This window comes from Pseudoalteromonas sp. 2CM39R (assembly GCF_023161845.1).
Genome location: NZ_JALNTM010000004.1, coordinates 115,343 through 230,685 on the forward strand (window position 1 = coordinate 115,343; position 115,343 = coordinate 230,685).

At 39.8% G+C, this 115,343-nt stretch carries 102 protein-coding genes and 1 tRNA gene (1 of these 103 cut by a window edge); 54 read left to right on the forward strand and 49 right to left on the reverse strand.

The window, feature by feature from the left end; genetic code table 11:
• The first annotated feature begins 198 nt into the window (after positions 1-198).
• The 7 genes from MTF66_RS10925 to MTF66_RS10955 all read left to right on the forward strand — a co-directional run bounded on the left by MTF66_RS10925 (position 199) and on the right by MTF66_RS10955 (position 8,563).
• Complete coding sequence (locus MTF66_RS10925) at positions 199-1,785, forward strand: ABC-F family ATPase (protein WP_076919581.1); 1,587 nt, start codon at positions 199-201, stop codon at positions 1,783-1,785.
• Between the two features lie 153 nt (positions 1,786-1,938).
• The gene (purE, locus tag MTF66_RS10930; protein WP_008114610.1) at positions 1,939-2,421 is read left to right on the forward strand and encodes a 5-(carboxyamino)imidazole ribonucleotide mutase; all 483 of its coding nucleotides are present in this window, start codon (positions 1,939-1,941) and stop codon (positions 2,419-2,421) included.
• A gap of 2 nt (positions 2,422-2,423) precedes the next feature.
• Complete coding sequence (locus MTF66_RS10935) at positions 2,424-3,566, forward strand: 5-(carboxyamino)imidazole ribonucleotide synthase (protein WP_248527234.1); 1,143 nt, start codon at positions 2,424-2,426, stop codon at positions 3,564-3,566.
• 62 nt (positions 3,567-3,628) lie between these two features.
• A complete protein-coding gene (locus MTF66_RS10940) occupies positions 3,629-3,853 on the forward strand; it encodes a DUF2798 domain-containing protein (protein ID WP_308199949.1) in 225 nt (74 codons plus the stop codon).
• A 4-nt stretch (positions 3,854-3,857) separates the two neighbouring features.
• On the forward strand, positions 3,858-4,787 hold the full coding sequence (locus MTF66_RS10945) for a putative sulfate exporter family transporter (RefSeq protein WP_248527235.1): 930 nt from the start codon (positions 3,858-3,860) through the stop codon (positions 4,785-4,787).
• The gene (locus MTF66_RS10950) at positions 4,787-5,956 is read left to right on the forward strand and encodes an endonuclease/exonuclease/phosphatase family protein (RefSeq protein ID WP_248527236.1); all 1,170 of its coding nucleotides are present in this window, start codon (positions 4,787-4,789) and stop codon (positions 5,954-5,956) included. Before MTF66_RS10945 ends, MTF66_RS10950 begins: the two co-directional genes overlap by 1 nt.
• Positions 5,957-6,061: 105 nt before the next feature.
• The gene (locus MTF66_RS10955) at positions 6,062-8,563 is read left to right on the forward strand and encodes a prolyl oligopeptidase family serine peptidase (RefSeq protein ID WP_248527237.1); all 2,502 of its coding nucleotides are present in this window, start codon (positions 6,062-6,064) and stop codon (positions 8,561-8,563) included.
• A gap of 42 nt (positions 8,564-8,605) precedes the next feature.
• Here the strand turns inward: MTF66_RS10955 and rrtA are convergent, their stop codons facing one another.
• Entirely contained in the window at positions 8,606-9,193 is a 588-nt protein-coding gene (gene rrtA / locus MTF66_RS10960; RefSeq protein ID WP_248527238.1) for a rhombosortase, read from the reverse strand.
• A 95-nt stretch (positions 9,194-9,288) separates the two neighbouring features.
• Here rrtA and ggt point away from each other — a divergent pair, with 95 nt between their 5' ends.
• The 3 genes from ggt (at position 9,289) to MTF66_RS10975 (ending at position 13,937) form a co-directional block, all read left to right on the forward strand.
• Positions 9,289-11,067: a gamma-glutamyltransferase gene (ggt, locus tag MTF66_RS10965; protein WP_248527239.1), complete on the forward strand. Its 1,779-nt coding sequence runs from the start codon at positions 9,289-9,291 to the stop codon at positions 11,065-11,067.
• Positions 11,068-11,424: 357 nt separating this feature from the next.
• The gene (locus MTF66_RS10970; RefSeq protein ID WP_010389997.1) at positions 11,425-13,119 is read left to right on the forward strand and encodes an NAD-dependent malic enzyme; all 1,695 of its coding nucleotides are present in this window, start codon (positions 11,425-11,427) and stop codon (positions 13,117-13,119) included.
• Between the two features lie 107 nt (positions 13,120-13,226).
• Positions 13,227-13,937, forward strand: a complete 711-nt coding sequence (locus MTF66_RS10975; protein ID WP_010389996.1) for an SIMPL domain-containing protein — start codon at positions 13,227-13,229, stop codon at positions 13,935-13,937.
• Here the strand turns inward: MTF66_RS10975 and MTF66_RS10980 are convergent.
• On the reverse strand, positions 13,934-15,295 hold the full coding sequence (locus MTF66_RS10980) for a DUF2254 domain-containing protein (RefSeq protein WP_248527240.1): 1,362 nt from the start codon (positions 15,293-15,295) through the stop codon (positions 13,934-13,936). The two genes, MTF66_RS10975 and MTF66_RS10980, sit on opposite strands and share 4 nt — an antisense overlap.
• A gap of 122 nt (positions 15,296-15,417) precedes the next feature.
• Here MTF66_RS10980 and MTF66_RS10985 point away from each other — a divergent pair, with 122 nt between their 5' ends.
• From MTF66_RS10985 to MTF66_RS11035, 11 genes are all read left to right on the forward strand, one after another.
• Positions 15,418-15,786: an MAPEG family protein gene (locus MTF66_RS10985; RefSeq protein ID WP_248527241.1), complete on the forward strand. Its 369-nt coding sequence runs from the start codon at positions 15,418-15,420 to the stop codon at positions 15,784-15,786.
• Between the two features lie 6 nt (positions 15,787-15,792).
• Positions 15,793-16,689 (forward strand): transporter substrate-binding domain-containing protein, encoded by an 897-nt coding sequence (locus MTF66_RS10990; RefSeq protein WP_055012148.1) that lies wholly within the window; start codon positions 15,793-15,795, stop codon positions 16,687-16,689.
• A 6-nt stretch (positions 16,690-16,695) separates the two neighbouring features.
• Positions 16,696-17,334, forward strand: coding sequence for a sulfotransferase (locus tag MTF66_RS10995; RefSeq protein WP_248527242.1), 639 nt, complete (start codon positions 16,696-16,698; stop codon positions 17,332-17,334).
• Positions 17,335-17,402: 68 nt separating this feature from the next.
• Positions 17,403-17,975, forward strand: coding sequence for a tRNA-(ms[2]io[6]A)-hydroxylase (locus MTF66_RS11000; RefSeq protein ID WP_008114635.1), 573 nt, complete (start codon positions 17,403-17,405; stop codon positions 17,973-17,975).
• A gap of 183 nt (positions 17,976-18,158) precedes the next feature.
• Complete coding sequence (locus MTF66_RS11005) at positions 18,159-19,127, forward strand: ATP-dependent 6-phosphofructokinase (RefSeq protein WP_248527243.1); 969 nt, start codon at positions 18,159-18,161, stop codon at positions 19,125-19,127.
• A gap of 27 nt (positions 19,128-19,154) precedes the next feature.
• Positions 19,155-19,562, forward strand: coding sequence for a DUF1090 domain-containing protein (locus MTF66_RS11010; RefSeq protein WP_248527244.1), 408 nt, complete (start codon positions 19,155-19,157; stop codon positions 19,560-19,562).
• 373 nt (positions 19,563-19,935) lie between these two features.
• Positions 19,936-20,319 (forward strand): response regulator, encoded by a 384-nt coding sequence (locus MTF66_RS11015; RefSeq protein ID WP_055012203.1) that lies wholly within the window; start codon positions 19,936-19,938, stop codon positions 20,317-20,319.
• Positions 20,320-20,327: 8 nt separating this feature from the next.
• Positions 20,328-21,233 (forward strand): MoxR family ATPase, encoded by a 906-nt coding sequence (locus tag MTF66_RS11020; protein ID WP_248527245.1) that lies wholly within the window; start codon positions 20,328-20,330, stop codon positions 21,231-21,233.
• A 4-nt stretch (positions 21,234-21,237) separates the two neighbouring features.
• A complete protein-coding gene (locus tag MTF66_RS11025) occupies positions 21,238-22,227 on the forward strand; it encodes a DUF58 domain-containing protein (protein ID WP_374237093.1) in 990 nt (329 codons plus the stop codon).
• The gene (locus MTF66_RS11030; RefSeq protein WP_248527247.1) at positions 22,220-24,193 is read left to right on the forward strand and encodes a DUF3488 and transglutaminase-like domain-containing protein; all 1,974 of its coding nucleotides are present in this window, start codon (positions 22,220-22,222) and stop codon (positions 24,191-24,193) included. The genes MTF66_RS11025 and MTF66_RS11030 overlap by 8 nt, the downstream gene beginning before the upstream one ends.
• Positions 24,190-25,512 carry a Na+/H+ antiporter family protein gene (locus tag MTF66_RS11035; RefSeq protein WP_010389979.1) on the forward strand — a complete coding sequence of 441 codons (1,323 nt, stop codon included), beginning with the start codon at positions 24,190-24,192 and terminating at the stop codon, positions 25,510-25,512. The genes MTF66_RS11030 and MTF66_RS11035 overlap by 4 nt, the downstream gene beginning before the upstream one ends.
• Positions 25,513-25,710: 198 nt before the next feature.
• Here the strand turns inward: MTF66_RS11035 and MTF66_RS11040 are convergent, their stop codons facing one another.
• Genes MTF66_RS11040 through MTF66_RS11050 form a run of 3 tightly spaced genes read right to left on the reverse strand, consistent with a single transcriptional unit; the run spans position 25,711 to position 27,819 of the window.
• Positions 25,711-26,145: an acyl-CoA thioesterase gene (locus MTF66_RS11040; protein ID WP_008114650.1), complete on the reverse strand. Its 435-nt coding sequence runs from the start codon at positions 26,143-26,145 to the stop codon at positions 25,711-25,713.
• Between the two features lie 5 nt (positions 26,146-26,150).
• Positions 26,151-26,969 carry a M23 family metallopeptidase gene (locus tag MTF66_RS11045; RefSeq protein WP_248527248.1) on the reverse strand — a complete coding sequence of 273 codons (819 nt, stop codon included), beginning with the start codon at positions 26,967-26,969 and terminating at the stop codon, positions 26,151-26,153.
• Positions 26,962-27,819 (reverse strand): 6-carboxytetrahydropterin synthase, encoded by an 858-nt coding sequence (locus MTF66_RS11050; protein WP_248527249.1) that lies wholly within the window; start codon positions 27,817-27,819, stop codon positions 26,962-26,964. The genes MTF66_RS11045 and MTF66_RS11050 overlap by 8 nt, the downstream gene beginning before the upstream one ends.
• A gap of 195 nt (positions 27,820-28,014) precedes the next feature.
• Here MTF66_RS11050 and fabA point away from each other — a divergent pair, with 195 nt between their 5' ends.
• The gene (gene fabA, locus MTF66_RS11055; RefSeq protein ID WP_010389976.1) at positions 28,015-28,530 is read left to right on the forward strand and encodes a bifunctional 3-hydroxydecanoyl-ACP dehydratase/trans-2-decenoyl-ACP isomerase; all 516 of its coding nucleotides are present in this window, start codon (positions 28,015-28,017) and stop codon (positions 28,528-28,530) included.
• A 63-nt stretch (positions 28,531-28,593) separates the two neighbouring features.
• On the opposite strand, the gene rmf is transcribed toward fabA, so the two are convergent.
• The gene (rmf, locus tag MTF66_RS11060; protein ID WP_008114656.1) at positions 28,594-28,764 is read right to left on the reverse strand and encodes a ribosome modulation factor; all 171 of its coding nucleotides are present in this window, start codon (positions 28,762-28,764) and stop codon (positions 28,594-28,596) included.
• Between the two features lie 375 nt (positions 28,765-29,139).
• On the opposite strand from rmf, the gene MTF66_RS11065 reads away from it, so the two are divergent.
• The 3 genes from MTF66_RS11065 (at position 29,140) to MTF66_RS11075 (ending at position 31,571) form a co-directional block, all read left to right on the forward strand.
• Positions 29,140-29,781: a TetR/AcrR family transcriptional regulator gene (locus MTF66_RS11065; protein WP_248527250.1), complete on the forward strand. Its 642-nt coding sequence runs from the start codon at positions 29,140-29,142 to the stop codon at positions 29,779-29,781.
• Positions 29,782-30,089: 308 nt separating this feature from the next.
• Positions 30,090-31,082, forward strand: a complete 993-nt coding sequence (locus tag MTF66_RS11070) for an MDR family oxidoreductase (RefSeq protein WP_248527251.1) — start codon at positions 30,090-30,092, stop codon at positions 31,080-31,082.
• Between the two features lie 72 nt (positions 31,083-31,154).
• Positions 31,155-31,571 carry a VF530 family DNA-binding protein gene (locus MTF66_RS11075; protein ID WP_008114664.1) on the forward strand — a complete coding sequence of 139 codons (417 nt, stop codon included), beginning with the start codon at positions 31,155-31,157 and terminating at the stop codon, positions 31,569-31,571.
• A gap of 61 nt (positions 31,572-31,632) precedes the next feature.
• Here MTF66_RS11075 and MTF66_RS11080 read toward each other — a convergent pair whose 3' ends face one another.
• Together MTF66_RS11080 and MTF66_RS11085 are read right to left on the reverse strand one after the other, a co-directional pair.
• Positions 31,633-32,064 (reverse strand): DUF3859 domain-containing protein, encoded by a 432-nt coding sequence (locus MTF66_RS11080; protein ID WP_248527252.1) that lies wholly within the window; start codon positions 32,062-32,064, stop codon positions 31,633-31,635.
• Between the two features lie 56 nt (positions 32,065-32,120).
• On the reverse strand, positions 32,121-33,938 hold the full coding sequence (locus tag MTF66_RS11085) for a phosphotransferase (RefSeq protein ID WP_248527253.1): 1,818 nt from the start codon (positions 33,936-33,938) through the stop codon (positions 32,121-32,123).
• Positions 33,939-34,150: 212 nt separating this feature from the next.
• Between MTF66_RS11085 and MTF66_RS11090 the strand changes: the two genes are divergently transcribed.
• The 3 genes from MTF66_RS11090 (at position 34,151) to MTF66_RS11100 (ending at position 39,577) form a co-directional block, all read left to right on the forward strand.
• Positions 34,151-36,166 (forward strand): TonB-dependent receptor domain-containing protein, encoded by a 2,016-nt coding sequence (locus tag MTF66_RS11090; protein ID WP_248527254.1) that lies wholly within the window; start codon positions 34,151-34,153, stop codon positions 36,164-36,166.
• Positions 36,167-36,328: 162 nt separating this feature from the next.
• The gene (locus MTF66_RS11095) at positions 36,329-37,846 is read left to right on the forward strand and encodes a leucyl aminopeptidase (RefSeq protein ID WP_248527255.1); all 1,518 of its coding nucleotides are present in this window, start codon (positions 36,329-36,331) and stop codon (positions 37,844-37,846) included.
• 279 nt (positions 37,847-38,125) lie between these two features.
• Positions 38,126-39,577, forward strand: coding sequence for a methyl-accepting chemotaxis protein (locus MTF66_RS11100; RefSeq protein ID WP_248527256.1), 1,452 nt, complete (start codon positions 38,126-38,128; stop codon positions 39,575-39,577).
• Between the two features lie 49 nt (positions 39,578-39,626).
• Here the strand turns inward: MTF66_RS11100 and MTF66_RS11105 are convergent, their stop codons facing one another.
• From MTF66_RS11105 to MTF66_RS11155, 11 genes are all read right to left on the reverse strand, one after another.
• Positions 39,627-40,178, reverse strand: coding sequence for a cytochrome b (locus MTF66_RS11105; protein WP_248527257.1), 552 nt, complete (start codon positions 40,176-40,178; stop codon positions 39,627-39,629).
• Positions 40,179-40,668: 490 nt separating this feature from the next.
• Positions 40,669-40,962: a hypothetical protein gene (locus MTF66_RS11110; RefSeq protein ID WP_248527258.1), complete on the reverse strand. Its 294-nt coding sequence runs from the start codon at positions 40,960-40,962 to the stop codon at positions 40,669-40,671.
• Between the two features lie 45 nt (positions 40,963-41,007).
• Complete coding sequence (locus MTF66_RS11115; protein WP_248527259.1) at positions 41,008-41,493, reverse strand: Panacea domain-containing protein; 486 nt, start codon at positions 41,491-41,493, stop codon at positions 41,008-41,010.
• Positions 41,486-42,388, reverse strand: a complete 903-nt coding sequence (locus MTF66_RS11120; protein ID WP_248527260.1) for a hypothetical protein — start codon at positions 42,386-42,388, stop codon at positions 41,486-41,488. The genes MTF66_RS11115 and MTF66_RS11120 overlap by 8 nt, the downstream gene beginning before the upstream one ends.
• A 366-nt stretch (positions 42,389-42,754) precedes the next feature.
• A complete protein-coding gene (locus tag MTF66_RS11125) occupies positions 42,755-43,525 on the reverse strand; it encodes an SDR family oxidoreductase (RefSeq protein ID WP_008114682.1) in 771 nt (256 codons plus the stop codon).
• Between the two features lie 9 nt (positions 43,526-43,534).
• Positions 43,535-44,434 carry a 3-hydroxyisobutyrate dehydrogenase gene (gene mmsB / locus MTF66_RS11130; protein WP_248527261.1) on the reverse strand — a complete coding sequence of 300 codons (900 nt, stop codon included), beginning with the start codon at positions 44,432-44,434 and terminating at the stop codon, positions 43,535-43,537.
• 4 nt (positions 44,435-44,438) lie between these two features.
• Positions 44,439-45,596, reverse strand: coding sequence for an enoyl-CoA hydratase/isomerase family protein (locus MTF66_RS11135; RefSeq protein WP_248527262.1), 1,158 nt, complete (start codon positions 45,594-45,596; stop codon positions 44,439-44,441).
• The gene (locus MTF66_RS11140) at positions 45,596-46,375 is read right to left on the reverse strand and encodes an enoyl-CoA hydratase (RefSeq protein ID WP_248527263.1); all 780 of its coding nucleotides are present in this window, start codon (positions 46,373-46,375) and stop codon (positions 45,596-45,598) included. The genes MTF66_RS11135 and MTF66_RS11140 overlap by 1 nt, the downstream gene beginning before the upstream one ends.
• 10 nt (positions 46,376-46,385) lie before the next feature.
• The gene (locus MTF66_RS11145; protein WP_248527264.1) at positions 46,386-47,543 is read right to left on the reverse strand and encodes an acyl-CoA dehydrogenase family protein; all 1,158 of its coding nucleotides are present in this window, start codon (positions 47,541-47,543) and stop codon (positions 46,386-46,388) included.
• Positions 47,544-47,662: 119 nt separating this feature from the next.
• Entirely contained in the window at positions 47,663-49,153 is a 1,491-nt protein-coding gene (locus MTF66_RS11150) for a CoA-acylating methylmalonate-semialdehyde dehydrogenase (RefSeq protein WP_010389954.1), read from the reverse strand.
• Positions 49,154-49,225: 72 nt separating this feature from the next.
• Positions 49,226-50,407: a thiolase family protein gene (locus tag MTF66_RS11155; RefSeq protein ID WP_076919546.1), complete on the reverse strand. Its 1,182-nt coding sequence runs from the start codon at positions 50,405-50,407 to the stop codon at positions 49,226-49,228.
• A 329-nt stretch (positions 50,408-50,736) separates the two neighbouring features.
• Here MTF66_RS11155 and MTF66_RS11160 point away from each other — a divergent pair, with 329 nt between their 5' ends.
• From MTF66_RS11160 to MTF66_RS11200, 9 genes are all read left to right on the forward strand, one after another.
• Positions 50,737-51,171 (forward strand): MerR family DNA-binding transcriptional regulator, encoded by a 435-nt coding sequence (locus tag MTF66_RS11160; RefSeq protein ID WP_008114692.1) that lies wholly within the window; start codon positions 50,737-50,739, stop codon positions 51,169-51,171.
• 35 nt (positions 51,172-51,206) lie between these two features.
• Positions 51,207-52,382, forward strand: a complete 1,176-nt coding sequence (locus MTF66_RS11165; RefSeq protein ID WP_008114693.1) for an isovaleryl-CoA dehydrogenase — start codon at positions 51,207-51,209, stop codon at positions 52,380-52,382.
• 9 nt (positions 52,383-52,391) lie between these two features.
• Complete coding sequence (locus MTF66_RS11170) at positions 52,392-53,999, forward strand: carboxyl transferase domain-containing protein (protein ID WP_138622050.1); 1,608 nt, start codon at positions 52,392-52,394, stop codon at positions 53,997-53,999.
• A 12-nt stretch (positions 54,000-54,011) separates the two neighbouring features.
• Entirely contained in the window at positions 54,012-54,782 is a 771-nt protein-coding gene (locus MTF66_RS11175; protein WP_010389950.1) for an enoyl-CoA hydratase/isomerase family protein, read from the forward strand.
• 8 nt (positions 54,783-54,790) lie between these two features.
• Positions 54,791-56,773, forward strand: a complete 1,983-nt coding sequence (locus tag MTF66_RS11180; RefSeq protein WP_248527265.1) for an acetyl/propionyl/methylcrotonyl-CoA carboxylase subunit alpha — start codon at positions 54,791-54,793, stop codon at positions 56,771-56,773.
• Position 56,774: 1 nt separating this feature from the next.
• Positions 56,775-57,674, forward strand: coding sequence for a hydroxymethylglutaryl-CoA lyase (locus MTF66_RS11185; RefSeq protein WP_248527266.1), 900 nt, complete (start codon positions 56,775-56,777; stop codon positions 57,672-57,674).
• A gap of 28 nt (positions 57,675-57,702) precedes the next feature.
• Complete coding sequence (locus MTF66_RS11190; RefSeq protein ID WP_008114703.1) at positions 57,703-58,401, forward strand: CoA transferase subunit A; 699 nt, start codon at positions 57,703-57,705, stop codon at positions 58,399-58,401.
• Positions 58,402-58,416: 15 nt separating this feature from the next.
• A complete protein-coding gene (locus MTF66_RS11195) occupies positions 58,417-59,073 on the forward strand; it encodes a 3-oxoacid CoA-transferase subunit B (protein ID WP_008114705.1) in 657 nt (218 codons plus the stop codon).
• A 247-nt stretch (positions 59,074-59,320) separates the two neighbouring features.
• Complete coding sequence (locus tag MTF66_RS11200) at positions 59,321-60,199, forward strand: LysR family transcriptional regulator (RefSeq protein ID WP_010389946.1); 879 nt, start codon at positions 59,321-59,323, stop codon at positions 60,197-60,199.
• 650 nt (positions 60,200-60,849) lie between these two features.
• On the opposite strand, the gene msrA is transcribed toward MTF66_RS11200, so the two are convergent.
• Positions 60,850-62,157: a peptide-methionine (S)-S-oxide reductase MsrA gene (gene msrA / locus MTF66_RS11205; protein WP_248527267.1), complete on the reverse strand. Its 1,308-nt coding sequence runs from the start codon at positions 62,155-62,157 to the stop codon at positions 60,850-60,852.
• Positions 62,158-62,600: 443 nt separating this feature from the next.
• Here msrA and pxpB point away from each other — a divergent pair, with 443 nt between their 5' ends.
• From pxpB to MTF66_RS11225, 4 genes are all read left to right on the forward strand, one after another.
• Positions 62,601-63,260, forward strand: a complete 660-nt coding sequence (gene pxpB / locus MTF66_RS11210) for a 5-oxoprolinase subunit PxpB (protein WP_055013293.1) — start codon at positions 62,601-62,603, stop codon at positions 63,258-63,260.
• Positions 63,253-64,191: a biotin-dependent carboxyltransferase family protein gene (locus MTF66_RS11215; protein ID WP_248527268.1), complete on the forward strand. Its 939-nt coding sequence runs from the start codon at positions 63,253-63,255 to the stop codon at positions 64,189-64,191. Before pxpB ends, MTF66_RS11215 begins: the two co-directional genes overlap by 8 nt.
• A gap of 312 nt (positions 64,192-64,503) precedes the next feature.
• Positions 64,504-66,171: an asparagine synthase B gene (asnB, locus tag MTF66_RS11220; protein WP_248527269.1), complete on the forward strand. Its 1,668-nt coding sequence runs from the start codon at positions 64,504-64,506 to the stop codon at positions 66,169-66,171.
• A gap of 776 nt (positions 66,172-66,947) precedes the next feature.
• Positions 66,948-68,528: a BCCT family transporter gene (locus MTF66_RS11225; RefSeq protein WP_010389940.1), complete on the forward strand. Its 1,581-nt coding sequence runs from the start codon at positions 66,948-66,950 to the stop codon at positions 68,526-68,528.
• A 77-nt stretch (positions 68,529-68,605) separates the two neighbouring features.
• On the opposite strand, the gene MTF66_RS11230 is transcribed toward MTF66_RS11225, so the two are convergent.
• From MTF66_RS11230 to MTF66_RS11245, 4 genes are all read right to left on the reverse strand, one after another.
• Positions 68,606-69,307 (reverse strand): 3'-5' exonuclease, encoded by a 702-nt coding sequence (locus tag MTF66_RS11230; protein WP_138621155.1) that lies wholly within the window; start codon positions 69,305-69,307, stop codon positions 68,606-68,608.
• Between the two features lie 3 nt (positions 69,308-69,310).
• A complete protein-coding gene (locus MTF66_RS11235; RefSeq protein ID WP_138621153.1) occupies positions 69,311-71,206 on the reverse strand; it encodes a putative nucleotidyltransferase substrate binding domain-containing protein in 1,896 nt (631 codons plus the stop codon).
• Between the two features lie 93 nt (positions 71,207-71,299).
• Positions 71,300-74,383 carry an efflux RND transporter permease subunit gene (locus MTF66_RS11240; protein ID WP_248527270.1) on the reverse strand — a complete coding sequence of 1,028 codons (3,084 nt, stop codon included), beginning with the start codon at positions 74,381-74,383 and terminating at the stop codon, positions 71,300-71,302.
• A gap of 2 nt (positions 74,384-74,385) precedes the next feature.
• Positions 74,386-75,381, reverse strand: coding sequence for an efflux RND transporter periplasmic adaptor subunit (locus tag MTF66_RS11245; RefSeq protein WP_055013297.1), 996 nt, complete (start codon positions 75,379-75,381; stop codon positions 74,386-74,388).
• 242 nt (positions 75,382-75,623) lie between these two features.
• On the opposite strand from MTF66_RS11245, the gene MTF66_RS11250 reads away from it, so the two are divergent.
• Positions 75,624-76,052, forward strand: coding sequence for a hypothetical protein (locus MTF66_RS11250; RefSeq protein WP_010389934.1), 429 nt, complete (start codon positions 75,624-75,626; stop codon positions 76,050-76,052).
• Positions 76,053-76,179: 127 nt separating this feature from the next.
• Here MTF66_RS11250 and MTF66_RS11255 read toward each other — a convergent pair whose 3' ends face one another.
• A complete protein-coding gene (locus MTF66_RS11255) occupies positions 76,180-77,187 on the reverse strand; it encodes a rhodanese-related sulfurtransferase (protein WP_010389933.1) in 1,008 nt (335 codons plus the stop codon).
• A gap of 204 nt (positions 77,188-77,391) precedes the next feature.
• On the opposite strand from MTF66_RS11255, the gene MTF66_RS11260 reads away from it, so the two are divergent.
• Both MTF66_RS11260 and MTF66_RS11265 read left to right on the forward strand, forming a co-directional pair.
• Positions 77,392-78,714 carry a DEAD/DEAH box helicase gene (locus MTF66_RS11260; protein WP_248527271.1) on the forward strand — a complete coding sequence of 441 codons (1,323 nt, stop codon included), beginning with the start codon at positions 77,392-77,394 and terminating at the stop codon, positions 78,712-78,714.
• Positions 78,715-78,716: 2 nt separating this feature from the next.
• Positions 78,717-79,547 carry a S1 RNA-binding domain-containing protein gene (locus MTF66_RS11265; protein WP_054200878.1) on the forward strand — a complete coding sequence of 277 codons (831 nt, stop codon included), beginning with the start codon at positions 78,717-78,719 and terminating at the stop codon, positions 79,545-79,547.
• A gap of 55 nt (positions 79,548-79,602) precedes the next feature.
• Here the strand turns inward: MTF66_RS11265 and MTF66_RS11270 are convergent, their stop codons facing one another.
• The 10 genes from MTF66_RS11270 to gyrA all read right to left on the reverse strand — a co-directional run bounded on the left by MTF66_RS11270 (position 79,603) and on the right by gyrA (position 90,522).
• The gene (locus tag MTF66_RS11270; protein ID WP_010389930.1) at positions 79,603-79,977 is read right to left on the reverse strand and encodes a hypothetical protein; all 375 of its coding nucleotides are present in this window, start codon (positions 79,975-79,977) and stop codon (positions 79,603-79,605) included.
• An 89-nt stretch (positions 79,978-80,066) separates the two neighbouring features.
• Positions 80,067-80,771, reverse strand: a complete 705-nt coding sequence (pyrF, locus tag MTF66_RS11275; RefSeq protein WP_054200877.1) for an orotidine-5'-phosphate decarboxylase — start codon at positions 80,769-80,771, stop codon at positions 80,067-80,069.
• 33 nt (positions 80,772-80,804) lie between these two features.
• Positions 80,805-81,941 carry a lipopolysaccharide assembly protein LapB gene (gene lapB, locus MTF66_RS11280; RefSeq protein WP_010389928.1) on the reverse strand — a complete coding sequence of 379 codons (1,137 nt, stop codon included), beginning with the start codon at positions 81,939-81,941 and terminating at the stop codon, positions 80,805-80,807.
• Positions 81,942-81,943: 2 nt separating this feature from the next.
• A complete protein-coding gene (locus MTF66_RS11285; RefSeq protein WP_138621148.1) occupies positions 81,944-82,225 on the reverse strand; it encodes a lipopolysaccharide assembly protein LapA domain-containing protein in 282 nt (93 codons plus the stop codon).
• 21 nt (positions 82,226-82,246) lie between these two features.
• The gene (gene ihfB, locus MTF66_RS11290) at positions 82,247-82,534 is read right to left on the reverse strand and encodes an integration host factor subunit beta (protein WP_008114744.1); all 288 of its coding nucleotides are present in this window, start codon (positions 82,532-82,534) and stop codon (positions 82,247-82,249) included.
• 67 nt (positions 82,535-82,601) lie between these two features.
• Positions 82,602-84,269, reverse strand: coding sequence for a 30S ribosomal protein S1 (gene rpsA, locus MTF66_RS11295; protein ID WP_002961176.1), 1,668 nt, complete (start codon positions 84,267-84,269; stop codon positions 82,602-82,604).
• A 95-nt stretch (positions 84,270-84,364) separates the two neighbouring features.
• Entirely contained in the window at positions 84,365-85,075 is a 711-nt protein-coding gene (cmk, locus tag MTF66_RS11300; RefSeq protein ID WP_010389925.1) for a (d)CMP kinase, read from the reverse strand.
• Positions 85,076-85,182: 107 nt separating this feature from the next.
• Positions 85,183-86,460: a 3-phosphoshikimate 1-carboxyvinyltransferase gene (gene aroA / locus MTF66_RS11305; RefSeq protein WP_138621146.1), complete on the reverse strand. Its 1,278-nt coding sequence runs from the start codon at positions 86,458-86,460 to the stop codon at positions 85,183-85,185.
• A complete protein-coding gene (gene serC, locus MTF66_RS11310) occupies positions 86,460-87,542 on the reverse strand; it encodes a 3-phosphoserine/phosphohydroxythreonine transaminase (RefSeq protein ID WP_138621144.1) in 1,083 nt (360 codons plus the stop codon). The genes aroA and serC overlap by 1 nt, the downstream gene beginning before the upstream one ends.
• A 280-nt stretch (positions 87,543-87,822) precedes the next feature.
• Positions 87,823-90,522: a DNA topoisomerase (ATP-hydrolyzing) subunit A gene (gene gyrA / locus MTF66_RS11315; RefSeq protein WP_055013303.1), complete on the reverse strand. Its 2,700-nt coding sequence runs from the start codon at positions 90,520-90,522 to the stop codon at positions 87,823-87,825.
• Positions 90,523-90,700: 178 nt separating this feature from the next.
• Between gyrA and ubiG the strand changes: the two genes are divergently transcribed.
• The 5 genes from ubiG to yfaE all read left to right on the forward strand — a co-directional run bounded on the left by ubiG (position 90,701) and on the right by yfaE (position 96,260).
• On the forward strand, positions 90,701-91,411 hold the full coding sequence (gene ubiG / locus MTF66_RS11320; RefSeq protein WP_138621142.1) for a bifunctional 2-polyprenyl-6-hydroxyphenol methylase/3-demethylubiquinol 3-O-methyltransferase UbiG: 711 nt from the start codon (positions 90,701-90,703) through the stop codon (positions 91,409-91,411).
• Entirely contained in the window at positions 91,411-92,091 is a 681-nt protein-coding gene (locus MTF66_RS11325; protein ID WP_138621140.1) for an HAD family hydrolase, read from the forward strand. The genes ubiG and MTF66_RS11325 overlap by 1 nt, the downstream gene beginning before the upstream one ends.
• 410 nt (positions 92,092-92,501) lie before the next feature.
• Positions 92,502-94,784 carry a class 1a ribonucleoside-diphosphate reductase subunit alpha gene (gene nrdA / locus MTF66_RS11330; RefSeq protein ID WP_010389918.1) on the forward strand — a complete coding sequence of 761 codons (2,283 nt, stop codon included), beginning with the start codon at positions 92,502-92,504 and terminating at the stop codon, positions 94,782-94,784.
• 73 nt (positions 94,785-94,857) lie between these two features.
• Complete coding sequence (gene nrdB / locus MTF66_RS11335) at positions 94,858-95,988, forward strand: class Ia ribonucleoside-diphosphate reductase subunit beta (RefSeq protein WP_010389917.1); 1,131 nt, start codon at positions 94,858-94,860, stop codon at positions 95,986-95,988.
• Complete coding sequence (yfaE, locus tag MTF66_RS11340) at positions 95,988-96,260, forward strand: class I ribonucleotide reductase maintenance protein YfaE (protein WP_076919572.1); 273 nt, start codon at positions 95,988-95,990, stop codon at positions 96,258-96,260. Before nrdB ends, yfaE begins: the two co-directional genes overlap by 1 nt.
• Before the next feature lie 114 nt (positions 96,261-96,374).
• Here the strand turns inward: yfaE and MTF66_RS11345 are convergent, their stop codons facing one another.
• The 3 genes from MTF66_RS11345 to MTF66_RS11355 all read right to left on the reverse strand — a co-directional run bounded on the left by MTF66_RS11345 (position 96,375) and on the right by MTF66_RS11355 (position 98,026).
• The gene (locus tag MTF66_RS11345) at positions 96,375-96,971 is read right to left on the reverse strand and encodes a DUF1287 domain-containing protein (protein WP_248527272.1); all 597 of its coding nucleotides are present in this window, start codon (positions 96,969-96,971) and stop codon (positions 96,375-96,377) included.
• A 27-nt stretch (positions 96,972-96,998) separates the two neighbouring features.
• Positions 96,999-97,472: a hypothetical protein gene (locus tag MTF66_RS11350; protein ID WP_248527273.1), complete on the reverse strand. Its 474-nt coding sequence runs from the start codon at positions 97,470-97,472 to the stop codon at positions 96,999-97,001.
• Between the two features lie 128 nt (positions 97,473-97,600).
• Positions 97,601-98,026 carry a tetratricopeptide repeat protein gene (locus MTF66_RS11355; protein ID WP_010389912.1) on the reverse strand — a complete coding sequence of 142 codons (426 nt, stop codon included), beginning with the start codon at positions 98,024-98,026 and terminating at the stop codon, positions 97,601-97,603.
• A 207-nt stretch (positions 98,027-98,233) separates the two neighbouring features.
• Here MTF66_RS11355 and MTF66_RS11360 point away from each other — a divergent pair, with 207 nt between their 5' ends.
• Both MTF66_RS11360 and MTF66_RS11365 read left to right on the forward strand, forming a co-directional pair.
• Entirely contained in the window at positions 98,234-98,623 is a 390-nt protein-coding gene (locus MTF66_RS11360; RefSeq protein ID WP_010389911.1) for a YkgJ family cysteine cluster protein, read from the forward strand.
• 151 nt (positions 98,624-98,774) lie between these two features.
• The gene (locus tag MTF66_RS11365; protein ID WP_248527274.1) at positions 98,775-101,189 is read left to right on the forward strand and encodes a TonB-dependent receptor; all 2,415 of its coding nucleotides are present in this window, start codon (positions 98,775-98,777) and stop codon (positions 101,187-101,189) included.
• 89 nt (positions 101,190-101,278) lie between these two features.
• Here the strand turns inward: MTF66_RS11365 and MTF66_RS11370 are convergent, their stop codons facing one another.
• The 7 genes from MTF66_RS11370 to MTF66_RS11400 form a co-directional block, all read right to left on the reverse strand.
• Positions 101,279-101,896: an FKBP-type peptidyl-prolyl cis-trans isomerase gene (locus MTF66_RS11370; protein ID WP_008112467.1), complete on the reverse strand. Its 618-nt coding sequence runs from the start codon at positions 101,894-101,896 to the stop codon at positions 101,279-101,281.
• Positions 101,897-101,965: 69 nt separating this feature from the next.
• Positions 101,966-102,289 (reverse strand): hypothetical protein, encoded by a 324-nt coding sequence (locus MTF66_RS11375; protein WP_010389909.1) that lies wholly within the window; start codon positions 102,287-102,289, stop codon positions 101,966-101,968.
• 114 nt (positions 102,290-102,403) lie between these two features.
• Positions 102,404-102,494, reverse strand: a tRNA-Ser gene (locus MTF66_RS11380).
• Between the two features lie 106 nt (positions 102,495-102,600).
• A complete protein-coding gene (locus MTF66_RS11385; RefSeq protein ID WP_308199976.1) occupies positions 102,601-102,978 on the reverse strand; it encodes a hypothetical protein in 378 nt (125 codons plus the stop codon).
• A gap of 203 nt (positions 102,979-103,181) precedes the next feature.
• Complete coding sequence (locus tag MTF66_RS11390; RefSeq protein WP_054200867.1) at positions 103,182-103,730, reverse strand: NAD(P)H nitroreductase; 549 nt, start codon at positions 103,728-103,730, stop codon at positions 103,182-103,184.
• Positions 103,731-103,840: 110 nt separating this feature from the next.
• Positions 103,841-104,530 (reverse strand): DoxX family protein, encoded by a 690-nt coding sequence (locus MTF66_RS11395; RefSeq protein ID WP_248527276.1) that lies wholly within the window; start codon positions 104,528-104,530, stop codon positions 103,841-103,843.
• Between the two features lie 89 nt (positions 104,531-104,619).
• Positions 104,620-106,581, reverse strand: a complete 1,962-nt coding sequence (locus MTF66_RS11400) for an FAD-dependent oxidoreductase (RefSeq protein WP_248527277.1) — start codon at positions 106,579-106,581, stop codon at positions 104,620-104,622.
• Between the two features lie 297 nt (positions 106,582-106,878).
• Here MTF66_RS11400 and sppA point away from each other — a divergent pair, with 297 nt between their 5' ends.
• Positions 106,879-108,744 carry a signal peptide peptidase SppA gene (gene sppA / locus MTF66_RS11405; RefSeq protein WP_248527278.1) on the forward strand — a complete coding sequence of 622 codons (1,866 nt, stop codon included), beginning with the start codon at positions 106,879-106,881 and terminating at the stop codon, positions 108,742-108,744.
• Positions 108,745-108,814: 70 nt separating this feature from the next.
• Entirely contained in the window at positions 108,815-109,825 is a 1,011-nt protein-coding gene (gene ansA / locus MTF66_RS11410) for an asparaginase (RefSeq protein ID WP_054200863.1), read from the forward strand.
• Positions 109,826-109,891: 66 nt separating this feature from the next.
• Here the strand turns inward: ansA and gndA are convergent, their stop codons facing one another.
• On the reverse strand, positions 109,892-111,265 hold the full coding sequence (gndA, locus tag MTF66_RS11415) for an NADP-dependent phosphogluconate dehydrogenase (RefSeq protein WP_010389900.1): 1,374 nt from the start codon (positions 111,263-111,265) through the stop codon (positions 109,892-109,894).
• 375 nt (positions 111,266-111,640) lie between these two features.
• Between gndA and pyk the strand changes: the two genes are divergently transcribed.
• Entirely contained in the window at positions 111,641-113,077 is a 1,437-nt protein-coding gene (gene pyk, locus MTF66_RS11420) for a pyruvate kinase (protein ID WP_248527279.1), read from the forward strand.
• 58 nt (positions 113,078-113,135) lie between these two features.
• Here pyk and MTF66_RS11425 read toward each other — a convergent pair whose 3' ends face one another.
• From MTF66_RS11425 to MTF66_RS11435, 3 genes are all read right to left on the reverse strand, one after another.
• Positions 113,136-113,960: a LytTR family DNA-binding domain-containing protein gene (locus MTF66_RS11425; RefSeq protein WP_010389898.1), complete on the reverse strand. Its 825-nt coding sequence runs from the start codon at positions 113,958-113,960 to the stop codon at positions 113,136-113,138.
• Positions 113,957-115,030 (reverse strand): sensor histidine kinase, encoded by a 1,074-nt coding sequence (locus MTF66_RS11430; RefSeq protein WP_248527280.1) that lies wholly within the window; start codon positions 115,028-115,030, stop codon positions 113,957-113,959. The genes MTF66_RS11425 and MTF66_RS11430 overlap by 4 nt, the downstream gene beginning before the upstream one ends.
• Positions 115,031-115,234: 204 nt before the next feature.
• Positions 115,235-115,343: the 3' end of a SulP family inorganic anion transporter gene (locus tag MTF66_RS11435; protein WP_055011907.1), read on the reverse strand. Its footprint extends 1,448 nt past the window's final position; only the last 109 of its 1,557 coding nucleotides appear in the window; its start codon lies beyond the right edge, outside the window — the gene reads right to left on this strand; it ends in the stop codon at positions 115,235-115,237.

Genomic DNA, 115,343 nt, shown 5'->3' on the forward strand with positions numbered 1-115,343 from the left:
AACAGCATAATAGTGAATTTCACTTCGCTTTTTTGCACATTTACTCGTTCATCTCTTTGGCTGTTTTAATCCTTTAATAGCTAATAAACAACTACTGTTTACTTTAGGTTGTGCTTTAAACTTTCATAGAAAAAAACGCTGATTTGGTTTAAACTGCGCGCAATTTAAATACTTCAGTCTCCCTTGGAGGGTAGCGCTATTATTAGTACAGCTAACATCACCATGCAATTTGGTGCTAAACCGTTATTTGAAAATATCTCAGCTAAATTTGGTGAATCAAACCGCTATGGTTTAATTGGTGCCAACGGTTGTGGTAAATCAACGTTTATGAAAATTCTAAGCGGTGAGCTTGAGCCATCATCGGGTAATGTAAGCACAGATCCTAATGAACGTGTTGCTAAACTAAATCAAGATCAATTCGCTTACGAAGAGTACTCAGTGATCGATACTGTAATTATGGGTCACAAAGAGCTTTGGGATATTAAACAAGAGCGTGACCGTATCTATAGCCTACCTGAGATGAGTGAAGAGGACGGCATGAAAGTAGCCGACCTTGAAACTGAGTTTGCTGAAATGGATGGCTATTCTGCTGAGTCAAAAGCGGGTGAGCTATTATTAGGTGTTGGTATAGCGACAGAGCAACATTACGGTCCTATGTCTGAAATCGCACCAGGTTTTAAACTTCGAGTGTTATTAGCCCAAGTGTTGTTTTCAGACCCTGATATCATGTTGCTTGATGAGCCTACCAATAACTTGGACATTTACACAATCAAGTGGTTGGAAGATGTTCTAAATCAACGTGACTGTACTATGATCATCATCTCGCATGACCGTCACTTTTTAAACTCGGTATGTACACACATGGCCGATATTGACTACGGTGAATTACGTATTTACCCGGGTAACTACGATGAATATATGTTCGCAGCAACCCAAGCTCGCGAGCGTTTATTAAGTGAAAACGCCAAAAAGAAAAGTCAAATAGCAGAACTACAACAGTTTGTATCGCGCTTTTCTGCTAATGCTTCAAAAGCAAAGCAAGCAACTTCACGTGCAAAACGTATTGATAAAATTCAATTAGACGAAGTGAAAGCCTCGTCACGTCAGTCGCCATTTATCCGTTTTGAACAAGAAAAACAGTTATTCCGTAACGCGCTTGAAATGACCAGCTTATCGCAAGGCTTCGAAGAAACTTTATTCTCAGGTTTAGAAGGCTTAGTTGAGGTAGGTGAACGTATTGCCATTATTGGTGAAAATGGTGTGGGTAAAACAACATTATTAAACACCTTAGCAGGACGCTTAGCACCTAAAAGCGGTGAGTTCAAATGGTCTGAAAATGCTAACATTGGCTATTATGCACAAGATCATGCCGATGAGTTTGAAAAAGACATGAACTTATTTGAGTGGATGGAGCAGTGGCAGCAAGAGGGTGATGACGAGCAAGTTGTTCGTAGTTTCTTGGGTCGTATGTTGTTTTCACAAAACGATATTAAAAAATCTGTAAAAGTTATCTCAGGTGGTGAGCAAGGTCGTATGCTGTTTGGTAAAATCATGATGCATAAACCAAATATCTTATTAATGGATGAACCGACGAACCACATGGATATGGAATCAATTGAAGCGCTTAACTTAGCACTTGAAGCGTATGAAGGTACCTTGATGTTTGTGTCACACGACCGTCAGTTTGTATCATCAGTTGCTACCCGTATTTGGGAAATTAAAGACGGTAAAATTATCGACTTTAGAGGAAACTACAGCGAATACTTGGCGAGTAAAGAAGCATAACAGCAAGTATTTTCAGCATTTAAAAAAAGCCATGTTTAACATGGCTTTTTTATTGCCTGCTGGTCGCATTACTGCGGCATTTAAGTATATAATACCCGCCATAAAACCGGACATAAGTCCGCTATTTTTAAAATACATTACTGAGGAGTATTTATGACTGTTGGCATTATTATGGGTTCTAAATCAGATTGGCCAACCATGGAACACGCTGCGCTGATGCTAGAAAAATTTGGCATTGCTTATGAAACTAAAGTGGTTTCTGCTCACCGCACTCCTCAATTACTTGCTGATTACGCAAGTTCTGCAAGCGAACGAGGCATTAAAGTAATTATTGCAGGCGCAGGTGGGGCAGCCCACTTACCGGGTATGGCTGCAGCGTTTACATCATTGCCTGTTTTAGGCGTTCCAGTTAAGTCAAAAGCGTTAAATGGTGTTGATTCATTATTGTCTATTTGCCAGATGCCTAAGGGCGTTGCTGTTGGCACATTGGCTATTGGTGAGCCTGGTGCAGCTAATGCCGGTTTATTGGCTGCACAAATATTAGGCTGTCAAAACCCTGAAATTTTCGCCAAAATTGAAGCGTTTCGTAAAGAGCAAACCGACACTATTCTAGCTAACCCAAATCCTGCAGAGTAATAATGACTATATTAATTTTAGGTGCTGGGCAGCTTGCGCGAATGATGAGCCTTGCTGGCGCACCGCTTAATTTAAATGTGGTTGCTTATGATGTTGGCAGCCAACAAATTGTGCACCCGCTAACCAACCAAGTGTATGCAACCACACTTGAGCAAGCTATCAATGATGCAGATGCGATTACCGCTGAGTTTGAACATATCCCCGATGATGTATTAACGCTTTGCTGTAATAGCAATAAGTTTTATCCAGGTAAACAAGCAATAAAAACCGGTGGTGACCGTTCGCTTGAAAAAGCCTTGTTAGATAAAACCAAAGTAGCTTGTGCGCCATACCAACTTATTACTGAAAAAGCGCATCTTGAACAAGCAGTTAAAACATTAGGTAAACCGTTAGTTATAAAAACCTGCCAAGCAGGGTATGACGGCAAAGGCCAGTGGCGTTTAAAATCAGATGATGAGATAAACACTATTTGGGCTGAAATGGCTGACTTTATTGCATCAGGTACAGAGCATGCACCTCATTCAATTATTGCTGAAAAAATGATCCCGTTTGATCGTGAAGTCTCGATTATTGGCGTGCGCGACAAAGAGGGTAACGTTGCAATTTATCCACTTACAGAAAATCAACATACAAACGGTGTATTAACGCTTTCACTAGCCGGTAAAGATAATAGCTTAGTAGAGAGCCAAGCAACCTCGGCGTTTACTCGTATTGCAAATGAGCTTAATTATGTAGGTGTATTGGCCATTGAATTTTTTGATGTTCAGGGCACGTTATTAGTTAACGAAATAGCTCCTCGAGTGCATAACTCAGGGCATTGGACACAGCAAGGTGCTCATTGCTCGCAATTTGAAAACCATATGCGCGCTGTAGCAGGGTTGCCTTTAGGTAATACGCAAATTAAGCATCCGACTGCTATGATCAATGTATTAGGCCAAGCACAAATTCCTACTGATGTTTTAAAAACAGCGGATGTAACCAGTCACTGGTATGGTAAAGGCGTTAAGCCAGGTCGTAAAATGGGGCATATTAATGTCTCGGGTGAGAGTTTACAGCAATTAGGTAACCGCCTAGCTGAACTTACATCATGCTTGCCAGAGCAGGATTACCCAGGCGTATTAGCTACCAGCAAATCTCTATTATAAGTAAAAACTAAGCGATAAGTTGAATTCAATTTATCGCTTTATCTTCTAAAGGTTCTTTTTCAATGATCCATCCAAAGTTTCGTACTATTGTGTTTGCTTTTTTTATGGCATTTTTCATGTCAGGGTTTATGTCATTTGTTATTTCAGTATTTAATGTAGGTATGGTCGAAAATATTGTAGCTATATGGCTTAAAGCCTGGTTATTTGCCTTTTGCATTGCCTTTCCTACAGTTATATTTGTTGCTCCCGTTGTCCATAAACTGACAAATAAACTTATTCGGCCTTAAAATAGTGATTATCACTAAACTGCACAAGCCAACATTTATACTATTACTGGCACTGTGTATGACTCCGTTTATAGGTGCAGGAAGTGCGTTAGTATTAGGCGCCATATTTGCCATTACCTTAGGCAACCCGTTTAGTGAACTTTCTCAAAAAGCCAGTAAGGTAATGCTCAAACTTGCCGTTGTTGGCTTAGGATTTGCTGTTGATTTTAATGAAGTAATTGAGGTAGGTCGCAGCTCTTTAGTATTAACAATTGTCAGTATTACTGCCATAATCGGGCTTGGAGAGATTTTAACCCAGGTTTTTAAGCTTAATCGTAATACAGGCGTGTTAATTTCATTTGGTACCGCTATTTGCGGTGGCAGTGCTATTGCTGCTATGGCACCGGTTATAAAAGCTAAAGACCATGAAGTCGCCGTTGCTTTAGGTATTGTATTTTTACTTAATGGCATGGGATTATTGTTGTTTCCCGCAATTGGGCACTATTTTGAGTTAACCCAACAGCAATTTGGTCTGTGGGCCGCATTAGCCATTCACGATACTAGCAGCGTAGTGGGGGCATCGGCTACTTATGGTGCCGTGGCACTGAGTATTGCCACTACGGTAAAATTGACCCGTGCAATGTGGATCATTCCTTATACAGCGGTTGCGGGAGTGTTTATGCGCTCTGACGAAAAGGCGAGTATTCCTTTATTTATTGTCGGTTTTTTATTAGCCGCATTAATTAATACTTATATGCCGTCGTTTTCATCCACATGGGAACTTATTAATAGTGCGGCTAAGCAATTATTAGTGATGACACTGTTCCTAATTGGCAGTGGTTTGTCATTATCAGTGCTTAAACAAGCAGGCATAAAGCCGTTTTTGATGGCGATTACTTTGTGGGTTATTGTCAGCAGCACTATTTTATTATTAATTATAGATGGATTCATATAATGAAACGTAATCTGAGTATTACAGCAATCAGCAGCGTGTTATTTGCTGTTTTTTCTACCAGCCCTGTATTGGCTGAATCGCTACGCGTAGCAACCTTCAATGTTAGTATGGACGCCACTAATTACACCGCTAAAAATGAACAAGTAAAAAGTGATGCATTGGTAAACGCGCTTCGTTCAGACCACCAGCAAATTAAAAATATTGCTGAAATAATCCAACGTGTCCGCCCAGATGTGGTGTTACTCAATGAGTTTGACTACATTCCAAAAGAGCAAGGTATTGAGTATTTTAAAAGCCACTACTTAAATGTAGGGCAAAATAATCAAGCAGCAATTGATTACCCATACGTTTACATCGCCCCCGTTAATACTGGCTTAGCAACTGAGTTTGACTTAGACAACGATGGTAAAAAAACCGGTGTAATGGGTGATGCACAGGGCTTTGGTTTTTTTGAAGGCCATTATGCAATGGCGTTTTTATCTCGTTATCCAATTGATTTTGACAATATCAGAACCCTGCAAACCTTTAAGCACAAAGATTTACCCAATGTAAAAATGCCGGTTGACCCAAAAACCAATACCAATTGGTATAACGATGCAGAGTGGAATGCTTTACGTTTAAGCTCTAAATCTTTTTGGGATATACCCGTAAAGGTAAACGATAAAGTAGTCCATATGTTAGCGTCGCATCCAACACCGCCTGTGTTTGATGGCGATGAAGACAGAAATGGCATTCGCAACCATGATGAAATTAGGCTCATTGCTGATTACGTTAATAACGAAAGTTACCTCTATGATGATAACGGTAAAAAGGGTGGCCTTGCAGCACAATCCCGATTTGTGATTTTAGGTGACTTAAATGCCACTGCTGAGGGTGATAAAAAGCGCACCAATACAACAGATCAAATACTTAAAAGCCCATTGATTAACGCTGACTTCATTCCAACAAGTGAGGGCGCTAAAGAGCAATACTCACAATCTTATGCTAAAAATTATACCGCTAGCTGGCAAGCACGGGTTGATTACGTTTTGCCTTCAAATTATGGATTAACCATTAAAGATGGCGGTGTATTTTGGCCGAAAAAGCAAAGCGACTTATATCGTTTAATTAAAGATAGAAATGCATCAAGCGACCACCGCATGGTATGGCTTGATTTAACGGTTGAATAAACGGGTTATTCACCCCAATATCAGCGTTGTTTATCTTAAATAATTGCAATTATAAAGGTGCTTCTGCTTAAATATGGTTAATTATAATAACCGTCAAGAAGCACTATGATTTTTAAATTCTCATCTTCTAAAACACTTGTTGCAATCGCTGTTGCATCAAGTGTTATGTTAGCGGGTTGTACCGCAACCTCCACAACTTCTACTGACTCATCTATTCAAACAAATACCACCGTTGCTAATGTTGTTAACACGCCCGCAGATTTGGGCGAATCAAAAATCACCCTTGAACAAGCCATGGCGCATCCTGATTGGATTGGACGCCAGCCACAAAGCGCTTTTTGGAGTGCAGATTCAAGTACCATTATTTATGCGCGTAAGCAGCAAGGTAGTGAGCTAAGAGATTTATTCACTCAAGCTGTAAACTCACAAACAGCAGAGCAAGTGGCACTAGAAAAATTACACCGTGTTGGTTCAAGTAAAGCTGTTTTTTCTAACGATAAATCACTTCAAGCTTATGTGTTTGAGGGTAACGTATTTATCAAAAACGTAAAGTCAGGCGTAATTAAACAAATTACGCAAAGCTCTGCTACTGAGTCAAAACCACAGTTTTTAAACGATGGTAACTTAGCGTATCGTCAGGGTAATATCTTTTTCAAAGTGGATTTAACCACAGGTTTAACCCGCGAAATAGCCAATTTAAAACTCGCTGACAAACCACAAGGCGTAAAAGAACCATCAACTTATATTGCCAAAGAGCAACATAAGCTTATTGATTACATTGCACTGCAGCACAAAAATAAACAAGATAAGCATGCGCGTAAAGAGCAAGTAAAAGCTAATAACAGCTCAATTGCTAACACTCATTATTATTTAGGCGATGGCAACACGGTTGATGAAGCCGAGCTTTCTCCAAATGGCGATGCGTTAATTGTAGTCGTACAAGAAAAAAGCTCATGGCGTGGTGAAGGCGATATTATGCCTAATTACATCACTGATGATGCGACGATAGAGCCTAAAAAAGTTCGCCGCCGCGTAGCTGATTCTAAAGAGCAAACTTCTGAGCTTGTTTATATTAACCTTGCAGATCAAAGCCAAACCACATTAGGGTTCAATACTTTACCTGGTTTTGATGAAGATGTACTTGCTGAGGTTAAAAAAGAAAACTACGCCCGTGAAGGCAAAACCTATAAATCTAAAAAACAGCCTCGTGGTATTAACGTTATTTCAGATTGGGGTTGGAATCAATCACCTATTAGCTGGAACGATGATGGTAGCCAAGTAGCTATTATGCTTGAAGCATGGGATAACAAAGATCGTTGGTTAGCCACTGTAGATTTTGAAAATAACAAACTTGTCTCTCAACATCGTTTACATGACGATGCGTGGATTGCCTATGCCTTTAACGACTTTGGTTGGTTAAATAATTCCACTACCTTGTATTACTTATCTGAAGAATCGGGCTATAGCCAGCTTTATAAAAAGCCACTCGATGGTAAAGCGACTGCGCTAACCATGGGTAAATTTGAAGTATCTAATTTAACCCTCACTGATGACAATAACGCTATTTACTATAAAGCGAATGTTGAGCATCCTGGTCTTTACGAAATTTACCGTGTAAACCCACAAACAGGTGTTAGTGAGCAAGTAACAGACTTAAACGGCATGACGGATTACACCTTAAGCCCAGATCAGTCTAAGTTATTATTAAGACACTCTAAAATCACAATGCCCACTGAGCTTTATGTGGCTGAGGCTAAAGCAAACACAACCGCAACTCGTTTAACTAACACGGTATCTGAGACGTTTTTAGCTAAAAAACTCACGGCGCCTAAAATTGTTGCTGTGCCTTCAAGCCATACAGATCAGCCAATATACGCCAAAGTTTATTACCCGGCTGATTACCAAGAAGGTGAAACAGGTAAAAACCGTAAAGCGGTTATTTTTAACCACGGTGCCGGTTACCTGCAAAATTCACACATGGGTTGGTCTGGTTACTTTCGCGAATTTATGTTTCATTCATTACTTGCCGATGAAGGTTACGTAGTGATGGATATGGATTACCGTGCTTCTAAAGGTTATGGCCGTGATTGGCGTACTGCTATTTACCGTCAAATGGGAACACCTGAAACACAAGATTTAGCTGACGGCGTAAAATGGATGGCTGAAAATGCCAACGTTGATACCCAAGCGGTAGGTACTTATGGTGGCTCATACGGTGGATTTATGACCTTTATGGCGTTATTTACCGCGCCAGATTTGTTTCAATCAGGAGCGGCGCTTCGCCCTGTGACTGATTGGGCACATTACAACACAGGCTATACCGCTAACATTTTGAATCACCCAGATGTTGACCCAATAGCTTATGAGCGTAGTTCACCTATTTACTATGCTGAAGGGCTTAAAAAGCATTTATTAATTAATGCGCCTATGGTTGATGATAATGTGTTCTTTCAAGATTCAGTGCGTTTAGTGCAGCGTTTAATAGAACTTGAGAAAGAAAACTTTGAAACAGCAATCTTCCCAGTAGAGCCGCATGGTTTTGTGCAGCCTTCGAGCTGGTTAGACGAATACCGTCGTATTTATAAGTTGTTTAAAGAAACACTATAAATAGCGGCAAATTAATAAAAAACGCCACAATGTGGCGTTTTTTTATTCTTTATTTCTGCTGATGAATTGAATAATTAAAGGAGCGCCTAACAATACGCCACCAATTGCGCCTATTAAATGTGCATCAACAGCCACCGTTGAGTTGATCAATGTGCCTATATCAGCATTAGGGCCATTTACTTGCTCTGCAATCAATTTTACCCACACACCAATAAACAACACATAACCCGATTTAAGTCCAACAGTGACATCCTTTATCGCTCCCCAAATAATCACGCCATGCAATAGGGCACTAAGCCCTGTGTAAATTGTAATTGCGGGACAAAACCAAAAAACACCTAAGCCACACCACATTGCCAATGTGGCAATATTAAAACTATATCTGCTTGGGGATGTGTACTCACCATGCAATAACCAAATAAGCGCTATACCGGCACAATTCAACCCTAAGTGCACCCAATTGGCGTGTACAAATTGGCTGGTAAACAAACGCCACAGTTGGCCTTGTTCAATCAGTTGACGATTAAATTCAAGTTCGTTGTTTATCCCCAGCCATGCTAAGAACGTACTTAATACGATTAAACATAACGGAGGGAAAACATAGCGCGGCTGAAGAGGTAAATTAAGCATTTAGCGATCATTTTTATATTTATTTTTGCATATTGTGCCTGTTTAACTTTAAGATGCCAATTATCTTCCATGTAATTTAAGTTTATTAAGTGATTATGAATTTTAAGCTCAACTGTTTATTCGCACTGACTCTAAGTGCTTTGTCTTTTCCTTTGTTTGCACAAAACGCTAGCACAATTGAAACACGTGAACCTGAAGCGGCCACAGGTGTTGTACATAAGCAATTAGTGGCTGGCGATAAGTACATGGTAGCCGCCGCTAATCCGTATGCTTCACAAGCAGGTAAAGCCATTTTAGCGCAAGGCGGCAGTGCGGTTGATGCCGCTATTGCCACCCAATTAGTACTTACATTAGTTGAACCGCAATCATCAGGTATTGGCGGTGGTACGTTTATGATGTATTACAATAAAGCTAATAATAAACTCACCAGCTTTGATGGCCGTGAAACCGCGCCGAGTAATGCCGATGAAAACCTGTTTTTAAATAAACACGGCAACGCAGTAAAATGGATTGAAGCGGTTGTAGGTGGGCGCTCTGTAGGCGTACCCGGTATTTTACATGCATTTGCCAGCGCTCATAAACAGTATGGCACCTTACCTTGGGCTAGCTTATTTAAACCTGCAATTACCCTTGCTGAGCAAGGGTTTGAAGTATCGCCTCGATTACATGGGTTACTGGTTAGGCAACTAAACCCAGGCGTAATGAGTATGCCGGTGATTAATGAGTATTTTTTCCCTAATGGCAAAGTAATTGAAGTAGGTAGTATTAAAAAAAATCAGCCATTGGCTAATTTATATAAAGATATTGCTTCAAAAGGAATAGATGCGTTTTACAAAGGCGATAACGCTAAAGCCATGGTAAAAGCGGTGCAAAAATCAAAAATCTCGCCTGGTAAATTATCTGTGCAAGACCTTGCTAATTACAGCAGTAAAGAGCGTGCACCCGTTTGTATAAAATATCGAGTGTATAATGTGTGCTCTATGGCGCCTCCTAGCAGTGGTGGTGTTGCAGTGCTACAAATTTTAGGTTTGCTTGAACACAAAGACATGGCTAGCATAAAAGCCAATAGCCCAGAGGCAATTCATTACTTTAGCCAAGCCTCACGTATTGCGTTTGCCGATCGTAATAAATACATTGGCGACCCTGACTTTACCCAAGTACCTACTCAAGAGTTATTAAATAAAGACTATATTGCCACCCGCGCGAAATTAATTACTGAAAAAGATCAAAAAGCATTGCCAGGTAACCCTGTTGATTACTTAAGCTATGCAAACGATGATTCTTTTGAATTGCCGTCTACATCGCATGTATCGATTGTGGATAGCAAAGGAAACGCTGTTTCAATGACCAGCTCTATTGAAATGGCGTTTGGCTCAACAGTGATGGTTAATGGTTATATTTTAAATAATCAGCTGACTGATTTTTCACTTTCACCACGTAAAAATGGCAAATTGGTGGCTAACAGGGTCGAAGCACATAAACGTCCGCGTAGCTCAATGTCACCGGTGATGGTATTTAACCAAGATGGCAGCTTACGTTTGGTGGTGGGCTCTCCTGGTGGGAGTCGTATTATTGATTATGTAGCGCAAGTGGTTATTGGTGTTCTAGATTGGGATTTAAATGCCCAACAAGCCATTAATCTACCGCGTACTACTAATCGTAATGATTATACTAGCCTTGAGAAAGGTACTGAGCTTGAAGCGCTTGTACCGGAGCTTGAAGAGCGCGGCCATGATGTACGTGTTATTGACCTAAACTCAGGCTTGCATGCGGTAGAAGTAAAAAACAACCGTTTGTATGGCGCTGCCGATCCGCGCAGAGAAGGGATGGCGTTATCTGATTTAAGTAATAATAAAGCCTCATTTAAATTTTAAACCATGTATAATAAACAGCAGGTTTGCTGCCTGCTGTTTTAAATGTAACAGATTAATAGTTAATAACTATTTGGTTGAAAATAGCATGTTAACTAACGTAAAAAAATTAGCAAACCTAAACATAATTGGCACTGTTGTAACCATTAAACAAAGCACGCACATTATTTAATGCGCGTTTAACGTTTTAAACCCACATCAGGCAGCTAACATATTCACCAAATATGAGTGGCTTTATACTAAAGTAGCGCTTGTATTTGTACATTTTCAATGGTCTGACAAGCTTAAATGTCATTGCAATTTAGCCTTTAACAATGATAATGGCAGATCATTATTTAAGATTCAGTAAAGCTTGGAAATATGACTACAAATACCGATCCAAATTATCTTTATATTCCTTATTCTGGCCCAGGCCTAATTGAAACCCCATTATTGAATAAAGGAAGTGCATTTAGCCAAAAAGAGCGTGAAAACTTTAATCTTGCTGGTTTACTTCCACCTCGTTACGAAACAATAGAAGAGCAAGTTGAGCGTTGTTACCAACAGTACTCAAGTTTTAATGACAACTTAAATAAGCACATTTATTTACGTGCCATTCAAGACAATAACGAAACGCTTTACTACCGTTTGGTACGCGATCATATTGAAGAAATGATGCCTATTATTTACACCCCAACGGTGGGTGATGCCTGTGAGAAGTTTTCTGATATTTATCGCAGTGCACGTGGTTTGTTTATTTCTTATGAAGATCGCTTTCAAATTGACGATATTTTACGTAATGCCACTAAAGGTAAAGTTAAAGTTATCGTGGTTACCGATGGCGAACGTATTTTAGGCTTGGGCGACCAAGGTATTGGCGGTATGGGTATCCCAATCGGTAAGCTTTCTTTGTACACCGCCTGTGGTGGTATTAGCCCAGCGTACACATTACCGGTTATGCTTGATGTAGGTACCAATAACGAAAAACTATTAAACGACCCAATGTACATGGGTGCTCGACATAAGCGTATTGCGCAAGATGAGTACGATGAGTTTTTAGATTTATTCATTAAAGCGGTTAAGCGTCGTTGGCCAAGCGTGTTACTGCAATTTGAAGACTTTGCACAACCAAATGCTATGCCATTATTAAAGCGTTACCGTAATGAAATTTGTAGCTTTAATGATGACATTCAAGGTACTGCATCGGTTACTGTGGGGTCTTTATTAGCAGCTTGTCGTGTTAAAGGCGCTAAACTTTCAACTCAAAAAGTTGTGTTTGTAGGCGCAGGATCTGCAGGCTGTGGTATTGCTGAACAAATTGTTAGCACTATGGTGGCCGAAGGTATCAGTGAAGCACAAGCTCGCAGCCAAGTATTTATGGTTGACCGTTTTGGTTTATTAACTGATGGCATGGAAGGCTTACGCGACTTCCAACAAATGTTAGCGCAACCAACGAGCTGCCTAGCCGATTGGACTTACAGCGGCGAATACGCGTCATTATTAGATGTAATGCACTGTGCAGAACCAGATATTTTAATTGGTGTATCAGGTCAACCGGGCTTATTCACTGAGCAAGTTATTCGCGCTATGCACGCAAACTGTGAAGCACCTATTATTTTCCCGTTAAGTAATCCATCTAAACAGGTAGAAGCTTACCCAGAAGATGTTATTAAATGGACTGATGGTAAAGCGATTGTAGCTACAGGTAGCCCATTTGAGCCTGTTGTTTATAACGGCGTTACTTACCCAATTCCTCAATGTAATAACAGCTACATTTTCCCAGGTATTGGCTTAGGTGTAATTGCTGCTAAAGCAACGCGTATTACCGATGCGATGCTAATAATGTCGAGTGAAATGTTGGCAGAGTCATCACCATTAGCTAATACGGGCAAAGGTAGCTTATTACCTGCGCTAACAGAAATTGAAACACTAAGTAAACGTATTGCATTTGCAGTCGCTAAAAAAGCAATTGAAGAGGGCGTTGCTCTTGAAATTTCAGATGATGCTCTGTGGGCAGCCATCGACAGAAACTACTGGTTACCGAAGTATCGTAACTACAAGCGTTGCAGCATTTAATGCTTCATTACTAAAAAACAGGCTTTTGCCTGTTTTTTTATGCTTGTTCATCTGCAATTAACCACATAAGGTGTTAACTAAGGCAATCAATTTAAAAGGATAGACCTATGAAAACACTTTCGATTTTAACGGCTGCTTTGCTAAGCACGTCAGCCTATGCAACTAATGCCCCTGAAGAGCCTCATATCTATGTAAAAGGTGAAGCATCGGTAACGACTATGCCAGATCATGTTTTATTAACAGTGGGTATTACGGAAATAGATAAAAACTTAATTGCCGCAAAAAAACAAACTGATACTACGATGGCCAGTGCAATTAGTTTAGTAAAAAAACTAGGCGTAGCTGATGCAGATATTAATGCTGGTCAAATCTCAATCTATCGTGATAATCAATATAACCGCGAAACAGGTAAGCAAGAGTTTACCGGGTTTAAAGTATCCAGAACGCTTACAATTAAACTCTCTGCGATTAATAAATACCCTGAGCTTTTACAAAGTTTAGTTAATAACGGTATTAATGAAATTAGACAGACGCAGTTTTTAGCGAGCAACTATGATGAGCTGCACAAAAAAGCACAAAAATTAGCTATTAAACAAGCTAAAGCAGCGGCAAAAGAGTTAACTGATGATTTTGATGTTGAATTGAAAGGCTTATATAGTGCGTCTTTAAGTCCGCTTGATATGCCATCAGTACCTTACATGCGCAGTGAAAAAGTAATGATGGCTGATGGTGCACCGAGTAACTATGTACCCGATGCATATCATGCTGGTGAAATTACAATAAGCGCATCAAGTTACGCAATTTATTATATTGATTAAGCTTTTATAGGTGGGTGGCGCTCAAATCGTGCCACCAACTGCTTTCCTTGTGACTCACTAATACGCACAATGGCATACAGCATATTACTAATCTCTTGACGATCGTATTCGTTAACTATGTGCTGATTAATATCATCAACAATGGCATTTAAATAATTAAACACACTGTTTCGTGCATCCACATTCTTATTAGCAATAAATAAAATATTTTTAAATGCTTCAATAACGTTAGTCATTACATAGGCATCGGCTTTTGCATAATTGCGTAAAGGGGTGAAGTTATCATGAAGTAGTTCATCAAAACTGGTTTCATGAAAGTACAACAATGGTTGCTCATCTTTTTCATAGCATGAATAATTTATTGCATTAATCTTTAGTCGTTCTATTAATAATATACTCAACATATCAATAGATTTAACGGCAGTACCCGGATCGTTTATTCCTGGGCTCATAGCTTTTACGGCAATTTCTGATATTTGTGTTAACCCATAGCGGTAATGGTCGCTAATGTATTCTTCTATATAAAAAATAAAGCAATCTAAAATTTTCTCAATTAACTCTTCGTTCTCAGATATGTCCTTATTACACTTTAAAAACGGGTAACCTTTAACTGTAAAATAACCTTGCTTAACCGTAATAAACAGCTCAATATTTTCATCTGCTAGTAGGGCACATAATTTATTAGAATGAACCCCTTTGTAGTAACCCTCGGTTGTACTGTTTATTGAATGCCAGTTTGAAAACTCGGGAAAGTTATCAACGGGGTTTTCGTCTTGCATATTGATAATGTCTTGAATTTCTTTTTTTGTTTGCCTAAACAAGCCATTTAATACGTTATCTACTTGTATTGCTTTTGAAATAGAATGAATAAAAAATACAAATAACCCTAAAGATATTAATCCAAAAACAAGCGCAAACAACACGCCAAGAGCAGGAATAGCGGTATTACCATTATCGAGTTTGTTGATATTTATCAGCATTATTATTGAATAAATAATACTACCCAAATAAAAACCTAAAACCATTTGGTGTGATTTACGGGTAATGAGCCCAGGAACAACTCGAGGTGATAAGCTAGCACTGGCTGAATTTAATACCACCATCACCATAGAAAAGCTAAATACGGTTAACGAAATAATGCTGCCAGCGAGGGTGCTTAAAATGGTACGTGCGTTTTCTGCGCTATCAACTAATATAAATGAAATTAGTGATTTAAGTTTCTCAATAGGGGCTAAGTACTCGACTGACATCGTCAGCACAGCAAAAAATAAAAAAGCAACAGATAATAAAGAGGGATAAAACCCAATACTGTTAATTATTTCGCGGTAGCTATTGGTTATTTTTGTTCTTAAATACATATTATCCTTACTTATTACGATACCAATCTATAAATCACTCTAGCATATTTGATACTAAAGTAAGTGATTTTACAGCTTAAGTTATGTGTTATTATTGCTTAAAAATTTAATGGAAAAATACTGTGATTATATCGAGTTATGCGGCTTTACTGGCACTATATTATATTTACCTGAGTATTAATGTTGTAAAAATACGCAAGGCTGAAGGCATTTCACTTGGTAATGGGAGTCATCCTGAGCTTGAACGTGCAACTCGAGCTCATGGGAATTTTATTGAGTATGTACCAATTAGCCTAATTTTACTGTTCTTATTAGAGTATCAAGGCTTAGCAAGTCATTATATGCATGCACTTGGCGGTTTGCTATTTATAAGCCGTGCACTTCATGGCTTAGCTATTAGAACTAACAATTTGAAAGCACGTGTATTAAGTATGATGATGACATTTGCTATTCTTTTTGTAAGTTCCTTAATTTTATTGTTAAGTCGTTAAATAAAGATGCGATTCGCTATTGTTTTTATAAGCTTATGTTTTGCCACTTCGTTGGCGTCATTTGTAGGGGCAATAGAAAATGACAATAGCAATCAAAGTATTGATGGTTTAAATTATGTTTATCCTAAAACGATGCGAGTTGGTGAAGATGAAATTCTTTATCCGTTAGTTTTATTGAGAACGGCCTTACAATACAGCGGCGCAAAATATACATTAAAAGCATCGAGTATTTCTATGCCTCAAAGCCGCTCATTAAAACAAATTATACATAATGATGAAGTCAACGTTGCATGGACCATGACTTCACAGCAGCGAGAAAAAGAGCTATTGCCCGTAAGAGTGCCTATTTTTAAAGGTTTATACGGGTGGCGTTTACTTGTCACTACACAGAATAAACAAAAAAAATTATCAAGCTTAAAAAAAATTGATGACTTTAAAGGTATCCACTTTATTCAAGGTCACGACTGGCCAGATACTCAAGTTTTATTAGATAGTGGATTAACGGTATCAACATCAATTGAATACAGTTCATTATTTAATATGTTAATAAAAGGCAGAGGAGATGTATTTCCTCGATCGTTGCTTGAGGTTGAAACGGAGCTAAATACCTTTAAAGGTGATGCAAAACTTACAACTCTTCCTCAGTTAATACTGCAATACCCAAGTGCAATTTACTTCTTTTTTAGTAAAGATACGCCCGAGTTGGCCTATGCAGTTGAAAATGGCTTAGCGGTCATGCGTAAAAATGGCGAGTTTGACCGCTTATTTAATGCGTATCATCGCAGTGCCATTGAGCACGCAGATATTAAAAACAAGATTATTATTAGATTAGAAAACAAAAACTTACCCTTATTAACACCACTTGATAATACTTCACTTTGGTTTTCAGAAAAAGACATGTAAAACCCCATGAAACAAAAAATATTTATTATTGGCTTACCGCGAACCGGTACCACCAGTGTATGTAATGCATTTTTACATTTTGGTATACCAACTGCTCATACTGCATACACTACCGCCTGTTTTGATAATGCGGTCGCAATTGCAGACACCCCCATATTTAACGATTTTAAAGTATTAGATAAATACTATCCTGGCGCAAAATTTATATATTTAGAGCGAGAGCTTACTGCATGGATACCATCAATAAGACAGCTTTTACAGCGAATGCACACTAATTTAACCCGTGCAGATGGTGGCTTTAACATTCATTTAAAGCGCTGTTATTTAAATACATTTAAAGACTTTTCACTAGAGAATATAAATAACGACCAGTATTTAACTGATTGTTATAACGTACACATTAATAAAGCTAAGGCTTATTTTAGTAATCGAGAACAAGATTTTTTAGCGATAGATATAGCTAAACCTAACAGTTTTAGTCAGCTTTGTGATTTTTTAAGTATTACCTCTGAGTTAAATGGCTTTGAAAAAATGAATATGGGGGGTAAGGTCACCGCGTGGAATGATATAAAACATCCATTAAAAATTGAATCGACAGCGAAAGGGCGGATAGATAAATTTTTACCTTATGAGAGACAAATTTAAACCGCGAGCAAAGATTTTTATTTTTAAATACGCTAAAATCCACGCATTATTTTATAAGTTGTATCCATATGTTTGAATTAAAATACCACACACCATTTGAATGGACCGAAGTTGTTTTAGCCGACTTTGAAACTTTTTTACAAGACCACGCTGCTGCTGAAAAAAAAGCATCGGGCATGGCTATGTCTATGCTTTCACATTACCCTGATAAGCGTAAATTAGTTAAAGCCATGACTGACTTAGCCTTAGAAGAGTTAATTCATTTCAAGCAAGTGCTGAAATTACTCATTGAGCGTGATACTAATTTAGGTGACGATAAAAAAGACCCTTACATTAAACAAATTCGCGCACACTTTAGACATGGACGCGATGGATTTTTAATGGATAGGCTACTCGTTGGCGGTGTAATTGAGGCGAGGGGACACGAACGTTTTTCTTTAGTTGCCGAAGCCTTACCAGAAGGAAAAGAAAAAGATTTTTATGTTGCGATAGCCAAGTCTGAAGAAAAACATAAAAACCTATTTGTTGAACTTGCTTACGAATACTTTGATAAACAAGAAGTTGATGATCGTTTAGAAGAGTTATTAATAATAGAAGCAGAAATTTGTAAAAATATACCATTTACTGCTGCTCTACATTAATACCTAACCACGGCATGTTGACATCAAGTTAGCATGCCAATATAAGTACTTCCCTCTATTGTTATGAAAAATATTGTTTAATAACGCATAACTAGATCAACTTTACTGCACTTAGTTAACACTGCCTAACAATAAACAGCTATTATCATTTTAATGTATAGCTTGCTTTAAGGACGTGAACCGATGCAACCAATTAATCATATTGCCGTGCTTACCTCTGGAGGTGATGCTCCAGGGATGAACACCGCTTTATTTGCCATCGTAAAAACCGCTCAACAACAAGGCATAAAAGTGTCAGGCGTTCGAAAAGGATATGAGGGTTTAATTGATAATGATTTAGTGACACTTGATTGTAAAAGCCTGCAACAGAGTATGCACTTGGGCGGTACCGTTTTAAAAACCGCACGTAGTGAAAGGTTTAGAACTGAGACAGGTAGACAGCAAGCTTTAGCTACAATTGAACATAATAATATTGATGCCTTAATTGTCATAGGTGGCGATGGCTCTTTTAGAGGCTGTTTATGGTTATCACACATAACCAATATCCCTTATATTGGTATTCCCGGCACCATAGATAACGATATTGCAGGCACAGACTACACCTTAGGATTTGATACGGCAGTAAACACATCAATGCAATGTATTGATAATATTAGAGATACAGCAGAATCTCATAATAGGGTGTTTGTTATTGAAGTTATGGGGCGTGATTCCGGATATATTGGCACTTATGCCGGTTTAACCTCTGGTGCCGATTCAGTATTGATCCCTGAAAATGACAAAGATATCGATGATTTATTGCTAAAGATTAGCGATTATCATAGCGAACACGCATTTATCGTGGTGGTATCTGAAGGCGATGAAAATGGTGTTGAATATGTATGTGAAAAAATAACTGCCGTAAATCCAAGTATAGATTTACGTGTAACCAAGCTAGGGCACTTACAGCGCGGCGGAAACCCATCGGCTGCGGATCGTATGCTAGCAATAAGATTAGGCGTACACAGTGTTAAGGCTTTATGTGCTGGAGAAAGCGCTAAAATGGTGGGTATTTTAAATAATCAAGTTTCAAATACTCCTATGCAAGATGTTGTAAAACAACATGTTATAAATGAAGAGCTGCAAGGGCTGTTATCTGTATTTTGCCGCTAACGACTAATTAAGTAGGAGTAATGAACAATGCGAGATAATAAAAACTATAAAATGACAATTATTAAAGGTATTTCAATAAGTTTATTATTAGCCGGTTCAACAGTCGTATTGGCCAAAGATGATTGTGCAGATTTAACGGGATGTGCGAAAAAAGCCTGTGAAGTTAACCTCGAGTTATTAGCTTCAAAACGCCAAGGTAATTCACACAAAGTTGCAGGTCTCAATAAAGCACTTAATAACTTAAACGCATATTGTACCAATGATGGATTAAAAGCAGAGTTACAACAAAAAATAGATGATACAAACTCAGAAATTGAAGAATATAAAATCGATCTTAAAAAAGCTAAGCGCCAAGGTAAGCATGACAAAGTTGAAAAGTATCAGCAAAAGCTAAACGACGAAACTAAACAGCTTAAGCAATTAATGATGAGCTAAATAGTTTGGTTGATTAAAATGTCATTACAGAGTTTTTATATTTAATAAAGTAGAGCATTTTATTGAATATAAATATTATGCGATAAAAGGGCTAAAATACCGTGTTTGTAAGTGACCTAATTGCCGACAGTTAGTTTGATTAAGTATACTTCTACCGTATTTAACATAATATAAATTATAGGCAGTAGTATTTAAGTGCATGCGTGGCGCTCTATTTTAATAACTTCAAGCTCACTAAGTCCAATACTAGACGGTATCGGACATTAAGTGTATTTAAACGACTATTACGGTAATTCATAGTTATCACCTTGAGGTTCCTTAATGCTTAGCTTAATATTAAATCACAAGCCGTAAAAAATGTTGAAGTATTCATATGGAATTTGTACGCCCACTCGAACCAATTTTAATTATTGATGATGTTAAACAAATCCGTGCTGACTTAAGCCAAGTGTTAGCCGGCTTAGGTTTTGATGACATTATTGAGTGTGATAATTTTGATTGTGCTAAACCCTTACTTAGCGAAAAATCACCCAACGTTATATTTTTAGATGTTGATTTACCTGATTCTGAAAGCATCGAAATTTTAGAGTCGATTAATAACGAGCACCCATATGCTCATGTGGTTATGTGCTCAGGCCATAATAGTTTTGAGACCGTACAAAATACTTGGGAACTTGGCGCAAAAGAATTTATAGCCAAGCCTTTCAACGCGCAAAAAGTTGATGCCGTAATGAAACGTTTAGAACTGATAGATTAAAGGACATTATGCAGCACCTAGTTACCACTATTATTGATGACCTATCTACCGTTATATTTGGCAAGCAACAACAAATAAAATTAGCATTAACCTGTTTGTTTAGTGAAGGTCATTTACTAATTGAAGACTTACCAGGTATGGGTAAAACCACTTTATCGCATGCATTAGCTGCTGTTTTGGGTTTGTCGTATCAGCGTATTCAATTTACTAGCGATTTATTACCCGCTGATATTATTGGTACCAATATTTTTAATAATAAAGAACACAGTTTTTCATTTCATAAAGGCCCAATTTTTAGCCAAGTAGTACTTGCTGATGAGATAAATCGTGCGGGTCCTAAAACCCAAAGTGCGTTATTAGAAGCCATGGAAGAACAACAAGTGACCGTAGATGGAGAAAAGTACCCGCTCCCTACTCCGTTTTTTGTTATTGCTACTCAAAACCCTTTATATCAAGCAGGAACTTATCCGCTGCCAGAATCGCAATTAGATCGTTTTTTAATGCGTATAAGCTTAGGCTTTCCACCTAAAAACGCTGAAAAAAGATTACTATTAAACAATCAAAAGCGCGATTACTCCCAATTACCACAGCGAATTAACCAGCAACAACTTAAACAAATACAAGAATCTATAGCTAATATTACGCTAAGTGCTCCGGTTATTGATTATATAATTGAATTAGTGACTTACACACGTGAGACTCAATCGTTAGCTGCTTCGCTTTCACCAAGAGCCAGTATGGCGCTGGCAAAATCTGCAAGGGCATGGGCCTATATTGAAGGTCGAGACTTTGTTCTACCTGAAGATGTACAAGCGGTATTTTCTAGTGTGTGCCAGCACCGATTAGGTTTGTATAGTGAGTCTGGCAACAACCAAATTGCAGACATTTTAAAACATGTTTTAGTGCCCGTTTAGATCAATGGGTATTTTAAAATTAAAACGCCCTACTTTTATTCATGCTATAAAAAGTACAATTTTAACGACCTTATTAAAAAATAAGCACAAAAAAAACAGCATCACTTTAACGCATAATACTATTTATGTTTTGCCTTCCACACTGGGTGTATATTTTACGATTGTTGCACTATTAAATTTTGTAATGGGAATTAATTATCAAAATAATTTAATACTGTTTATGGCGTATTTAATGTTTGTGATTATTATTTTTGCCTTGTTGTTAGGTTATAGCAACGCAAAAGGCTTAACTGTCAGCTTTAAAAATACTATTGAGAATTTTGTGCCACAGCCACCTCAATTAGTGTGGCAAATAAAATCAAACGACACATGTCAGTCAATCACCTTAAGTTATCCCAATAATTTTGAACACACCTGCTATATAGAGAGTGTTAAAGCCGATACCATACAATGCCAGTTACCATTGCCTTATTTAAAGCGCGGTCGCTATTCATTAAAACCAATAAAAATTGCGAGTAATTATCCATTTGGTTTGGTGAGTGTATGGAGCTATATTCAACCAAATCATACCGTTTATGTTTACCCTTCAATTATTAAAACACCAAATCAAAAACAATTAAGCCAAATGACTGCTAATGATGATGAAGGAGCTGAAAAACATCTAGGCGATGATGAGTTTGAAAGTCTAATCAATCACTTACCAGAAATGGGATTGCAGCGAGTTTCGTGGAAACACTACGCAAAAACTCAGCAATTATTAGTAAAACAATTTAGTGATTTTAAATCTGCCGATACACAATTTGACTTTAATTTAATGACAGGCGATACCGAGCAACGCTTAGGGCAATTGTGTTACCTATTATGCCAAGCGTTTGAAAGCGGCATTAATTACTCATTGAAATTGCCTAATAAATCCATAGAAAATGGATCAGGTAAGCTTCATCTGCAACGCTGCTTACAAGCCTTAAGTAATGTAGGCGCTGATTATGAATGAGATAAAAAATCAACGCGTTATAAATTTTTCTCTGTCATTTATTTACTTAGGTTTAGTGAGCTTTTTTATAGAACACTTGCCCCTACCCTTTATTATTATGCTTAGCGTGTTATGTGGTTGGAATATTTATTTAACTCTTAAACACAAACAAAAACCCAATGCGTGGTTAGCAAACGGACTCGCTGTAGTAGCATTAATTATTATGCTAAGCAGTATTGGCTTTAAAGATACTGTGGTGCTGTTTGTTGCCATGCTTTTGCTGTCATGCGTTTTTAAATTGCTGCAAGCAAAAACAAAGCAGCATTATCAATTGATCATCACCCTCACTTTCTTTTCACTCTCAGCAGTGTATTTGTTTAGCCAAACTATTTTTACCACTTTAATTATTAGTACGCTGTATATTTTAAATTTTGCTGTACTTGGGTTACTTGAATCTAGTCATAGTTTAAAACTGTCATCAAAACAAAGTGCTAAAATAATATTTCTGGCTTTTCCTTTGGCAGTTGTACTCTTAATATTTTTACCAAAACTCCCTGCATTTTGGCAATTACCTGGCCCTAAAATGGCGCAAACAGGCCTATCTGAACAAGTAGACCCATTTGATATAGCTAAATTATCAAACTCCGATGAATTGGTTTTTAGAGCGAAGTTTGATAATAATTCAACCACGCCCCCTTATTACTGGCGCGCTATTGTACATGATGAATTTGACGGTAAAGCTTGGAAAACATCTTCATTTTTAAAGCAAGCAATGATGTTACCAAGCCAAAATAGCAGCAATGGAAACACCACTCAATACTCAATAATTGCTGAGCCAGCAATGGCTGATTGGTTATATGGGCTTGGCTATGCCAGTAGTAACAATGAAAATGTAGTTTCCAATTCAGTGGGTTTACTGCGTAAAAAACAATATAAATCCAAAGTGTTACAATATTCTGTTAGTACTAAACCATTATCGACTAAGAAGCTTAATAGCGTAGAGCAGCGTTTTTATAAAACGCTTACTGTGAGTAATAACCAAAAAAGTTATCAACTGGCGCAACAGTTAAAAAACAGAAGTTCTAACGCTGATGAGCTTTTTAATAAACTGTTAGATTATTTTTCGCAAAATAGTTTCAGTTACACTCTTACGCCAACACCTATGCACGGTGATGATACGCTTGATCAATTTATGTTTAATAATAAACGTGGCTTTTGTGGTCATTATGCCAGTGCAGCTGCCTTTATTTTTAGAAGTGCTGGTTTACCAGCGCGGGTAGTTAGCGGATATTTAGGCGGAGAGCATAATCAAAACAATGACTATATTACCGTTAGTCAATACGATGCGCATGCTTGGGTTGAGGTATATACTAATGCAGGCTGGAGAATATTTGATGCAACAGCGGTTGTTGCGCCCGAACGATTAAATGGTTCTTTATCACAGAGTGCTGCATTAAATGATGAATTTAAAAATAATATTAATTTTGGTTTAGTTAGCTTAAGTAATTATGCTGCCATAAACTGGCTTCGCCTTGAATTAGAAAACCTCGATTATCAATGGTCTAGTTGGGTGCTGGGATTTGATAAAAATAAACAACAAGATTTATTAGCGTCCCTATTTGGTAACACTTATGTTTGGTTAGTACCGCTTGGGGTTATTATTGTTTTAATTTTAAGTTTTAGTGCTTATTTTATTTATATAAACCGCCCCAAGGCAACAACAAAACAACCTCCGCTGGTAAAAGAGTATTATCAAATACTCAGTTGGGCTAATAAGCACACTATAAACTACCCTGAAAATGCTACGCCTATTCAAACATTACAACACATTAGTCAACAAGCCCCCTATGCAGAGCAACAAATAACCGCCTTTTGTCACTTATTTGAGCAAGTGCGCTATGCGAGGCAACCATTTACCAAAGAACGTAAAAATCAGGCTAAAGATCTGATAAAATTAATTAAATCTATAAAACAGAGAAATCTATGAACGCAGTTATTATAGGCGTTATTTTAATGCTTGGACTCACTTTGGTCCGCGTAAATGTGATTGTTGCAATGACAATAAGTGCGCTTGTTGCCGGATTAACCGCAGGCATGGGCTTAAAAGAAAGTATTGATGCTTTTAATTCTGGCTTATCATCAGGCGCCGAAATTGCTTTAAGCTATGCGATGCTAGGTGCATTTGCCGTCGCTATCTCTAAGTCAGGCTTAACGCGTATTTTGGCCGCTAAGTTACTCGCTAAAGTAAATGCTCAAACAGGCTCTAGTGAAACCATATTAAGCTACTTTATTCTGTTTATTATTTTGATTTGTGCTATCTCTTCTCAAAACTTGGTGCCGGTGCATATCGCTTTTATTCCCATTTTGATCCCGCCGCTGCTTGTTGTGTTTAATAAACTGCGATTAGATAGACGTGCCATTGCTTGTATTTTAACCTTTGGTTTAGCCACCTCGTATATGGTGCTGCCGTATGGTTTTGGGGGTATTTATTTATACTCAATATTACATAAAAATCTAGTTGATAATGGCCTTGAGATTGTTAATACCAGTGTCCCTTTAGCAATGATAATTCCAGCTATTGGTATGTTTGTCGGCTTGTTGATTGCCCTATTTATTAGTTATCGAAAACGCCGCGAATACACAAGCACAGCATTAACAGTTCAAAGCCAACAAGCTGATGTTGAAAACCCAAAAAAGGTAATGCTGGTTGGTTTATTTGCCGTGCTTGCTTCTCTGATCGCTCAAAATGCCAGTGGCTCAATGATATTAGGTGGCCTAGTCGGGGTGGTTATATTTAGTGTATTTGGTGTGGTTAAGTGGGAAGAAAACGGCGACGTATTTAGTAAGGGTGTTGCCATGATGGCAATGATTGGTTTTATTATGATTTCTGCGCAAGGTTTTGCTGCTGTAATGAAAGAAACCGGACACGTTGCTAGCCTAGTCCATAGCAGCGCCGCCATTTTTGACGGTAATAAACCCATAGCAGCTGCAGTAATTTTATTAGTCGGCTTATTTATAACCATGGGCATTGGTAGTTCATTTTCGACTGTGCCTATAATTGCCACCTTATTTGTGCCTTTATGTTTAGAGCTAAACTTTTCTGTAATGGCAACCGCTGCACTTGTTGGTACGGCTGGCGCATTAGGTGATGCCGGCTCCCCTGCCTCTGACTCTACTCTAGGGCCGACATCAGGACTTAATGCTGACGGACAACACGACCACATTTGGGATTCGGTTGTGCCAACCTTTATTCACTTTAATATTCCGTTATTGGTGTTTGGCTGGATAGCCGCTATGGTTTTATAGTTATTTAAAGGCGTGCATTGCACGCCTTTTTATTAGTCTCATTTATTACTTTAATACGCCCTGCTCATTGAAAAACTAATACTTTTTATCTTGTTTAATTGCTAAGTTGGCCATTAGATAAATAAAGTATGATGTGTTCTTTATGGTTGATAATATAAGCACCATAATTGGTGCTTATATTATTTTTACTGTTAGGTGTTATAACTCAAAACCATGCAGCATTTTGTCACACACGACAGGTGTTGGCCTGTGGTTATCATCAACAGCAACAAAGGTAAAGCTGCCTGTAATAGCAGAGTGCTTGTTATCTTTGTGCATAGTTTCTAGGAATATTTCAACATCCACTTTTAAACTGGTATTCCCCACATGCGATACCTTTGATATCAACTCAGCAAATGAACCAGCAGGAATAGCTTCTTTAAAATCGACTCTATCTGATGAAATAGTTACTAATGGTTTACGGCAAAAACGGGTGGCAGCTATAAAAGCAACTTCATCCATCCATGCTAATGCGTCACCACCAAATAGCGTATTATGATGGTTAGTACGCCCAGGAAATACGGCCTTAGTTACCGAAGTGGTCGAATCTTTTATACGTTGCGCAATAATGGCTTCGCGCTCTACTTGAGTCATAATCTCTACTTTTTGTTAGCTAATGTGTCTTGCATTAATAATGCAGGGTCAAGGCGTTCACCTTGCCAATTAAATCGCCAATCTAAATGCGGCCCAGTTACACGGCCCGTAGCACCTATTTCAGCTACCTTTGTACCTTGTTCAATCTTCTGCCCTACTTTTACATCAAGCTTACTTAAATGAATATAAGTAGAAGTAACCCCATGCCCATGATCTAAAATCAAAGTACCACCAGAGTAATATAAATCTGGTTCAGCAAACACCACGGTTCCGCTGATCGGTGCATACACAGGTGAACCTGTTTTGTTTGCTATATCTAAACCAAAGTGTGGCCTGCGAGGTTCGCCATTAAAGTAACGTTGGCTACCATAAACACCTGAAATGCGCCCTTTTGCAGGCCTAAGTACTGGCTCTAAAAAGTATTCTAAATCAGAGTTAACAGCCCGTGCTTTTCGAACTGCGATCGCTTCACGGCTTATACGTTCACTTACTGCTTTTGGCGGCGATACGTATTTTTTAGCAACACCGGTAATTTTATCTATATCGTAATCGCGAAGAGTAATAACTAAATCTTGGCTGTGGCCTTTACCGGTTTTATCTACCCAGCTTAATGTATGTACAGGTTTTGCATCACGGCCAAAACCAAATACAAATAACCCATTATCAGCAAGTTTTAACGACTTACCATTGAGGCTTACCGACTTAGCGTTATCTAATTGCCCTGTTACTAGGCCGCCTTGAGTTAAATGCCCTTTTAGCTCAAGCGCTATAGCACTAAAGCTAGTTGATACAATTAACGCCGAAACTAATAAGGATTTAAGCATAACTAATCGACCCCTTTCCAACACCTTCATAGGCGGTAATTTTAACGTCTTTTTCTGGGTGCTCTAATTTCACTTGGCTGGCAATGTAGTCAGCAATACATTCTACCGTGGTATCAATTGGTAAAATGTCGCAACGTGATTCACTAATAGCCATTTCAAAGTAACCTTGCGCCGCAGTATACGCAAAACAAACATCATCACTTTTAGCTGAGATATGTTTTAATTCAGAGGCGTTTATTTGATCTTCACTAGTTGCTAAGTAAATATCACGCCATTTATCAGCCCACTGTTTTTGCAAACGAGGCATAGAAATACCGCCAAGGCTTATACCAATTTGTGAGCGATGACCATGAATAATACGCTGGCAATTACCATCATGCTTTTTAAGGCCATGGCTATAGTGGTAATAAAAGCTCTGACTGTGCTCAGGCTTTAACACCAACTCAATCTTTTCAATATTATCAGGAAGCTGTGGCAGTATTGTGGCAACTAAGTACTCTGTTACTGATTCAACGTTAATCTCATCAGTATCTATTAAGCAATATGCTTGATGAGGTGCACTCATTGCAAGGTGCTTGTTATCAGCAAATGTACAATCTAATGTTTTGTGATCAGCAAACTCGTTGATGCTGCCGTTTATGTTGTTAGGGACAGCTAAACGGTGATCTATACACTCATCAATAATGCCTTTAATTTGCTTTTTAACTAAGCCAAAGTCTAAAACCATAGACTCTTCGTTTAGTTTGCCATGTAAAGTCAAATCAACAATCCAACTTTCGCCAACTGCACCGCGTTTATTGCATAAGTAAGAAAAATCAATCACAGTGAGTGAGTTAACAAAAAGGGTCATAAATTTCCTTTAAACTGATTAAAAGTCAGCCCCAATTATAATGATTTCTGTTAGTAATTGCGCGGTTTAATCATACTAAAATCAGTTGCATTTACTGATTGCTTATAATTAAACCATTTTTTAACTGCTCCGAGTTGTTTAGCGTACAAGTGTACGCTAAAGTACGGGGCAATTTCTAAGCAAAGATAAAGTGTTATGGAACCTAAAAATAGCTATACAAAAGAAGATTTGATCCTTTGTGGTCAAGGTGAAATGTTTGGTGAAGGAAATTGTCGTTTGCCAAGTGACAACATGTTAATGATGGATCGTATCATTTCAATTACCGATGACGGTGGTGAACATGGTAAAGGTCAAATAGTTGCAGAGCTAGATATCGACCCTAGCCTTTGGTTTTTCGACTGTCATTTTAAAGGCGACCCAGTAATGCCTGGTTGTTTAGGCTTAGATGCTATGTGGCAACTTGTCGGCTTTTTCTTAGGTTGGTCTGGTGGTCCTGGTCTTGGTCGTGCACTCGGTGTAGGTGAAGTTAAATTTACCGGTCAAATATTGCCAACAGCTAAAAAAGTAACCTACCGCCTAGACATGAAACGCGTTATTAAGCGTAAATTGTTTATGGGTATGGCTGATGGAACCGTAGAAGTAGATGGCCGCGTGATCTACGAAGCAAAAGATTTAAAGGTAGGCTTGTTCCAAGATACCAGCGCGTTTTAAGTTTAAAACACGCAACAAAAAGGCCTCCATTTGGAGGCCTTTTTGCTTTAATTCGTTATGAGTTTATGTTTTATACATATTGCGATTTTCTATTGCCTCGCGCCAACCACCAAGCCACTCAGACTTAGGATCAACTTGTTGATAAGGGCAGTGCTCTTTTGAGCGACCAGCTAAACCTGCTTTAAAACCTTGAGAATGAGCTCTTTCTAAACGATCTCTTTTCTGTCTCTTCATCGGTAAAATCCTCACCTTTATATTTATATTTTTGTAGCATAAAGTTCATCTACATTTAATAAATAGCCAACAAAAATGTTTAATTCAAACACAAAATACAATTAATTTGTTTGACTTTAACTAAGCTGCTGATGCAATGATAAATTAATTAAAAAATAAATTTACTGCTCAAACTTAGTCAACTTTAACCTATATAACTTTATTTAAATGTTCCGACATATCGGCTCAAAAACACATAAGTGTCATATTTGTGACTGGCAACATAAGCTAAAGTTCCTCATTAATTTGTAATCGAAAAATGAACAGATTTCGTTGTTTTAAAAAGATTGCAAATAAAAGCTTGATTATTTAAAACCGATCGGTCTAATATAAGTTATGAATAAAATATCATCAGTTACAAATAGGCGTGGCCGCCCACCCAAAATAGCCAGAGACAACGCAGACACTAAAGCGTTGCTCCTTCGTGTGGGATTAGAAACCCTCACTGAGTTTGGTTTTAGTGCCACAGGGCTCGACACCATATTAAAAAAAGCCAAAGTCCCTAAGGGCTCGTTTTATCATTACTTTAAAAATAAAGAAGCATTTGGCTTAGCTTTGGTTGATGCGTACGACACGTTTTTTATAGCTAAACTTAAGTTTTATTTAGAGCAACCTGAAGTACCGCCCCTAGAACGCATTGTTAACTTTACCCAAAGTGCTATAGCTGGGATGCAAAAATATGATTACAAACGCGGTTGTTTAGTAGGTAATTTAAACCAAGAACTCAATCATTTAAGTGACGAGTTTAAAATACGCCTAATGCAGAGTTACCATGCTTGGCAAGCACAGTTAACACAGTGCTTAGACTTGGCTCAACAGCAACACACTATTAAAACTGATGTTGATACTACACAAATGAGTGAATTTTTTTGGATTGGTTGGGAAGGCGCAGTAATGCGAGCTAAACTAACACAATCAAGCAAACCACTGACTTTATACACAGAAATGTTTTTACGCGCATTAATTAGGGTCTGTTGATCTTTCAAGGTTAAATTTGCAGCAGTCTGTTTGGTATTTAGGCAAGGCAGAGCCTATGTGGTGTGGTTATTCCCCATAAATAGGCGATAACGCAGCATTAATGCCAAACAGGCGCTGCCCTTTGGGTTCTGCCTAGGGGCGATTTACTCTTTGTTGCTCGGTTTTTACTTAGCCCACTAGGTTACAAATCTCGCGCCGCAATTAAATCGCCCCTAATTTGAACAAATTTTAATCTACAAAGATCATCAGACCCTGTTGATGCATTTTTTATTATCAATTTAAAGACGATCGGTCTAAAAGGAAATCTAATGAGCAATCCTATTAAAGCTATTGTTATAGACAAGCAAGACGACGACTACAGTGCCACTTTAAGCAGCATAAACAGTGACGATCTACCAAACGAAAATGTATTAATTGACGTACTGTACAGTACCCTAAATTACAAAGATGGCTTAGCCATTACTGGCAAAGGTCCTGTAGTTCGCAGCTTTCCTATGGTACCTGGCATTGATTTAGTCGGTACAGTTACTAACAGCGACAGTGAAGAATTTAAAGCTGGTGATAAGGTTATTTTAAATGGCTTTGGTGTCGGCGAAAAACACTGGGGTGGCCTAGCCCAAAAAGCGGCTCTTAGCAGCGATTGGTTAATTCCCCTACCCGCCAACTTATCAGCTAAACAAGCTATGCAAATTGGTACTGCCGGTTATACGGCAATGCTAAGCGTAATTGCCCTTGAAAAACAAGGGATCACTCCTGACTCAGGTGAAGTGTTAGTCACCGGTGCTAATGGTGGCGTAGGCAGTTTTGCTATTTATTTACTAAGCCAGCTAGGTTATCAAGTAACCGCAGCAACAGGTCGCATGGAACAAGCTGACTATTTAAAATCATTAGGTGCAACTAATGTAATTGATAGGAACGAGTTTTCAAACCCAGGTAAACCACTGCAAAAAGAACGCTTTGCTGCTGCAATTGATTCTGTAGGTAGTCACACACTTGCTAATATTTGTGCCTCACTTAAATACGGTGGTGTAGTAACAGCTTGTGGGCTTGCACAAGGTATGGATTTGCCAGCGTCTGTGGCGCCATTTATTTTACGTGGTATTTCTTTGATGGGTATTGATAGCGTAATGCGTCCTAAAGCGGATCGTGTTGAAGCATGGGATCGTTTAGCATCCCTAGTTAGTAGCGATTACTTAGATAAAATTTCGACCGAAATCACACTTGATCAGGTTATTGAAAATGCCGAACAGCTCATGCAGGGCCAAATTCGTGGTCGTGTTGTGGTTAATTGTCAAAGTTAAGCATTTTTGCTATTAAACTCTCGTTATTAAATTTATAATACTGGCCGTATTTTTAATAACGAGAGAGCACCTATGAGCAACCAAGAACTTTTCAGTAATAACCCACTGCAAGGCGTTAAATTAGAGCAAGTGGTTGAAGAACTGGTTGAGCAATATGGGTGGGAACTCCTGCATGCCTACTTACAACTCAACTGCTTTAAAAATAACCCTGACATTAAATCAGCAGTTAAATTTTTACGTAAAACCGAGTGGGCACAACAAAAAGTAGATAATTTCTATTTGTACCGCCTTAAAAACTTACCACGCCCAGATGACGTACAATACGAACTACCGCCACGCGACCGTATTATCCCTGAGGGTGATAAGCCGGGTGAACCATGCGAGTTAAGTTTTTCTGATGCTAAGCGTATTCAAGAGAAAAAAGCAGCCAAACAACGTGCCCGTACTCGTAAACAACGTTCAAATTCAAGTAACCCTTGGGGTAACTAAGCTAATTTAATAAAAGAGCTAACTTTATTGTTAGCTTTTTTGTTTTTGCTTATTGAGGAAATTAATAGCCTCGGTGTTTCCAAAAGTCGTCTTCAGTTTTGGTTTTTTCATTGATTAGATTAAATGTCTTATCAGCAATGATTTTACCTGCTAAAGACAAGGTCATGCGCCAGTCACCTATTTTATCTTCTATAGGCTCCCACACGGTGTCGCCTAAATAAAACGACCAATCGTTATCTTTAACATACACTGTTCCCTCAAAAGGCTGCATCACTTCGCCATCGGCATCTATAATACCGGGGTGATAAATACAATAATGTAGCTTTTCGCCTTTGGCTTTTTTGATATTTACTATTAGGCCAAATTCCACATCAATACACGCGGTTACCTTTGTGGTGAATTGCGTGATTTGTGGTAACGATTTACTGGCTTTGTCCCAGTTGGAATATATACCGTAACTTTCTAATGTAATTTGTGGTTTAGATTTTGCCATTTAACTTTCTATTTTTTCTTTCTATTGTTAAGCCACCAGCCTCAGCGAGTGACTTATTAATTAAGTAGTTGTTTTGGATTTTTAGGATAATAATTGCTGGGTTGCTGCTCGCATAAACTAAACTCGCGAGTATTTTTATACGGCAACTTCATAAAACCAGCGACCCCAACATCAGTTATATTAACAGCGTACTGCATGAGTTTATTTAGCAAACGTTTAAATTCAACTTCTTTACTAGCATCGAGTAATCGATAGTAATGGTGAATTTTCATCCTATCTGGTAGTGCTTCAAAAATAATACAACCCGTATGATGTATCTGGTTTAGCTCAAATACACATTTAATCACCTTTTTAGGCAGTTGCAGTTGCTCATCGGGATCTTTACCATCTTCAAAATATGAGTGCGGACGGGTTACATCGCTGGCTTTTACATTAACCACTTCATAGTCAAGCTCAGGTAACTGGTTAAATTTAAACGCACCGGTGCCATCGCGTTCTAGCTGAATCGTTTTACGGGCATCAAATAAACAACACTTAAATAAGCCTTTTTGACTAATCGCTTGTGCCAGCATTACAGTATTATTTACCGCATCAGTAAACGCGGTGGCTAAAGCTTCATCGTGCATAATAAGTGATGACTCAACATACAAAGAATCATCTTTCCAATGAAAACTCAGCCCCCCTACTACTGGGTATTTCGCTAAGCGACTAATTGAGGCTAAAAACGCTTTTTCGGTATCTCCGGTATCAAATAAAAATTCTTTATAATACCTATCTAACTGGGCATCGTTAACATCGAGTAGTTGTTGTTTATGATCGGCTTGGCGTAAAAACTGTTTTCGGGAACTATATACAACGGTTTCGGGCTCAGGATCTTGGCTAAACCAAAAAGGAATGCGTGCTTTAGTGTCTTGCTTTGGTAGCTCTGGTAAAAATGCTTTTGCCATAGTTTCTATGTTACGCATAAAATAGTCGCCGGCTTTATCCCTTACACTACGCTCTTTTGAAAGCATGCCGTCAATTACATTCGCCAGCTCTTTAGGGAGCATTAAACTACTGGCCGGAATAGCCTGAGCGCCAAATCGACAAGACTGAGCCGATGCAAGTGCATACAAAGTTGATGCAACCCCCTGCTCATCAAAACGAGGGGATGACTTTTCGCCAGACATTTGCGCATCACCAATAAAATACACATCACCCATTCGCGCGTTAGTGGTGCTTAAATCACCCGACATTAAATCCATAAAATTACTGGCAATAGGGTTGCCTTGTTCATCTACTTGGGCATATACCGAACTTCCCCAATCAACCAATGAAAGCTGCTTGGCTTTTTCATCCCACACCAAGTTAGAGGGTTTAATATCGCCATGCACAATAGGTTGTGGGCTTAATCCATTTTTATGATGGCGTAAATCAAGCAACACATTTCTCAATTTTACCGCTAAGTTCATTATTTTTGCGGCAGATAACCGCCCTTGCTTAAGTGATACTTTTTCAAGGTCTTCACCTACTGCACGGGCCATCATTAAAATGCCCTGTTTTTTAATCCGCTCAAAGCCATAAAATTTTGGTATTAGCGGATTATCAATTTGAGACAGCATATACGCTTCGTCTTCAAGGCGATCTCGTACACTTTGTGCCAGCGTTATTCTTGAAAATTTAAACACCCACTGCAGGCCATGTTCATCATCACCCGCAAAAACAAAGCCAAACGCACCAGAGCCAATCATTTCAACATTTTTATAACCAAGTAGTGTTAGCTGTTTAATACAAATGTTAAGCCATTGACGATGCTTTTTAGCATCACGGTGCGATAACAAATAAACAGACTGTTCTTCGTTAATATAAAAGTTGCGAATTTCTTTTGCTTTCAATGCATGTACTCAAAATAATAAGGTGTAAAAACGCCCTTCGATTATTAGTTTTATATAAAGAGATTACAATAGCTTATAGCTTTGTTTTTATCTGCAGTTATAAATATGATTGATAAAAACATAAATAATAAAAAATATTGCATCCAATATCCTGTTCTGGCCGTTGCTTAATGACATCTAATTAAAGAATAATGATTTAAAGGACTTTAAGCGTGAAGAAACTAGCATTTATAACATTAGGAATTTTACCGTTTAGTTATGCACAAGCAAGCATAGAGAAATTAACCGTTTACGGACACAGAGATAGCCTAATTGGCGAGTCTATTAGTGCCTCAAGCGGTATTATTGGGCAAGGCGAGATTCAACAACGTCCTATGTTAAGAAGTGCAGAATTGTTGGAACTGATCCCAAGTATGGCAGTAACTCAACATAGTGGCTCAGGAAAAGCGAATCAATACTTTATAAGAGGCTTTAATTTAGATCACGGAACAGATTTCGCCACTAATATTGATGGTATGCCAATAAATTTACCTAGCCATGGGCACGGTCAAGGCTATACCGATTTAAATTTTATTATTCCAGAATCTATATCAAGCATTAATTATCAGAAAGGATCTTATAGCGCTACCCAAGGAGACTTTTCATCAGCTGGGAGCGCAAATTTTAATCTTATAGATACACTAACTCATCAACAAGTAAGTCTTAGTATTGGAGAAGATAACTACAAGCGAGCCACAGTACTCGCTTCAACTGATGTTACAAAAGGTAAACTAATGGCCGCAGCTGAGTGGCAAGGATACTCCGGTCCATGGGATGATATTAATGAATCTGTTAATAAAAAAAACGCACTCCTTCGATATGTTGGCAAAGCATTTAATGGCGATTTTACCCTCAGTGCTATGGCCTATGACAACAGCTGGAATTCAGCTGACCAAATCCCTAAGCGCGCAGTTTCTCAAGGGTTAATTTCTCAGCTTGGCTCTTTAGATACGTCATTAGGTGGCAATTCTAGCCGCTATAGTTTATCGACCGTTTGGCAAGGTGAAAACCTAAAGGTAAATGCATACGCAATAAGTTATGACTTAGATTTATACTCAAATTTTAGCTATTTTTTAAATGATCCTGTTAATGGCGATCAATTTAACCAAAAAGACAGTCGTAAAGTATATGGTGGCGAATTTAATTATCAGTTTGATACCAAAATGCTAGCTATTAACATGCAACATACGGCAGGCTTAGCACTTCATCATACCAACATTGATAACGTTGGCTTATATAACACAAAAAAAAGAAAGCGATTATCTACAGTAAGACAAGACGATTTAAATCAAACTAGTTACTCAGCCCATTGGGGATCAAAGCTTTTTTTAAGTACCAATCTAGAAGCAAGCTTAGGTATTCGATACGACTACTATAACGTTGATGTTAATAGCAATATTTCAGCTAATTCGGGTAGTCAAAACGATGATTTAGTGAGTTTAAAAGCTAGTTTAAACTACCAATTTACCGATTTAGTAGCCGCCTATGCTAATTGGGGTCAGTCATTTCATTCAAATGATGCTCGTGGAGCAACAATTAATGTAGACCCTGTTACATTAGATAAATCAGAGCAAGTAGATTTACTGGTAAAAAGTGAAGGCGCTGAAATTGGTTTAAGGTTTGCTGAACCAAAAACATTTAACTTATCGGCTGCATTATGGTGGTTAAACCTCGACTCAGAACTTCTATTTGTTGGCGATGCAGGTAATACAGAGCCTAGTGATGCCTCTGAGCGCTATGGTATAGAAATGAGCGCCTATTATTGGGTTAATAATAGTTTTAGTCTTGATGCTGAAGCATCATTTACCCACTCTCGTTTAAGCATAAATAATGTCAAAAACTATATAGAAGGTGCAGTACCCGTTGTCGCAAGCGCTGGCTTAAATTGGCATTTAACAGAACAATGGCAGTCATCGTTACGTATTCGCCATATAGGTAAACGCACATTAACAAGTGACGGAGAAAAACGCTCGGAGCCATTAACCGTAGTTAATAGCTCTATAAGTTATCAGCAAACTCATTGGCAAGTAGAGTTTGAGTTACTGAATTTATTTAACAGCAGAGACCATGATATTGATTATTATTATTCATCGCGCTTACCTAATGAGCCCATTGATGGCGTTGAAGATAATCACTTTCACCCTATAGAGCCAAGAACTGCCCGATTAAGTTTTAGCTTATTATTTTAAATTCCGCCTCTGACAATAAAAACGAATGAAAATGATTTATAGAGCGAAAATAACAGAAAAAAGTAACTATATCGTTGTTATTTGCTGTTTCACCGTATCCTACTTAACTACAGTAGGCTAAATAAGGTAAAACACCCCTTTAAATTATTCTTAGGTTAAAAAATGAAACGTATTATAAAAGCCTCTTCAATCGCGCTTGCACTGGGTATGTGTATTAATGCACAAGCAGCAGACTTTAATTTTTCTACAAAAGTAGACAGCGACGCAAATACGCTGGTTGTATTTTATAGCCAAGATGGCAGCAACAGCCAATTTAAAACACTTGATAAACAATTTGATGGCCAATTACAACGTGTTATCGATATAGAAAACTTCACTGGCGATTACGCAAAAGTCGCGCAACTTGTCGCGCCAAGTAAAAGTAACTACAGCCGTATTTTGGTTGTAGGTACAGGTAAAGCAGACGAATTAAATAAAGCAAAAGCGGCTAAGTTAGGTGGTAATATTCATGCTCGCCTAGTTAAAGCTAAAGCAGGCACAGCCAGCGTTATTTTTGATGATGTAACTGGCGCAAATGATAATGCTGCGCTTGCTGCTAATTTTGCCCATGGTGCAAACCTACGCGATCACCGTTTTGAAAACTACAAAAAAGAACCAAACACTGAAACAGTTAGTTATACGTTTGATGTTGATAACACCAAGCAAACTCGCAAGCTTTACAGCCAATTAGAGAGTGTTCAAGCAGGTGTATTTTTAGCACGCGATTTAACCTCAGAAGTGGCTACAGAAATGACGCCGGTTGATTTTGCCAATGCAGCAAAAGAGTTAGCGTCGTTAGGGGTTACTATCAAAGTGTTAGAGCCTAAAGAACTAAAAGAGCTAGGCATGGGCGCATTAGAAGCTGTAGGTAGAGGTAGCCAGCAAGGTGCACGTTTAGTAGTAGCTCATTATAAAGGCTCTAACGATGCCCCTATTGCTCTTGTTGGTAAAGGTATTACGTTCGACTCAGGTGGTTACAGCATTAAAACCGGTGCGTCTATTGCACGTATGAAATCAGACATGGCCGGTGCTGCTGCAGTGCTTGGTACTGTAAAAGCAATGGCGTTAGCTAAAGCCGATAAAAACGTCGTAGCCGTTATGGGCATGGCAGCTAATATGGTGTCGCAATTTGCTGTAGCTCCTGGCGATGTTGTTCGCACAGCTGAAGGCTTAAGTGTAGAAATTTTAAATACCGATGCTGAAGGTCGTTTAGTACTAAGTGATGCAATGTGGTATGCACGTGAGCACTACAAACCAGAGATCATGATTGATGTTGCAACACTTACCGGTTCTAAAATTCGTGCTGTTGGTAATGAATACGCAGCGGTATTCTCTGATGATGACACGCTAGTATCGCAACTTACCCTTGCAGGTAAACAAGTAAACGAAAACCTATGGCGCTTACCATTAGGTTATAAAGATATGTTGAAGTCTGACATTGCTGATATAACAAATGTAGGTTCAGGTGGCCCTGGTGCAACCACAGCCGCTACTTTCTTAGAGCATTTTGCTGGTGAAACCCGTTGGGTGCATATCGATATTGCAGGTAATGCCTTAGTGAAAAAAGGTAAAGATGAGCTTTCACCAGGGGGAACGGGGTTTGGTGTTCGCTTATTAAGCGAATGGTTATTAGCTAACTAATTGTTTATTAATACTAATAAAAGCGCCAAAGTAGGTTTACTACTTTGGCGCTTTTTGTACGAAAACGGTTTTATAGAGCTCAATACATCACTATTAATAAATCCTTAAAAGTGTGTCTATTATTTGATTTTGTTTGATTTATAATCAAAGATAGAAGGAACAATTAGTAACGAGGTCAAAGGAATGAAAATATCCTACCTGCTCTACAGCATTTTTTATTTAAGCATTTGTTTTCTTTTCTATTTTGAATAGCTCTCCACCATTGCTGCAGCAATTATAGTGCTGTTATCTGCAATTTTTTATATAAAACCAGCAAAATCTGAATCAGCAAATAACAATTCGTCACTAGGTGCCGTGCAGTCGTTCAATAACAAAATTGCACAAAACATTACCAAAGCCACCTCAAAAAATGCCATAGGCGCAGCTGAAGTGTCATTTTATGTTGATAGCTTATCTAAAGAAATAGACGCTTGTTATAACGAGAGTGAAACTGTCGGGCGTGCCACACACGAGCTTTCACAAAATAGTACTGAACTCAGTGACAGCATGACCACTATTAATCAAGCAATGGTACAAACAGCGCAAGCCTCAAGCTCTGCCGATAGCCGCTTACAAACGGCCACCAGCCAAATTGATTCGTTATCAGGCTCTATAGATAAAGTCGCCCAGCAATTAGATTTATTATTAAAAAGTGCCAGTGATATACAAAGCATTACCCAAGTTATTCAAAACATTGCAGAGCAAACCAATCTACTTGCTTTAAATGCAGCCATAGAGGCCGCTCGTGCAGGTGAGCAAGGTCGTGGTTTTGCGGTTGTTGCCGACGAAGTGCGTAATCTTGCAAATAAAACCAATGAAGCAACCAAACAAATTGCTGACATGCTCACAGACATTAACGCCAACAGTATAAAAACCAATGAAGATATGAAGCAGGTTTCACAGCAAAGTATTTCTGTAAAATCAGAGCTTGAAAACGTGACTCAATCCTTTTTAACAATTAACCAAGATATTGGTGCCTCATCTACCGCGCTTGATAGTATGCATCAGTCTGTTTCTGCATTTCAGCATGCAACCACACAAATAAATAGCTCAGTCACTAGCATCAGTAGTTTATTGGGCGAAGTTACTAAAAAAGGCAGTACAATTTCTCAGCAAGCGTCTTCTTTATCGCTGGGATCAGAATCAATATTTAGAGAGCTTGAAAACATAGAGTATGACGCATTCTTTAAACCAATCCTGATATCGGCTAAAAACGCCAGTAAAGCAATTGGCGAATGTTTTGAGGGTTGGATCCAAAGCGGAAAAATAACCCAGCAACAACTTTTTTCGCAAAACTATAAACCCATCGAGAATACTAATCCAACCAAGTACACAACCGATTACGATAAACTTACAGATCAATCACTGCCGGCTATACAAGAACCAATACTGGAAAATAAAGACATAATTTTTGCAGGAGCCGTTGATACAAAGGGCTACTTTCCTACTCATAACAAACGCTATAGCCAAGCCCTAACCGATAACTTTGAAAAAGATTTAGTAAACAACCGTACTAAACGTATTTTTAATGACCCGACAGGAATTCGCTGTGGTAGCCACACCGAAAGCTTTTTATTACAAACCTATAAACGTGATACCGGTGAAATACTGCATGACCTTTCGGTGCCAATTTATGTAAACGGTAAACATTGGGGCGGGTTTAGAATAGGGTTTAAGAGTACAACTCATTAATTAATATAAAAAGGGAGACACATGGTCTCCCTTTTTATAGATGATGTGTTTATTTTTTAGAAAACAGCATACGTTTAAAGGTATTATCAGCCAAAATGTAATGATGAAATAATGCAGCCGCCGCATGTAAGCCTATTACGTAATACCCCACTTCGCCCGCTGTTTCGTGTATTTCTTTAATGGTTTTACCAAGCTCTTTGTTTTCACTTGCCAATGGAGGCAACTCTAAACCAAAAAATGGCACAGGTTTACCTGCCATACTTAATATTAACCAACCCGCAATTGGCATAGCAAACATAAACACATACAGCGCAAGGTGTACAAATTTAGCTAACTTATTTTGCCACTTTGCAGGCTCAGGTTGTATGGCAGGTGCTGCACCACCCACTACACGCGCAACTACCCTCACGCTTACTAAGGCTAAAACCGATAAACCCAACATAAAATGCCACATTTTAAAGGCATCACGCGTTTCGGTACCCTTTTCAAATAATTCACGAAGTTCAATACTGCCGTACACAGTGACAATTAAAATAAACATCAACCAATGCAAAGCAACAGAAAGTGTATTGTAATGAGTATCTGTATTTTTAAAATTCATAATACCTCCTAATAAACGCATTAAAGTTAAAAGCCACTTATGCGTATGAGTATACATTTACAGGCTAACCTTTAATCACTCACTGTTTAATGATCTAAAACATAAAATGAGTTACTAATTCAGTTCAATGATTTAATGATTCTGGAATTTAAGTATTAGTTACAATAACTGAACAAGCTTAAAATAAACTTAAATAGTCGACATAAAAAAACGGCAACCTTAAGTTACCGTTTTAAACAATTAACGTGTTTTAAAAATAATAAACAGCAGCAAATGAAAGAGTATCGAGAACGACGAGTGATTTATACTAGCCAAAGCTTGAAGAATTGGCTCTTATGATGCCTAAAGTCAAGATTTGCCCCCTTTGGTTCATTGATGTCTGAAGTCAAGATTTGACCCCTTTGATTCTATGATGTCTGAAGTCAAGATTTGACCCCTTTGGTTCATTGATGTCTGAAGTCAAGATTTGACCCCTTTGATTCGTTACGCATTAGCTACCCGTTTGTTTCTTCCATTGCATAATTGACTCATGCACCAAACTCAATAATTCTTTGTCTTGAATATTACGTGGATGCATTGGGTCAGATTTTTGCATTATTACCTCTGCTAGGTTGTACGAGAAGTCAGAGCCTTGGTTTTTGTAATGCATCTTTTCGGAACCATTGAGTTGGACGGTAACAGAAAAACCTACTGGGCCACGACTGCAATTAACATCAATATAATACTCACTATCCATTTCTAGTAGGAAGTAAAATGCTCTGTGATATTCGACTACTTTCATCATTCCGTGAGCTTCATTTTAAACATAACGCCCAAAGCAGCGGCGCGTTTACTCGTCCGACTGACTTTGCTTGTTAGATGCTTCTTGCTTAGCCAAAGCAACTAGATTCAGTGTTTTATGTCTATCAGTAACGCGAATAGGATAAGTATCATAAACATGTTTGATAAATGAATCCCAATACAAATTTTTCGTTTCACTGATTACACTATCTATAATATTACGTTCTTCTTCGTTAAGGCCTTTTTCAAATTTAGCGTCACTTTTTATAGAAAAAAGAGTTTTTGAATCCCCATACATCGTTGATGTAGAAACCACATCAAACCTTGGATCTTTTAGCGCAGAATTAACAACAGCATCAACGTAAGGTCCATAATTATGGAAGTACCATTCAATTTTAGTTAACTGCTTATTGTTTCTCTGGGCAGCCTTCCAGTCAGCCAAGTAAACAAGTTTAGTCACCCTAGCTTTAGATAATTCATCTTTGTGTGGATATTTTGCACATACATAGGCGGTAACATCTTTGATTCTAGCCATTTTCTAAATCTCCATCAGGGTTCAGAATCTCGTCTAGCTTTCCTTTATGCTGGATATATTTGGCTATATCCCCATTTTCCTGAGAAATGAGTTTTTCAAGCCTTTCCCGACTGAATGTATCAGGCTCAGTGCTTTCTAAAACAATGACAGCCATTTTGGTTCTATCAGGACCACGAACAGCCATAGCGAAATAGTCTCTAGTTGGCATTCTTGTTGTAGAACTAGGCAAATTGGCACCGTGCTGTGCTAATTCTTTCTCGAGTTGTTGGTTATAGCTCTGTGTAGAGAAACCATGCTGTAGCGATACATGTGCAATACCATCATTGAGCCACGCAGCGCCTACAATGCCTTCATTATCAGGTATTCTAAGCCTCCCCCCATGCTCGAATCGAGATTGAGCAGCATGCCTAAAAATTCTCTGTAAGTGGTCATCATTTGTATGTCTATAAATTGTCACCCTGCAGGTACGATCATAGGCATCATCTGTAGACACAAAAATAGATTGGATAATATAACCAATTGCTTCATAGTAGTTCCGTTGGGTTTCACCATGGTTACTTTTCTCAGCCCTATATTTCGCTTCCAAATCATCATACATATTAATTTTATTTTGATTTCTAAACCCGCCAAAACCGCCAACCAATCCAATAGCTAACGCTAATGCGGTATATGGGACAGGCTTAGTAAAAGATAGTGCATTATGTGATGTAACATCCCAAAATGAGGCTGTACTTATGGGTTTTTGTTGATTCTTTGGCAATGAGTTAAAACTAGAGATGTAGTCCTTTTCTCCTTGGCTGTACCAACCACTAAACCATAAAGAACAAACAGAGATCCCAACAACTCCTATGAGCTGAAACATTGGGAAAGCGTAAGCTCTCAAAATATTCGACATCAATTACTCCAATATTGATTTTTTCTGTGCATCTAACAGCTTATTGAACACCACTTTTGGGGGTTATAAAACCCCAAAACGGCGTATATTAACATGGCTCAATAATTCCACTAAATAACTTCAATGTAAACAAGTTATTACGCAAGTTATAAAATTATCGATGTTAAAATATACCAAAACGACTTTTAATAATGTTATTGGACAAAACACCATTAACTGTCTATATATACAGTGTCCTTTTTTATTTGAATATCGTTTATGAAACCCCTGTTTCTAACCATGATTAAATTATAATGGTGCGATTTAAAACAAAAAAGCACAGCCAAAAGAGCTGTGCTTTCAATAATTAAACTAGATCTAACAAAGTTATAAACGTATGCCGCCGTCTATCTCTACTACACGGCCAGTGAAAAAGTCGTTTTCGATAATATACTGAGCAGTATGGGCTATTTCAGCGGTTTCACCTAAGCGCCCTACGGGTGTTACAGCAAGCATGCGCTGTTTGGCTTCTGGCTTCATTACATCGGTCATGGCGGTGCTAATAACACCCGGGGCAATGGCGCCAACGCGAATACCAAAACGGCCAAGCTCTTTAGCCCATGTAGTGGTGAGTGCCACAACACCGGCTTTTGAGGCAGCGTAATTTGTTTGACCAATATTACCCGCACGCGCTACGCTCGACATGTTTACAATTACGCCGCCTTTGCCTGATTCAATCATGTGGCTTGCAGCTTCGCGCCCTGCTAAAAATACACCTGTTAGGTTAACGTCAATCACTGATTGAAATTGATCAAGCGACATTTTTTTAACCACTTTTCCGTCTTTGGCTTTTATAAACATGCCATCGCGTAAAATGCCGGCGTTATTAATTAATACCCCAATGTGACCAAAGTCACTATTAATGGTATTAAATACGTCTTCAACTTCGCTCTCTACCGTTACATTAGCGCTGTAGCCTTTAATAGTGCCTGTTACGCCTGCTAATGCAGATAGTTGCTCGGTTGCTTCATTTAATTGGGCTTGCGCCATATCAATTAAGGCAATATTAGCGCCCATTAAGGCAAACTTTTGCGCCATAGCAAAGCCTAACCCTTGTGCGCCACCGGTAATAACTACGGTATTATTTTTTATTTCCACAATACTTTCCTACTTCGAAAACAATTTAAAAATGGCACTAAAATCATCACTGCCTGCACCTTGGTGCTGCATCATAGTGTATAAATTTTTAGCCATTGAGCCCATTGGCGTCAGTGAATTACTTTGTTGCGCTGCTTCCATAGCAAGGCCTAAGTCTTTAGCCATTAAATCGACCATAAAACCAGGTTTATAATTATTACTTGCAGGAGCGGTATCCATAACACCTGGGCATGGGTTATAAAGTTCTAACGTCCAGTTACGACCCGAGCTTGCGCTCATTATGTCGCTGAGTACTTTTGCGTCGAGACCGTTATTAATGCCCATTTGAATGGCTTCACTGGTGCCTGCCATTAAAATACTCAACAGCATATTGTTACATATTTTAGCAACTTGCCCTGCGCCAATAGTACCGGCATGGAAAATGTTTTTACCCATATCGACCAATACAGTATTGGCTTTATCAAATGCAGCTTGCTCACCACCCACAATAAAGGTCAGCGTACCCGCTGTTGCCCCTGCTACACCACCCGATACTGGTGCATCAACAAACGCAATACCTTGCTCGCTTAGGGCATGGCCTACATCACGGGCTGATTGTGCATCTATGGTTGAACAATCAATCACTAACGTGCTTTTACTTAGTACTTTAATTAAACCCGATTGCTCGTCTGTGCCTAAATAAAGTGATTTAACATGTTTGCTTGCCGGTAGCATGCTAATTAGCACATCAGCCTCGTGCGCACAGTCACTAGCGCTTTGCGCCGCACTTGCCCCATGATTCACAAGCTCTTTAACGGCCTCTGCACTTAAGTCAAAAACGCGCACACTGTGGCCTGCTTTAACTAAGTTTGCTGCCATTGGGCCGCCCATGTTTCCTAAACCAATAAATCCTATATTAAGTTTACTCATCGCTTTACCCTTGTAAATTTAGTTGTGAAAAGTACGGCTCTAGCGGATGTTGCTCGCCAAAGCGATTTGCAAAAAAGCTCTCTACTACTTCGCTTGGCACATTAGCTAAGGTTTTAAACTGCCACTGTGGTGTACCGTCTTTATCGATTAGTAAGGCACGTACACCTTCTTGAAACTCGCCCACTTCGCCAGCACGAACCGACATGCCCAATTCCATTTTAAAACACTCAGCTAAGTTTTTGCCTTTGCTGTGTTTAAGCTGCTCACTCACTAAAGCACAACTTAATGGACAACCATGCGCCAACGATTTTTGTGCACGTTGTAGCCATTTGTCATCTGTGGTTAGGTTTAAAATGTAATCTACCTGCTGCTGTAACGTGTCAAACTCGCCTAACTTTTGAATTAGCGATAAGTTAGCTTTTAAATTGCCTTTAGGCATACGGCTAGAGTTGTTATCTAACTCAATAAGCAAGTTACTTAGCTTGTCGTGGTTTAAACTTGCTGTTTTACCCCATTTAGTATTGAGTAACGCTTCAACAAGCTCTGGGTATTTATCGGCATTTATAAAGTGATCGGCAAGCGATACAAGCTTAGCGTCTTCACAATTTATAGATGCCGAGGTAAGCCCTAAAAACAAACCAACATGGGCGGGCATTTTATGTAAAAAATAACTGCCACCTACATCAGGGTAAAGCCCAATGGTTTGCTCTGGCATGGCAATGCGTGATGTTTCGGTAACCACACGGTGACTGGCACCGGCCATTAAACCTAAACCGCCGCCCATTACAATACCGTTACCCCACACTAAAATGGGTTTGTTGTAGCAATGAATTAGGTAATCGAGCTGATACTCTTGAGTAAAAAACTCTTCAACCAATGACGTTGGTTTTCCTTCGCTCATGGCTTTGTGTAAGCTCACTACATCGCCACCGGCGCAAAACGCTTTTTCACCTGCGCCTTTAAGAAACACTAATGCAATGTTATCGTCTTTGTCCCATTGCTGTAGTTGCGGCTCGAGTAAGCTGATCATCTCAAAATTTAACGCGTTTAATGACTTAGGCGCGTTAAGCGTTGCAAAACCAATGAGTCGGCCATTGTCTGTGGTTGCCGTTTCAAATACCACGGCAGCATCAGCTGAATTTAAACGGGTTAATTCACTCATTAGCCATTCACCCAATTAGCTTTACGCTTTTCTAAAAAGGCGTTAACGCCCTCTTGCTGATCATCGGTATCAAATAAACCAACAAACAGTTCACGCTCCAGTGGCAATGCATTTGCCATAGGTTGATGACGCCCTTTTTGAATCAGTGTTTTACATGCAGCAACCGACGATGGGCTTTGCTCTGCCACTTGGTTAGCTAGTTTTAGTGCTGCTGCAAAGCTTTCACCTTGTGCAACCACTTCTTCCACTAAGCCAATTTGCAGCGCTTTATCGGCTTTTAAGCGCTCACCGCATAAAATCATGCGTTTTGCCCAGCCTTCACCAACGAGCCATGCTAAGTTTTGCGTTCCACCAGCACAGGGTAATAAACCCACTTTTGCTTCAGGCAATGCCATTTGTGCTTGCTCTTCTGCAATACGAATATCACAAGCAAGCGCTACTTCAAGCCCGCCACCCATTGCATAACCATTAATGGCTGCAACCGACACGCCTCTAAAATTAGTTAGCGCTTCAAACGCTTCACCAAATACACATGACATATCTGCGGCTACACCTTTATCGCCACCTGCAAATACATTTAGGTCGGCACCGGCGCTAAAAAACTTCTCGCCTTCACCAGTCAGTACTAATGCATAAATATTTTTATTGGTGTTGAGTTGATTTACTGTGTCTTTAAGCGCCACTAAAGTGTCTTTCGTCCAGGTATTCGCTGGCGGATTCGACATAGTTAAAATAGCTACATGGCCTTCAATAGTTAACTCAATGCTAGGATTTGACATACTAATCTCCTTATAAAACTTCGCTGGCTGATTCGGCTAAGATACGACGCGCAATAATTACGCGCATAATTTCGTTAGTGCCTTCTAGAATTTGATGAACACGTACGTCACGTACATGGCGTTCAAGTGGATATTCTTTTATGTAACCGTAGCCACCATGAATTTGCAGCGCATCGTTACACACAGTAAAACCAACATCGGTTGCAAAGCGTTTAGCCATAGCACAATAAGTAGTTTTTTCACTGTCGTTAGTATCAAGTTTAAACGCCGCTAGTCGTACCATTTGGCGCGCTGCTACAAGCTCGGTATTCATATCGGCAATTTTAAATTGTAGCGCTTGAAACGCAGCCAATGGCTTACCAAATTGGGTACGCTCTTTTAAGTATTCACGAGCAGTATTAAGTGCCGCTTGTGCTGTACCAATAGAACAAGTAGCAATATTAATACGGCCGCCATCTAAGCCTTGCATGGCAAACTTAAAGCCTTCGCCTTCTTGTCCTAACAAGTTTGTTGCTGGAATTCGTACATCTTCAAAACTGATTAAGCGTGTTGGTTGGGCATTCCAACCCATTTTTTCTTCTGCTTTGCCGTACTCAATACCTTTGGCATCTGCTGGTACAACAAACGCTGAAATGCCACTTGGGCCATCTGCCCCAGTACGTGCCATTACCACTAAAATTTCTGTTTCACCGGCGCCAGAAATAAACATTTTTGAGCCGTTAATAACATACTCATCGCCATCACGAACTGCTTTAGTTTTTAATGACGCAGCATCAGAGCCAGAGCCTGGCTCAGTTAAACAGTACGAGGCTAACAACTCACCCATTACCAATTGCTCAACGTATTTGTCTTTTACTGCATCGGTACCAAAACTTGCGATCATCCAGGTTGCCATATTATGAATGGTCAGCATAGCTGTAGTTGCTGTACAACCCAGTGCAAGTTGCTCAAAAATAATGCTTGAATCTAAACGAGATAAACCTAAGCCACCGGCTTCTTCAGGCGTGTATAAGCCACAAAAACCAAGCTCACCAGCGGCTTTTATTGTGTCTTTAGGAAAAATATGTTCGCGATCCCACTTAGCAGCATGTGGTGCTAGTTCTGATTCTGCGAATTGGCGCGCCGTTTGCGCAAAAGCTTGTTGATCTTCAGATAAGTTAAAGTCCATGGTAGACCTCTTGTTGTGTTTTGTTTGTTGTCGGTGCATCCCACAAAGGGAGTTATTAGTGAGGAGCGACAACATTATGTGTTGTGCCCCTCTTTTTTATTGATTATGCGGTTAAGATACTACTTAAGATTAATACTCATATTTGGGCCTGAAGCGATATCATCTTCAAACCAGCGAGATGTAATGGTTTTGGTTTCTGTGTAAAAACGAATACCTTGTTTACCATACGTGTGAGTATCGCCGTAGAATGAGCCTTTCCAACCCGTGAACGAGAAAAATGGTAAAGGCACAGGAATTGGCACATTAATACCCACTTGGCCCACTTCAATTTCGTGTTGGAATTTACGTGCAACCGCACCACTTGAGGTGAATAATGAAGTACCGTTGCCGTAAGGGCTCTCGTTAATAAGCGCAATGGCTTCTTCAAGGGTATCAACAAACATACACGCCAATACTGGGCCAAAAATCTCTTCTTTGTACAAGTTCATATCTTTGGTTACATCAGTAAATAATGTAGGGCCTACCCAGTTACCTTGCTCGTAACCTTCAACGCTAAAGTCAGAGCCATCAATTAAACAGGTAGCGCCTTGTGCTTTACCATCAGCAATCAGTGATAAAATACGTGCTTTTGCAGCAGGTGATGTTTGTGGGCCATAAGCCGCGTCTGCATCATCCCAAACACCTGGGCGTACACCTTCAAATCCTGCTTTAATTTCGTCAACCCAGTCTTTTGCTTGACCAACAAATACCGCCACAGAAATACCCATACAGCGCTGACCTGCTGCACCTACAGAGGCACCCACAAGGTTATTAACAACATGCGATTTACTCGCATCAGGCATAATTACCATGTGGTTTTTAGCGCCAACACACGCTTGAACGCGTTTTAAGTTTTGTGTGCCTTTAGAGTAAATATAGGCACCTACACCACATGAACCCACAAATGAAATAGCACGAACGGCTTTGTCTTCTAATAAGCGGTCTACTTGTGGTTTAGTACCGTGCACAACTTGTAACACGCCTTTTGGTGCACCGGCTTCAATAAATAGCTCAGCTAAGCGCATAGGAGTAAGTGGATCTTGCTCAGACGGTTTTAAAATAAAGGTGTTACCACACACAATTGCCAGTGGGAACATCCACAATGGGATCATTGCTGGAAAGTTAAATGGCGTAATACCTGCACATACACCCAGTGGTTGCATGTAAGAATACGTATCGATTTTACGCGCTACGTTTTCCATGGTTTCACCCATCATTAACGACGGCGCATTAGCAGCTTGTTCAACTACCTCAATACCACGCCACACATCACCTTTTGCATCTTCAAACGTTTTGCCTAGCTCATGACAAATAATAGTGGCTAGTTCATCATGGTTTTCTTTTAATAGTGCCGCGTATTTCATCATAATGCGCGCACGCTCAGTAATAGGCACATCTTTCCATGTTTTAAATGTTTCGCTTGCTGATGCAATCGCCGCATCCATCTCTGCGTCTGTAGCGCATGGCACTTGCGCGAGCACTTCTTGATTAGCTGGGTTTACAACATCAATTAATTCATTTGACGTTGACTGAACGAACTCGCCGTTAATTAGTAAAGGTACTTGGTGCATAATAAATCCTATTGAGTCAATTTAATTGCCGCAGCGCTGTGATTGTTATAGTTGCTGCGGCTTTGTTATCTGTTAAAGTGCTTCGACTGCCATAGCAACGGCTTCACCGCCACCTATACACAAAGAGGCAACGCCTTTTTTGAGGCCTCGGTTTTTAAGCGCATGAATAAGTGTTACTAAAATACGTGCGCCACTAGCACCAATTGGGTGGCCTAGTGCACACGCGCCACCATTGACGTTTACTTTGCTTTCATCGAGCTTTAATTCGTTAATAGCCAGCATGGTGACCATGGCAAACGCTTCATTAATTTCCCATAAATCAACATCGGCGGTTGTCCAGCCAGCTTTTTCAAGAACGCTGTTCATTGCGCCCACTGGGGCTACGGTAAATTCACTTGGTTTTTGAGAGTGAGTACTGTGAGCAACAATTTTACAAAGTGGTGTTAAACCCTCAGCTTTTGCTTTTGATTCGCTCATTAGTATTAGCGCAGCACCACCATCTGAAATAGACGATGAATTAGCGGCAGTAATAGTGCCGTCTTTTTTAAATGCAGCTCTTAAGCTTGGAATTTTTTCAGGGCGTGCGTTGCCAGGTTGCTCATCAATTGAAACAGTGACATCGCCTTTACGCGTTTTAATAGTGTGCGGTGTAATCTCGTTATCAAACCACCCATTGTCTATGGCTGCGTTTGCTTTACTTAATGAACCCAGTGCAAACGTATCCATTTGCTCACGACCAATACCGTATTCATCGGCTGTGTCTTGAGCAAAGCATCCCATTGCTTTATTGTCGTAGGCGTCTTCTAGGCCATCACTCATCATGTGATCTTTAATTTCGCCATGTCCCATACGCATACCGCCACGGGCTTTAGGAATAAAGTAAGGTGCATTGGTCATGCTTTCCATACCACCAGCGATTGCTGATTCAATAGAACCTGCTTTAATAAGGTCATTCGCTAACATCGCTGCTTTTAATCCAGAGCCACATACTTTATTAATAGTTGTAGCGCCGGTGCTTAGTGCAAGCCCCGCTTTAAGCATTGCTTGACGCGCAGGTGCTTGGCCTAAACCGGCTGGTAATACGCAGCCCATAATAACTTCATCAATTGCATCATTGCTTAAACCCGTTTGAGCAAGTGCGCCTGCAATGGCCGTAGCACCTAATTCGGTAGACTGCGCATCACTTAGTGCGCCCATAAATCCACCCATTGGGGTGCGTTTTGCTGCTACAATTACAACGCTTTCGAAAGACATAAAAGGCTCCATTTTCAATTAACGCAAACATGTTTTATTATGTTTAGCTTAATGTTTAAACTAATCTGATAAATACGAGCATACATAAAATTTACGTTTACGCCAACGTAAATCTAAAATCAACTTTCTAATTAGTGTAAAAACTGTAAAGTTAGCTTGCTAAAAATTTATTACAAGCTGCCTAACTGGCTTATAACGTTTATAAACACTCAACTTCTGCTGTAATTCTGCTTTTATTTTATACGTCTAAAGTATAACAACCAGATCGCACTTTACCTTTACGTAAACTTCACTTATATTGGGGTTATTCGAATGAGGTAAACATTACAATGAAATCAGATAATCAAACAAACTTTGCAAATTCAGCCAACGAGCCGGCTAAAAACGAACAAACTTTTAGCATTAGTGAATTGGCTAAAGAATTTGATATTACTACCCGCTCTATCCGTTTTTACGAAGACCAAGGGTTAATATCGCCAGAGCGCAATGGCCAAACACGCATTTACTCAAAGCGCGACAAGGTTCGCCTAAAGCTAATACTGCGCGGCAAGCGTTTAGGTTTCACTTTAGCTGAAACAGGTCGTTTGTTTGAACTGTATGATGCTGATAAATCAAGTGCAAAACAGTTAGTTACTATGCTTGACCTTATCAGTGAGAAAAAAGCCGATCTTTCACAACAGATGGATGACATTAAAGTGGTTCTTATGGAACTGGTCACCGCTGAACGTCGCTGTCGCGACACGCTTAGCAAAATAGATGAATAAAATATAACAACGTCATCAACACACAGGAATTAATCATGAGCACTATTTCACTATATAAAGAAATGAACTTTGGCCTTGGCGAAACTGCAGATATGATCCGCAGTCACGTAAACAGCTTTGCCAGTCAAGAAATTGCCCCACTAGCTGAAAAAACTGACCTTGATAATGCGTTCCCCAATGAACTTTGGCCGCAAATGGGTGAAATGGGCGTGCTTGGCATGACCGTGGATGAAGAGTTTGGTGGTGCTGGCTTAGGCTATTTAGAGCACGTTATTGCCATGGAAGAAATTAGCCGTGCAAGTGCCTCTATTGGTTTAAGTTACGGTGCGCATTCAAACCTGTGTGTTAATCAAATAAACCGTAATGGTTCACAAGCACAAAAAGAAAAATACTTACCTAAACTTATTAGTGGTGAGCACATTGGTGCACTGGCTATGAGTGAGCCTAATGCGGGCTCTGATGTTGTTTCTATGAAACTCAAAGCAGAGAAAAAAGGCGATAAATACATTTTAAACGGTAATAAAATGTGGATCACTAATGGCCCAGACGCTGATACGTTGGTGATTTATGCAAAAACAGATTTAAACGCCGGCGCTAAAGGGATTACTGCCTTTATTGTAGAAAAAACATTCCCTGGTTTTTCAACCGCACAAAAGCTCGACAAGCTCGGCATGCGTGGTTCAAATACCTGTGAATTGGTATTTGAAAACTGTGAAGTACCCGAAGAAAATATTTTAGGTAACTTAAACGAAGGCGTTAAGGTACTTATGAGTGGCCTTGATTATGAGCGTGTTGTTTTAGCGGCCGGCCCACTTGGCATAATGCAAGCGTGTATGGATATTGTGGTGCCTTACATCCATGAGCGTAAGCAATTTGACAGCCCTATTGGTCAATTTCAGTTAATACAAGGCAAAATTGCTGATATGTATACACAAATGAACGCAGCTCGCTCATATGTGTACACAGTAGCAAAAGCCTGTGACCGTGGTGAAACAACCCGTAAAGACGCGGCTGGCGCAATTTTATACGCTGCTGAGCTTGCAACTAAAATGGCATTAGACGCAATTCAAATTTTAGGCGGTAATGGTTATATAAATGAATACGCAACAGGTCGCTTGCTGCGTGATGCAAAATTATATGAAATTGGTGCAGGCACCTCAGAAATACGCCGTATGTTAATTGGTCGCGAATTATTCACTGAAAGCCGCTAAGGATTAGTTATGACGATTTTAAAATCGAGCGTTAATCCGCATGATCCAAATTTTGTGCAAAATCACAACAACATGTCGGCGCTAGTGGATGATTTACGCAGTAAAGCAGCAACAATACGTTTAGGCGGCGGCTCTGCGCTAAAAGAGCGCCATGAAGGCCGCGGTAAATTGTTTGTCCGCGACCGTATTACCACTTTGCTAGATGAAGGCTCGCCATTTTTAGAAATATCGCAATTTGCTGCCTTTGGCGTTTATGAACAAGATATTCCTTGTGCCGGTGTGGTTGCAGGTATTGGTCGCGTTAAAGGCGTTGAATGTATGGTGATTGCTAATGATGCAACAGTAAAAGGCGGCACCTATTTCCCGCTGACTGTTAAAAAGCATTTACGCGCTCAAGACATCGCCGAACGTTGTCATTTACCGTGTATTTATTTAGTTGACTCAGGTGGCGCAAACTTACCTGAGCAAGACGACGTATTCCCTGACAAACTGCATTTTGGTCGTATTTTTTACAACCAAGCACGTATGTCGGGTAAAGGCATTCCACAGATTGCTGTGGTTATGGGGTTATGTACTGCAGGTGGTGCGTATGTTCCTGCTATGGCTGATGAAAGTATTATTGTAAAAGAGCAAGGCACTATCTTTTTAGCAGGTCCGCCACTGGTAAAAGCCGCAACCGGTGAAGTAGTTACTGCAGAAGAGCTTGGTGGCGCCGATGTACACTGTAAAACATCAGGTGTTGCCGATCATTACGCTGAAAATGATGCTCATGCGTTGTCGATTGCTCGCCAATGTATTGAACGTATTAACTATTCGCGCCCTACCTCACCATTACTCGAAGAAGTAAAAGCCCCTCGTTATGATATTAACGAGCTTTACGGCATTGTCGGTACTGATCTTAAAAAGCCATTTGATGTCCGTGAGGTCATTGCACGTACTGTTGATGATTCATCGTTTGATGAATTTAAACGCTACTTTGGTGAAACACTAGTAACAGGTTTTGCCAGCATTTATGGTCATCCCGTAGGCATAGTGGCCAACAACGGTATTTTATTTAGTGAGTCAGCGCAAAAAGGCGCGCACTTTATTCAACTATGTGCTCAGCGCAACATTCCACTGGTATTTTTACAAAATATTACTGGCTTTATGGTTGGTAAAAAATACGAGTCTGAAGGCATTGCTAAGCACGGCGCTAAAATGGTGATGGCGGTATCGTGTGCCGATGTACCCAAATTTACCATTTTAATCGGTGGCTCATACGGTGCAGGTAACTATGGTATGTGTGGCCGCGCGTTTGAACCGACCATGATGTGGATGTGGCCGAATGCCCGTATTTCGGTTATGGGTGGCGAACAAGCCGCTGGTGTAATGGCGCAAGTAAAACAAGATGGTTTAGCCCGCAAAGGCGAAAGCATGAGCGAGCAACAAATTAGCGATTTTAAAAAGCCAATCATCGATCAATACGAACAGCAAGGTCACCCATATTATGCCAGTGCCCGTTTATGGGATGATGGCATTATTGACCCTGCTGATACACGCAATGTTCTTGGGCTTGCACTTAGCGCAGCTAAAAATGCTCCTGAGCGTGAATCAAAATTTGGCGTATTTAGAATGTAATGGGAGCTTAAAATGTCAGTAACACTACAAATAACAAAATCTAATGTGGCTGTACTTGTTTTAAGTCGCCCAGAAAAACGCAATGCCTTTAATAGCGACGTTATCCATGAGCTTATTCAATGTATTGAACATGCTAATACGCTCGATATTCGTGCCCTTGTATTAAAAACTGAGGGTAAACACTTTTCAGCCGGTGCCGATTTAGCCTGGATGAAATCGATGGCAGATAACAACTATAACGATAATTTGGCCGATTCGATGCAGCTGGCTAAGCTAATGCAAGTATTAGCACAAAGCCCACACCCTACTATTTGTGCGGTACAAGGCGCAGCATTTGGTGGCGCATTGGGCTTAATTGCTTGCTGTGATATTGCGCTCAGTAAAGACGACGCTCAATTTTGTTTAAGTGAAGTTAAATTAGGTTTAATTCCTGCTGTTATAAGCCCTTATGTAATAAAAGCTATTGGTGAACGCGCTGCTCGTCGTTACTTTTTAACGGCTGAAGTATTTGATGCGCATACGGCTAAACAGCTGGGGCTAGTTCACCAAATTACAGGGAATCTAGACTGTGCACTGGATAACCTATTACAAACGCTGATAGATAATGGCCCGGTAGCGGTTAAAGCAGCTAAAGCGCTTATTAATGATGTGGCAAACAAAGAAATCGATAACGAAATAATTGCGCTCACTGCAGAACGTATAGCCAAAATTCGTGTATCAGACGAAGGTCAAGAAGGTCTAACTGCCTTTTTTGAAAAACGCCCTCCCCAATGGCAACTCTAGGACGCATTATGAACACAGTACACTTACAAAAAATTCTGATTGCTAATCGCGGAGAGATTGCTTGTCGTATTATGCGAACAGCAAAGCAAATGGGCTTGACCACAGTTGCGGTTTATTCAGATGCAGATAAAAACGCTCAACATGTGAAAATGGCGGATGAAGCCTACCATATTGGTGCAGCGCCGAGTAAAGACTCATACCTAATTGCAGATAAAATACTTAACGTTGCCAAAATGAGTGGCGCCGATTGCATTCATCCTGGTTATGGATTTTTATCTGAAAACAGCGAATTTGCTAATGTTTGTGAAGCCAATAACATTGCCTTTATTGGGCCACCAGCAAGCAGCATAGAAGCTATGGGCTCTAAAACCCGTGCAAAAGAAATTATGGCAGCCGCTAATGTTCCTTTGGTGCCAGGTTATTATGGCGATAAACAAGACCCTAGCTTTTTACAAGCTGAGGCTGAAAAAATTGGCTACCCTGTGCTTATCAAAGCGGCCTTTGGTGGCGGTGGTAAAGGCATGCGTATAGTTTCAAAAGCCAGTGAGTTTATAAGCGCATTAGAAGGCGCTAAACGTGAAGCTACTGCCGGTTTTGGTAATGATCTGGTTTTGCTTGAGCGTTATGTTGACCAACCACGCCATGTTGAAGTGCAAGTATTTGCTGATAACTATGGCAACTGTGTGTATTTAGGTGATCGTGATTGTTCATTGCAGCGTCGACATCAAAAAGTGATTGAAGAAGCGCCTGCCCCCGGTTTATCAGACTCATTGCGAAAAGAAATGGGCGAAGCCGCAGTACGATGTGCCCTAGCAATTGACTACCGAGGCGCTGGCACTGTGGAATTTTTACTCTGTGGTGATGAGTTCTTTTTCATGGAAATGAATACTCGCTTGCAAGTAGAGCACCCAGTGAGTGAAATGGTCACAGGCGTTGATTTAGTTAATTGGCAAATTAATGTAGCCAGTGGTTTAGCGTTACCTTTAGCGCAAGCAGATATTCAGCTACAAGGCCACAGCTTTGAAGCACGTATTTACGCTGAAGATCCAAGTAATGACTTTATTCCGTGCTCTGGCACTATTGAGGCACTATTTACGCCGGCTAACAGTGAATATGTACGTATTGATACTGGTATTGCCCAAGGTGATGAAATAAGCCCGTATTACGATCCAATGATTGCCAAACTTATTGTTCATGATGATAACCGCGACCAAGCACTTTCGCGTTTACAACAAGCATTAACACAATTTCATTTAGCCGGATTTAGCACTAATATCAGCTTTTTATATAATTTAGCGATTCATCCACGCTTTAAACAAGGTGCTCCAAGCACCCACTTTATTGCAGAGCAAGGTGAAGCGTTAGTTACTATTGACCCTTCTTTATTACAAACTAGCCGCTTAATTGCAGGTTTTGCGTATTTAGCATCACTTGGTAGCAATACAAGTAGTGCAAATCCATGGCAACAATTACATGGGTTTAGTTTAAATGCGCCGCAAGAAGTTAACATTCCATTTAGCGATACCCCCTTAAACGCAATAAAAACCGCGCAGGGCTATAGCATGACTATTAATGACAACACCTTTGAAGTGCAAGGTGAGTTAACTAATGGCTACTGCAACGTATCGATTAATGGCGCTAAACACACTGCGCATGTTAGCCACGTTGATAATGCCATTACTGTAATGAACCAAGCACTGCAAACTAAGTTTGAATGTGTTGATAAACATTTCATCAGCTCACATGAAAATGAGGCATTACCCCTTGCTGCGCCACTTAATGGTACTGTAGTTAAACACTTGTTAGAGGTGGGATGCACCATTACTAAAGGCGATGCAGTGGTTATAATTGAAGCAATGAAAATGGAATACACGCTTAATGCCCCACATGATGGCGTATTAAAAAGTTACTGTTTTGCTGAGGGTGAACTGGTAAGCCATGGCGCTTTACTGGCCATAGTTGAAGACACAACTGCAGAGGAACCCGCTTAATATGAGTTCATTATTACCTAAAGCAGTGCGCATTGTTGAAGTGGGCGCCAGAGATGGACTTCAAAATGAAGCCGCTGTAGAAACTGCTGATAAAATAACGCTTATTAACGCACTCGCCGCTGCAGGCATAAAAGACATAGAAGCTGGTGCGTTTGTCTCACCTAAATGGGTGCCACAAATGGCAGACTCTAGTGAAGTAATAAGTGCACTTAATTTACCTGAGGTTAATCTCAGTGCCCTTACCCCTAATTTAAAAGGGGCAGAGGCAGCAGATGCTGTAGGTATTAAAGAATTTGCAATATTTACCGCAGCGAGCGAAGCATTTTGCCAAAAAAATATTAATTGCTCTATTGAGCAAAGTTTGGCGCGTTTTAGTGAAGTTATGGCTTTTGCAAAGGCGAATAACATTCGCGTACGCGGTTATGTAAGTTGTGTGTTAGGTTGCCCGTATGAGGGAGATGTTGACCCTCATACTGTACTGGCTGTTGCTGCTAAACTCTTAAAAATGGGCTGTTATGAAATTAGCCTAGGTGACACCATAGGTGTTGGCACACCCGCTAAAGTAATAGAGCTACTTACATTGCTACTTAAACATATTGATAAATCTAAACTTGCTGTACATTTTCATGACACATACGGGCAAGCGCTCACAAATATTTACGCTGCGCTAAACCTTGGTATAGCAACGGTTGACAGTGCTGTTGCCGGCCTTGGTGGCTGCCCATATGCCAAAGGCGCGTCAGGAAATGTTGCCACCGAAGATGTTGTATACTTACTGCAAGGACTTGGCATTGAGCATGGAATTGATTTACAAAGGCTTGCTGAGGCAGGTTGGCAAATTACGAGTGCACTGAACAAACAACCTGCTAGCAAGGTTTCTGCAGCATTACACGCACAATAATTAAATAGCACAGAATGAGGAGTGACTCATGGCCGGTTTTGATAAAGTAGTTTCTAGTTATGAAGCTGCAATGGAAGGTTTAAAAGACGGCGATACAATAATAGCCGGTGGTTTTGGCTTATGTGGTATCCCTGAGGGTCTAATTGCCCAAATTAAAAAAATGCAAACTAAAGAATTAACCGTTGTTTCCAATAACTGTGGTGTTGATGACTTTGGTTTAGGGCTGTTACTGCACGACAAGCAAATTAAAAAAGTAGTCGCATCATACGTTGGTGAAAATGCATTGTTTGAGCAGCAGCTACTCAGTGGCGAGATTGATGTAGAACTTACACCACAAGGTACTCTTGCTGAAAAAATGCGTGCTGGTGGTGCAGGAATACCTGCTTTTTACACAGCCACAGGTTACGGCACACCGGTTGCTGAGGGTAAAGAAGTAAAAGAATTTAACGGTCGCCCTTATATTTTAGAAGAGTCAATTACCGGTGAATTCGCTATTGTAAAAGCATGGAAAGCGGATCGCTACGGCAACTTAGTATTTCGTCATACAGCCATGAACTTCAATCCAATGGCGGCTACTGCGGGTAAAATTACCGTTGCAGAAGTAGAGGAAATTGTTGAGCCAGGCGAACTTGAACCAAGCCAAATACATACGCCAGGAATTTTTGTTAACCGCGTTATAAAAGGTAACTTTGAAAAACGCATTGAACGTGTTACCACACGAGATTAAGCAGGAGCACTAACAATGGCATTATCACGTGAACAAGTCGCAATGCGCGTAGCTCAAGAGTTACAAGATGGGTTTTATGTTAATTTGGGCATTGGTATTCCGACACTCGTCGCAAACTATGTACCCGATGGCATAGAAGTTATGCTACAGTCCGAAAATGGTCTTTTAGGCATGGGCGAATACCCTACTAAAGCCACTGTTGATGCGGATATGATCAACGCGGGTAAAGAAACCGTGACGGCAGCTACCGGTGCAGCTATATTTAATAGTGCAGATAGTTTTGCCATGATACGGGGTGGTCATGTAGACTTAACCGTTCTGGGCGCGTTTGAGGTAGACCAAAACGGTTCTATAGCCTCATGGATGATCCCTAAAAAATTAATTAAAGGCATGGGCGGAGCGATGGATTTAGTCGCCGGTGCAAAAAACATTATTGTGACCATGACCCATGCCAGTAAACACGGCGACTCTAAGTTATTAGAAAGCTGTACGTTACCGCTAACGGGCGTTAACTGTGTTAAAAAAATAGTTACTGATTTAGCCGTTCTAGAAGTAAAAGACGGCGCATTTCATTTACTAGAACGCGCACCAGGCGTATCAGTTGATGAAATTATTAGCAAAACGGCAGGTAAATTGCTAGTTAATGGTGATATTCCTGAGATGGTGTTTTAAACCACTCATAATTTCACCCTGTACCGACCTCATTCCCAGTGCCAATGGCGCTGAGTTACCCAAAATCCCTCGTAAGAGGGATTTTTTTTGTCTATATTTTAGTTTTTGCACTATAGTGACAATTTAACGCACCACTTAGGTGAATTCGACCTAATAAAATAAATAAATTGCTGATATAGTTAGTTTTTATTTTTGGTTTAATTATTGCCTATTACTAGGCGATTGAAATAACTTTATACTGGATACCATGCAAACACCTATTCGCGGCCTTCGCTCTTTTTGTTTTGCCGCAAAAAGCTTAAGTTTTAAACATGCTGCTAAAGAGCTTTACTTAACGCCCTCGGCTGTAAGCCACCAAATTAAACAGCTAGAAGAGCAGCTAGGCATTGATTTATTTCAAAGACAAACTCGCTCTATTAGTTTAACGCCTGCAGGTAAAAACTTTTTTGAAGCAATTTATCCAATTATAAATATGCTAGAGAGCACCATTAATGAATTTAGTCAGTTACAACAAAATGTAAACTTAACCATTACCCTGCCCGAATTTTTTGCCAGTGAATTGTTAATGCCTAAGCTCAGTGAATGGACCAGCGAGCACCCTAATATTAATTTACACATGGATACCCTCAAAACTCGAAAGGAATTAACCCGCCAAAGTGATTTATCAATAATTTTATCTTCAAGTAAACCGCTTGATGGACTGGCTACTGAGTTATTTAATTTAGAATATATTCCAGCGTGTAATAAAAAACTGCTTGAACAATGGCAAAACGATCATTGCCAAGCGCTTAATCAAGTGCCGCTTATTGTGCATAAAGCACGGCCTTGGGCTTGGCATCAGTGGGCAGAAAAAGTTGGGATTGATGACTTTTCACCAACGCAAATTATTCAAATAGATAGTATGTTTGGTGTAGCAAGAGCGGCGCAACAAGGAATGGGCATTGCACTTATTCCTCTGCCAATTAGCCAAAGCTGGCTGGATGAGCAATGGCTTTATAAACTGTTTGAACAACCCCTTACCACCAAAGATAAATACTACTTGGTACAACACGGTTCTAGTACGGCAAACCACCCGCTCGACTTGTTTGCCAAGTGGGTAATTAACACCTTTAGACAAACAAAGTGACTATTAATTAAACGCCCTTTTATGGGCGTTTTATTATTTACGACCTTTTCAAAATATTTTTTTCGTGCCTCACGCAAATCTCTAAAAACAAAATATAATCATAATTATCAATCACTTGAACAACTCCTTGTTGACTGAATTTATAGATTAGTTTTTTTCACTTATTAGTTTTGTTTTTATCGCTTGTCGAAATTGAGTAAAAGCTCTAAAGTTAACTCAACAAATCAGCAGCGACCAAAAATAATAAAACGCGTTACTGAAACCAAATTTAATTAGTTTGTAACAACAAACTAGTAAAAAAGAATCTTTATTGTGTGTGAAGATGTTGTCAGTGTAAAAAACAGCTCAAGTTCGGTGGTGACTTAGCTTGGGTTGTTTTTATTTTACGCTTACACCCGCCAATAAATATAAGAATCTTTATTGTGTGTGAAGATGTTGTCAGTGTAAAAAGCAACTCAAGTTCGGTGGTGACTGAGCTTGAGTTGTTTTTATTTACATTCACATCAGCAACAATAATTCAGCATTAGTTATTACTAATACAACCCCCCGAATCTTTATTGTGTGTGAAGATGTTGTCAATTGAAATGCAGCGAGCTTTTTTAAGTATCGCTGCTTTTTTTTACTTTAAATTTGCCTATTTGCTAATTAGCTTAAACATCATCTGATCTGTTTATTTCCTCACGAGCAACAAATTCTAATACAGTGGCATTAATACAAAATCTATCTTGACCATTTGGCCCTTCACCCGGGAATAAATGCCCTAAATGAATACCGGTACTTTTAGATTTAAGCTCAATACGTTGCATTCCCCAACTGTTATCTTCATGCTGCGTTACGCTGTCTTTTACAGGGTGTGTAAACGACAACCAGCCAGTACCCGAATTAAACCTGTCGCGGGTATCAAACAAGGGTTCACCACTGAGTTTATCTATAAAAATGCCATCGGGGGTGTTTTTAAAAATAGCGTATTCTTTGCAATATGGGCTGTCGGTTTTAGCGTTAAACGCTACTTTATAAGCTTCACTGTCACCGAGTTTAAATGCACCCAGCGCTTTATAAAACAGCTCGGCATCCATATAACCTTGGCGAGAATACACTTCTACTCCATCTTCTAAAAATAGTATGGTGGGTGTAGCCCACGTAGCCGATTTGATGGTTAAGCCATTGAGCTGATCAGCATGGCGAAATGTCATTGGTATTGTGCCTTTATAGTCATTGGCTACCGCCGCTTTAAACTTTTCACAGTAAGGGCAGTAATCGCGAGAGTCTAAAATAACAATTTGTTTGCCAGTCAACAATGCAGTGTTATCAACCTGCTGCTTTTCGTCTTGACTAAAAACAACACCGGTTGAATGATCTGGGCAATAACCGTTTGGATTTTTTTCAAGGTAATTTTGATGATACTCTTCAGCAGAATAAAATTGCTCTAGTGGCTTAATTTGTGTAGCAATTGTTCCATAACCTGCTTTGGTGAGTAACTGCTGGTACTGCTGTGTTACAGCAATCGCGGTGTTTGCTTGCTCGTCACTTGTAGTTAAAATAATAGAGCGATATTGTGTGCCTACATCATTACCTTGGCGGTTTTTTTGAGTCGGATCGTGGCTTTCGTAATAATTTTGCAGCAGCTCTTTTGCCGAAATAATATTGCTATTAAATGTAACCTGCACCACTTCAGCGTAGTTATCTTCATCAAAGCGACGCGATAGCTTAGTTATATTCCTGTAGGTTGGTTTAAACCCATGCCCACCGGCATAGCCCGACTCTGCATCGAGTACCCCATTAAGTGCTTCATAGCGTTTTTCTGCCCCCCAAAAACAACCCGAGCCAAGCACTAGCTTTTCTACATGCATAGTGGCATTTAAATCACTGGATTTAGTTACCTCATCTGACGAGATAGCGCTCATCGTACTTAGTAATCCCAACATAGCAAATGTAGCTAATATTAACCCCTTAAACATACGATTACCTCTTAGTTTTAGTTACTCTAGGGTCTGTTGACCTTCCAAGGTTAAATTTGCAGCAGTCTGTTTGGTGTTTAGGCAAGGCAGAGCCTATGTGGTGTGGTTATTCCCCATAAATAGGCGATAACGCAGCATCAATGCCAAACAGGCGCTGCCCGAAGGGTTCTGCCTAGGAGCGATTTACTCTTTGTTGCTCGGTTTTTACTTAGCCCACTAGGTTACAAAACTCGCGCCGCGATTAAACCGCTCCTAGTTTGAACAATTTTAATCCGCAAAGGTCAACAGACCCTAAAGCAGACCTGTAAACCCAAGAATAAATTTCACACACAACAAAACTTTACGGATGAGGAAGTTTATTCGATCCGAGCTTGTCTATTAATATCGTAATAGTACAGCGACTGTGATAGCTTAAATGTAACTAATATTAATGAGTTATCGGTATGAGCATGATTCCTAGTATAAAAATTTTAACGAACTCTAGCCTGCTTTTTGATGTTTCTCACTACAGCGAACCACACATACTTGCGACGCAAAAAAAGCTTTGGGCACTCGCCCAACACTGTAAAAATAGTAATGAGTTTATTGATTTAGTACCGGCTATGAACTCATTAACTTTGTATTTAAAGTCTTCAGAAATGCTCCATAAATGGCACAACACCTTAGCTAAGTTATGGGAGGAAGTAGATGATTATCCGTTTGATAGCCAGCACCACCAAATTAATACCTACTACCAAGGTGAAGATTTAGATTACGTAGCTAACTATCATCAACTCACAATTGATGAAGTGATTAACTTACATAGTAAAGAGTTATATCACGTTCTATTTTTAGGCTTTGTTCCCGGTTTTCCTTATTTACATGGGCTCAACTCACGGTTATTTACCCCAAGGCGCGATAACCCGCGAGTGAGTGTACCTAAAGGCGCAATTGCTATTGGAGCAGACCAAACTGGTATTTACCCTGAAGATTCGCCAGGTGGTTGGCATATTATAGCTCACACTGATGCCTGCTTATTTGATTCTAAAGCGGCTAATCCTTGCTTATTTAAACCTGGCGACACCATAGAGTTTGTGCCTGTAAAAGGAGTAAGCAATGATTAAAGTAATCAAGAGCGGTATTCAACTAACAATCCAAGATTTAGGCCGTGTGGGTTTTCGACATTTAGGGGTAAGTCGCTCAGGCAGCCTTGATACCTATGCACACATTATTGCGAACCGTTTATTAAATAACACCGACAACGCTGCCGTGCTGGAATTAACCGTGGGTTTATGCGAACTGCAATTTCAGTGTGATACCGTTATTGCCCTTCATGGAGCCGACCTCAAAGCAACCCTTGATGGACACCCACTTTATCCAGGCTGGAGTTACCCAATAAAAGCAACGCAAACACTTAGATTTGCAACTGGCCGTGGTGGCTCCCGTGCTTATATTGCAGTAAAAGGCGGTATTGAATGCCCAGAGGTTATGGGTTCTAAATCTACCGATTTAGGGGCAGCCATTGGAGGCTTTAATGGCCGTGCACTGCAAAGCGGCGACGTGCTAGCCATAAGTCCTTATACTAAAGCATGGTTATGTAATAAGGGCGCTCTTACCCCACCTAAACGTAATATTATCCGTTTACATGTTGGTCCTCATTATGAGCTACTAACACCCGAGTGCATTAATGCTTTTTGTGATACCGCATTTACTATTAATCCAAATAGTAATCGTATGGGGGTGCGCTTAGATCATAAAAATGCTGATATTATGCAACATACACTTTCATTGCCCTCTGTAGCCGTAGCACCTGGGAGCATACAGCTTCCACCTGATGGCAATCCTATAGTGTTATTAAATGACGGGCAAACAACGGGGGGTTATCCTTTAATAGCGCATGTGATAGAAGCCGACTTACATCAGTTTGCACAATTTAGAACTGCTGATCCAATCACCTTTGAATTTGTATCACTTGAGCAAGCAAATGCTGCAAAAAATAAGCTCGATGCTCACCTAGCACAACTTAAGCTGAGTTTAAGCCGCTACTGGGATTAATTAATAGTGCACTCACGCTCACTCACTGAGTAACTCAACCGCTATTTATTTATTTTCGCTTTGCACTTTCTTAGTGCAAGGCAAACTAATTTTTGCAATTTAATTTAACTTTAACGTAATTAAAAATTGCACATTGCATTTTAATCTCCTTGCCAATATCACCACATTGGTGCAGCGCCAATTTATTTGGTGCATAAATTATTCTTATTATTTTAAAAAAGCCATGTGACTTAGGTATTTATTTCTGATAAAACAAGGTTAGTCTTTAGCAAACTCGCTATCGTAGGCACTTAATAGGAATGAGGAAAAATTATGTGTTCAATATTCGGCGTACTCGATATTAAATCGGATCCCAGCCAGTTACGCGCTCAGGCAATCGAAATGTCCAAACTGCTTCGCCACCGCGGGCCTGATTGGTCAGGGGTGTATTCATCAAACAAAGCAATTTTAGTGCACGAACGCTTAGCAATAGTTGGCGTATCAAGCGGTGCGCAACCATTATACAACCCAGAAAAAACGCATATTTTAGCGGTAAATGGCGAAATTTATAACCACAAAGAGCTTGCCGCTAATTTAGAAGTCGAGTTTGATTTTCAAACGCAGTCAGATTGTGAAGTTATTTTAGCCCTGTATAAACAAAAAGGGCCTGCATTTTTAGATGACTTAAATGGTATTTTTGCCTTTTGTTTATATGATGAAGAGCAAGACGCTTACCTAATTGGTCGCGACCACATTGGTATTATTCCACTGTATACAGGCCACGACGAGCATGGCAACTTTTATGTAGCATCAGAGCTAAAAGCGCTTTCACCTATTTGTAAACATATAGAAGAGTTCCCACCTGGGCATTACCTTTACAGCAAAGACGGTAAATTAACACCTTACTACCAACGTGATTGGCAAAGCTACGACGCAGTTAAAAACAACGATGCCAAGGCAGAAGATGTAAAAGATGCTCTAGAAGCCGCGGTAAAACGCCAGCTTATGTGTGACGTACCTTACGGTGTATTACTATCAGGTGGATTAGATTCGTCGGTTATTTCAGCTATTACTCAACATTTTGCTGCAAAACGTATTGAAGACAACGACGAAAGTGACGCTTGGTGGCCTAAACTGCACTCATTTTCAGTGGGTTTAGAGGGCTCTCCCGATTTAGCAGCAGCGCAAAAAGTGGCTGATATGATAGGTACTATTCACCACCCTATTATTTTTACTATTCAACAAGGTATTGATGCTCTTAAAGAAGTGATTTATCACATTGAAACCTACGATGTAACCACTATTCGTGCATCAACCCCTATGTACTTAATGGCACGCCAAATTAAAGCTATGGGCATTAAAATGGTACTTTCAGGTGAAGGTGCCGATGAATTATTTGGTGGTTATTTATATTTTCATAAAGCACCCAATGCACAAGAGTTTCATGAAGAGCTAAACCGTAAAGTATCAAAACTGCATATGTTTGATTGTTTACGTGCTAATAAATCAATGGCTGCTTGGGGTGTTGAAGCACGCGTGCCATTTTTAGATAAAGAATTTGTTGATGTGGCAATGCGCATCAACCCAGAAGCTAAAATGTGTAAAGACGAAAAAATTGAAAAGCATATTTTACGTGCTGGCTTCGACGGCTACCTTCCAGACGAAGTGTTATGGCGTCAAAAAGAACAATTCTCTGATGGTGTTGGCTACAGCTGGATTGATACTTTAAAAGAGTATGTGAATGAGCAAGTAACGGATCAAGAACTAGCGAATGCTAAATTTAAATACCCAATTAACACGCCAGATTCAAAAGAAGCGTATTTTTACCGCCGTATTTTTGAATCGCACTTCCCGGGCGAAGCCTCTGCTAACTGTGTACCACATGGTAAATCAGTAGCATGTTCAACCCCCGAAGCACTGGCGTGGGATGCATCTTTTCAAAACAATGCAGATCCATCTGGACGCGCCGCAGGCGTTCACAATGAAGCATATAAAAAATAGTTACCCCCCTATCTACGCTGCAGGTTAAAAACTGCAGCTTTTATTCGCTGTCTTTGTGAATAATTTCTTGAAAATTTTATTCCACTAAAAGAAGTGAATGAGAAATCAAAACCATTCAATTTAATCATTCATGTTTAATCACTGTTATTTGTCACTTCTTTACAAGCGCAGCGTTTCTTTGCCATTTTTGTAAATTAAATCGCAAAGGTGAAATAAACCTTTGACCAATTTAGTTTAAACAGTAAGATTTAGTCGCTTTTTATAAAAACTATTTCAATCTCGCTTTTTCATTAACCTCATGAAAATATTTATCTAGCTCATTATCCAAAATCATAAAAACATAGTTAAAATGTCATTAAAAAATCATTTAATAAATGAATAGTGATTTTAAAACGCTGAGTTAGTTTTTACGTATTCAATAGCGTTTTTTTAGTTATTTACTTGTCTGATTAGGCCGAATATTCATTCACTTAGCTTTGCATTCAATGCTATATACGACTATAAAATAATTAGCTGACACATTAGTTATCTTTTGTTCAGCTGCCAGATATGTACAATAAAAAGACAAAAGTAGCTTAAAGTTTTGCCAAAGTGTTAAATCTTTTGCATTTAATATTTAACTCCCCTATTAGTAAAGGTATGATGGGCAATTAAATTAGTTAGTCTTCTAACTATTCGTGTTATTAGCTTTAGTTATAAATCTAATAAGACGAATACAGTGAACTATAAAAAACTGGCATTAAGCCAACCTGTTTCATTAACCAATGAGGTATTGCATGAGCGAGAATCATGACAAGTACAGTATTGATAATACGGACTACACCGTAGGTCAAGACAACGTACAAAAGTGGGGATTTGATATACATAACCCTGTATTCGGGATCAGTGCAGGGTTAATAGCACTTTTTTTAATCGCCGTACTAGTGTCAGATGCCGAAGTAGCTAAAACAACACTAAATGGTATCAAAACCGATATTATTAATAATTTTGACGGCTTATTTATGTGGGCTGCCAACTTCTTTGTTATTTTTTGTTTAGTTTTAATTTTTTCACCATATGGCAATATCCGCTTAGGCGGTGACGATGCTAAACCATCGCATTCTCGTATTTCTTGGCTGGCAATGTTATTTGCTGCAGGTATGGGTATTGGCTTAATGTTCTGGGGTGTTGCTGAACCAGTTGCATACTACACTGGTTGGTATGAAACGCCGCTCAATGTAACAGCTAACACACCAGAAGCCGCGAAAATGGCAATGGGTGCAACTATGTTCCATTGGGGTCTTCACCCTTGGGCAATTTATGCTGTAGTTGCGCTTTCGTTAGCATTTTTTACTTACAATAAAGGCTTACCGCTTTCTATTCGTTCGATTTTTTACCCAATTTTAGGTGATAAAGCGTGGGGGTGGCCTGGTCACATAATTGATATTTTAGCTGTATTAGCAACCTTATTTGGTTTAGCAACGTCACTTGGGCTAGGTGCACAACAAGCTTCTGCCGGTATTAATCATGTATTTGGTTTTGAAGGTGGCGTAGGTTCACAAATTCTGGTTATTACAGGTGTTACGTTACTAGCAGTCGTCTCTGTTATTAGAGGCATTGATGGCGGCGTTAAATTACTTAGTAACGTAAATATGCTCATTGCTTTAGTATTACTAGTATTTGTATGTTTAGTTGGTTTTGCGGTCTCTATGGGTAATATCCCTAACACGGTAATGGGGTATGTAGAGAACATTATTCCATTGAGTAACCCACATGGCCGTGAAGATGAAACATGGATGCATGGTTGGACAGTATTCTACTGGGCTTGGTGGATTTCATGGTCACCGTTTGTAGGTATGTTTATTGCGCGTGTTTCGCGTGGTCGTACAATCCGTGAATTTTTAACCGCGGTATTACTTATTCCAACAGCGGTTACTATCCTGTGGATGTCTATCTATGGTGGCATCGCAATTGACCAAGTAGTTAATGGTATTGGTGCTCTTGGGACTGACGGTCTAACAAGTGTCCCTATGGCGATGTTCCAAATGCTTGATGAAATGCCAATGGCGAGTGTGCTTTCTTTCATTGCTATTGTATTAGTACTGGTATTCTTTATTACTTCTTCTGATTCAGGATCACTTGTAATTGATTCAATCACAGCAGGTGGAAAAATTGATGCACCGGTACCACAGCGTATTTTTTGGGCTACTGTTGAGGGCGCAATTGCTGCTGCATTACTTTGGATTGGTGGTACTCAAGCGATTGAAGCACTACAAGCTGGGGCTATTTCAACCGGTCTACCGTTTACCATTGTTTTACTATTAATGTGTGTAAGCTTAATTTTAGGTTTACGAACTGAGCCTCGCCCAGTTAAATAACACCCTACATTAAAAAACGCCGCTAATTGCGGCGTTTTTTTTACTCTATTTTTCCTATAATATTTTATAACGTTTCGCTAAAGCCAAATTTCACTTAGTGGTGTATCTAACCGATAATGATAACTCAGCTGAGCTTGCAGTAATTCTGCGGTGGCTAAAGCGTCAGTCAGTGCATTATGGTTTTGATACAATGGCAAGGAATAACGCTCCCTTGTATCACTTAACCGTAATGAGCCTAGTTTTGTATTAAATAGCCTACCTAGTAGCCCTTGACGCGCTCTAAGCGCTCGCCTTTCAATTTCCATAGTGTCGACTAGAGCAAATTCAATCCCTTCTTTTATACGTGTGAGCAGCGCATTATAAAAAAAGTGGCGCTCAATGGCGGCATAATGCACCACCACCACTTTCCCTTTAAGTGCATCAAGAAGTGGGGCTAAAATTCGATTGAGGTCGGGAGCTTCGTCCACTTCTGAGTGGGTAATACCATGGATAACAATCGACTCTTCACTCAAATCTCGTCGTGGTTGTACTACCCAATGGTGGCTCTCTTTACAGTAAATACGATTAACATTGAAAGGCACTAACCCCACACTAACAATATCATCGGTATTAGCGTCCAGACCTGTTGTTTCAAAATCTAGCGCCACAAAAGGTACATCTTTAAGTGGAGCAGTCTGATTGGTAAATGCCAGCTTATAAAACTCCTTAAGCAACGAGTTTTGCGCACTATGTAAAAGCTGCTCGTAACGACGTGGCCAATCTAACGGTGATTTAGCCATAACTTATTTCACACCTGAATGAGCAGAATAACTAAACTTTAAAAAGCTTTGCGCTTTTTCTAAAATCGCAAAAGCTTCTTTTAAATTACTTTGCTCAAATGGTGAGAGTAAATGCGGGTCTAAATCATTATCGGGCGCTTCCCCCTGCTCTATCTGCCATGCCTGATGGCGAATACGTACAGTGGCAATATATTCAAATGCATCACGCAAATCTTGTGCTTTGCCTTTGGGTAATAAGTTAGCCTCGATAATATCCTCTAAGCGCTCAAACGAATTTTGTTTACGTGAACCGACCGCTAATGCATGAACGCGAACCACATCAGATAGCGGCGCTGTACCACGACGTTTTAAGTTCATTGAGCGCTTATGTTGGCCATTGTGCTCAAGTACAAAGCCGTTAAAAAATCCCAATGGTGGCGTTCGATTGCGAGCATTAGCAGCAAGGTTAGCTAAAAAGCGTTTATTTACTTTGCTTTCTTTTGCCACCAGCGTTTTAAGCTCATCGGCCCACTTTAACTTACCCCACACACCATCTAAGTCAAAGAATATCGAGCTATTGAGCAGTGCTTGCGGTTTGGGCTCGGCCATCCAGCTAGCAAATTTTTCTTGCCATTGTTCGCGGGTCATACGCCATTTTTTAAACGAGGCCATAATTTCACCATCACAATAGGTATAGCCACACTTAGCTAAGCCATCACACACAAAGTCTGATAAGTTTTGAAAATACTCATCGTGCAATACCTCATCGAAACTATTATCTAAAATCAGTGCATTATCTTGATCGGTTACAATTAACTGCTCATCCCGTGCCATTGAGCCCAGCGCAATAAAACAATAAGGAATGGGCGGCTCGCCAAATTTTTCTTCTGCTAGGGCTAATAGGCGCTGTTTAAAGGTACGTCCTATTACTGCCATAGCGGTCCCTATCATATGCGAATTAGCATCTTCGTTTACCATACGCACAAACACATTAGGTAATTGGCGGGCGTAATGAACTAAGTCATCAACCGATTGTTGAGCTAAAATACCGCGTACTAACAATAAGCTACTTTGTGATTCATAGCGTAAAATATCAGATAGCGATATCACCCCTATTGGTCGCTTTTTATGTACCACAGGTAAGTGATGTAAGTTATCTCTTAGCATGGCTAAAACAGCTTCAAAAACGTAAGAGTTACTATCGAGCAAAACCAACCCTGAGGTCATTACCTCCTTCGCCGGCGTATCAAACGTAAGTCCTTGGGCAACAACTTTGGTACGGATATCTCTATCTGTGATGATCCCGACGACTTGACCGTCATCCTCTTCTGGATCGTCGCTTATTTGTTTTTCTATATCAGTAACAAGTACTGAAGAGACCGATTCTTGTGTCATCAAAAACGCGACGTCTTGTATGGGGGTTTGTGTAGTAACAGTGACTACATCGCGATGTAATAATGATTTAACTTTTGCGGTGGTTAAATCATTGCTGTCGGCTTGCTCTACTATCGCTTGGTGCAAGCGTACGTTGCCATCCACTTCGAAAAAGTCGGCAAAGGTTTCGTATTTATCACAGTATTCGTTGAAGGTATTAACATTAATACAATACGTTAAGGTATCTTCAAGTGCACGAGCTGGAAACCGCACTTTGCGGTTCATCAATAAACCCATTTGGCCAAAAATACCGCCTGTAGCTAAGCGGTTATAGAGTTCACCATTACGGCGTGAAATCTCAACTGAGCCACTACGAATAATATACAAGTCACTAATATCTTGCCCTAAATGCAGGATATCAGTTTCGGCACGAAAGTAAGCAACCTCTATTTGCATTGCTAATTCGTTCAATGCCTCAGTAGGAAGCGTATCAAATGGGGGATGTTCAACTAAAAATTGGGCTATTTCAACTTGCTCGGCCTGCATAGGGAATCCTTGTGGCGTGAATCTAGTTGAATTGTGAGCCTAATTGGCTATTTTTTCAAAGAAAAATAGCCAATTTACGTAAATAGTTAGCGATTAATTATCTACTTGCTCTAACTCCTGCGCTAATTGTTTTGACTCATCGCCGCGAGGGCTGGTAAAACGTGCAAGTCCTAAATAAATCACCGGTGTTAAATAAAGCGTAAACAATACCGCTAATGCTAGTCCACCAAACACCACCCAGCCAATCGCATTACGCGCCTCAGCGCCCGCACCTGTTGACATAATAAGCGGTAATGCACCCAATAAAGTAGAAATTAAGGTCATGGTAATGGGTCGTAGGCGTACCAGTGCAGCTTGTTCAACCGCTTTTCGAACACTAAGCCCGTTATCTCTTAATTGATCAGCAAACTCGACCAATAAAATTGCGTTTTTCGCGATTAAACCAATAAGCATTACCAGACCAATTTGCGAATAAATATTGAGTGATGTGCCGGTTAAGTACAGTGCTAAAATAGCGGATGTAATACCAAATGGCACAGTAATCATCACCACAATGGCGCTGTTAACGTTTTCAAATTGTGCTGCCAATACTAAAAATACAATTAAAAATGCCAATACATAGGTCATCAATACTTCGTTTGAGGTCTCTTCAAATGTCAGAGCTTCCCCTTTAAACGCTAGGGTAATACCTGCTGGTAATGATTGCTCAGACACTTGTTTTATTTGCTCTACCAGTGTGGCAATGGTTAAACCTTCGGGTAATTCCATGCTTAATTCTATGGCACGTCGCTGAGCATGGCGCTCAAGCTCTGCAGCTACACCTTCCTCTGTAATATTAGCTACACTACTGAGCGGTACTAATTGATTATCGCGGGCGCTTACATATAAATTTGCTAAATCACTGGGGTCATTAATGGTTTGATTTTGAGCCTGTAACATAATTGGTATTGACTGATCGCCAATATTTAAATCGGCTATATCGTCGCCATTAATGGCAGCTCTTAAAGTAATGGCTATATCACTTAACGATACACCGAGCTCTTCTGCGCGTCGTCTGTCTATATTGACGCGAAGTTGTGGTTGCGATGGCTGATACGATACGCGAACCGGTGCAACTTCAGGTACTGCTTTTTCAAGATCTGCTGAAAACTGCTGTGCAGCTTTAAATATTTCAAGGTAATCTTGCCCCAGCAAAGCAATTTCGATTCCGCCACCTTGGCCACGTAAATTTAGACTATTAGCGCCTCCTGCGTATGCGGGTGCTCCAGGAATATTCATTAGAGGCTGACGAATTTTATTGATGATTTCTTGTTGACTAAAGTTACGTTCATCCCAGTGCTTTAAAGGTACAGTGATGAACACAATATTAGGATCCCACTGACCAACAACCGTGTAAATAGATTCAATTTCACCGCTTTCGACGAAAGGCAGCAAAGTGTCTTCCATTTTAATGGCTTGCCTGTCCATAAAGTTTAAGCCTACGCCATCTGGCCCACGAGCAAATATTCTAATCTTACCGCGATCTTCTGTTGGTAATAGCTCGTTATCTAAGCTCATATACAATGCACCTGAGCCGCCTGCCACTAATAAACAGGCAATAAAAGTTAGCCACGCATGATCGAGTACTTTATGAATTGTTTTGGTATATAAATTAGCAAGTACGTTACCAAACTTAGCAAATGGATGAAAACCGCCTTGCTTAAGCTTTAGCTTAGAGGTAAGTGCTGGCACTAACGATAACGCAACAAAGCTTGATATGATCACTGCACCGGCAAGAACACCGCCAAACTCTCTAAATAAACGTCCTGCTGTTGATGGTAAAAAAGCGATGGGAACAAACACAGCTGCTAATACCGCCGTGGTGGCAATAACGGCAAAAAATACTTCACGCGTACCTACCACTGCGGCCGCACGCCTGCCAAGCCCTAATCCTCGCTGGCGTTGAATATTTTCACTCACCACAATCGCATCATCAACGATTAAGCCAGTAGCAAGTACAAGCGCGAGCAAGGTTAAAATATTTATGGAGAAGCCCAATGCCCATATCAGTGCTAACGAGCCTATCAAGGCAACCGGAATGGCAAATGCTGGCACTAAGGTTGCACGCCATGAGCCAATAAACACCCATAAAGTAATGATCACTAGCAGCACTGTGAGCACTAATGAGTTAATAACTTCATCCACTGAACTTCTAATAAATTGTGCATCATCTGATGTTAAGATAAATTCCATCTGAGGAAAGCGTTCACGCATTCCCTCTATAAGCTTTAGAACTTCATCTGATATTTCTATGGTGTTAGATTGCGCTTGGCGGATAATTTCCATACCAATAACGGGTTTACCATTGAGCCTAACCATAGAGCGCGGATCGGCCGGGCCAAAATATACCGCGGCGATATCGCTAATACGGGTATCACCACGAATGATAATATCACCGACTTGATCTGGTGTGACCGAGGTAGCATCAGCACGCACAATGATTTGCTGATCGTTTGATTTTAAACTTCCTGCAGGCACATCAAAGGGAGCTTGCCTGAGAACGTCAGCAACATCAGGAATAGTTAAATTAAAGCTACTGAGCTTAAGCGGATCTATACGTACTCTAAGCACTCTCTCTCTATCACCGTTTAAGCGCACATCAGCAACACCGGGAATAGTTAAAAACTGTGGTGCTAAGTCAACATCAACTCGCTCGGTTAATGCCTCTAACGATAAACTCTCACTTGATACGGTGAGTGATACGACCGCCTCAGCATCATTATCGGCTTTTATAATGGATACACGCTCAACCTCTTCTGGGAGCTCTCTTTGCACTCGCGAAACTGACTCGCGCGTTTCATTAGCGGCATCATCCAGATTAACACCAGGTCTAAATTCAACCACAATACGTGAGCTGCCTTCTTCACTTTGTGCACGAATAGATTTAACTCCACTCACACGGGCAACAGCACCTTCAAGTTTGCTGGTGACTTCAGTGTCAACGGTTTCTGGGGAACCACCTGGAAACGAAGCTGATACCGTAATACGCGGCCTATCTACATCAGGAAGCTCTCGCACTTCTACGCCAGCTATAGCGGCGATACCGGCAATAATTATTAATAAATTAAGCACCACAATAAGTACAGGTCGGCGAATTGCCATAGACGGCAAGTCTTGCATCATAGGTTGCTGTTTCATGGCTACTCCTGCGTACTAGCGATAGGTGCAGTAAAGCTTAATTCTTGATTGGCTCGCAAGCGCTGAACGCCTTCAACAACTAACGTATCGTTTGGCTGTAATGCCCCTGATACGAGTAAGCGCCCTGCCAAGCGTTGCTCTATTTTCACATCAACCCGGGTAGCTTTGTTATCCACACTCGTCCACACATATGGACCCGTTGCGCCCCACAGTAGTGCTGCTTCAGGAATAGCGGCAAAGCGTTGACCTAATACTTCTATATGTACTCGAAAACTCATACCCGGTAAGAATTGTTGATCTTTGTTATTTAACTTTGCTTTGACTCTTAAGGTACGAGTTTGTGGGTCTATACGTGAGTCTAAATAAGCTATTTCTGCCTCAACAGGCGCTTGCGATTGCCATGGGAACACGCGTACACTAGCATTATTTCTGAGCATCGCAATCGCTGATTCAGGCGCGTTAAAATTAATGTATAACTGGCGGGTATCATCGATGCTAGCAATCATTGTTTGTGTTGTGATTCTGTCACCCACTTCAATGTCAGTCAGCCCCATAGTGCCATTAAAAGGGGCACGGACTTGGCGGTCTTCTAATTCAGTTTCGGCTTGAGTGAGAGTAACTTTTGCAAGCTCCACGATGGTTTTTGCATCATCTACATCACTTTGCGGAACAGCTCCTTTAGCTTGGCTTTGTTTTAAACGTTTTAAAGTTCGCTGACTATCTGCTAATTTTATTTTAGCCTCTTCAAGGGCCGCTTTTTGCCTACGTGAATCTAGCTCAAGTAAAATATCACCTTCTTTAACCTTATCGCCAGGTTTAAAATGAACCGCTGCTACTTTGTCACCTACGGCAGGATATAAAATAACAGAATGGATAGCTTCAGCATTACCAACAGCCTGAACCTGCTGTTGGGCTTGTTCCATAGCGATATTTTCAACGACCACGCTAGCACCAGTTACTGGCAAACTAACCGATAAAAATAAGGCCGTTATGCCCATTAAAAGATTTTGCGACTTCAAAGGATCACCCTAATTAATTATTATTTCCATTATGTTACGCAGTTTAACACCTCTATGATCAATAAATAGCTTAGTACGACAAATTAGCAAAACAACACGCTGAAATTAAACACCCACGTATTTACTACACATTCTTACACCAGCCTACAAAATCACCACATATTTTGTGCGTATTAAACACTATGCTTTGGTCATTAGAGTGAATATACAAACGAGTATTTATGAATAAAAGTATAATTTTGGTTTTACTACTTAGTGGCTGTGCATCACAAGGGGTTGATCGTACGAGTCAAAATCAATTAATTAAACGCTATTATGCATCTGTTGAGTCAGAGCAAAAAGTAACACTTTCCTCAGAAGTTGGAACAGGCATAGCTGCGGGAGCGGGTTTTGGCTTTGTTGACAGCTTAGATGGCAACAGCGAAGAAATGATTGGTGGCGCTATTGTAGGCGGTTTAGTTGGAGGGTTATTTACTGCATTATTTGAGGGAGGTAATACGGCTTATCAGTATAACTTATACGCTGCTGATGAAGGTGAATTTACGGTTATTCAAAAGAAAAAACTCGATAAAAACACAGAATGTGTTCTTGTAAATTCAGCTAATAAAATTACACTTACGCCGATAGATAAAAGTTATTGTATTCGTTGATTAAGCTCAAAGTGAGTATCAAACCTTTAAGCTGCTAAGCAATGTAGCTCGCTATTTATAAATTACTTTTAAATAAAAAACCTCAGTATTTACTGAGGTTTTTTAATGAATAAATAAACGCGTGGTATTATTTATTTCGTTGTGCGTCTTTTTGCGCTTTTTTTGCTTCTTTACGTTGTTGTAAAGCAGCTTGTGCTTCGTTACCAATGTGGCCTTCACCGCGTGCTTGTGCCAATTCTATTTGCTTTTGACGCTCAGCAAAACGTTCACGCTGCTCGTCGGTTACATCATCAATACAATGATGACACGACACCCCTTCCATGTATTCAGGCTTTTGCTTTTCTTCTTCTGTGATAGGCATCCGACATGCGTGACACTGATCATATGAGCCTTTTTGTAAGTCATGATTTACCGCGACACGGTTATCAAATACAAAGCACTCGCCTTCCCACATGGTTTCTTCTTTTGGTACTTCTTCTAGGTATTTTAATATGCCGCCTTCAAGGTGGTATACCTCATCAAAGCCCTGCTCTTTCATATAAGCTGTTGATTTTTCGCAACGAATACCACCTGTACAAAACATAGCTACTTTTTTATGCTTTTCTGGGTCGAGATTTTCTTTGGCCCACTGCGGAAATTCGCGGAACGTCTTCGTGTTTGGATCGACCGCGTTTTGAAACGTACCAATTTCAATTTCATAATCATTTCGGGTATCAACAAGGATAACCTCTGGATCAGAAATAAGGGCGTTCCATTCATTTGGCTTAACATAACTGCCCACTACTTTTAATGGGTCAACGCCCTCCACACCCATAGTCACGATTTCTTTTTTAAGTTTTACTTTAGTGCGGTAAAACGGGCATTCGTCATCATATGATTCTTTAGTAACAATATTGTCTAAATTAGGCTGGGTGTCTAACCACGCCAGTAAGTTATCTATGCCTTCACGTTTTGCTGAAACAGTTCCGTTAATTCCTTCTGCGGCAATTAACAAAGTACCACGCACGTCGTTTTGCTCCATTACATTAAGTAAAGGTTGGCGAAGTGCTTCAAAATCAGGTAAAGAAACAAATTTATACAGTGCGCACACAACAAAGTGATCGCTGGTTACATTATCTTTATGGATAGCAGTCATGGTTTTCCTATTTTGCCTTTAAACCCCGCAAGGGGCGTTTACCGAATCGTAAATCCGGCGCATATGGGGCGCGTATTTTACGCTTTTTTTATTTAAATGCAAAAAAATGGATGATAATGCGCTTTTTACTGTTAGCGCAGTGGCTCAGTGGGCTATAATGCGCGGATAAATTTACAAGACTTGCTCATATTGGAGAAATATACATTGCACTTTACTGATCTTGGGATTGATACTCGCCTAGAAACACAATTAGCGCACCAAGGGATCACCCAGCCTACCGATATTCAAGCCCATGCTGTGCCAACGGCACTCGCTGGACATGACATTTTCGCTCAGTCAAAAACTGGGTCAGGCAAAACTTTAGCGTTTTTATTACCTGCAGTGCAGCGAGTAATGAAACAAAAAGCACTCAGTAAACGTGATCCTCGTGTACTTATTGTTGCTCCAACTCGTGAGCTTGCAACCCAAGTGTTCACCCAACTACGATTACTTATTACCGGTACCAATATCAAGGCAGTTAAAATTCTCGGTGGTGAAAACTTTAACGACCAAATTAAAGCACTGCGCAACGACCCACATTTTGTGGTTGCTACACCAGGACGCTTAGCCGATCACTTAAAGCAACGCTCTTTACAGTTAAGTGGCTTAGAGCTACTTATATTTGATGAAGCTGACCGTATCTTGGATTTAGGTTTCACCGACCAGCTTAAGTTAATTAATGAACTGGCAGATCACCGATTACGCCAGACCCTATTGTTTTCAGCGACATTAGATCATGCTCAAGTAGATGCCCTTTCGCGTAATTTATTAAAAAAACCAAAACAAATTATGCTCAGTGCAGCCAATGAGCAACACAGTGATATTAAACAAACATTGTATTTAGCCGATCATCTTGATCATAAAGAAGCGCTACTTGAGCATTTTCTTAATAAAGATAATGTAGGGCAATGTATTATATTTACCGCAACACGTGCTGATACCAGTCGCTTAAGCGAGGCATTAAATAGTAAAGGCTTTAAGTCTGTCGCACTAGCCGGGGATTTAACTCAAAGTAAGCGCCTTGATATCATGGATGCGTTTAGCCGTGAGAACTTTAAAATATTAATTACTACTGATGTTGCATCTCGCGGTTTAGATTTACTCAGTGTGACCCATGTTATTAATTTTGATCTACCAAAACACGCTGAAGAATACGTTCACCGTATTGGTCGCACAGGCCGAGCTGGTTTTAAAGGCAACGCGCTATCATTTGTTGGTCCTAAAGATTGGGCAAGTTACTTAGCAATTAAGTCATTTTTAAATGACGAACTGTCGTTTGCGGTGGTTGATGGTTTAAAAGCGAAATTTAAAGGCATCAAAGAGAAAAAAGTGACGCCAGTTAAACCGATTAAAAAAGTAGTGGCTGACAAAAAGCCACAGCAAAAACGCAAAGCAAAACCTAAAAAGCCAGCAGCCCCAATTAAAGCACCACTCAACATTGATGGTGATACCCCGATGCGTCGTAAAAAAAAGCCTGAGCAGGAATAATTATGAGTAACCTTGGAACTACCCAAACCCTATTTGTAAAAGAAGTCAGTAATGAAGGTGCCTATTTAGATGGCCATGACTTAGGTGAAGTATTTTTACCTAAACACGAGATTAAACATGAACTTGAAGCTGGCGATAGCATCAGCGTTTTTACCTTTTTAGATAACGCAAACCTGCCAACAGCAACAACTAAAAAACCACACGCACAAGTCGGTGAATATGCCCTACTGCGCGTTAAAGAAATAAACAGCATTGGTGCTTTTTTAGATTGGGGTTTAGAAAAAGACGTACTTGCACCGTTTAATGAACAAAAACCGCGTATGCAAGAAGGTTACTCGTATTTAGTCCGTTTATATCTTGATAATGCCAGTCAACGAATTTGTGCTTCAACCAACTTTAATCGCTTTTTATCAAAAGACGAGCCGCAATATAGCCACTTACAAGAAGTTGATTTAATTGTGGCAGGTAAAACCGATATCGGCTACAAAGTACTTATTGAAGAATCTCATTTTGGTGTTGTATTTTACAACATGGTATTTAAAAACCTATTTGTTGGTCAAAAGCTCAAAGGGTTTATTCAAAAAGTACGTGAAGACGGAAAAATTGACGTCATACTTGAAAAGCCAGGTATGGGTAAAGTCAGTGAACTTGGCGAAAAAATTATGGAAAAACTAAAAGATGAAGGTGGCATATTAGCCATAGGCGATAAGTCTGAACCTGAATTAATTAAAAAAGTATTTTCGACCAGTAAAGCAAACTACAAAAAAGCCATTGGTGGGTTATTTAAACAAGGCTTAATTGATATTGAAGCTAAGTCTATTCGTTTAAAATAATTCTATAAAAAAGCCACCTAGGTATAAACTTAGGTGGCTTTTTCGTATTTAAAATTTATAACTTAATGTTTTTGTAAGGTAAGGTACAACGTGAATATTGATTTGAATATTCAATTAATTCTTTCTTAGACGTCATATTTAACGGCGCTAATCTAAAAACTTTTTTTGTACACTCATTCTGCATTTCATCGTGTACATCAACACACTCTTTGCTACTTATATTAAGTCCAGCTAAAACACCTTCATTTGTATAGCACAAATGCTGAGCATAATTTTGAGCGATTTTTTTAAACTTAAACAAATCAACGGGGTAATCAGATACCAAATCAGTAACATTCGAAACATCATCATACATTTTAGTTGAAAAAACATATTTATTAACAGCAAAGCCACTAATGATAATTACCACTACAAACATTATTAAACGCAAAGTTAGTTCCTCACTGCATAGCCGTAATTAAATGTAGCACAAACAAAAAGAGTTGTAATAAACTCCTTATAATTATGCAAACTTTAAGTTTAAGCTATTGATTTATTTACATCACTCAATACTTGCACCGGGTTTTGTGCCTGAGTAATAGGACGCCCTATTACTAGGTAGTCACTGCCAGCTTCAATGGCTTCTTTAGGTGTCATAATACGTTTTTGATCGCCCGCATCACTACCAGCAGGACGAATACCTGGGGTGACTAATTTAAACTCGTCTCCCAATGCTGCTTTTAAACTTTGTGCTTCTTGTGCTGAACACACTACACCATCAAGCCCTGCTTGCTTTGTTAATTTTGCTAAATGCATCACTTGCTCTTGTGGTGATTTACTGATGCCTAAACGTTTAAGCTCTGCTTCATCCATGCTGGTTAAAACGGTCACTGCAATCAATAATGGGGCTTTATCGCCAAACTGCTCAAGTGCCTGCTTAGCTTTATGCATCATTTCAAAACCACCACTTGCATGAACATTAACCATCCACACGCCCATTTTAGCTGCAGCAGTTACTGCTTTAGCAACAGTATTTGGAATATCGTGGAACTTTAAATCTAAGAATACATCAAAACCTAAATCAACCAGCTCTTTAACAAATGCAGGGCCAAAATAAGTGAACATTTCTTTACCCACTTTTAATCGACAGGTATCCGGTGATAACTGTTTAACAAAAGCTAAAGCAGTTTGCTGATCATCATAATCAAGAGCGATAAGAATTTTTTTTGATTGTTCGAAAGACATAACTATCCTACTAGTGAGCGAAAAGTATAAAGATTAAAATCCGTCTAAGCCTCTGCTAGGCACAATGGTTTCCCAATGTTTACACGAAGGGCAATTCCAATAAATGGTGTAACTTGTAAAGCCACAATGCTGACATTGAAAGTCAGGCTTAGTAGCAATATATGAGGTAACAAGTTTATCTATTTGATTAAGCACATCTTTTGTATTTTTATTTTCGGCGCTCATTAACTGCAATAAAAAACTAAAACCACGGATGGTGGGCTGACGTTTTAAACTATCAGTCAAAAACTCAAAGGCTTGTTCTGTGTGGCCTTGCTCAAGCAACGCTTGGCAGTGCTGTATTTTTATCATTACTCCACCTTTTTCTAATAACTCAGCAACGAGTTCATGAAACTGATGGGTTAATTTTAGTTGCTTATAACTATGCGCTAACTTATCAATAAATAATGGCGCAAAAAAGGTAAATTGGCAGATAAGTTCTCGCCAATAATAAATTGCTTTAACGTAATCCTCTTTTGTATAAGCAGACAAACCGAGTTCATATAGAGGTCTGATTGTTTTAAAGTTTAAGCTAATAGCTTTGCGCATAAGTTGAGGGTTATTACTGGCAATAGCATGTTCACAGTAAAAGTTTGCGATGGCTTTGAAGTGTTGCTCTTTTGAAAAAAGCTCAGTATGCGCTTCAAACATATTAATGCCATTTTCCCATTCACGGGTCTGTGAATATAAGGAGATAATTGGCTCAAGAGCATCTTCATGGTTATTTTTTACCAGCCATATTAAATGTTCTTCTGCGCTATCGAGTAAACCTGCCATGATATAGTCTTCGGCTAATTCTAACCGGCTATTGGCAGCTTGTTTCTCGTTAAGGCTTGGGTGTTTTAATAGCAATTCATGAATTTTTATTGCGCGGTCGAGCTCACCACGGCGGCGAAACATAGTGGCTAAGGTAGAATAGTGTTCTACAGAGTCAGCAGCTACTTCGAGCAAATTAATTAAATGCTCAAGCCCCTGATCTTCTTCTCTGTCTAGTAAAAATTTTAAGCCTTTACTGTATTCAGAAGTAATTTGACGATTAAATTGATGAGCCTGATTTTTCGCACTGTTTTTCCCCATGATCCAGCCATAACCGGCGGCAACAGGAAGCAGTAAAAACAACAGCTCAATCATAATTAGGTATCTTTGTTGGCAATACGCTTTTTATTATCTTTTTCAGGCGTTAATTGCTTTTTTAAACGGTAATTTTGCCACTTTAATTGCGTAAACAATTTAAAGCTCACAAAGCAACCCACTACAACACCTAACAAAAAGCAGATACTTATTATAACGGCTAAAGGTAATGTATTACTGGCTATTATGTAGTTAATTTTTGTTAATTGTGGATTTTGCGAACCCAATACAAATGCACCAATTAAAAATAGTGCTGCCAGAATAATTTTTAATACCTTAAACAAGTAACTACTCCAATAAGTTTACTAAGCAATGCTCTCGTTTACACGGTCACGTAGTTCTTTGCCTGGCTTAAAATGAGGTACATGCTTACCATCTAACTCTACAGTTTCACCTGTTTTAGGATTGCGACCTGTACGAGGCGCACGGTAATGCAAAGAGAAACTTCCAAAACCTCGGATCTCAATACGATCTGAAGAAGATAATGAGCCGGCCATTTGTTCAAGAATTTCTTTAACAGCGTTCTCAACATCTTTCACAGGAATATGTGAATGTTGTTCAGCAAGTGTTTCTATCAGTTCTGACTTAGTCATAGCGTTTCCTTAAAAAGAAATAGTGGAAGGGCATAAACTGCCCTTCCAATTAAAAGACTATAATTAATTAGTCTTTTTGTGCATTTGCGAAAGCAGCTGCCATTGCGTTTTCGAACACTGGCTCTTCTTTCTTAAGCTTCTCTAGTACTTCTTTCTCTTCTGCTTCGAAAAGAGCTTTAACAGATAAGCTTAAAGTGCGGTTCTTACGATCAACACCAACGTATTTAACTTCGATTTCGTCGCCTACAGAAACAACAGTAGTTGCATCTTCAACGCGCTCTTGAGCGATATCAGCTACACGGATGTAACCTTCAACGCCTTCGATAAGTTCAACAGTTGCGCCTTTCGCATCAACTTCAGTCACTTTACCTTTAACAATAGCACCTTTTTTGTTTGCATCAAGGTAGTTATTGAATGGGTCAGCTTCGATTTGCTTAACACCTAGAGAGATGCGTTCACGCTCTGGGTCAACTTGCAATACGATAGCAGTGATTTCGTCGCCTTTCTTGAATTCACGTACAGCTTCTTCGCCAGGTGTATTCCAAGAAATGTCTGAAAGGTGTACAAGACCATCAATACCACCGTCAAGACCGATAAAGATACCGAAGTCAGTGATTGATTTGATCTTACCAGTAACTTGGTCGCCTTTGTTTTGTAGACGAGCAAATTCCTGCCAAGGATTAGCAATACATTGCTTAAGACCAAGAGAAATACGACGACGTTCTTCGTCGATTTCAAGAACCATAACTTCAACAGTGTCACCAAGTGAAACAACTTTTGAAGGGTGGATGTTCTTGTTAGTCCAATCCATTTCAGAAACGTGTACTAGACCTTCAACGCCTTCTTCGATTTCTACGAAGCAACCGTAATCAGTAAGGTTAGTTACACGACCAGAAAGTTTAGAACCTTCTGGGTAACGACCAGCGATAGCTGCCCATGGATCTTCGCCAAGCTGTTTAAGACCTAGAGATACACGAGTTTTATCTTTGTCGAATTTAAGAACTTTAACTGCGATTTCGTCGCCAACATTAACGATTTCTGAAGGGTGCTTAACACGCTTCCACGCCATGTCAGTAATGTGTAGTAGACCATCAACACCACCAAGGTCAACGAATGCACCGTAGTCAGTAAGGTTCTTAACGATACCTTTAACTTCTTGACCTTCAACAAGGTTAGCAAGAAGCTCTTCACGTTCTTGTGAGTTTTCTGATTCGATAACTGCACGACGTGAAACAACAACGTTGTTACGTTTTTGATCAAGCTTGATTACTTTAAATTCAAGCTCTTTGCCTTCAAGGTGAGTTGTGTCACGTACTGGACGAACATCAACAAGTGAACCAGGTAGGAAAGCACGGATTGAATCAACTTCAACAGTGAAACCGCCTTTAACTTTACCGTTGATAACACCAGTAACAGTCTCTTGCTCTTCACATGCTTTCTCAAGACGGATCCACGCTTCGTGACGCTTCGCTTTCTCACGAGAAAGGATAGTTTCACCGAAACCGTCTTCGATTGCATCTAGTGCAACATCTACTTCGTCGCCAACAGCAACTTCTAGTTCACCAGCAGCATTTTTGAACTGCTCTGCAGGGATAGCACTTTCTGATTTAAGACCAGCATCTACAAGTACAATGTTGTTCTCGATTGAGATTACTGTACCTTTAACGATAGAGCCTTGCTCTGCTTCAAAACCCTTTAAGCTTTCTTCAAATAACTGCGCAAAATTTTCTGACATACGAATATACGTCTCATATATTAATACCAATAAGCAACCATGCTGCATGGGGTTGTTAAAATAGCACTGGCGTCCTGCTGGTGCATAAAATGTATTTAGCTTCGTTTAGGAAGCTTACCTTCAGAGATGCTTGAATCTAATAAAGTTATAACTTTATCAAAGACTTGCTGTGCGTTGAGTTCGCTAGTATCAAGCTCAATCGCATCCTCTGCAGGTACAAGCGGCGCAACGGCGCGATTCATATCGCGATCATCACGTGCTTGAATGTCTTGTAATAGACCACTTAGTGTAACATCAAGCCCGCGCTCATTCAACTCAACAAAACGTCTGCGAGCACGTTCTTCTGCGCTTGCGGTTAGAAATATCTTTAATGGCGCATCAGGAAACACAACAGTGCCCATATCGCGACCATCAGCAATTAAGCCATTTTCAGTTCTAAACGCACGCTGGCGACGAAGTAACGCTTCACGAACTCGCGGCAATGCCGCCACTTTAGACGCTGCAGCTCCCACTTCTTCATTTCGAATAGTGGTTGTTACGTCTTCGCCTTCTAAAATAATCTTTCCTGCATTAGTGTCACTGTCTATCAAAAACTGCACATCAAGATTTGCAGCTAATGGAACCAGTGCTTCTTCGTTATCTAACGCAATTTGGTGATGAAGTGCTGCAAGTGAAAGTACGCGATAAATTGCACCGCTATCTAACACATCCCAGCCTAATTTTTCAGCCAATAAGCGACAAACAGTTCCTTTACCAGAACCACTTGGGCCATCTACGGTGATTACGGGCATTAATAACGCCGGCATTTAAAACCTCCTTCAATGCACACCAAAATAAACCGCCACATTATACGTCAATTATTAAAGATTATCCGCTTTTAGTATGTAACTTTTTATAAATACTTATAAATAGCCTATTTACTGACAGATGCTAACACGTTGAAAAATGTTGGGAATGTCTTGTAAGTACAGGCTGGATCGTTAATCGTTATGGGCTTACCCCCTACTGCCACCATTGCAAAGCACATGGCAATACGATGGTCATCATAGGTATCTACAGCCACATTATTAAACTGTTTTGGCGGTGTGATCTCAATAAAGTCATGCCCTTCTACTACTTCAGCCCCTACTTTTTTAAGCTCAGTGGCCATAGCGTGTAAACGGTCAGTTTCTTTTACTCGCCAGTTATAAATGTTGCGAATTGCCGTTGGCCCTTTTGCAAACAAGGCAACTGTAGCTAGGGTCATTGCAGCATCAGGTATTGCATTAGCATCAATATCAATACCGTTAAGCTCACCTTTACGAACAACTAAACGTTCGTCATACCAATCAATTTTGGCACCGACCTGCTCCATCACTTTAGCAAAGCCAATATCACCTTGAACTGATTTAGCGCCGACGCCTTTAATTTCTATTTCGCCGCCGGCAATTGCTGCAGCAGCAATAAAGTAAGAAGCAGATGAAGCATCCCCTTCGACCATAATTCGCTCAACGGCTTGATACTGTTGTGCACCTTTAACGAAGAACGTGGTGTAATTATCATGCTCAACGGTAACACCAAAACGCGCCATTACATCAAGAGTAATATCAATGTAAGGCTTAGACACTAACGTGCCTTTAATTTTAATGTGTGTATCGCCTTTAAATAATGGCGCAGCCATGAGCAGCGCCGTTAAAAATTGACTTGAAATACTACCGTCAATTTCGACTTCACCACCGGAAATTTTCCCGCCGACAATTTTAAGTGGCGGATAATCTTTATTTTTTAAATAACTAACATTACCACCTAAGGCTTGCAGTGCATCAACCAAGTGGCCAATTGGTCGCTCTTCCATACGTGGCTCACCAATTAACTCATACTCCCCAGCAATCGATGCAAGCACGGCCGTTAAAGGACGGTATGCTGTACCTGCATTACCTAAAAACAGTGGTTCAGTTGGCGTTTTAAATACGCCACCTACACCTTCTACGGTCGCGATGGTTCGCTCATCATTAAGTGTCACATTCACACCGAGCTGCGCTAAGGCGCCCAACATATGACGAATATCATCACTGTCTAATAAGTTTTCTACAACCGTAGTGCCGTTTGATAGTGCAGCCAATAATAGAATGCGATTTGACAAGCTTTTCGAACCCGGCAGAGTAACACTGCCATTAACCTGTGAAATAGGCGCTAAAGAAAGTTGCTCCATTAGCTGTTCTCCTTTGCGAAAGCCGCCATAAAATCAACTAATGCTTTAACCCCTTCCAGTGGCATTGCGTTATAAATACTCGCGCGCATACCGCCAACAATACGGTGCCCTTCAAGCGCTAATAAGCCCGCTTCTTTTGACTCTTTAACAAACTTATCATTTAGGCTTTCATCAACTAACCAAAAAGGCACATTCATACGTGAACGACAATGCTTCGCTACTTTATTGGTGTAAAAATCAGACTCATCGATAAAGTCATAAAGCAGCTGAGCTTTGGCAGTATTATGTGTTTCCATGGCTTTTACACCGCCATTTTGTTCAAGCCATTCAAATACTTCAGCTGCTAAATACCATGCAAATGTAGGTGGAGTGTTAAACATACTGCCTTGTTTTGCTTCAAGGGCGTAATCCAAAACACCTGGCTTAGCTAGCCCTTCACGCTCAAGTAGCGTTTTACGAACAATTACGATAGCAATACCCGATGGGCCGATATTCTTTTGAGCACCTGCGTAGATTAAATCAAATTGATTAACGTCAATTTCGCGCGATAGAATAGTCGACGACATATCGGCGACAATCGGTGCTGTTGGGTGACTGGGTACATCAAAAATCTCTAGACCATCTACAGTTTCATTTGGGCAGTAATGAATATATGCAGCATCGGCTGGTAAAACCCAATCGGCTACCTGCTTAATAGAAAATAAACCGTTATCATCATTACGTACGTCAATTGTGTGAGTTTGAGTAAACTTATCGGCTTCGCTGGTTGCACTTTTTGACCACACGCCGTTTTCACAATACACCGCTTTTTTTCCGTCAACGTGGAGGTTTAAAGGTACAGCACTAAATTGACCTCGACCACCGCCGTGCATAAACAGCACTTCAAACTCATCACTAATATTCATTAAGCGACGTAGACTAGCTTCACACTTAGCCGTTAATGCTAAAAATTCTTTACTGCGATGGCTCATTTCCATTACTGAAACGCCAAGCCCTTGCCAGTCTAAAAACTCTTTTTGTGCTTTTTGCATTACAGCCGGTGGTAACATTGCAGGACCCGCACAAAAATTATAAATACTCATTACCTTTTCCTCATTCCAGTAATTTACTGTTTAACTTAAACTAATACCAATCCGCAATAATACTTAATCATTTTACGGGGCTAAACGTGTCGCTACCTGCGTTAAAAAATTCTCATTTAGAACAACTAAATAGCAATTTTTTTGCCTAGCTATCAACACGTTTTTCCAGCCTCAAAATAGACCACTTAATTAAGTGAATTGGTATTAAACTAATTCAAGTGTCTTTAGTTTTTTTCAACCATATAAAAAAAGCGGCCAAGGCCGCTTTTTTCAATCTCAATTATTCTGAAGGAGGATTATCATCCGCTACTTCATCTATAACCGTATCTACTGTTTCAACGTCTTCGATGTCAATCAAGTCACTTTCAGTCACTTCAATCTCTTCTATACGTTGTAAACCAACTACTTGCTCTTCGTCAATAGTTCTGATCAAAATAACACCTTGGGTGTTACGTCCAACCGTAGAAACTTCATTAACGCGAGTACGTACTAAGGTACCACGATTCGAAATAATCATTATTTCGTCGTTGTCATCAACTTGTACAGCACCAACAACGGCACCATTACGCTCACTCACCTTAATTGATACAACACCTTGTGTTGCACGACTCTTAGATGGGTAGTCTTCAAGTTGAGTACGCTTACCGTAACCATTTTCTGTCACTGTTAATATTGCACCGTCATTCTTTGGTACAATCAGTGATACAACACGTTGATCGTCTGGCATCTTAATACCACGAACACCCGTTGCAGTACGACCCATAGGACGTACACCTTTGAAGCGAATCTCAGGCTTACCTTCTTCATCAAGAACAGGGTTACCATTTTCATCAACTACCGTGGTTTCTTCAGCTTCTTTAAAGCGTACAACTTTACCCGCATCAGTGAACAACATAATTTCGTTGCTACCATCGGTAATATCAACACCAATTAAGCTATCACCTTCGTTTAAGTTAACGGCAATAATACCGCTTGCACGTTGACGGCTGTAGGCCGTTAATGGTGTTTTCTTAACCGTACCAAATGCTGTAGCCATAAAGATGTATTTATCATCTTCATAATCACGTACAGGCAAAATAGCAGTAATACGTTCATCTGCTTCAAGTGGTAATAAGTTAACAATTGGCTTACCGCGCGCTGCGCGACTTGCAAGTGGTAACTGGTACACTTTAAGCCAGTATAATCGACCCGCAGTAGAGAAACATAAAATAGTATCGTGGGTATTGGCAACAAGTAGACGTTCAATGAAATCTTCATCTTTCATCTTAGTTGCTGACTTGCCTTTACCACCACGACGCTGCGCTTCGTAATCACTTAACGCTTGATACTTAACGTATCCTTCGTGTGACAAGGTCACAACCACGTTCTCTTCGTTAATTAAGTCTTCAAGGCTAATATCGTGTGCAGCGGCATTAATTTCAGTGCGGCGCTCATCACCATATTGCTCTTTAATTTCAACTAACTCATCACGAATAACTTCCATTAAACGTTCCGGACTTGCCAAAATGAATAATAGTTCAGCAATTAGGTCTAGTAACGATTGGTATTCAGTAAGAATTTTTTCGTGCTCTAGGCCCGTTAGTTTGTGTAGACGTAGGTCTAAAATTGCTTGAGCTTGTTGCTCAGAAATATAGTACTGACCATCACGAATACCCAGCTCGCTTGCTAACCAATCTGGGCGGGCAACATTGTCTTCACCGGCTTTATCAAGCATGGCTTTAACATTACCTAATTCCCAAGGACGCGCTGTTAGTGCAACTTTTGCTTCAGCAGGTGTTGGTGACTTACGAATAAGTTCGATAATTGGGTCAATGTTTGCCAGTGCAATCGCTAAACCTTCTAGCGTATGCGCACGGTCACGGGCTTTGCGTAAATCAAATACCGTACGACGAGTAACAACTTCACGGCGGTGAATAATAAACTCTTCAAGCATTTCTTTTAAGTTGAAACACTTAGGCTGGTTATTAATTAACGCAACCATATTCATACCAAACACAGTTTGTAACTGAGTTTGTGAATAAAGGTTGTTCAAAATAACTTCACCTACGTCACCACGTTTGATCTCAATAACGATACGCATACCGTCTTTATCTGATTCATCACGTAATGCGCTGATCCCTTCAATTTTTTTATCTTTAACTAGCTCAGCGATTTTTTCAATCAGACGGGCTTTGTTAACTTGGTAAGGGATTTCATGAACAATAATCGTTTCACGGCCAGTTTTCTCATCAGTTTCGATGTCAGCACGTGCACGCATGTACACTTTACCACGACCGGTTTGATAGGCTTGTTCAATGCCTTTTTTACCGTTAATAATCGCCGCAGTTGGGAAATCAGGCCCTGGGATGTAATCCATTAACTCAGTAATAGTTAATTCAGGGTTTTGAATAAGCGCTAAACAGCCATTCACTACTTCTGTTAAGTTGTGTGGCGGGATATTTGTCGCCATACCAACAGCAATACCTGACGAACCATTAACTAACAGGTTAGGTATTTTAGTCGGTAACACATCAGGAATTTGTTCTGTGCCGTCGTAGTTAGGCACAAAATCAACCGTTTCTTTTTCAAGATCGGCTAATAATTCGTGCGACATTTTTGCCATACGTACTTCTGTATAACGCATTGCCGCTGCTGAATCACCATCAACCGAACCAAAGTTACCCTGACCATCAACTAACATATAGCGTAGTGAGAATGGCTGAGCCATACGTACGATGGTGTCATAAACTGCACTGTCGCCGTGTGGGTGGTATTTACCGATTACGTCACCGACCACACGGGCCGATTTTTTGTAAGGCTTGTTCCAGTCATTACTAAGCTCGTTCATTGCAAACAAGACGCGGCGGTGAACAGGTTTTAAACCGTCACGTACGTCTGGTAATGCACGTCCTACAATTACACTCATGGCGTAATCTAAGTAGGAGTTTTTTAACTCGTCTTCAATATTGACTGGCAGAATTTCATTGGCGAGATCAGTCATTTGATATCACATTCCTTCAGTATCAGCTCTTAACAACCCATTATTAGGTATTAAGAGTGTTTGTTATTATTTCTAAGCAACCATGCTATCACAATTAATTTTAATTTACAGGCGCAAAACTTTGCGATTTATCAATTTAGCCCTATATAATGGCCTCAGATTGACGAGGAAGTATTTTATGACCGAACATCAAAATGTAGATAACGCAGAAATAGCAAAGTTTGAAGCCATCGCAGAGCGTTGGTGGGATTTAGAAGGCGAATTTAAGCCGCTTCACGAAATTAATCCATTACGATTAGATTTCATCGCAGACAAAACTAAAGGATTATTTGACAAAGAAACCCTCGATGTAGGATGTGGCGGCGGTATTTTAAGTCACAGCATGGCACGAATGGGCGCAAACGTAACAGGTATCGATATGGGGCAAGAGCCTTTAACTGTCGCCAAGTTACACAGTTTAGAAACCAGCGTACCCGTTAAATATATAAAAGTACCTGCAGAACAATTTGCTGATGAGCACCCTGAGCGCTTTGATGTGATCACTTGTATGGAAATGTTAGAACATGTCCCCGACCCTTCTTCTATTATCCATGCAGTCGCTAAATTAGCAAAACCTGGGGCCGATGTATTCTTCTCTACCCTTAATAAAACCCCTAAAGCTTATTTATACGCTATTGTCGGTGCAGAAAAACTGTTAAAAATGGTTCCTGAAGGTACCCATGACCATAAAAAGTTTATTAAACCTGCGCAATTAATCGCATGGGCAGAACAAGCAGGCTTAAAAGTACGTGCCAGTGCAGGCTTAAGTTACAACCCACTCTCAAAGCAATATACGGTTAATGATGATGTTAGCGTAAATTATATGCTGCACTTTGAGAAGTTAGCGTAATGGCAAGCTCGCAAACACCTACTAGCCCGATTGAATATCAAGCATTGCTGTTTGACTTAGATGGCACTTTACTCGATACCGCTGATGATTTAGGCGCCGCGCTAAATAGTGTGCTGCACAATCATCAACAGCCCCAAGTTAGTAGTGATATATATCGACCCGCAGCTTCAAATGGCGCAGCAGCATTACTTGCTGCTGGTTTTAAAGAGGGCTGGGCGCAACAACCGCAAGAGCAACTTTTAGCAGAGCTAGTTGCACACTACGCTGCCAATATTGCCACCCATACCCAATGCTTTGTAGGTATAGAACAGTTACTTATTGCCCTTGATAATAAAGGGATCCCGTGGGGCATTATGACAAATAAGCCTGGCTTTTTAACCGATCCTTTAGTCAAGGCGATTCCTGCATTAAAAAATGCGCAAATTGTGATAAGTGGTGATACCTTAGCTGAATATAAGCCCTCAGCCCTTCCTTTATTACATTGTGCTGAGCAAATGAGTGTTGATCCTTCGCGCTGCCTATATATAGGTGATGCGCAGCGAGATATACAAGCAGGTAAAGCAGCGAATATGCACACCGCTACCGCACTGTGGGGATATGTACCGAGTGTGGACGAGGCATTGGCTTGGAATGCAGATTTCAATTGGCATAGCCCTATAGATGCTTTCAACCACATATAGTGCCATACCAATTAATAAACACTACATATTGTGATTGTGTTAGTTTTTACGCAAAGCTTGATGATAAAAAAAGCAGACAAAATTTATTTTTAAAAAGCGTAAATTTAATCTTTCCTTAGTTGATTTTTACAAATTTCAACTTAACCGAATGATCAAAGGTTAATGCCTACTAACACAATTACGTTATCCCAACGTTATCCACAATCAGAGCGGTTTCTGTCCCTTGCAAAAGATCACAGACCACACTATCTTGTGATCTCTAATTTGAACAACACCAGATATTGTGGCTAAATGTTATTCAATTAAATTTACCTATGCGGTAGAAATAACAATAAAAGAATAGGCACTGGGCGTTTTAAGTGCACTCATTGGTCAAAAATATTTAATTCCCAAGGAATACAGGCAAAACTATGAACCAACAGTTATCTGTAAGCAAACGTGACGGCCGTAAAGAGCCACTTGATCTAGACAAGATCCATCGCGTTATTGAATGGGCCGCCGAAGGTTTAAACAACGTTTCGGTTTCACAAGTTGAACTTAAATCACATATTCAATTTTATGACGGTATTCGTACTAAAGACATTCATGAGACGATTATCAAAGCCGCTGCGGATCAGATCTCAAAAGAATCACCTGATTATCAGTATCTTGCTGCTCGTTTAGCTGTATTCCATTTACGCAAAAAAGCGTATGGTCAATTTGAGCCACCGCGTCTTTTTGACCACGTTACTAACATGGTTGAACAAAAACGCTACGACGCCCATTTGCTTGTTGATTACACAGAGCAAGAACTTGATGAACTAGATACTTACTTAGATCATTCACGCGATCTTAACTTTAGCTACGCAGCAGTAAAGCAGCTTGAAGGTAAATACTTAGTACAAAACCGTGTAACCGGTGAAATTTACGAAAGCGCGCAGTTTTTATATATATTAGTAGCAGCAAGCTTATTCTCAGATTATCCACGTGAAACACGTATTGATTACATCAAACGTTTTTACGATGCGGTTTCACTATTTAAAATTTCTTTACCTACACCAATTATGTCGGGTGTGCGTACGCCAACGCGTCAGTTTAGCTCATGTGTACTGATTGAGTGTGGCGACAGCTTAGATTCAATTAATGCGACTTCATCAGCCATTGTTAAATACGTTTCTCAACGTGCTGGTATTGGTATAAATGCCGGACGTATTCGTGCATTAGGTAGCCCTATTCGTAACGGCGAAGCGTACCACACAGGCTGTATCCCGTTTTATAAGCACTTTCAAACAGCGGTTAAAAGCTGTTCGCAAGGCGGTGTACGTGGCGGTGCAGCTACTTTATTCTACCCGCTTTGGCACTTAGAAGTAGAAAACCTGCTGGTACTTAAAAATAACCGTGGTGTTGATGATAACCGCGTACGTCACCTAGATTATGGTGTGCAGTTTAATAAACTAATGTATTCGCGTTTGATCAAAGATGATTACATCACGTTATTCAGCCCATCTGATGTGCCTGGCCTTTACGATGCATTTTTTGAAGACCAAGACGAGTTTGACGCGCTATATGTAAAATATGAGCAAGACGAGTCAATTCGTAAAAAACGCATTAAAGCCATTGAACTGTTTTCTATGTTTGCTCAAGAACGCGCCAGCACCGGTCGTATTTACTTGCAGAACGTTGACCACTGTAATACACACAGTCCGTTTATCTCAAAAGTGGCGCCTATACGTCAATCTAACTTATGTTTAGAAATTGCGTTACCGACTAAGCCTCTTAGCAACGTGAATGACGAAGAAGGTGAAATTGCACTTTGTACATTATCTGCGTTTAACTTAGGTGCTATTGAGTCTTTAGATGAACTAGAAGAGTTAGCAGAGCTTGCAGTACGTGCACTTGATAACCTACTTGATTTCCAAGACTACCCTGTACCTGCAGCTAAAAATGCCACTATGGGGCGTCGTACGCTAGGCATAGGTGTTATTAACTACGCTTATTACTTAGCTAAAAACGGTAAGCGTTATTCAGATGGCAGCGCAAATGCACTCACGCACAAAACGTTTGAAGCAATTCAGTACTACCTAATGAAGGCATCTAACGAACTTGCTAAAGAGCGTGGAGCATGTCCTAAATTTAATGAAACTACGTACTCGCAAGGTATTATGCCAACCGATACGTACAAACGTGATTTAGACAAGATTTGTGATGAACCACTGCACCTTGATTGGGATACATTACGTGCCAGCATAAAAGAGCATGGTATGCGTAACTCAACGCTGAGCGCATTAATGCCATCAGAAACATCATCTCAAATCTCAAATGCAACCAATGGTATTGAGCCACCACGTGGCCATATTAGTGTTAAAGCAAGTAAAGACGGTATTTTAAAGCAAGTTGTTCCTGACTACGAACGCCTTAAAGATAACTACGAATTACTGTGGGATATTCCATCAAACGATGGTTACTTACAATTAGTAGGCATAATGCAGAAATTTATCGACCAAACAATTTCAGCAAATACTAATTATGATCCAAATAGATACGAAGGCGGTAGAGTACCTATGAAAGTCTTATTAAAAGACTTACTTGGTGCATACAAACTAGGTGTTAAAACACTTTACTACCATAATACCCGCGATGGCGCATCAGATGCTCAAGAAGACACTCCAGAAGTGGAAGATGATGATTGTGCAGGCGGCGCGTGTAAAATTTAATAGTTAAACTTAAAGCGGGCGCCTTGCCCGCTTTGTCCTGATAGTTTTAGTGATAGTTTTTTGAGTGATAAACATGTCTTATACTACTTTTAGCAGAAATCATAATAACCAAATGCAAGAGCCAATGTTTTTTGGTCAAACCGTTAACGTGTCACGTTACGATCAACAAAAATACCCTATTTTTGAAAAACTAATTGAAAAACAATTGTCTTTCTTTTGGCGACCTGAAGAAGTTGATGTAAGTAAAGACCGTTTAGACTTTCAAGCGCTTCCCGAACACGAAAAGCATATATTTTTAAGCAACTTAAAATACCAAACGTTGCTTGATAGTGTTCAAGGCCGCTCACCTAACGTAGCATTACTTCCTATCGTATCAATTCCTGAACTAGAAACATGGATTGAGACATGGGCGTTTAGTGAAACTATTCATAGTCGTTCATACACCCATATTATTCGTAACGTAACTCAAGCGCCCGAACTCATTTTTGATGACATTGTTAGCAATGACAAAATTAGTGAGCGTGCCGATGCGGTAACTACTTATTATGATGACCTAATCAATTCTGTATCGCTTTACAACCTATACGGTGAAGGCAAACACGAAATTAATGGCCAAACCGTAGTCGTTAATTTATTTGAGCTGAAAAAGAAATTGTACCTGGCCATGATGTCAGTGAACATCCTTGAAGCTATTCGCTTTTATGTGAGCTTTGCCTGTTCATTTGCGTTTGCAGAGCGTGAATTGATGGAAGGTAATGCTAAAATTATAAAGCTTATTGCCCGCGATGAAGCACTTCATCTTTCAGGTACTCAGCATATTTTAAATATCATGCAAGATGGCAAAGATGACCCTGAAATGGCGATTGTTGCCGCACAATGCCGTGAAGAAGCAATTAAGATGTTTGTTGAAGCCGCAGAGCAAGAGAAAGAATGGGCCGAGTACCTATTCAAAGATGGCTCGATGATTGGTTTGAATAAACACATTCTATGTCAGTACGTTGAATACATTACCAATGCGCGTATGACCGCGATTGGTCTACCTGCACAGTTTGAAAACAACAGTAACCCTATTCCGTGGATCAACTCATGGTTAGTGTCTGACAATGTGCAAGTTGCTCCTCAAGAGGCTGAAATAAGCTCATACTTAGTTGGTCAGATTGATTCACAAGTAGATGCCGATGAATTTGGTGACTTTGATTTATAATGACTGATAGAACGACTGCAAGTATCACGCTTGCAGATAACAGCCAGCGCATTGATTTTGCCGCTGGCTGCCCTTCTCTTTTACATTGCCTAGAATCAAATAAGATTGATGCCGCTTACCAATGCCGTGAGGGATATTGCGGTGCGTGTCGAGCAACACTTGTCTCTGGTGAAGTTAATTACAATGAAGAGCCGTTAGCGTTTGTTCGTGATGGTGAAATACTCTTGTGTTGCTGCAAACCAAATGGTGATATCAGTATTAATTTAAAGTAACTAACTCACATTAAGCGTATTTAACAGCACGAGAATAATATATAACAGCTAGGTTTGTACCAAACCTAGCTGTCGTGTTTTTAAACTCAAACACGCCTACTAATACAGTGTTATTTACTCTGAATATTCTGCAGGCACAAATCGGTAATGGCCCGTAATTGTATACGCAAAAAGCATATCGCTCATTTCTGGTCCACGACCAATATTATGCACAATAAGCGGGTTGCCGCTGCCCTGTTCTATTTCATTAACGACCATACCAATATGCGGTAAATTACCTGGCAGCATCCAAGTCACTATGTCACCGGCTTTATAATCCTCTGCATTAAGCGATTTAGTTAACACTTTTGCATGGCGCTCAAAGTAAACTTGTAAGTTAGGAACACGTCGATGATCAATATTTTTATCTGGCTTGGTTAATCCCCAAATACGCTTAGAAGGATATGCACGAAAATTGTTCTGCATGTCTTCATGTACTAGTTTTTGCAAATCAATATCAAGCTGTCGGTACGACCTAATTAAAACATCGGTACACACACCAATATTAGCGGGCACATCACCACCGGGGTACTCAAGTTTATGATAGGCACCATCGTAAGTTACTGGTTGTGTTGTTCTATAGATTAATGCATTAACGATATCATCATCAAAAGAGCTCGCCTGCACATGAAAAGTAAATAGAGCTAGTGAATAAAACAAAAAACGTGACATATAAATTCCTTTTATAATAGTAATTAACTAAAGCTGTTGCGTAATGTAGTCAGGAATATTAAATTTATTTCCATTACTGGTATAGTGCGCATCAAGTCCATAGGCCATTATTTCAAGCGGAGCATCATTGTAACCAAACGTTTGGATTTCATTGATGTAGCGCATTATAAAAGTGTGCGCACCGAGTTCACGCCATTGAACTACATGTGCAAGCTCATGAAAATGTACTCTTAAATTATCCACAGCGCTAGGTAATATATAATATGTATTTTTATAGGTTATTCCAGCTACATCCATATCAATAAAATTGCTTAAACCAAGTTCACGTAAACCTGTAAAGTCAGGTTTAGGTATTTTATCAACAACTACATAAAATGCAGTTTTCAAAAATTCATTTGGGTAAAAGCCCTCAAACTCGTTAGCAAATTTTTCACAGCATATTCTTTTATGTGTATACTCGCTATTCGTTTTATCAATCCATTGTTCTATTTGCGCTAGCATTTTTTCTCCAAAAAATTACTCGGTAAGTTATTTATAAATATTTTATGAAGTTGAACTTTATCTTCTTCATAAAAAAGCGCCAAGTGTAAACTACTGGCGCTGATTATTAATAATTGCTATAAAGTTGCCTAACCTTCTTCTTCAACCAGTGACTCTAATAGCTCATGGATCTCTGACTTTAATTCTTTGTCTTCAATTTTATTCGCACTGACTTTAGCATCTTGTAGGTTTTTAATCGCCGCTTCTTTGTCACCCAGCTCAAGCTGTAAAGTAGCCATAGAAAATGCAACCGACGACATATGATCTTTGTTATTGATTTCAATCGACTTCTGTAATGCTTTTTCATAAGTCTCAATAGCGTCTTCTAGCTCTTCGGTAAAATCTGCTAAAGTTTCCCACTGTACAGGGTGATCTTTAGCGGTATTTTCGTTTTCAATACAAATTGCTTTGAGCTCTGCATATAAAGATTCGAATTGTTTAGTATCATTCTTATTGGCAGCTGCCATCAGCTTTTCTGCTAAATCGTGAACCGCTTTGTATACTTTAGTATTCATAATTACTCGCTATCTTAATTAATGCGCCTTTTTAATTTTTTACAGCGCTGTATCCGAAACATATGTCTTAATAGTACATTATTATTAAGCGCCGCGTTGTTACAAAAGTATTATAAGCAACAATAAACGCTGTTTAGTTTATTGACGTGGATATTAGGGTGCTACACTTAATGCCTACTATAAAAAGCAACAGTTAATATCTACCCTATGCAAAATTGCAATCAATGCGGTAAGTGCTGCACAAAATACGGTGCGGCAGATTTAGATACTAATCAGGATGAAATTCAAATGTGGGCGTTATTCAACCCTGAAATATTTCAATACGTTAAAAACGATAAATTATGGTTTGACCCAACAACGGGTGAGCAATTAACGCAATGCCCATTTTTAGAGCTTGCCAATAAAGCATCTCCTGAAGAAAAAGATAAATATACTTGCAGTATTTATCATGACCGACCCCAAGATTGCAGGCATTATCCAAGCTTAATTTCAGAAATGATAAACGATGAATGTGAAATGCTTGAACCAGTTGATAAGCAAAATCATTTTAGAGCACAAAAAAAGTTAGACATACTGATGATAGACAGCCGCTCCTAAATTTAACTGTAATAATGCCGTGCTAAATTAAATTTATCGCTCTCTTGTGTTATTCAACGCAAATTTTAAAGTTATAGTATAACATTGTTGATAGCATAATTTTGTAGTGTTATATTATATCACAACATAACAACCACGAATTGAAGTAATTATGACTAAGCTAACACTCATATCCTCAGCACTACTGTCTGTTTTGTGTTCTCACTCTGCACTTGCAGCGACGATTAACGGCACGGTAACAGATACAAAAAAGCAACCCATTGCCAATGCCACGATTCATGTTCATGGTAAGTCAAAAAGCGTGCAAAGTAATGCACAAGGCCAGTTTAGTATCGACATAGATGCTAAAAGTCAATTACATATCAGTAAAGATAACTACCTAGATTCTCGTATATCGCTTGAAAATACAGACAACACTATTAATGTTACTTTAAAGCCAACTTCGGTTGAAACTGTTGTTGTATATGCCTCAGCCCTGCATAAAAATAGCTTAGAAATGATTTCACCAGTAAGTGTGCTATCAGGCGATGAGCTAAAAAATAAAGCTAAGCCGACGCTAGGTGAGACACTTAAAGGCATACCTGGCGTTAATGCTAGTTATTTTGGCCCTGTTTCATCAAGTCCGATTATCCGCGGCCTAGGTGGTCCTCGAGTTAAAATTACTCAAAATGGTTTGGATAGCAGCGATGCGTCTCGCATTGGACCTGATCACGCTACATCAAGTGACAGCCTAGCGGCAGAGCAAATTGAAGTGTTACGTGGCCCAAGCACCCTACTTTATGGCTCTGGTGCTATTGGCGGTGTAGTGAATGTGGTTGATAACCGTATTCCAACCAATAACATTGACTCTTTATCTGGGGCAGCACAATACACGCACGATACAGTTTCAAATGCGAATACATTCGCAGCAAAACTAGAAACTGGCAGCGATAACTTTAATTTCCATTTTGATGGTACTAAACGCAGCGGTGATGATTACCAAACACCTCGTTTTAATTTACCGGATGAACATGAAGAAGGTGAAGTACATGTTGAAGGCGATGAAGAAACAGCTACTTCAGTTGAAAATACCTTTATAGACAGTGAAACAGTTAATTTTGGTACTAGCTATGTGGGTGAGCATTTAACCGTTGGATTTTCATACGGTAATATCGAAACAGACTATGGTATTCCAGGCCATTCACATGCTCATCATGAACACGATCATGCACATGAAGAAGCAGGCGAGCATGAAGAACACGAAGGTGAAGAACACGAAGGTGAAGAACATGCAGAAACACCTGTTTATGCTCATTTAGAGCAAGACCGTTGGCAGGGGCTGGTAAGTTATGCGTTTCATGATAACTGGATTGAGTCTATTAACCTACGTGTTGGTTACACAGACTATACCCATAGTGAAATTGAAGACGGCGCTATTGGCACCACTTTTAGTAATGAAACCACTGAAGCACGTTTCAACGTAGAGCACCAATTAGGCCAATGGCATGGCATGATTGGCTATCACTATAGTGAGTCTGATTATGACGCGATTGGTGAAGAAGCGTTTACACCTGCAAGTATCACGACGACTCATGCGCTATATTTACTTGAAGAACGCACATTTGGTGACGTCACCGTAGAACTTGGCGCCCGTTTAGAAGATTATGAGATAAAAAGTGATGTGGATACGCATCAGCATAGCCATAATGACGAACCTGTATCAGCAGATGAAACTGTTAACTACACCCAAAGCTTTACTAATCTAAGTGCCTCAGCAGGTGCGATTTGGGAGTATATGCCAAGTCACAACCTAGCCGTTAGCTTATCACATTCAGAGCGTGCACCGCTTTCAGCTGAGCTACTCTCTAATGGTGTGCATATTGCTACCGGAACTTACGAACTTGGCTTGGGTTACCATATTGAAGGTAACGAAGCGCATTTTGAGCCTGAAGAAATTAAACAAGAAACATCAACTAATCTAGATATTAGTTTACGTCGCTTTAGTGGAGATTTTGGTTACACTGTCAACTTTTTCTATAACGACATTAAAAGCTTTTATTATCAGCAAAACACAGGATTAGTGTTTGATGAAATGGATGGTTTTGAACCTGCTGCCATTGGTCATAGTGACGCAATTGATGTTTATCAGTTCACAAGTAAAGATGCTGAGCTGTATGGTTTTGAATTTGATGTACATTACCAAATAAACCCCAGCGCCATGGTAAAAGTATTTGGTGATTCTACTCGCGCCAAACTAAAAGATAATGAAGGAAATTTACCACGCATTCCTGCTAATAAATTGGGTTCAGAACTGCAATACACCCTAGGTAGCGCACAATTTACCTTAACAGGAACACATTATTTTGAGCAAAATGATATTAGTGCATACGAAACAGCAACAGATGGCTATACATTGATTGATTTACAAGCCAATTATCAGCTTGATTTAGGTGCCGTTGACACACAGCTTTACCTAAGTGTTGATAACATTACTGATGAACTTGGTTTTGTACACAGCTCGTTTATTAAAGACACCGCGCCACTTCCTGGTCGTAACTTCCAATTTGGAGTAAGAGGCTACTTTTAAACAAAGATCAGTTTAATGAGACAATAAAAAACCGCATTCATATTAATGAATGCGGTTTTTTCATAACTAAAATGTTATGTACGTTCTAATTAAAGAATTGCGTGTAACTCAACGTCGAATACAAGTGTTGAGTAAGGTGCGATTGCTGCACCGGCACCACGTTCACCATAAGCAAGCTCATGAGGAACGTATAAACGCCACTTAGTACCTACTGGCATCATTTGTAATGCTTCAGTCCAACCTTTGATCACGCCGCCCACTGGGAATTCAGCAGGTTGACCGCGCTCGTATGAGCTGTCAAAAACAGTACCGTTTACTAAAGTACCGTGGTAATCAACACGTACTGTAGACTCAGCAGTTGGCTTCTCGCCTTCACCTGTTGCAAGTACTTCGTACTGAAGACCTGACTCAGTTACTGTAATTTCAGGACGTTTTGCGTTTTCTTCTAAAAATGCAATGCCTTCAGCAGCGAGTACTTTAGCTTCTTCTTCACGACGAGCTTGGATCTCTTCGTTAATTTTTTCAAATGCAGCTTGGATCTCAGGGATCTCAACTTGAAAAGCACTGCCTGCATACGCATCTTTCATGCCTTCAAATACTGAATTTAAGTTTAAACCTTCAAAAGGATTAGCCTTAAGTTGCTCACCCATTTGTAAGCCAATACCGTAACTTGCTTTTTCAGCATCTGTAGTAAAATTATCTGACATAATGTGTTATTCACGTTTTGTTAGTTAAAAGACCCGTATATGCTATCACAAAATAAAAGGTCTTTGGTGCTAGTTTTTATTGAGTTTTTCTTTAATTAAACCAATAGCAAAGGTACACACAGGCAAACTGAGCAAAATTCCAACAAGTAAGCTCATCGACAATAATCCAGCCACACCGACCAGTAAAAGAGGCACAGCTACTAAACCGATAATGCCAATATAAAACGCGCCCCATACAGGCCAATAATTATCGTATTTTGTAATTAAATGTCCCGATAAAATATTAAACCCGATGCCATATAATAAGGTCATTATTAGTGCGTCGTCTGGATATGCATCAATAGCCATTTTTTGTAATAACGATATGGCGCTTTGGTAACAATAACCAAACACAGTCCATAGAAGAATGTGCTTAAGTAAACGTTTAGAAAAGGATAATTCCGGGGACTGTGACATTATAAAGCTCCAGATAGCAAAAAACCGCCAATAAGGCGGTTTTTTAAATAATGGTGGAGAGATAGGGATTTGAACCCTAGAGGGGCTATAAACCCCTGCCGGTTTTCAAGACCGGTGCATTCGACCACTCTGCCATCTCTCCGTACGGCGCGCATAATAAGATCATACGCTTAGCTTGTAAAGCCCTATTTTAATAAAACCGGCTAAATAGTTAAATATAAACCGCTTTAGTTATCAATTAGCCATTATTAGTAATATTGCTTAGGCCTACGAGCAATCCAAGAGCACACTAAACAGACCAGTAAGCTGGCTGTTAAAAATGCAATACTTTGAAATATTAAATCGAAGCGATTAAGGTCATCGCTCGGGATCACAACCAATACAAATGAAGGCAGTACAGTGAACAGTAAAACATAACAACATATTTTAAAAGCTCTGCCAAAATCAAACCGTTTCGATTGTTGCATCCACCAAGTTAGCAATACCAGCACCCCTATTGCTGAAGCAGCAATAAAATGCTCAGCTTGAGTGCTCATTGCAACATAAAATGTCGCAAGCGCGCCAAATACACCCCAGATTGACCAAGCAAACCAGTTTTCTTTTTCACGTAAAAATAAATTTCCCATCATTTTCGTCTTCTTTATCGTTATTATTGGTAAGACTTTCCATACATTACCAAAAAACAACCGATTAAAAAACAAACTGAAGAAGATTTATTACGTTTAGTGCTTCCGTGCGCTTCTCGCAGCTACAATATTAACCGCAGCAGTGTAACACGATTAACTTAATGAATTATGACTATATTGAATATAAAAAGTTCATACTATTTCTACAAAAAACTAAAATAATTTTCTGGTTTGTGCCTTGGTGACTTTTTGCATTCAATTGCCGGCGTCCCTAAATATAAATAACCGACTATTTCATCATCATCATTTAAGTTAAGCGCCTGTTTAACACTGGGGCTTTGTGCAAAGTAACCCGTACGCCAAATACCGCCTAACCCCTGAGCGAATGCGGCTTGTTGCATTGCCAATACGCCACAACCTGCGCTTTGTACTTGTTCAATTCTAGGAACTTTTGGGTGTGGTTGATATTTTGCAATCGCAATAATAATCATGGGTGCTCTAAGCGGTAACTCCTTAGCGCGATTAATTACTTTTTCAGCCTGCTGCTCTGCTATAGCGCTTTGATAATAAATTTCACCTAACTTATGACGCGCATCACCTTGAACAATAATATATTGCCACGGTGCAATACAGCCATGATCGGGCACTCTCAACCCAGCCTGCTGAATAATGTTTAACTGCTCTTCATTAGGCCCTGGCGCTGTCAATTTTGCATCAGATTGGCGAGTGAGTAAAAGCTCAATAGCATCCATAGTGTGCTCTCAAAATTCAAAACGTAAGAGTAACATTTATAAGTAAAAAATAAACACTGCAGGGTTAAAACTACCAAGCAGATAAAATTAATGAAGCGAGTGTTTATATCCTAGTAACTATTGATGTAGGCACCGCGTTTAAACCAATAATCTAGGCTTACAAAACGCCCACCTCCCGTAAAGAATAAGCTAAGTAACATGGCAAAATAAATAGCAGAAAATTCGATGCCGTTATTTAGTATTGATGGTTTACCTTTTTCGTATAGGTAATCTTCAAAGCCATATTCTTCAACTAAGCTGCGAATTTTACCTATGCGGACTTGTACTTCTTTTGAATTTTCAAGGCTTTCTTTGGCACCAGGGACTGATAGCCAATCAAGTACTTGGGCGGCACTTGTTTGTGGATTTGTTGGCGCTATAGCAAACCAGCCGTTATGCCAGTGTACTGTTGTTGCAGCTACCACCATTGTAAACATAAGTGGAATACTCACTAATCGCGTAAATAAACCAATAAGTAAAAACCAACCTCCTAAAAACTCACTCCAACCGGCTAAAAAAGCCAGCAAATCAGGAAACGGTAATCCTAATCCCCAGTCACTATTGCCAAACCACTGAACGACATCATCAGAGGCTAAAAACTGGTTAAAAAAACCATTAGTATCGCCACTTATTGCGAGTTTGTTATAGCCTGCAATAATCATTACAGGCGCTAGAATCAAGCGAAAAAGCAAAGCAGGCAAACCATCCAATAAAAATAATTTACCTATAATATTGTCATAAAGCGTAATTAATTTAATCATGCGCACTCTTGTATGTTCATTGTTTATTAAGTTATAGACTATAAACAAACATGACCGCGCACAGAGCTAAATTATTTCGCCCTTAAAGATTAAATTTGCCTTGCTACTTGTAACGCTTCGAATATTGCGCGTTTAGCATCAATAGCAGCAGCGAGTTTAGCGCCACCAATAACATGTACTTTGGCGTCCTCTGCTTGTGTCTTAAATAACTCGTCGTTAGACACTTGACCAATACAGGCAATAACCGTATCGACTGGCAGTACTTGAGTTTCACCAGCAACACTAATGGTTAGGCCGTTTTTATCAAAACTATGGTATTGGCAATCTGCAATTTGTTTAACACCATGTTGTTTGGCAACTTGACGATGGATCCAACCAGTAGTTTTACCTAAGTCACCACCAAAGCGCCCTGCACTGCGTTTTAGCATATAGAGTTGACGTTCATCTTTATGCGGCTGAGGTTCACACTCTATGCCCCATTGGGTTTTAAAGTCGCTGATGCTTTGTGATTTGTGTTCACTTAAAAATGCCACCATATCAAAACCAATACCGCCTGCGCCTAATATAGCAATAGAATTACCCAGCTCTACTTCACCGCGTATAACTTCATCGTAAGCAAATACACGCTTATCATCGCTGCATTTAATCGTAGCTTCACGTGGTCTTACACCAGTTGCAAATACCACATCATCAAACTCAGCTAGCATACTGTCACTAAATGCTTTACCTAATTCAATGGTTACATTTAGACGCTTAAGTTCATTACTAAAATAAGCTAATGTATGATTGAAGTCTTCTTTACCAGGTATTTGCATAGCTAAATTGAATTGCCCACCCATATGTTGCTTTTGGTCAATCAAGGTTACATTGTGCCCTTTTTGCGCTAAGTAACAGCTAGACGATAAACCTGCAGGCCCTGCGCCAACCACTAATACATTTTTAGCTTTCTCTGCTTTTTCTAACGGGTAATCAAGCTCAAAACCTGCTTGTGGATTTACTAAACAGGTAGCGCGCTTACCTTTAAATACATGATCTAAACAACCCTGATTACAACCAATACAAATATTAATATGCTCAGATTGCTTAGCCGCGTATTTATTAAAAAATTCAGGATCAGCTAATAATGGACGCGCCATAGAAATTAAATCAGCTTCGCCAGCATTTAAAATATCATTAGCAATCTCTGGGGTATTAATGCGGTTTACCGCAATAACAGGCACGCTAATAACATCTTTTAAACGCTTTGACGCTTCTTTAAATGCACCCGGTGGCACCATACTCGCAATTGTGGGTACGCGCGCTTCATGCCAACCAATTCCGGTATTAAAAATATCAACACCCGCTTTTTCAAGTGCAACCGCTTGTTGAGTTACTTCATCAGGGGTTGAACCATTAGGGATTAAATCTATAACGGAGAGTCTAAAAATAATTAAAAATTTATCCGATACTTTTGCTCTTACTGCTTTTACAATTTCAACGGCTAAACGCATTCTGTTTTCAAGGCTGCCGCCAAATTCGTCGTTTCGTTTATTAGTATGCGGTGCCATAAACTCATTAATCAAATAACCTTCTGAGCCCATTACTTCCACGCCATCGTAACCAGCCTTTTCAGCCAAATAAGCCGAGTGAGCAAAATCTTTAATCGTTTTCTTAATTGAACTTAAAGACATTTCCTTTGGTTTATATGGATTAATCGGAGCTTTTATAGCACTTGGTGCCTGATTAAAAGGGTGATACGCATAACGCCCAGCATGTAATAATTGCAAACATATTTTACCACCATGTTGATGAACAGCTTGCGTATATGCACGATGCTTAAATACATCGTAATAACTATTAAATGATGAAGAAATAGGCGTTAACTTACCGCGTAAGTTAGGGCTGTAGCCTCCGGTAATAAGCATCGCAGTGCCACCTTTGGCACGTGCTTCATAAAAGGCACGAAGGCGTTTGCGATTGTGCCAACCTTCTTCAAGGCCGGTATGCATTGATCCCATTACTAAACGGTTGCGTAGTTGTGTGTGTTTTAGTTCTAGTTTTTGTTCTAACATCCTGTGCCCCAATAACTGGTCTAACCTGTGTGTTTGTTCAATTCTGCTTTAATGACGCAGAATAAGCAATATACGAGCAGCTTAAACTTAAACTTTTTAATTTGAAACACCCTAAATAATCTTGTTTTATGTATAACTGTTAATTGTAAAATACGGCTAAAAGTGACATAAACATTCGTATAATCATAAGTGTAATTGAATTTATAAATGTTTCGTTACGATTTAGCAGTTAAATTAATTTATATTCTAAGCTACTATGGCAATAACGTTTTAGCTGTACGAATTTAAGGAGCTATTTTGATAGCGAAGGTATTTAAAGGTATATGGACAGGGATTAACTTCTCGCGTCGTTTAGTACTAAATTTATTATTTTTATTTTTGGTTATCATTTTCATTGTCTCAGTATCAAGTGACGGCGATAAAATCATTGTCGAAGAGGGTTCTGTCCTCAGGCTCAACCTAAACGGTCCTATTGTGGAAGAAAAAACCTACGTAGACCCTATAGAAGCGGCCATTAATGATGCAACAGCAAGCGCTGATACGCCTACTGAAATACTGCTTGATGATGTCATTGAAGTAATCAATGAGGCGTCACAAGACTCTCGTATCAGCGCAATTTTGCTTGATTTACAAGAAATGCCAAAAGCGCACTTAAATAAGCTTAAGCAAATTACAAAAGCACTTGATACATTTAAAGCAACTGGAAAAAAAGTAATTGCCTCAGGCTATTACTATACCCAAGCGCAATATTACATTGCCGCGCATGCAGACGAAATTGCGATGCACCCTTATGGTAGTGTGCTTATTGAAGGCTACGGTATGTACCCGCTTTACTTCAAAGATGCATTAGAAAAATTAGAAGTCACTCAGCATATATTTCGTGTAGGTACCTTCAAATCTGCCGTTGAGCCGTTTATCAGAAACAATATGTCAGAAGCAGCTAAAGAAGCAAACCGCGTATGGTTAGGTGCTTTATGGAACGAATATAAGCAAGATGTAAGTGCGGTGCGTCCATTTAACGAATCAAATTTTGATGAAACAATGGATACTTATTTAGCCAAAATGCAGGCTGCCAATGGTGATGCGGGTAAATACGCGCTGGATAATAAATGGGTTGATTCTCTCAAAACTAATCAACAAATTCGTCAACAATTAATTGATCTAGTTGGCGCTGAGGAAGATGGTAAAACATTTAAACAAGTGTCTTTTGGTGAATACTTAAGCTTAGTTAAGCCGCCAATTGAGTTTGATAACCCAATGACAGAAAAAGTCGCTGTGGTTGTAGCTAAAGGTACTATCGTAGACGGTGAGCGTCGTGCCGGTGAGATTGGCGGTGATTCAACAGCTGCACTATTACGCAAGGCACGCCTTGACGATAAAGTAAAAGCAGTCGTGTTACGTATTGATTCTGGCGGTGGCAGCATGTTTGCCTCTGAAGTTATTCGTGCTGAAGTATTGGCGCTTAAGGCCGCAGGTAAACCAGTCATTGCTTCAATGAGCTCAGTAGCTGCATCAGGTGGTTATTGGATTGCATCAGCGGCAAATGAGATTTGGGCAGCACCTAGTACGATTACCGGCTCAATCGGTGTATTTGGTACCTTTATGACCTTTGAAGATACCTTAGCTAAAATCGGTGTTTACTCTGATGGTGTAGCGACTACAGAAATGGCCGGTTTTTCAATAACTCGTCCACTAAATGAAAAAATGGCACAAGTAATTCAAATGAGTGTTGAAGAAGCTTATGAACGTTTTTTAAATGTGGTTGCCGATGCGCGTAATATGACCCCTGAGCAAGTTGATAAAATTGCCCAAGGCCGCGTTTGGATTGCATCGCAAGCTCAAGAGCTTGGTTTAGTTGACAAGCTGGGTAACAAGCAAGACGCTATCAAAGCGGCTGCAGAGCTTGCTAAACTTAACTTCTATGAAGTTAAAACAATTAAACAATCACTTAGCCCTCAAGAACAAATGCTCCAAGATATTTTTGGTAGCGCCGCGGTTAAATCAGTGCTTGGACTTGAAACACAAAAATCAGCAGTACTAGCTAGTCAAGCTAACCTGCAAAGCGTGATTAAGCAATTAAGCAGCGAAGTAGAAAACCTGAAAGATTATAACGATCCACAAGGTGTTTACGCGCGCTGTTTAGAATGTACAGTTTCACAATAATGCCCTAACAGGCTGTATTGATTAGCACTTAGCGTTATACTAAGCCCAGTTTTTTTACTGGGCTTTTTTTATGAAACGTAAACGCATTTACATCGCTTATACTGGCGGTACTATAGGAATGAAAAAATCAATCCGCGGCTATATTCCTGCCGAAGGTTTTTTAACCGAAACTGTGGTTAATAACGCAGAATTTAATCGTGAAGAAATGCCATTATTCGATATTCATGAATACTGCCCACTGATTGACTCTTCAGATATGTCTCCTGCTCACTGGCAACTTATTGCTGATGACATAAAAAGTAAGTACCAAGATTACGACGGCTTTGTAGTGCTGCATGGTACAGATACCATGGCCTATACGGCATCGGCTTTATCGTTTATGTTTGAAAACTTAACAAAGCCTATTATCGTGACCGGCTCACAAATTCCGCTCTCTCAATTGCGCTCTGATGGTCAAGTTAACCTACTTAATGCCATGTATTTAGCAGCTAACTACCCGATAGCGGAAGTCAGTTTGTTTTTTAATAATCAATTATTTAGAGGCAACCGAGCAACCAAAGCGCATGCCGATGGATTTGATGCATTCGCCTCCCCTAACCTAGAGCCATTAGCGCTGTCTGGCATTAATATTCAACTGATCAAAGGTCAGTTAAGTCCGTATGTAGAAAATGAATTACAAGTTGCGCAGATCACTCCTCAAGCCATTGGTGTATTGTATTTATACCCTGGGATCAGCAAAGAAGTGGTTAAAAGCTTAGTTAATGGCAACATTAAAGCATTGGTACTGCTGAGCTTTGGTGTGGGTAATGCACCGCAAGACCCTGAGTTTTTGGATATACTTGATGAAGCGAGTAAGCGCGGCGTTATTATCACAAACCTCACTCAATGCCTAAAAGGGCAAGTGAATATGGGCGGGTATGCCACAGGAAATGCGCTACTCAATATAGGCGTGATCAGTGGTTTTGATATGACCTTAGAAGCCTGTTTAACTAAACTGCATTATCTTTTTAGTCAAAACTTAGAGGTCGAAACGATTCGCCATTTAATGCAAGATAATTTGCGGGGTGAGTTAACTCGTTAGGTGTTCAGCAAAACGAATAACAAAAAAGGACGCTATTTAGCGTCCTTTTTATTTACTTAGATTTTATTAACGAACTTTTGCGTCAATATCAACTAAGTCAGTTAAATGACACGTTTCACCACTGTGGGTCTTAATGCCATGCTCACCAAAGTAATCACGCTGGGCTTGTACTAAATGCCCATTACTTGGTGTTGTTAACGTTGCTAAGTAGGTTTGTGTTGCACTTAGCACAGGGAATGCCAGACCCGTCATGACCGCTTGGCCCGTTACTTTACGCATTGCGAGCGACTCTTTTTCAAGAGTATCAATAAACTCAACACCTTGCGCTACACTGTCTAAGTAATCTGCACGAATAATACACCCTGCACGCCAGGTTTGTAGTGTTTTGGCTAAATCAACTTTCCACTGATGGGTACGTGAAGCACCTTTAATTAATGCAAGTCCTTGACGATACGCTAGTAAACTTGCAAGAGTAAATGCATCTTTCAATTCATCTAAATCAATATCAACTTGCGTGGTATTTTGCGCGCTATACGTCATCTCTTGTGCAGCAGTGGTATTGCATGCATTAGTTAAATGGCGTGCTTGAACAGCGGCTACTAATGACGGTACCGCAATACCCAATTCAAGTGCATTTTGAGCTGTCCATAAACCAGTACCTTTTGCGCCTACTTTGTTATCAATTAAGTCAACAAGGGGCACATTTTGCGAATTTTCAAGTGACAAAATATGGCTAGAAATTGACAATAAATAGCTATTTAACTGGCCTTGTGACCATTCATTAAATATCTCAGCAATTTCTTTTGGCGAGCGCTTAGTTCCATGACGAAGTAACTGATACACTTCAGCAATAAGTTGCATCAGTGCGTATTCAATTCCATTGTGAACCATTTTTACAAAATGACCGCTGGCTGATTGACCAACGCGAGCAAAACACGACTCGCCTTTGTAGCTTGCAGCAACTTTTGTAAACCATGGCTCGACACGCTCCCAGCCACCTTCAGAACCACTTGCCATCATAGCCGGACCATGACGTGCACCCTCAGCACCACCTGAAATACCCATGGTGGCAAACTCAAACTTGTCTTGGTATTTTAGCTTGCGATTAATTCCGTCTTTGTAATTACTGTTACCGCAGTCAACAATAATATCACTACATTGAACACCCGCTTCAATCAGCTCATTGCAAACCGCATCAACCAACTCACCCGCAGGTACAAGTAATAAAATAGAACGCGGTGTTTCTAAACGCCTAACCATATCCCCTAGATCAGAGACAATGTGAAGTTTGTCAGCCATGCCTTGTGACTTAGCACAGCTTAATAACTCTTCACCCGCATTTGGGTTTTTGTCATAAGCGACCAGCGTTATCCCTTTTTCAATCAAGTTCAGGGCAAGATTTTTCCCCATAACGCCTAACCCTACTAATGCAACTTGCATTTAGTGCCCTCCTCGGTAACAACTATTTGGTTAGTAAATTAAAATAATACCGCGTGCATTATACTCAGGCCTTAACCATGAGCAAAGCTACATGCATTTATTACAGTTAAAATAAACACTGCAATTATATCAAACAACCGCCCTCACAGGGGAAGAAATAGCGCTGCTATTTAAATTTTTAGATCATTGACGCCCTGTGACACCGGTGTCATAATGATGACATATTCATTTTGTATATAATAGTCGCAATGTTATAAAAATTGCATAAAACTAAAAATTACTATTTAACCTGAAATCTTCTTTGAAGATTTATTAAGTAGTCACTAAAACAAAATAACCGTCAACTTGCTTAAAATAAGCGCACAGGAGAATTTAATGTTAAGACGTACAAAAATAGTCGCGACACTTGGACCTGCAACAGACAGAGATAATAACTTAGAAAAAATTATTCGCGCAGGCGCTAATGTCGTTCGATTAAACTTCTCACACGGTGTTGCACAAGATCATAAAGACCGTGCACAAGCTGTTAGAGATATAGCCGCTAAACTGGGTAAGCACGTTGCAATTCTTGCTGACCTACAAGGTCCTAAAATCCGTGTTTCAACCTTTAAAGAAGGTAAAGTAACTTTAGCGGTCGGTGCAAAATTCATCCTTGATGCAAAAATGGAAAAAGGTGAAGGCGATATTAACGCCGTTGGTATCGATTATAAAGAGCTACCACAAGATGTAGCTCCTGGTGATTTACTCCTTTTAAACGATGGCTTAATTCAGCTTACTGTAGAACATGTTGAAGGTCATTTAGTGCACACTGTGGTTACTGTGGGTGGGGTGCTCTCGAACAATAAAGGGATTAATCGTTTAGGTGGTGGTTTAACTGCGCCCGCGTTTACCGATAAAGACAAAGAAGACTTAATAACTGCGGCTGAAATTAATGTTGACTATATTGCCGTTTCATTCCCGCGTAGTGGCGATGATATGCGTTATGTACGTTCACTTGCAGAAGCTGCAGGCTCTAATGCTCAGCTTTTGGCTAAAATTGAACGTGCTGAAGCAGTAGAAACGCAAGAAGCAGTAGATGATATTATTTTAGCGTCTGACGCTGTGATGGTTGCTCGTGGTGATTTAGGTGTTGAGATTGGTGACGCAGCTTTAATGGGCAAACAAAAACTCATTATTCGTCGCGCACGCTCGCTTAATCGTACTGTTGTAACAGCCACGCAAATGATGGAATCGATGATCGATAACCCAATGCCAACTCGTGCAGAGGTTATGGATGTTGCCAACGCAGTGCTTGATGGCACCGATGCGGTCATGCTTTCAGCGGAAACAGCCGCTGGTGATTACCCAGAAGAAACGGTTGCCACAATGGCACGTGTTTGTTTAGGTGCTGAGTCGCAAAAAGAAACCCATGTTTCTAAGCATCGTTTAGATAGCCGCTTCTCTTCTAATGCGGAGTCAATTGCACTCTCTGCAATGTATGCAGCTAATCACTTAGACTCTGTGAAAGCGATTATCACCCTAACAGAATCAGGTAGTACAGCAAAACTTATGTCGCGTATTAGCTCTGGTTTACCCATTTACTCACTTTCACGTCATCCGAGCACATTAGGGCAAACAGCACTATATCGTGGTGTTTACCCGGTGTTTTTTGACTCTACCAAATGTGTAAAAGATAATATGGTTAAAGATGCATTAAACACGTTAGTGGCTGCAGGTTCACTGCAAACAGGCGACACCGTGATTATCACTCATGGTGATGCAATGGAAACAATTGGTGCAACCAATACAATGAAGATAGTGACAGTGTCGTAAAAGTCACAATAAAAAACGCGAGCTAATTGCTCGCGTTTTTTTATGCTATTTATTAAAGTTAGCTAGCTAATGCTGCTTTTACTTTATCACGGTAACTTCTACTTACTTTAAGCTCTTGTCCGTTATCTAACACTAATAAATATTCACCACTAACCTGAGTTACCAGCTTGCTAATTTGTTTGGTGTTAACAATTGCGCTGCGATGCACACGAACAAATAGATTTGGATCTAATTCTTGTTCAAGCTCTTTCATGGTTTTACGTAATATATGCGTTTGCCCGTCTTGGCAATGCAAACACATATAATCACCTGCGGCATCTACCCACTGTATCGTGGCAACGGGCACTCTAACAATTTCGCCCTGCTCTTTTACTGCTAGTGACTCAGGGTAGCGCCGATCAGTTAAGGTATCACCTGTGGCTAATTTCTTTAAAATTTCTTCGCAGTTATTACCCGTTATCCCAGCTACAAAACTGGCTAATTTTTTCTTATGGGCGTTATCCTGCTGAGTTTTTAAATAGGTATGCACTTTTTCTACCGCCTGTTTTAATCTGTTATCATCAACGGGTTTTAAAATGTAATCTAAAGCATGAATTTCAAATGCTTTAACAGCAAAGTGGTCAAACGCAGTCACAAATACAATGGCAGGCAAGTCTTTACTACTTTCACTCAATGCACGCGCTACCTCAAAGCCATTCATGCCTGGCATTTGAATATCTAAAAAAACGAGGTCAATTTTTTCGTTTTTGCAACTTTCGATCGCATCAAATCCTGAGCTACATAGTTTGATCACTTCAATATCAGAAAACTCTTCAAGCCTAACGGCTAAGCCTTTACGTGCTAATGGTTCATCATCAACAATCAGCGTTTTTATTCTTGTCATTTCTTCACAGCCTTCTCAAACGGAACTCGCAGATTAACTTTCAATCCACTTGGCGTATTATGTGATAATACAAACGAGTAATTATTTTCGTAGAGCGTTTTTAATCTGTCTTGGGTGTTTGCTACACCCACGCCTTTTGCATTAACTAACTGGCCATTTACAATTTCAGTGCCAGGGCCATTATCGCCCACTTCAAGTAATAATTCATTAGCAAATACTTGTGCTTTTATATCAATAACGCCACCTTCTGCCATGTGAGCAATGGCGTACTTAATGGCATTTTCAATGATCGGTTGTAATATTAAGCTAGGTACCAATGCTTGTTGGGCTTGCTCACTCACATCAACATTAACCTGTAACCGTTCATCAAAGCGCACACGTTCAATCTCTAAATACAGCATTAATGCATGTAACTCTTGCTCTAGTGGCACTTTTTTAATTGGATCAGTATTGAGTGTATAACGCAAAAAGTCACTAAGCTTAGATACCATTAAATTAGCATCTTTGTTTTCTTTTACCAAAATTAAAGTGGAAATAGCATTGAGGGTGTTAAATAAAAAGTGAGGGTTTAACTGATACCTGAGCATTTTTAACTGCGCTTCGTGCGCCATTGTAGTTGCTTTTAGCGCTTTTTGGCGTTCACTTTGCAATAACTGGTAATACTTAACCCCAAAGTACAAACCACTCCAACACAAAATAATATAAACGGAATCTAGCCCTTGTTGTAAATAATAGAACCATTCTTCAGGGCGATAGCCGTGTCGATAAATTTCCCACAAGTTAAACTTTTGTACCACCGCCCAGAGCGTACCAGTTACATACGAAGCACCAAATACAACAATGATTAAGACCCAAGGCGAGGCATTCCAAATTTTGCGATATATATAACGCAAAGGGACAGTCATTAAACAGCCCGCATAGGCATTAAGTAAAATAACGAATACGTAAATATCACGCATTTCGAATACTTTAGATCCAATGTAATTAACTAACGCATACCCTATCCAGCCAGCGATTTGCAAAAGCCAGAAAAAGCGTTGTCTGTTATCAATTAAAGACTGCCAATTCAAAATTAATTATTACCTTATAAATTTGTTATTATTATATCGATTTATCAACGTGTATAGCACTACCAACTGTCTTACTTTTTAATAGCCCTATCGCAAACGATAACGTTGGCTGATGCTATTCGGTTAAGCGATTCAATTGAGCTATATGCATAAAAAAAGCGAAAGGTATGTACCTTTCGCTTCTCAATGTTTACTTTTTATTTATTAAGCAAGTTTGTCTGAAGCAACTTTATAAGTCGGATCTTCAATTACGTTTACTTCCACTAAGTCACGCGCTTTATGAAGTAGTTCAGTACAGTCCTGACTTAAGTGA

What these genes read in the sequence shown, in the direction of transcription:
- MTF66_RS11010 (WP_248527244.1), top strand. Translation starts at nt 19,155, where the DNA reads ATGCGAGATAATAAAAACTATAAAATGACAATTATTAAAGGTATTTCA.
- MTF66_RS11115 (WP_248527259.1), bottom strand. Translation starts at nt 41,493, where the DNA reads ATGGCTAGAATCAAAGATGTTACCGCCTATGTATGTGCAAAATATCCA.
- MTF66_RS11045 (WP_248527248.1), bottom strand. Translation starts at nt 26,969, where the DNA reads ATGCTTAAATCCTTATTAGTTTCGGCGTTAATTGTATCAACTAGCTTT.
- MTF66_RS11135 (WP_248527262.1), bottom strand. Translation starts at nt 45,596, where the DNA reads ATGAGTGAATTAACCCGTTTAAATTCAGCTGATGCTGCCGTGGTATTT.
- MTF66_RS11065 (WP_248527250.1), top strand. Translation starts at nt 29,140, where the DNA reads ATGAATAAAATATCATCAGTTACAAATAGGCGTGGCCGCCCACCCAAA.
- mmsB (WP_248527261.1), bottom strand. Translation starts at nt 44,434, where the DNA reads ATGAGTAAACTTAATATAGGATTTATTGGTTTAGGAAACATGGGCGGC.
- MTF66_RS11365 (WP_248527274.1), top strand. Translation starts at nt 98,775, where the DNA reads ATGACTAAGCTAACACTCATATCCTCAGCACTACTGTCTGTTTTGTGT.
- MTF66_RS11350 (WP_248527273.1), bottom strand. Translation starts at nt 97,472, where the DNA reads ATGCTAGCGCAAATAGAACAATGGATTGATAAAACGAATAGCGAGTAT.
- nrdB (WP_010389917.1), top strand. Translation starts at nt 94,858, where the DNA reads ATGTCTTATACTACTTTTAGCAGAAATCATAATAACCAAATGCAAGAG.
- MTF66_RS11050 (WP_248527249.1), bottom strand. Translation starts at nt 27,819, where the DNA reads ATGACCCTTTTTGTTAACTCACTCACTGTGATTGATTTTTCTTACTTA.
- MTF66_RS10955 (WP_248527237.1), top strand. Translation starts at nt 6,062, where the DNA reads ATGATTTTTAAATTCTCATCTTCTAAAACACTTGTTGCAATCGCTGTT.
- MTF66_RS11235 (WP_138621153.1), bottom strand. Translation starts at nt 71,206, where the DNA reads ATGCAGGCCGAGCAAGTTGAAATAGCCCAATTTTTAGTTGAACATCCC.
- MTF66_RS11075 (WP_008114664.1), top strand. Translation starts at nt 31,155, where the DNA reads ATGAGCAACCAAGAACTTTTCAGTAATAACCCACTGCAAGGCGTTAAA.
- MTF66_RS11390 (WP_054200867.1), bottom strand. Translation starts at nt 103,730, where the DNA reads ATGGATGCTATTGAGCTTTTACTCACTCGCCAATCTGATGCAAAATTG.
- MTF66_RS11425 (WP_010389898.1), bottom strand. Translation starts at nt 113,960, where the DNA reads ATGACAAGAATAAAAACGCTGATTGTTGATGATGAACCATTAGCACGT.
- MTF66_RS10950 (WP_248527236.1), top strand. Translation starts at nt 4,787, where the DNA reads ATGAAACGTAATCTGAGTATTACAGCAATCAGCAGCGTGTTATTTGCT.
- gndA (WP_010389900.1), bottom strand. Translation starts at nt 111,265, where the DNA reads ATGCAAGTTGCATTAGTAGGGTTAGGCGTTATGGGGAAAAATCTTGCC.
- MTF66_RS11165 (WP_008114693.1), top strand. Translation starts at nt 51,207, where the DNA reads ATGAGCACTATTTCACTATATAAAGAAATGAACTTTGGCCTTGGCGAA.
- MTF66_RS11200 (WP_010389946.1), top strand. Translation starts at nt 59,321, where the DNA reads ATGCAAACACCTATTCGCGGCCTTCGCTCTTTTTGTTTTGCCGCAAAA.
- rpsA (WP_002961176.1), bottom strand. Translation starts at nt 84,269, where the DNA reads ATGTCAGAAAATTTTGCGCAGTTATTTGAAGAAAGCTTAAAGGGTTTT.
- MTF66_RS11190 (WP_008114703.1), top strand. Translation starts at nt 57,703, where the DNA reads ATGGCCGGTTTTGATAAAGTAGTTTCTAGTTATGAAGCTGCAATGGAA.
- MTF66_RS11000 (WP_008114635.1), top strand. Translation starts at nt 17,403, where the DNA reads ATGTTTGAATTAAAATACCACACACCATTTGAATGGACCGAAGTTGTT.
- MTF66_RS11175 (WP_010389950.1), top strand. Translation starts at nt 54,012, where the DNA reads ATGTCAGTAACACTACAAATAACAAAATCTAATGTGGCTGTACTTGTT.
- MTF66_RS11160 (WP_008114692.1), top strand. Translation starts at nt 50,737, where the DNA reads ATGAAATCAGATAATCAAACAAACTTTGCAAATTCAGCCAACGAGCCG.
- ihfB (WP_008114744.1), bottom strand. Translation starts at nt 82,534, where the DNA reads ATGACTAAGTCAGAACTGATAGAAACACTTGCTGAACAACATTCACAT.
- MTF66_RS10995 (WP_248527242.1), top strand. Translation starts at nt 16,696, where the DNA reads ATGAAACAAAAAATATTTATTATTGGCTTACCGCGAACCGGTACCACC.
- pxpB (WP_055013293.1), top strand. Translation starts at nt 62,601, where the DNA reads ATGAGCATGATTCCTAGTATAAAAATTTTAACGAACTCTAGCCTGCTT.
- MTF66_RS11255 (WP_010389933.1), bottom strand. Translation starts at nt 77,187, where the DNA reads ATGACTGCTATCCATAAAGATAATGTAACCAGCGATCACTTTGTTGTG.
- MTF66_RS11155 (WP_076919546.1), bottom strand. Translation starts at nt 50,407, where the DNA reads ATGTCTTTCGAAAGCGTTGTAATTGTAGCAGCAAAACGCACCCCAATG.
- MTF66_RS10980 (WP_248527240.1), bottom strand. Translation starts at nt 15,295, where the DNA reads ATGTATTTAAGAACAAAAATAACCAATAGCTACCGCGAAATAATTAAC.
- pyrF (WP_054200877.1), bottom strand. Translation starts at nt 80,771, where the DNA reads ATGTCTTTCGAACAATCAAAAAAAATTCTTATCGCTCTTGATTATGAT.
- MTF66_RS11240 (WP_248527270.1), bottom strand. Translation starts at nt 74,383, where the DNA reads ATGAAACAGCAACCTATGATGCAAGACTTGCCGTCTATGGCAATTCGC.
- MTF66_RS10975 (WP_010389996.1), top strand. Translation starts at nt 13,227, where the DNA reads ATGAAAACACTTTCGATTTTAACGGCTGCTTTGCTAAGCACGTCAGCC.
- MTF66_RS11180 (WP_248527265.1), top strand. Translation starts at nt 54,791, where the DNA reads ATGAACACAGTACACTTACAAAAAATTCTGATTGCTAATCGCGGAGAG.
- MTF66_RS11345 (WP_248527272.1), bottom strand. Translation starts at nt 96,971, where the DNA reads ATGTCACGTTTTTTGTTTTATTCACTAGCTCTATTTACTTTTCATGTG.
- MTF66_RS11070 (WP_248527251.1), top strand. Translation starts at nt 30,090, where the DNA reads ATGAGCAATCCTATTAAAGCTATTGTTATAGACAAGCAAGACGACGAC.
- lapB (WP_010389928.1), bottom strand. Translation starts at nt 81,941, where the DNA reads ATGATTGAGCTGTTGTTTTTACTGCTTCCTGTTGCCGCCGGTTATGGC.
- MTF66_RS11370 (WP_008112467.1), bottom strand. Translation starts at nt 101,896, where the DNA reads ATGTCAGATAATTTTACTACAGATGCTGAAAAAGCAAGTTACGGTATT.
- MTF66_RS11400 (WP_248527277.1), bottom strand. Translation starts at nt 106,581, where the DNA reads ATGTTAGAACAAAAACTAGAACTAAAACACACACAACTACGCAACCGT.
- MTF66_RS10935 (WP_248527234.1), top strand. Translation starts at nt 2,424, where the DNA reads ATGACTATATTAATTTTAGGTGCTGGGCAGCTTGCGCGAATGATGAGC.
- MTF66_RS10940 (WP_308199949.1), top strand. Translation starts at nt 3,629, where the DNA reads ATGATCCATCCAAAGTTTCGTACTATTGTGTTTGCTTTTTTTATGGCA.
- MTF66_RS11230 (WP_138621155.1), bottom strand. Translation starts at nt 69,307, where the DNA reads ATGGCTAAATCACCGTTAGATTGGCCACGTCGTTACGAGCAGCTTTTA.
- aroA (WP_138621146.1), bottom strand. Translation starts at nt 86,460, where the DNA reads ATGGAGCAACTTTCTTTAGCGCCTATTTCACAGGTTAATGGCAGTGTT.
- MTF66_RS11025 (WP_374237093.1), top strand. Translation starts at nt 21,238, where the DNA reads ATGGGTATTTTAAAATTAAAACGCCCTACTTTTATTCATGCTATAAAA.
- MTF66_RS11140 (WP_248527263.1), bottom strand. Translation starts at nt 46,375, where the DNA reads ATGTCAAATCCTAGCATTGAGTTAACTATTGAAGGCCATGTAGCTATT.
- rrtA (WP_248527238.1), bottom strand. Translation starts at nt 9,193, where the DNA reads ATGCTTAATTTACCTCTTCAGCCGCGCTATGTTTTCCCTCCGTTATGT.
- MTF66_RS11040 (WP_008114650.1), bottom strand. Translation starts at nt 26,145, where the DNA reads ATGACTCAAGTAGAGCGCGAAGCCATTATTGCGCAACGTATAAAAGAT.
- MTF66_RS11355 (WP_010389912.1), bottom strand. Translation starts at nt 98,026, where the DNA reads ATGAATACTAAAGTATACAAAGCGGTTCACGATTTAGCAGAAAAGCTG.
- purE (WP_008114610.1), top strand. Translation starts at nt 1,939, where the DNA reads ATGACTGTTGGCATTATTATGGGTTCTAAATCAGATTGGCCAACCATG.
- nrdA (WP_010389918.1), top strand. Translation starts at nt 92,502, where the DNA reads ATGAACCAACAGTTATCTGTAAGCAAACGTGACGGCCGTAAAGAGCCA.
- MTF66_RS11015 (WP_055012203.1), top strand. Translation starts at nt 19,936, where the DNA reads ATGGAATTTGTACGCCCACTCGAACCAATTTTAATTATTGATGATGTT.
- MTF66_RS11020 (WP_248527245.1), top strand. Translation starts at nt 20,328, where the DNA reads ATGCAGCACCTAGTTACCACTATTATTGATGACCTATCTACCGTTATA.
- MTF66_RS10990 (WP_055012148.1), top strand. Translation starts at nt 15,793, where the DNA reads ATGCGATTCGCTATTGTTTTTATAAGCTTATGTTTTGCCACTTCGTTG.
- MTF66_RS11170 (WP_138622050.1), top strand. Translation starts at nt 52,392, where the DNA reads ATGACGATTTTAAAATCGAGCGTTAATCCGCATGATCCAAATTTTGTG.
- MTF66_RS11245 (WP_055013297.1), bottom strand. Translation starts at nt 75,381, where the DNA reads ATGGGCATAACGGCCTTATTTTTATCGGTTAGTTTGCCAGTAACTGGT.
- MTF66_RS11005 (WP_248527243.1), top strand. Translation starts at nt 18,159, where the DNA reads ATGCAACCAATTAATCATATTGCCGTGCTTACCTCTGGAGGTGATGCT.
- fabA (WP_010389976.1), top strand. Translation starts at nt 28,015, where the DNA reads ATGGAACCTAAAAATAGCTATACAAAAGAAGATTTGATCCTTTGTGGT.
- cmk (WP_010389925.1), bottom strand. Translation starts at nt 85,075, where the DNA reads ATGCCGGCGTTATTAATGCCCGTAATCACCGTAGATGGCCCAAGTGGT.
- MTF66_RS11120 (WP_248527260.1), bottom strand. Translation starts at nt 42,388, where the DNA reads ATGTCGAATATTTTGAGAGCTTACGCTTTCCCAATGTTTCAGCTCATA.
- ansA (WP_054200863.1), top strand. Translation starts at nt 108,815, where the DNA reads ATGAAACGTAAACGCATTTACATCGCTTATACTGGCGGTACTATAGGA.
- MTF66_RS11325 (WP_138621140.1), top strand. Translation starts at nt 91,411, where the DNA reads ATGGCAAGCTCGCAAACACCTACTAGCCCGATTGAATATCAAGCATTG.
- gyrA (WP_055013303.1), bottom strand. Translation starts at nt 90,522, where the DNA reads ATGACTGATCTCGCCAATGAAATTCTGCCAGTCAATATTGAAGACGAG.
- asnB (WP_248527269.1), top strand. Translation starts at nt 64,504, where the DNA reads ATGTGTTCAATATTCGGCGTACTCGATATTAAATCGGATCCCAGCCAG.
- rmf (WP_008114656.1), bottom strand. Translation starts at nt 28,764, where the DNA reads ATGAAGAGACAGAAAAGAGATCGTTTAGAAAGAGCTCATTCTCAAGGT.
- MTF66_RS11095 (WP_248527255.1), top strand. Translation starts at nt 36,329, where the DNA reads ATGAAACGTATTATAAAAGCCTCTTCAATCGCGCTTGCACTGGGTATG.
- serC (WP_138621144.1), bottom strand. Translation starts at nt 87,542, where the DNA reads ATGAGTATTTATAATTTTTGTGCGGGTCCTGCAATGTTACCACCGGCT.
- MTF66_RS11215 (WP_248527268.1), top strand. Translation starts at nt 63,253, where the DNA reads ATGATTAAAGTAATCAAGAGCGGTATTCAACTAACAATCCAAGATTTA.
- MTF66_RS11185 (WP_248527266.1), top strand. Translation starts at nt 56,775, where the DNA reads ATGAGTTCATTATTACCTAAAGCAGTGCGCATTGTTGAAGTGGGCGCC.
- msrA (WP_248527267.1), bottom strand. Translation starts at nt 62,157, where the DNA reads ATGTTTAAGGGGTTAATATTAGCTACATTTGCTATGTTGGGATTACTA.
- yfaE (WP_076919572.1), top strand. Translation starts at nt 95,988, where the DNA reads ATGACTGATAGAACGACTGCAAGTATCACGCTTGCAGATAACAGCCAG.
- MTF66_RS11145 (WP_248527264.1), bottom strand. Translation starts at nt 47,543, where the DNA reads ATGGACTTTAACTTATCTGAAGATCAACAAGCTTTTGCGCAAACGGCG.
- ggt (WP_248527239.1), top strand. Translation starts at nt 9,289, where the DNA reads ATGAATTTTAAGCTCAACTGTTTATTCGCACTGACTCTAAGTGCTTTG.
- MTF66_RS11395 (WP_248527276.1), bottom strand. Translation starts at nt 104,530, where the DNA reads ATGATTAAATTAATTACGCTTTATGACAATATTATAGGTAAATTATTT.
- pyk (WP_248527279.1), top strand. Translation starts at nt 111,641, where the DNA reads ATGTTAAGACGTACAAAAATAGTCGCGACACTTGGACCTGCAACAGAC.
- MTF66_RS11035 (WP_010389979.1), top strand. Translation starts at nt 24,190, where the DNA reads ATGAACGCAGTTATTATAGGCGTTATTTTAATGCTTGGACTCACTTTG.
- MTF66_RS11360 (WP_010389911.1), top strand. Translation starts at nt 98,234, where the DNA reads ATGCAAAATTGCAATCAATGCGGTAAGTGCTGCACAAAATACGGTGCG.
- MTF66_RS11150 (WP_010389954.1), bottom strand. Translation starts at nt 49,153, where the DNA reads ATGCACCAAGTACCTTTACTAATTAACGGCGAGTTCGTTCAGTCAACG.
- MTF66_RS11105 (WP_248527257.1), bottom strand. Translation starts at nt 40,178, where the DNA reads ATGAATTTTAAAAATACAGATACTCATTACAATACACTTTCTGTTGCT.
- MTF66_RS11080 (WP_248527252.1), bottom strand. Translation starts at nt 32,064, where the DNA reads ATGGCAAAATCTAAACCACAAATTACATTAGAAAGTTACGGTATATAT.
- MTF66_RS11265 (WP_054200878.1), top strand. Translation starts at nt 78,717, where the DNA reads ATGAGTAACCTTGGAACTACCCAAACCCTATTTGTAAAAGAAGTCAGT.
- MTF66_RS10970 (WP_010389997.1), top strand. Translation starts at nt 11,425, where the DNA reads ATGACTACAAATACCGATCCAAATTATCTTTATATTCCTTATTCTGGC.
- ubiG (WP_138621142.1), top strand. Translation starts at nt 90,701, where the DNA reads ATGACCGAACATCAAAATGTAGATAACGCAGAAATAGCAAAGTTTGAA.
- MTF66_RS11110 (WP_248527258.1), bottom strand. Translation starts at nt 40,962, where the DNA reads ATGATGAAAGTAGTCGAATATCACAGAGCATTTTACTTCCTACTAGAA.
- MTF66_RS11030 (WP_248527247.1), top strand. Translation starts at nt 22,220, where the DNA reads ATGAATGAGATAAAAAATCAACGCGTTATAAATTTTTCTCTGTCATTT.
- MTF66_RS11250 (WP_010389934.1), top strand. Translation starts at nt 75,624, where the DNA reads ATGAATAAAAGTATAATTTTGGTTTTACTACTTAGTGGCTGTGCATCA.
- MTF66_RS11225 (WP_010389940.1), top strand. Translation starts at nt 66,948, where the DNA reads ATGAGCGAGAATCATGACAAGTACAGTATTGATAATACGGACTACACC.
- MTF66_RS11385 (WP_308199976.1), bottom strand. Translation starts at nt 102,978, where the DNA reads ATGGGAAATTTATTTTTACGTGAAAAAGAAAACTGGTTTGCTTGGTCA.
- MTF66_RS11195 (WP_008114705.1), top strand. Translation starts at nt 58,417, where the DNA reads ATGGCATTATCACGTGAACAAGTCGCAATGCGCGTAGCTCAAGAGTTA.